Origin of the sequence: Microbacterium aurugineum (genome assembly GCF_023101205.1) — a bacterium.
GTDB classification, from domain to species: domain Bacteria; phylum Actinomycetota; class Actinomycetes; order Actinomycetales; family Microbacteriaceae; genus Microbacterium; species Microbacterium aurugineum.
Map to the genome: position 1 here is coordinate 900391 of NZ_CP078078.1, position 112920 is coordinate 1013310.

General features: G+C 67.6%; 107 protein-coding genes and 3 tRNA genes (2 of these 110 cut by a window edge). 54 read left to right on the forward strand and 56 right to left on the reverse strand.

Translation table 11 applies throughout. The features are described from left to right. Together KV397_RS04430 and KV397_RS04435 are read right to left on the reverse strand one after the other, a co-directional pair. On the reverse strand, nucleotides 1-611 hold the beginning of the coding sequence (locus KV397_RS04430; RefSeq protein ID WP_047521514.1) for a DUF4032 domain-containing protein. Its footprint begins 694 nt before the window's first position; only the first 611 of its 1305 coding nucleotides appear in the window; it begins with the start codon at nucleotides 609-611; its stop codon lies beyond the left edge, outside the window. 90 nt (nucleotides 612-701) lie between these two features. Beyond that, on the reverse strand, nucleotides 702-1805 hold the full coding sequence (locus KV397_RS04435) for an ABC transporter ATP-binding protein (RefSeq protein WP_047521512.1): 1104 nt from the start codon (nucleotides 1803-1805) through the stop codon (nucleotides 702-704). Nucleotides 1806-2038: 233 nt separating this feature from the next. Between KV397_RS04435 and KV397_RS04440 the strand changes: the two genes are divergently transcribed. The 3 genes from KV397_RS04440 (at nucleotide 2039) to KV397_RS04450 (ending at nucleotide 5589) form a co-directional block, all read left to right on the forward strand. Continuing rightward, a complete protein-coding gene (locus KV397_RS04440; protein ID WP_261812258.1) occupies nucleotides 2039-2977 on the forward strand; it encodes a DsbA family protein in 939 nt (312 codons plus the stop codon). A 40-nt stretch (nucleotides 2978-3017) separates the two neighbouring features. After that, nucleotides 3018-3090 (forward strand) — tRNA-Thr (locus KV397_RS04445). A 261-nt stretch (nucleotides 3091-3351) separates the two neighbouring features. Next, nucleotides 3352-5589: an arylsulfatase gene (locus KV397_RS04450; RefSeq protein ID WP_261812259.1), complete on the forward strand. Its 2238-nt coding sequence runs from the start codon at nucleotides 3352-3354 to the stop codon at nucleotides 5587-5589. Between the two features lie 41 nt (nucleotides 5590-5630). On the opposite strand, the gene KV397_RS04455 is transcribed toward KV397_RS04450, so the two are convergent. The 3 genes from KV397_RS04455 to KV397_RS04465 all read right to left on the reverse strand — a co-directional run bounded on the left by KV397_RS04455 (nucleotide 5631) and on the right by KV397_RS04465 (nucleotide 7289). Beyond that, the gene (locus KV397_RS04455) at nucleotides 5631-6260 is read right to left on the reverse strand and encodes a hypothetical protein (protein ID WP_261812260.1); all 630 of its coding nucleotides are present in this window, start codon (nucleotides 6258-6260) and stop codon (nucleotides 5631-5633) included. A gap of 85 nt (nucleotides 6261-6345) precedes the next feature. Further along, on the reverse strand, nucleotides 6346-6789 hold the full coding sequence (locus KV397_RS04460) for a hypothetical protein (RefSeq protein WP_261812261.1): 444 nt from the start codon (nucleotides 6787-6789) through the stop codon (nucleotides 6346-6348). 185 nt (nucleotides 6790-6974) lie between these two features. Beyond that, entirely contained in the window at nucleotides 6975-7289 is a 315-nt protein-coding gene (locus KV397_RS04465) for a DUF7882 family protein (RefSeq protein WP_047521504.1), read from the reverse strand. A 225-nt stretch (nucleotides 7290-7514) separates the two neighbouring features. Between KV397_RS04465 and ppk2 the strand changes: the two genes are divergently transcribed. Together ppk2 and KV397_RS04475 are read left to right on the forward strand one after the other, a co-directional pair. After that, complete coding sequence (ppk2, locus tag KV397_RS04470; protein WP_261812262.1) at nucleotides 7515-8390, forward strand: polyphosphate kinase 2; 876 nt, start codon at nucleotides 7515-7517, stop codon at nucleotides 8388-8390. Continuing rightward, nucleotides 8371-9324: an aldo/keto reductase gene (locus tag KV397_RS04475; protein ID WP_261812653.1), complete on the forward strand. Its 954-nt coding sequence runs from the start codon at nucleotides 8371-8373 to the stop codon at nucleotides 9322-9324. The genes ppk2 and KV397_RS04475 overlap by 20 nt, the downstream gene beginning before the upstream one ends. 10 nt (nucleotides 9325-9334) lie before the next feature. On the opposite strand, the gene KV397_RS04480 is transcribed toward KV397_RS04475, so the two are convergent. The 9 genes from KV397_RS04480 to KV397_RS04520 all read right to left on the reverse strand — a co-directional run bounded on the left by KV397_RS04480 (nucleotide 9335) and on the right by KV397_RS04520 (nucleotide 17343). After that, entirely contained in the window at nucleotides 9335-10012 is a 678-nt protein-coding gene (locus KV397_RS04480) for a response regulator transcription factor (protein WP_131491484.1), read from the reverse strand. Then, entirely contained in the window at nucleotides 10009-11283 is a 1275-nt protein-coding gene (locus tag KV397_RS04485) for a sensor histidine kinase (protein ID WP_261812263.1), read from the reverse strand. The genes KV397_RS04480 and KV397_RS04485 overlap by 4 nt, the downstream gene beginning before the upstream one ends. 10 nt (nucleotides 11284-11293) lie before the next feature. Further along, the gene (locus tag KV397_RS04490; RefSeq protein WP_261812264.1) at nucleotides 11294-12109 is read right to left on the reverse strand and encodes an ABC transporter permease; all 816 of its coding nucleotides are present in this window, start codon (nucleotides 12107-12109) and stop codon (nucleotides 11294-11296) included. Beyond that, nucleotides 12106-13017 carry an ABC transporter ATP-binding protein gene (locus tag KV397_RS04495; RefSeq protein ID WP_131491487.1) on the reverse strand — a complete coding sequence of 304 codons (912 nt, stop codon included), beginning with the start codon at nucleotides 13015-13017 and terminating at the stop codon, nucleotides 12106-12108. The genes KV397_RS04490 and KV397_RS04495 overlap by 4 nt, the downstream gene beginning before the upstream one ends. Before the next feature lie 105 nt (nucleotides 13018-13122). Next, nucleotides 13123-13533 (reverse strand): arsenate reductase ArsC, encoded by a 411-nt coding sequence (locus tag KV397_RS04500; RefSeq protein WP_131491488.1) that lies wholly within the window; start codon nucleotides 13531-13533, stop codon nucleotides 13123-13125. 25 nt (nucleotides 13534-13558) lie between these two features. Next, the gene (locus KV397_RS04505; RefSeq protein WP_261812265.1) at nucleotides 13559-14551 is read right to left on the reverse strand and encodes a metalloregulator ArsR/SmtB family transcription factor; all 993 of its coding nucleotides are present in this window, start codon (nucleotides 14549-14551) and stop codon (nucleotides 13559-13561) included. Continuing rightward, on the reverse strand, nucleotides 14548-15654 hold the full coding sequence (gene arsB, locus KV397_RS04510) for an ACR3 family arsenite efflux transporter (RefSeq protein WP_315972139.1): 1107 nt from the start codon (nucleotides 15652-15654) through the stop codon (nucleotides 14548-14550). Before arsB ends, KV397_RS04505 begins: the two co-directional genes overlap by 4 nt. Continuing rightward, the gene (gene trxB, locus KV397_RS04515) at nucleotides 15654-16631 is read right to left on the reverse strand and encodes a thioredoxin-disulfide reductase (protein ID WP_232763783.1); all 978 of its coding nucleotides are present in this window, start codon (nucleotides 16629-16631) and stop codon (nucleotides 15654-15656) included. The genes arsB and trxB overlap by 1 nt, the downstream gene beginning before the upstream one ends. Before the next feature lie 79 nt (nucleotides 16632-16710). After that, nucleotides 16711-17343, reverse strand: coding sequence for an SOS response-associated peptidase (locus KV397_RS04520; protein WP_261812266.1), 633 nt, complete (start codon nucleotides 17341-17343; stop codon nucleotides 16711-16713). A 106-nt stretch (nucleotides 17344-17449) separates the two neighbouring features. Between KV397_RS04520 and KV397_RS04525 the strand changes: the two genes are divergently transcribed. Beyond that, nucleotides 17450-18361, forward strand: a complete 912-nt coding sequence (locus KV397_RS04525; protein ID WP_261812655.1) for a DMT family transporter — start codon at nucleotides 17450-17452, stop codon at nucleotides 18359-18361. A gap of 4 nt (nucleotides 18362-18365) precedes the next feature. Here KV397_RS04525 and KV397_RS04530 read toward each other — a convergent pair whose 3' ends face one another. Then, on the reverse strand, nucleotides 18366-18968 hold the full coding sequence (locus KV397_RS04530; protein WP_261812267.1) for a nitroreductase family protein: 603 nt from the start codon (nucleotides 18966-18968) through the stop codon (nucleotides 18366-18368). After that, the gene (gene msrB / locus KV397_RS04535) at nucleotides 18965-19369 is read right to left on the reverse strand and encodes a peptide-methionine (R)-S-oxide reductase MsrB (protein ID WP_248570140.1); all 405 of its coding nucleotides are present in this window, start codon (nucleotides 19367-19369) and stop codon (nucleotides 18965-18967) included. The genes KV397_RS04530 and msrB overlap by 4 nt, the downstream gene beginning before the upstream one ends. A 71-nt stretch (nucleotides 19370-19440) precedes the next feature. Here msrB and KV397_RS04540 point away from each other — a divergent pair, with 71 nt between their 5' ends. From KV397_RS04540 to groL, 4 genes are all read left to right on the forward strand, one after another. Continuing rightward, nucleotides 19441-20433: a DUF2332 domain-containing protein gene (locus KV397_RS04540; protein ID WP_261812268.1), complete on the forward strand. Its 993-nt coding sequence runs from the start codon at nucleotides 19441-19443 to the stop codon at nucleotides 20431-20433. Between the two features lie 9 nt (nucleotides 20434-20442). Further along, on the forward strand, nucleotides 20443-20700 hold the full coding sequence (locus tag KV397_RS04545) for a DUF3263 domain-containing protein (protein WP_047521479.1): 258 nt from the start codon (nucleotides 20443-20445) through the stop codon (nucleotides 20698-20700). 79 nt (nucleotides 20701-20779) lie between these two features. Continuing rightward, nucleotides 20780-21358: a LytR C-terminal domain-containing protein gene (locus KV397_RS04550; protein WP_227991732.1), complete on the forward strand. Its 579-nt coding sequence runs from the start codon at nucleotides 20780-20782 to the stop codon at nucleotides 21356-21358. Nucleotides 21359-21482: 124 nt separating this feature from the next. Further along, entirely contained in the window at nucleotides 21483-23102 is a 1620-nt protein-coding gene (groL, locus tag KV397_RS04555) for a chaperonin GroEL (RefSeq protein ID WP_047521477.1), read from the forward strand. A 66-nt stretch (nucleotides 23103-23168) separates the two neighbouring features. Here the strand turns inward: groL and KV397_RS04560 are convergent, their stop codons facing one another. From KV397_RS04560 to KV397_RS04570, 3 genes are all read right to left on the reverse strand, one after another. Beyond that, the gene (locus KV397_RS04560) at nucleotides 23169-23456 is read right to left on the reverse strand and encodes a WXG100 family type VII secretion target (RefSeq protein ID WP_131491493.1); all 288 of its coding nucleotides are present in this window, start codon (nucleotides 23454-23456) and stop codon (nucleotides 23169-23171) included. A gap of 162 nt (nucleotides 23457-23618) precedes the next feature. Further along, nucleotides 23619-25325, reverse strand: coding sequence for a sensor histidine kinase (locus KV397_RS04565; protein ID WP_131491494.1), 1707 nt, complete (start codon nucleotides 25323-25325; stop codon nucleotides 23619-23621). Between the two features lie 62 nt (nucleotides 25326-25387). After that, on the reverse strand, nucleotides 25388-26080 hold the full coding sequence (locus tag KV397_RS04570; RefSeq protein WP_047522533.1) for a response regulator transcription factor: 693 nt from the start codon (nucleotides 26078-26080) through the stop codon (nucleotides 25388-25390). Nucleotides 26081-26243: 163 nt separating this feature from the next. Here KV397_RS04570 and KV397_RS04575 point away from each other — a divergent pair, with 163 nt between their 5' ends. Continuing rightward, nucleotides 26244-27251 (forward strand): CPBP family intramembrane glutamic endopeptidase, encoded by a 1008-nt coding sequence (locus tag KV397_RS04575; RefSeq protein WP_261812269.1) that lies wholly within the window; start codon nucleotides 26244-26246, stop codon nucleotides 27249-27251. Nucleotides 27252-27286: 35 nt separating this feature from the next. Here KV397_RS04575 and KV397_RS04580 read toward each other — a convergent pair whose 3' ends face one another. The 3 genes from KV397_RS04580 to KV397_RS04590 are packed head-to-tail and all read right to left on the reverse strand — an operon-like array spanning nucleotide 27287 to nucleotide 30962. Then, on the reverse strand, nucleotides 27287-28927 hold the full coding sequence (locus KV397_RS04580; protein WP_047522531.1) for a DNA repair helicase XPB: 1641 nt from the start codon (nucleotides 28925-28927) through the stop codon (nucleotides 27287-27289). 36 nt (nucleotides 28928-28963) lie between these two features. Continuing rightward, nucleotides 28964-30676: a helicase-associated domain-containing protein gene (locus KV397_RS04585; protein ID WP_261812270.1), complete on the reverse strand. Its 1713-nt coding sequence runs from the start codon at nucleotides 30674-30676 to the stop codon at nucleotides 28964-28966. 10 nt (nucleotides 30677-30686) lie between these two features. Next, complete coding sequence (locus KV397_RS04590; RefSeq protein WP_047522527.1) at nucleotides 30687-30962, reverse strand: hypothetical protein; 276 nt, start codon at nucleotides 30960-30962, stop codon at nucleotides 30687-30689. Between the two features lie 118 nt (nucleotides 30963-31080). On the opposite strand from KV397_RS04590, the gene KV397_RS04595 reads away from it, so the two are divergent. Continuing rightward, on the forward strand, nucleotides 31081-31461 hold the full coding sequence (locus tag KV397_RS04595; protein ID WP_047522525.1) for a cold-shock protein: 381 nt from the start codon (nucleotides 31081-31083) through the stop codon (nucleotides 31459-31461). Beyond that, complete coding sequence (locus KV397_RS04600; protein ID WP_261812271.1) at nucleotides 31445-32104, forward strand: DUF3027 domain-containing protein; 660 nt, start codon at nucleotides 31445-31447, stop codon at nucleotides 32102-32104. Before KV397_RS04595 ends, KV397_RS04600 begins: the two co-directional genes overlap by 17 nt. A 10-nt stretch (nucleotides 32105-32114) precedes the next feature. Here KV397_RS04600 and serC read toward each other — a convergent pair whose 3' ends face one another. Next, on the reverse strand, nucleotides 32115-33227 hold the full coding sequence (serC, locus tag KV397_RS04605; RefSeq protein ID WP_131491499.1) for a phosphoserine transaminase: 1113 nt from the start codon (nucleotides 33225-33227) through the stop codon (nucleotides 32115-32117). 101 nt (nucleotides 33228-33328) lie between these two features. Between serC and KV397_RS04610 the strand changes: the two genes are divergently transcribed. The 4 genes from KV397_RS04610 (at nucleotide 33329) to KV397_RS04625 (ending at nucleotide 36045) form a co-directional block, all read left to right on the forward strand. Continuing rightward, complete coding sequence (locus KV397_RS04610; protein WP_261812272.1) at nucleotides 33329-34030, forward strand: metal-dependent transcriptional regulator; 702 nt, start codon at nucleotides 33329-33331, stop codon at nucleotides 34028-34030. Between the two features lie 350 nt (nucleotides 34031-34380). Further along, entirely contained in the window at nucleotides 34381-35118 is a 738-nt protein-coding gene (locus KV397_RS04615) for a M23 family metallopeptidase (protein ID WP_052193458.1), read from the forward strand. Nucleotides 35119-35427: 309 nt separating this feature from the next. Further along, a complete protein-coding gene (locus KV397_RS04620; RefSeq protein ID WP_134351903.1) occupies nucleotides 35428-35925 on the forward strand; it encodes an HNH endonuclease in 498 nt (165 codons plus the stop codon). A gap of 47 nt (nucleotides 35926-35972) precedes the next feature. Further along, a tRNA-Arg gene (locus KV397_RS04625) sits at nucleotides 35973-36045 on the forward strand. A gap of 40 nt (nucleotides 36046-36085) precedes the next feature. Here the strand turns inward: KV397_RS04625 and KV397_RS04630 are convergent. The 8 genes from KV397_RS04630 to idi are packed head-to-tail and all read right to left on the reverse strand — an operon-like array spanning nucleotide 36086 to nucleotide 43984. Beyond that, on the reverse strand, nucleotides 36086-38272 hold the full coding sequence (locus KV397_RS04630) for an MMPL family transporter (protein WP_261812273.1): 2187 nt from the start codon (nucleotides 38270-38272) through the stop codon (nucleotides 36086-36088). 38 nt (nucleotides 38273-38310) lie between these two features. Beyond that, nucleotides 38311-39204: a prenyltransferase gene (locus KV397_RS04635; protein WP_261812274.1), complete on the reverse strand. Its 894-nt coding sequence runs from the start codon at nucleotides 39202-39204 to the stop codon at nucleotides 38311-38313. Then, nucleotides 39201-39542, reverse strand: a complete 342-nt coding sequence (locus KV397_RS04640) for a lycopene cyclase domain-containing protein (RefSeq protein WP_261812275.1) — start codon at nucleotides 39540-39542, stop codon at nucleotides 39201-39203. The genes KV397_RS04635 and KV397_RS04640 overlap by 4 nt, the downstream gene beginning before the upstream one ends. Continuing rightward, nucleotides 39539-39886, reverse strand: a complete 348-nt coding sequence (locus KV397_RS04645; RefSeq protein ID WP_047522494.1) for a lycopene cyclase domain-containing protein — start codon at nucleotides 39884-39886, stop codon at nucleotides 39539-39541. Before KV397_RS04645 ends, KV397_RS04640 begins: the two co-directional genes overlap by 4 nt. After that, a complete protein-coding gene (gene crtI / locus KV397_RS04650; RefSeq protein WP_261812276.1) occupies nucleotides 39886-41475 on the reverse strand; it encodes a phytoene desaturase family protein in 1590 nt (529 codons plus the stop codon). The genes KV397_RS04645 and crtI overlap by 1 nt, the downstream gene beginning before the upstream one ends. Beyond that, nucleotides 41472-42380 carry a phytoene/squalene synthase family protein gene (locus KV397_RS04655; protein WP_261812277.1) on the reverse strand — a complete coding sequence of 303 codons (909 nt, stop codon included), beginning with the start codon at nucleotides 42378-42380 and terminating at the stop codon, nucleotides 41472-41474. The genes crtI and KV397_RS04655 overlap by 4 nt, the downstream gene beginning before the upstream one ends. Continuing rightward, nucleotides 42377-43459 (reverse strand): polyprenyl synthetase family protein, encoded by a 1083-nt coding sequence (locus KV397_RS04660; RefSeq protein ID WP_131491507.1) that lies wholly within the window; start codon nucleotides 43457-43459, stop codon nucleotides 42377-42379. The genes KV397_RS04655 and KV397_RS04660 overlap by 4 nt, the downstream gene beginning before the upstream one ends. A 3-nt stretch (nucleotides 43460-43462) precedes the next feature. Continuing rightward, entirely contained in the window at nucleotides 43463-43984 is a 522-nt protein-coding gene (gene idi, locus KV397_RS04665; RefSeq protein ID WP_261812278.1) for an isopentenyl-diphosphate Delta-isomerase, read from the reverse strand. Nucleotides 43985-44074: 90 nt separating this feature from the next. Here idi and KV397_RS04670 point away from each other — a divergent pair, with 90 nt between their 5' ends. Then, entirely contained in the window at nucleotides 44075-44725 is a 651-nt protein-coding gene (locus KV397_RS04670; protein WP_131491509.1) for a MarR family winged helix-turn-helix transcriptional regulator, read from the forward strand. 30 nt (nucleotides 44726-44755) lie between these two features. Here KV397_RS04670 and KV397_RS04675 read toward each other — a convergent pair whose 3' ends face one another. From KV397_RS04675 to KV397_RS04685, 3 genes are all read right to left on the reverse strand, one after another. Continuing rightward, a complete protein-coding gene (locus tag KV397_RS04675; RefSeq protein ID WP_261812279.1) occupies nucleotides 44756-45100 on the reverse strand; it encodes a histone-like nucleoid-structuring protein Lsr2 in 345 nt (114 codons plus the stop codon). Between the two features lie 75 nt (nucleotides 45101-45175). Next, the gene (locus KV397_RS04680; RefSeq protein ID WP_131491511.1) at nucleotides 45176-46033 is read right to left on the reverse strand and encodes a LuxR C-terminal-related transcriptional regulator; all 858 of its coding nucleotides are present in this window, start codon (nucleotides 46031-46033) and stop codon (nucleotides 45176-45178) included. 135 nt (nucleotides 46034-46168) lie between these two features. Beyond that, nucleotides 46169-46681: a methylated-DNA--[protein]-cysteine S-methyltransferase gene (locus KV397_RS04685; RefSeq protein WP_261812280.1), complete on the reverse strand. Its 513-nt coding sequence runs from the start codon at nucleotides 46679-46681 to the stop codon at nucleotides 46169-46171. Between the two features lie 178 nt (nucleotides 46682-46859). Between KV397_RS04685 and KV397_RS04690 the strand changes: the two genes are divergently transcribed. After that, a complete protein-coding gene (locus KV397_RS04690) occupies nucleotides 46860-50579 on the forward strand; it encodes an AAA family ATPase (protein ID WP_372492655.1) in 3720 nt (1239 codons plus the stop codon). Beyond that, nucleotides 50572-50778, forward strand: a complete 207-nt coding sequence (locus KV397_RS04695) for a superantigen-like protein SSL4 (RefSeq protein ID WP_047524264.1) — start codon at nucleotides 50572-50574, stop codon at nucleotides 50776-50778. The genes KV397_RS04690 and KV397_RS04695 overlap by 8 nt, the downstream gene beginning before the upstream one ends. Nucleotides 50779-50868: 90 nt before the next feature. On the opposite strand, the gene mscL is transcribed toward KV397_RS04695, so the two are convergent. The 3 genes from mscL to KV397_RS04710 are packed head-to-tail and all read right to left on the reverse strand — an operon-like array spanning nucleotide 50869 to nucleotide 52200. Continuing rightward, on the reverse strand, nucleotides 50869-51291 hold the full coding sequence (mscL, locus tag KV397_RS04700) for a large conductance mechanosensitive channel protein MscL (protein WP_131491513.1): 423 nt from the start codon (nucleotides 51289-51291) through the stop codon (nucleotides 50869-50871). 24 nt (nucleotides 51292-51315) lie between these two features. Further along, the gene (locus tag KV397_RS04705; protein WP_047524266.1) at nucleotides 51316-51588 is read right to left on the reverse strand and encodes an FmdB family zinc ribbon protein; all 273 of its coding nucleotides are present in this window, start codon (nucleotides 51586-51588) and stop codon (nucleotides 51316-51318) included. Nucleotides 51589-51603: 15 nt separating this feature from the next. Next, nucleotides 51604-52200, reverse strand: a complete 597-nt coding sequence (locus KV397_RS04710) for a 5-formyltetrahydrofolate cyclo-ligase (protein WP_047524267.1) — start codon at nucleotides 52198-52200, stop codon at nucleotides 51604-51606. A gap of 41 nt (nucleotides 52201-52241) precedes the next feature. On the opposite strand from KV397_RS04710, the gene galU reads away from it, so the two are divergent. From galU to KV397_RS04765, 11 genes are all read left to right on the forward strand, one after another. Next, nucleotides 52242-53129 carry a UTP--glucose-1-phosphate uridylyltransferase GalU gene (galU, locus tag KV397_RS04715; protein WP_261812281.1) on the forward strand — a complete coding sequence of 296 codons (888 nt, stop codon included), beginning with the start codon at nucleotides 52242-52244 and terminating at the stop codon, nucleotides 53127-53129. A 42-nt stretch (nucleotides 53130-53171) separates the two neighbouring features. Continuing rightward, on the forward strand, nucleotides 53172-53783 hold the full coding sequence (locus tag KV397_RS04720; protein WP_081997095.1) for a GNAT family N-acetyltransferase: 612 nt from the start codon (nucleotides 53172-53174) through the stop codon (nucleotides 53781-53783). Nucleotides 53784-53876: 93 nt separating this feature from the next. Continuing rightward, nucleotides 53877-54725 carry an AAA family ATPase gene (locus tag KV397_RS04725; RefSeq protein ID WP_261812282.1) on the forward strand — a complete coding sequence of 283 codons (849 nt, stop codon included), beginning with the start codon at nucleotides 53877-53879 and terminating at the stop codon, nucleotides 54723-54725. A gap of 51 nt (nucleotides 54726-54776) precedes the next feature. Continuing rightward, a tRNA-Ala gene (locus tag KV397_RS04730) sits at nucleotides 54777-54849 on the forward strand. Nucleotides 54850-55052: 203 nt separating this feature from the next. Next, complete coding sequence (locus tag KV397_RS04735; RefSeq protein WP_261812283.1) at nucleotides 55053-55298, forward strand: restriction endonuclease; 246 nt, start codon at nucleotides 55053-55055, stop codon at nucleotides 55296-55298. Next, nucleotides 55295-55417 (forward strand): hypothetical protein, encoded by a 123-nt coding sequence (locus tag KV397_RS04740; protein ID WP_261812284.1) that lies wholly within the window; start codon nucleotides 55295-55297, stop codon nucleotides 55415-55417. Before KV397_RS04735 ends, KV397_RS04740 begins: the two co-directional genes overlap by 4 nt. After that, nucleotides 55417-56190 (forward strand): DUF6414 family protein, encoded by a 774-nt coding sequence (locus KV397_RS04745; protein ID WP_261812285.1) that lies wholly within the window; start codon nucleotides 55417-55419, stop codon nucleotides 56188-56190. Before KV397_RS04740 ends, KV397_RS04745 begins: the two co-directional genes overlap by 1 nt. After that, nucleotides 56180-57340 carry an AAA family ATPase gene (locus KV397_RS04750; protein ID WP_261812286.1) on the forward strand — a complete coding sequence of 387 codons (1161 nt, stop codon included), beginning with the start codon at nucleotides 56180-56182 and terminating at the stop codon, nucleotides 57338-57340. The genes KV397_RS04745 and KV397_RS04750 overlap by 11 nt, the downstream gene beginning before the upstream one ends. Before the next feature lie 346 nt (nucleotides 57341-57686). Then, complete coding sequence (locus KV397_RS04755; protein ID WP_261812287.1) at nucleotides 57687-60962, forward strand: SIR2 family protein; 3276 nt, start codon at nucleotides 57687-57689, stop codon at nucleotides 60960-60962. Between the two features lie 110 nt (nucleotides 60963-61072). Beyond that, nucleotides 61073-64576 carry a hypothetical protein gene (locus tag KV397_RS04760; RefSeq protein WP_261812288.1) on the forward strand — a complete coding sequence of 1168 codons (3504 nt, stop codon included), beginning with the start codon at nucleotides 61073-61075 and terminating at the stop codon, nucleotides 64574-64576. A gap of 521 nt (nucleotides 64577-65097) precedes the next feature. Further along, entirely contained in the window at nucleotides 65098-66351 is a 1254-nt protein-coding gene (locus KV397_RS04765; protein ID WP_205802301.1) for an MFS transporter, read from the forward strand. Nucleotides 66352-66390: 39 nt separating this feature from the next. Here KV397_RS04765 and KV397_RS04770 read toward each other — a convergent pair whose 3' ends face one another. Further along, on the reverse strand, nucleotides 66391-67779 hold the full coding sequence (locus KV397_RS04770) for an aspartate aminotransferase family protein (protein ID WP_261812289.1): 1389 nt from the start codon (nucleotides 67777-67779) through the stop codon (nucleotides 66391-66393). A gap of 14 nt (nucleotides 67780-67793) precedes the next feature. Then, nucleotides 67794-69278, reverse strand: a complete 1485-nt coding sequence (locus KV397_RS04775; RefSeq protein WP_261812290.1) for a CoA-acylating methylmalonate-semialdehyde dehydrogenase — start codon at nucleotides 69276-69278, stop codon at nucleotides 67794-67796. Nucleotides 69279-69378: 100 nt separating this feature from the next. Here KV397_RS04775 and KV397_RS04780 point away from each other — a divergent pair, with 100 nt between their 5' ends. Further along, nucleotides 69379-70920: a PucR family transcriptional regulator gene (locus tag KV397_RS04780; RefSeq protein WP_261812291.1), complete on the forward strand. Its 1542-nt coding sequence runs from the start codon at nucleotides 69379-69381 to the stop codon at nucleotides 70918-70920. Nucleotides 70921-71058: 138 nt separating this feature from the next. On the opposite strand, the gene KV397_RS04785 is transcribed toward KV397_RS04780, so the two are convergent. The 6 genes from KV397_RS04785 to KV397_RS04810 form a co-directional block, all read right to left on the reverse strand. Further along, on the reverse strand, nucleotides 71059-72453 hold the full coding sequence (locus tag KV397_RS04785; RefSeq protein ID WP_047519063.1) for an aspartate aminotransferase family protein: 1395 nt from the start codon (nucleotides 72451-72453) through the stop codon (nucleotides 71059-71061). Beyond that, nucleotides 72450-72917 carry an Lrp/AsnC family transcriptional regulator gene (locus KV397_RS04790; RefSeq protein ID WP_047519065.1) on the reverse strand — a complete coding sequence of 156 codons (468 nt, stop codon included), beginning with the start codon at nucleotides 72915-72917 and terminating at the stop codon, nucleotides 72450-72452. Before KV397_RS04790 ends, KV397_RS04785 begins: the two co-directional genes overlap by 4 nt. Nucleotides 72918-73002: 85 nt before the next feature. Further along, entirely contained in the window at nucleotides 73003-74163 is a 1161-nt protein-coding gene (locus tag KV397_RS04795; RefSeq protein ID WP_261812292.1) for an acyl-CoA dehydrogenase family protein, read from the reverse strand. Beyond that, the gene (locus tag KV397_RS04800; protein ID WP_261812293.1) at nucleotides 74160-74918 is read right to left on the reverse strand and encodes an alpha/beta fold hydrolase; all 759 of its coding nucleotides are present in this window, start codon (nucleotides 74916-74918) and stop codon (nucleotides 74160-74162) included. Before KV397_RS04800 ends, KV397_RS04795 begins: the two co-directional genes overlap by 4 nt. A gap of 30 nt (nucleotides 74919-74948) precedes the next feature. Continuing rightward, entirely contained in the window at nucleotides 74949-75869 is a 921-nt protein-coding gene (locus tag KV397_RS04805; protein ID WP_153244547.1) for a sugar kinase, read from the reverse strand. Beyond that, a complete protein-coding gene (locus tag KV397_RS04810) occupies nucleotides 75866-77029 on the reverse strand; it encodes an MFS transporter (protein WP_052193221.1) in 1164 nt (387 codons plus the stop codon). The genes KV397_RS04805 and KV397_RS04810 overlap by 4 nt, the downstream gene beginning before the upstream one ends. 434 nt (nucleotides 77030-77463) lie before the next feature. On the opposite strand from KV397_RS04810, the gene nrdH reads away from it, so the two are divergent. The 6 genes from nrdH to KV397_RS04840 all read left to right on the forward strand — a co-directional run bounded on the left by nrdH (nucleotide 77464) and on the right by KV397_RS04840 (nucleotide 83047). Next, the gene (nrdH, locus tag KV397_RS04815; RefSeq protein ID WP_047519073.1) at nucleotides 77464-77697 is read left to right on the forward strand and encodes a glutaredoxin-like protein NrdH; all 234 of its coding nucleotides are present in this window, start codon (nucleotides 77464-77466) and stop codon (nucleotides 77695-77697) included. 6 nt (nucleotides 77698-77703) lie between these two features. Beyond that, a complete protein-coding gene (gene nrdI / locus KV397_RS04820; protein WP_131491526.1) occupies nucleotides 77704-78138 on the forward strand; it encodes a class Ib ribonucleoside-diphosphate reductase assembly flavoprotein NrdI in 435 nt (144 codons plus the stop codon). Further along, entirely contained in the window at nucleotides 78135-80279 is a 2145-nt protein-coding gene (nrdE, locus tag KV397_RS04825) for a class 1b ribonucleoside-diphosphate reductase subunit alpha (protein ID WP_047519077.1), read from the forward strand. The genes nrdI and nrdE overlap by 4 nt, the downstream gene beginning before the upstream one ends. A gap of 55 nt (nucleotides 80280-80334) precedes the next feature. Further along, nucleotides 80335-81312, forward strand: a complete 978-nt coding sequence (gene nrdF, locus KV397_RS04830; protein WP_017828866.1) for a class 1b ribonucleoside-diphosphate reductase subunit beta — start codon at nucleotides 80335-80337, stop codon at nucleotides 81310-81312. Between the two features lie 124 nt (nucleotides 81313-81436). Next, nucleotides 81437-82477, forward strand: coding sequence for a hypothetical protein (locus KV397_RS04835; RefSeq protein ID WP_261812294.1), 1041 nt, complete (start codon nucleotides 81437-81439; stop codon nucleotides 82475-82477). 33 nt (nucleotides 82478-82510) lie between these two features. Next, nucleotides 82511-83047 (forward strand): GNAT family N-acetyltransferase, encoded by a 537-nt coding sequence (locus tag KV397_RS04840; RefSeq protein WP_261812295.1) that lies wholly within the window; start codon nucleotides 82511-82513, stop codon nucleotides 83045-83047. Here KV397_RS04840 and KV397_RS04845 read toward each other — a convergent pair. Beyond that, nucleotides 83019-83630: a flavodoxin family protein gene (locus tag KV397_RS04845; RefSeq protein ID WP_232763743.1), complete on the reverse strand. Its 612-nt coding sequence runs from the start codon at nucleotides 83628-83630 to the stop codon at nucleotides 83019-83021. The genes KV397_RS04840 and KV397_RS04845 overlap by 29 nt on opposite strands. Nucleotides 83631-83720: 90 nt before the next feature. Here KV397_RS04845 and KV397_RS04850 point away from each other — a divergent pair, with 90 nt between their 5' ends. Further along, entirely contained in the window at nucleotides 83721-83924 is a 204-nt protein-coding gene (locus KV397_RS04850) for a hypothetical protein (protein WP_131491533.1), read from the forward strand. A gap of 3 nt (nucleotides 83925-83927) precedes the next feature. Here the strand turns inward: KV397_RS04850 and KV397_RS04855 are convergent, their stop codons facing one another. The 3 genes from KV397_RS04855 to KV397_RS04865 are packed head-to-tail and all read right to left on the reverse strand — an operon-like array spanning nucleotide 83928 to nucleotide 85366. Further along, nucleotides 83928-84530 (reverse strand): GNAT family N-acetyltransferase, encoded by a 603-nt coding sequence (locus KV397_RS04855; RefSeq protein ID WP_261812296.1) that lies wholly within the window; start codon nucleotides 84528-84530, stop codon nucleotides 83928-83930. Between the two features lie 20 nt (nucleotides 84531-84550). Next, nucleotides 84551-84946, reverse strand: coding sequence for an ImmA/IrrE family metallo-endopeptidase (locus KV397_RS04860; RefSeq protein ID WP_047519094.1), 396 nt, complete (start codon nucleotides 84944-84946; stop codon nucleotides 84551-84553). A 45-nt stretch (nucleotides 84947-84991) separates the two neighbouring features. After that, the gene (locus KV397_RS04865; protein WP_231554939.1) at nucleotides 84992-85366 is read right to left on the reverse strand and encodes a helix-turn-helix domain-containing protein; all 375 of its coding nucleotides are present in this window, start codon (nucleotides 85364-85366) and stop codon (nucleotides 84992-84994) included. Nucleotides 85367-85523: 157 nt separating this feature from the next. Here KV397_RS04865 and KV397_RS04870 point away from each other — a divergent pair, with 157 nt between their 5' ends. From KV397_RS04870 to KV397_RS04880, 3 genes are all read left to right on the forward strand, one after another. Further along, complete coding sequence (locus KV397_RS04870) at nucleotides 85524-85691, forward strand: helix-turn-helix domain-containing protein (protein ID WP_261812297.1); 168 nt, start codon at nucleotides 85524-85526, stop codon at nucleotides 85689-85691. 29 nt (nucleotides 85692-85720) lie between these two features. Next, nucleotides 85721-86650: an aldo/keto reductase gene (locus KV397_RS04875; protein WP_261812298.1), complete on the forward strand. Its 930-nt coding sequence runs from the start codon at nucleotides 85721-85723 to the stop codon at nucleotides 86648-86650. Nucleotides 86651-86720: 70 nt separating this feature from the next. Next, nucleotides 86721-87110, forward strand: coding sequence for a PLDc N-terminal domain-containing protein (locus KV397_RS04880; protein WP_134351840.1), 390 nt, complete (start codon nucleotides 86721-86723; stop codon nucleotides 87108-87110). On the opposite strand, the gene KV397_RS04885 is transcribed toward KV397_RS04880, so the two are convergent. The 3 genes from KV397_RS04885 to KV397_RS04895 are packed head-to-tail and all read right to left on the reverse strand — an operon-like array spanning nucleotide 87107 to nucleotide 89392. After that, complete coding sequence (locus KV397_RS04885) at nucleotides 87107-88090, reverse strand: epimerase (protein ID WP_134351838.1); 984 nt, start codon at nucleotides 88088-88090, stop codon at nucleotides 87107-87109. The genes KV397_RS04880 and KV397_RS04885 overlap by 4 nt on opposite strands. Further along, nucleotides 88087-88722 carry a DUF4166 domain-containing protein gene (locus KV397_RS04890; protein ID WP_153244536.1) on the reverse strand — a complete coding sequence of 212 codons (636 nt, stop codon included), beginning with the start codon at nucleotides 88720-88722 and terminating at the stop codon, nucleotides 88087-88089. Before KV397_RS04890 ends, KV397_RS04885 begins: the two co-directional genes overlap by 4 nt. A 52-nt stretch (nucleotides 88723-88774) precedes the next feature. Beyond that, nucleotides 88775-89392 carry a TetR/AcrR family transcriptional regulator gene (locus tag KV397_RS04895; protein WP_131491540.1) on the reverse strand — a complete coding sequence of 206 codons (618 nt, stop codon included), beginning with the start codon at nucleotides 89390-89392 and terminating at the stop codon, nucleotides 88775-88777. 105 nt (nucleotides 89393-89497) lie between these two features. On the opposite strand from KV397_RS04895, the gene KV397_RS04900 reads away from it, so the two are divergent. Both KV397_RS04900 and KV397_RS04905 read left to right on the forward strand, forming a co-directional pair. Then, nucleotides 89498-90304: a sugar phosphate isomerase/epimerase family protein gene (locus tag KV397_RS04900; RefSeq protein WP_261812299.1), complete on the forward strand. Its 807-nt coding sequence runs from the start codon at nucleotides 89498-89500 to the stop codon at nucleotides 90302-90304. Further along, on the forward strand, nucleotides 90304-91434 hold the full coding sequence (locus KV397_RS04905) for a Gfo/Idh/MocA family protein (RefSeq protein ID WP_153244534.1): 1131 nt from the start codon (nucleotides 90304-90306) through the stop codon (nucleotides 91432-91434). Before KV397_RS04900 ends, KV397_RS04905 begins: the two co-directional genes overlap by 1 nt. A 31-nt stretch (nucleotides 91435-91465) precedes the next feature. On the opposite strand, the gene KV397_RS04910 is transcribed toward KV397_RS04905, so the two are convergent. After that, nucleotides 91466-92662: an ROK family transcriptional regulator gene (locus KV397_RS04910; protein ID WP_261812300.1), complete on the reverse strand. Its 1197-nt coding sequence runs from the start codon at nucleotides 92660-92662 to the stop codon at nucleotides 91466-91468. A 114-nt stretch (nucleotides 92663-92776) separates the two neighbouring features. Here KV397_RS04910 and KV397_RS04915 point away from each other — a divergent pair, with 114 nt between their 5' ends. The 7 genes from KV397_RS04915 (at nucleotide 92777) to KV397_RS04945 (ending at nucleotide 100726) form a co-directional block, all read left to right on the forward strand. Continuing rightward, nucleotides 92777-93886, forward strand: coding sequence for a Gfo/Idh/MocA family protein (locus KV397_RS04915; protein WP_153244532.1), 1110 nt, complete (start codon nucleotides 92777-92779; stop codon nucleotides 93884-93886). Beyond that, nucleotides 93883-95406: a sugar ABC transporter ATP-binding protein gene (locus tag KV397_RS04920; RefSeq protein ID WP_153244531.1), complete on the forward strand. Its 1524-nt coding sequence runs from the start codon at nucleotides 93883-93885 to the stop codon at nucleotides 95404-95406. Before KV397_RS04915 ends, KV397_RS04920 begins: the two co-directional genes overlap by 4 nt. Next, nucleotides 95403-96497, forward strand: a complete 1095-nt coding sequence (locus KV397_RS04925; RefSeq protein ID WP_261812301.1) for an ABC transporter permease — start codon at nucleotides 95403-95405, stop codon at nucleotides 96495-96497. The genes KV397_RS04920 and KV397_RS04925 overlap by 4 nt, the downstream gene beginning before the upstream one ends. Beyond that, a complete protein-coding gene (locus KV397_RS04930) occupies nucleotides 96494-97531 on the forward strand; it encodes an ABC transporter permease (protein ID WP_131491547.1) in 1038 nt (345 codons plus the stop codon). Before KV397_RS04925 ends, KV397_RS04930 begins: the two co-directional genes overlap by 4 nt. A gap of 14 nt (nucleotides 97532-97545) precedes the next feature. Beyond that, entirely contained in the window at nucleotides 97546-98742 is a 1197-nt protein-coding gene (locus KV397_RS04935) for a substrate-binding domain-containing protein (protein ID WP_407665275.1), read from the forward strand. A gap of 81 nt (nucleotides 98743-98823) precedes the next feature. Then, a complete protein-coding gene (locus KV397_RS04940; RefSeq protein WP_261812656.1) occupies nucleotides 98824-99675 on the forward strand; it encodes a sugar phosphate isomerase/epimerase family protein in 852 nt (283 codons plus the stop codon). A 43-nt stretch (nucleotides 99676-99718) separates the two neighbouring features. Next, entirely contained in the window at nucleotides 99719-100726 is a 1008-nt protein-coding gene (locus tag KV397_RS04945) for a sugar phosphate isomerase/epimerase family protein (protein ID WP_256534780.1), read from the forward strand. A 25-nt stretch (nucleotides 100727-100751) separates the two neighbouring features. On the opposite strand, the gene KV397_RS04950 is transcribed toward KV397_RS04945, so the two are convergent. The 3 genes from KV397_RS04950 to KV397_RS04960 all read right to left on the reverse strand — a co-directional run bounded on the left by KV397_RS04950 (nucleotide 100752) and on the right by KV397_RS04960 (nucleotide 103739). Next, nucleotides 100752-101729, reverse strand: a complete 978-nt coding sequence (locus tag KV397_RS04950) for an NYN domain-containing protein (RefSeq protein ID WP_131491551.1) — start codon at nucleotides 101727-101729, stop codon at nucleotides 100752-100754. A 2-nt stretch (nucleotides 101730-101731) separates the two neighbouring features. Next, nucleotides 101732-102718, reverse strand: a complete 987-nt coding sequence (locus KV397_RS04955; RefSeq protein ID WP_261812303.1) for a Gfo/Idh/MocA family protein — start codon at nucleotides 102716-102718, stop codon at nucleotides 101732-101734. Nucleotides 102719-102794: 76 nt separating this feature from the next. Continuing rightward, entirely contained in the window at nucleotides 102795-103739 is a 945-nt protein-coding gene (locus KV397_RS04960; RefSeq protein WP_261812304.1) for a quinone oxidoreductase family protein, read from the reverse strand. Between the two features lie 175 nt (nucleotides 103740-103914). On the opposite strand from KV397_RS04960, the gene KV397_RS04965 reads away from it, so the two are divergent. The 3 genes from KV397_RS04965 to KV397_RS04975 form a co-directional block, all read left to right on the forward strand. Beyond that, complete coding sequence (locus KV397_RS04965; RefSeq protein ID WP_261812305.1) at nucleotides 103915-104337, forward strand: hypothetical protein; 423 nt, start codon at nucleotides 103915-103917, stop codon at nucleotides 104335-104337. Continuing rightward, a complete protein-coding gene (locus KV397_RS04970; protein WP_261812306.1) occupies nucleotides 104243-111814 on the forward strand; it encodes an invasin domain 3-containing protein in 7572 nt (2523 codons plus the stop codon). Before KV397_RS04965 ends, KV397_RS04970 begins: the two co-directional genes overlap by 95 nt. A 186-nt stretch (nucleotides 111815-112000) precedes the next feature. Continuing rightward, on the forward strand, nucleotides 112001-112920 hold the 5' portion of the coding sequence (locus KV397_RS04975) for a hypothetical protein (RefSeq protein WP_261812307.1). 49 nt of this gene lie beyond the right edge of the window; 920 of the gene's 969 nt are visible here — the first part of the coding sequence; its start codon is at nucleotides 112001-112003; its stop codon lies off the right edge, out of view.

The following is a 112920-nucleotide window of genomic DNA, read 5'->3' on the forward strand; positions in this document are numbered from 1 at the left end:
ATGATCTCCCCGGCGATGTTCGTGCGGGCGAGGTCGAGGTCGTAGGCGCGTTGGCCGTCGGTCAGCCCCTCCTCGTGCAGTTCCCCGGTCTCGGCGTCGACCAGATACGCCGCGAAGGCTCCGGCGTCGCGACGGAACAGCGTGTTCGACAGGGAGACATCACCCCAGTAGAAGCCGACGTTGTGCAGGCGCACCAGGAGGAGTGCCAAGGCGTCCACGAGCCGGGTGGCCGTATCCGGACGGAGGACGCGGGTGAACAGCGCGCGATAGGGCATGGAGAAGCGCAGATGCGCTGTCACGAGGGCTGCCGGCAGCGGCTCCCCGTCGGCGTCCGTACGTCCGGCGATCACGGCGACGCGGTCGACGCAGGGGACATCGAGCCGAGCGAGGTTGCCCAGCATGTCGTATTCGCGTTGGGCCATCTCGGCCGTGGTCTCCTTCACCGCGATCACGCGGCCGGAGAGGTCGGCGAAGCGCACGAGATGGCGGGAAAGACCCTTCGGGAGCGACACGATGTACTCCGAGGGCCACTTCGCGAGCGTGGTGGACCAGGGGAGGGCCAGGAGACCCGGATCGATCTTGCTCGCGGTGATCCGCAGTGAATCGTGCATGGTGCTCCCTGAACGCGGGGTGACGACGGAGACAGAAAGAGACGCGGCGCAGGCGACCGAAGTCAGCCTGCGCCGCGTCTGTGGATCCGATCAGACGGAGACGACCGGCTTGTCGTTCAGGCGGTCGCCGGACTCGATGTCGAACGCGTGCACGTGGCCCGGGTTCGCCGCGAGCGTGACCGTCTCGCCGGCGTTCGGGTGGTTGCGGCCGTCGACACGGGCGACGATGTCGCTGCGCTTGCCGTTGATCTCGGTGTGGCCGTAGAGGTAGCCGTCGGCGCCGAGCTCTTCGACCAGGTCGACGACGACGGGAAGACCCTTGCCGTCGGCCGGTCCGACCGTGATGTCCTCGGGACGCACACCGACCGTGACCTGGCTGCCGTTGGCTCGGCCGACCGTGTCGCGGTCGAGCGGGACGATCTCCGACCCGAAGCGGATGCCGCCGTCGGCGAGGTCGGCAGCGAACAGGTTCATCGCGGGCGAACCGATGAAGCCGGCCACGAAGACGTTGTTCGGCTTCTCGTACAGGTCGCGCGGGGAGCCCACCTGCTGCAGGAGGCCGTCCTTGAGGACCGCGATGCGGTCGCCCATGGTCAGAGCCTCGGTCTGGTCGTGGGTGACGTAGACCGTGGTGACACCGAGACGGCGCTGCAGCGAGGCGATCTGCGTACGCGTCTGCACGCGGAGCTTGGCGTCGAGGTTCGACAGCGGCTCGTCCATGAGGAACACCTGGGGCTGACGCACGATGGCGCGTCCCATGGCGACACGCTGACGCTGACCACCCGAGAGGGCCTTCGGCTTGCGGGTCAGGTAGGGCTCGAGGTCGAGCAGCTTGGCGGCTTCGAGCACGCGGGCCGCACGCTCTTCCTTGCCGACGCCCGCGATCTTCAGGGCGAAGCCCATGTTCTCGGCGACCGTCATGTGCGGGTACAGCGCGTAGTTCTGGAAGACCATCGCGATGTCGCGGTCCTTCGGCGGGACGTCGGTCACGTCGCGGTCGCCGATGAGGATGCGGCCGGCGTTGACCTCTTCGAGGCCGGCCAGCATGCGGAGGGAGGTCGACTTACCGCACCCGGAAGGACCGACGAGGACGAGGAATTCGCCGTCACCGACCTCGAGGTTCAGCTTGTCGACAGCGGGACGGGTTCCGCCGGGGTACAGGCGGGTGGCCTCGTCGAAAGTCACAGATGCCATCGTTGTTTCTCCTTCACCGGCAGGTACGTGCCGGACGATCCGTAGTGATGAAGCGGCGGAGTGAACCCGCCGTGACCCGACTCTGGGTCGGAATCAGTATGGCACGAACCGGGGTACCTGGGTATTTCTCAGCCTGAATCGCTAGCATCGAACTCGGCCGCGCGCTGCGGCGATCGTCGCCGAGCGGCGGTCGGGGCCAACCCGGACCCCCCTGGAGACTTACAAGAGGAACGATGTCGAGCGACGAAACGCCGAACGTCCCCACGCCACGCAATTCCCGCGAGGTCGTGCGGGAGAAGGCTCAGAGAGTGCACGCCCAGCAGTCGCGGGCGCGCCTCATGCGACGGATCATCATCGGCGCCGTGGCGCTGGTCGCGGTGGGCGCGATCGGCACGGCGGTGACACTGGCGGTGTCATCGCAGGTGTCCAAGCCGCGGCTCACGCCGACCGGCATGGAATCGGACGGCGTCGTCGTCACCGACGTCGAAGCCTTCGCCGGATCCGCTGCAGTACCCACGACCCCCACGCCCGAGCCGAGCGACGCGGGCGCTTCCGAATCTCCGACGCCGGAGCCGACGGCGTCCGAGAAGGTCGACATCCACGTCTACGTCGACTACCTGTCGCCCGACGCCGGAATGTTCGAGCGTGCCAACGCCCGCCAGCTCGCCGGATGGATCAAGGAAGGCGCGGTCACGGTCAGCTACCACCCGGTGGCCCTGCTCACCGCGAGCTCGAACGGCACCAAGTTCTCGCTGCGTTCGGCTGCGGCTGCGGCGTGCGTCGCCACGCATTCGCCCGAGCAGTTCTACGCGTTCAACCACGAGCTGCTCGACGATCAGCCCGAGGTCGGCAGCGATGGTCTCTCCGACGAAGACCTCGCGAATCTCGCTCTCGCGGTCGGCGTCGGCAACGGCAAGGCCGTCCGCTCGTGCATCGAGGACGGCGACTTCGTCAGCTGGGCCAAGGAAGCCACGACCCGGGCGCTGGACGGCCCGCTCGCCGGTTCCGATGACCTGGTGCTGACCGCGACCCCGATGATCGTGGCGAACGGCGAGGCCTACGTCGGCGCCATGGACGATCCCGCCGAGTTCTCGCAGTTCGTCCTCAGCGTCGCCAGCGACGCGTCGCGCGAAACGCCGACCCCGACACCGACCTCCACACCCGCCCCCTGATTCGGAGGGGGTCGATGCCATCGCTAAGCTGATGGCATCCGCCGACTTGGCGCAATTGGTAGCGCACCGTACTTGTAATACGGGGGTTACGGGTTCGAGTCCCGTAGTCGGCTCACGACACGCAGTGAAAAGCCCTGATGGGATGCCTCTCGTCGGCACGACGAGGTCTTGTCGCCGAGGGGGCGATGCGCTACTTTGAGCGCCATCCAGTGCGCGGTGCTCGGATCGATCCGACCTTCGTCTCTGGCGGGAGTTCGGAGAAGTCGATGGTTGCTGGATCCGAAGGAGTTCGGCCGATTCGTTCGGCACCGTTGCCGCCTGCGAGGGTGCTGCCCTTTCCGCCGCCGCCATCGGGAAGCGTCGCGGGGCGCATCATGCAGGAATCGACGTATTCCCCGAAGCCTGTCGAGTCGCATCTTCCCTCGGATGCGCCGAACATCCTGATCGTTCTGATCGATGATGCAGGCCCCGCATTGCCGACCTCGCTCGGCGGCGAGGTGAGCACGCCGACATTCGACCGGCTGCGTGACGAGGGAGTCGGCTACAACAGGTTCCACACGACGGCGATGTGCTCGCCCACGAGAGCGGCGTTGTTGACAGGGCGAAACCACCATCGGGTGGGGAACGGCCAGATCGCCGAGCTGGCGAACGACTGGGACGGCTACTCCGGCCACATTCCGAAGAGCACGGCGACCGTCGCGGAGGTGCTTCGCAACTACGGCTACTCCACCGCGGCGTGGGGGAAATGGCACAACACTCCCGCGGAGGAGACCACCGCTGCCGGTCCTTTCGACAGGTGGCCCACCGGATACGGGTTCGAGTACTTCTACGGCTTCCTCGCGGGGGAGGCGTCGCAGTATGAACCGAACTTGGTGCGCAACACGACGGTCGTGCTGCCGCCGAAGACGCCGGAGGAGGGCTATCACCTGAGCGAGGACATCGCCGATGATGCCATCGGCTGGCTCCGCGCGCACAAGGCGCTCGCGCCCGAGAAGCCGTTCCTGATGTATTGGGCGAGCGGAGCGATCCACGGTCCCCATCACGTCACCAAGGACTGGGCCGACAAGTACAAGGGCAAGTTCGACGACGGGTGGGATGCGTACCGTGAGCGCGTCCATGAACGGGCCAAGAGCGCAGGGTGGATCCCCGCCGATGCCGAGCTCACTCCCCGCCATCCCGAAATGGCCGCATGGGATGACATTCCCGATGACGAGAAGCCATTCCAACGTCGTCTGATGGAGGTCGCGGCCGGTTTCGCCGAGCACGTCGACGTGCAGGCGGGCAGGGTCATCGACGAGGTGGAACGACTCGGCTACGGAGAGAACACCATCGTCCTCTACCTGTGGGGCGACAACGGCTCGTCCGGCGAGGGGCAGAACGGCACCATCAGTGAGCTGCTCGCGCAGAACGGCATCCCGAGCAACGTCTCCGATCACATCGCCGCACTCGAAGAGCTCGGAGGACTGGACGCGATCGGCACGCCCGCGACCGACAACCAGTATCACGCAGGCTGGGCCTGGGCGGGTTCCACTCCCTACCAAGGGATGAAGCTTCTGGCATCGCACCTCGGGGGCACTCGGAACCCGCTCATCGTGAAGTGGCCCGCGCGGCTCCAGCCCGATGCGACTCCGCGTACTCAGTTCCACCACGTCATCGACGTCGTGCCGACGATCTACGACATCCTGGGAATCAGCGAACCCGACGTGGTGAACGGGATCCCCCAGGAGCCCCTCGACGGCGTCAGCTTCGCGTACTCGCTCGCCGATGCGGAGGCGGAAGGACGCCGGCACACGCAGTACTTCGAGATCATGGGGAGCAGATCCATCTACTCGGATGGGTGGATGGCCTCCGCGATCGGGCCGCGTCTGCCCTGGGTGCAAGGCCTGCCTGCGGGTATCCGGACCTGGACCCCGGATGAGGACCTGTGGGAGCTCTACGATCTCGAGAACGACTGGAGCCAGGCCCACGACGTGGCGTCGGAGCACCCGGAGAAGCTCGCACAGCTCAAAGAACTCTTCGCCATGGAAGCGGCCAAGAACAAGGTGCTGCCCGTCGGGGGCGGGCTGTGGGTCGTCGCCCTCCATCCGGAACAGCGCATCGCGCCGCCGTACACGGAGTGGAGTTTCACGGGCGACACGTTCCGCATTCCGGAGTTCTGCGCTCCCGCTCTCGGTAACAAGCCGAACGTGGTCCGGTTGGGCGTCACCCTTCCGGAGCGGGCGAACGGGGTTCTGTACAAGCTCGGGGGCTCGGGAGGCGGGCTGACGTGCTTCCTCGATGACGGTGTCCTCACCTATGAGTACAACCTCTTCCTCATCCAACGAACCACCATCGCGACAGAGTCGCCTCTCGCCCCAGGGGAGTCGGTGATCGAAGTGGTGACGGACTATGTGGAACGTCGACCAGGCGGTCCGCTGAAGGTCGTGCTCCGGGCCGACGGCGTCGAGGTGGCGTCCGGGGTGGTGCCGGTCAGCGCGCCCTTGCTGTTCAGTGCGAACGACTGCCTCGACATCGGGCGCGCATACGGCGGCCCCGTCTCACGTCGGTATGCGGATCGGATGCCGTTTCCTTTCGACGGCCTCATCGACGACGTGCACATCGCCTATCTCTGATGGCGGCGGCGGGGTTCTGGTCGGGGTGGCGTCCACCCGGGTCAGATCTTGATCGGGAACGTGATCAACAGGGCGAGTCCGCACAGCACGATGACGCCGCTCAGGCCGAGGAACACCCGGCGTCGCCAGGGGACCGCCTGGTGCTGAGAGATCGCGGCGAAGAACAGGACGAGCGCGAACAGCACGGTGAGCAGGGAGTAGTTGTCGCCGCGCTGATTGTTGGTGAGCGCTTCGTCGAACTTCGCATCCGCTCGCGCGCTCAACTGCTCGGCTTCCCGTGTGCCGGGCGGCACGTATTCCTCCATCACGAACGGCCCGCGCGCGGCGCGCCCCTCTGCGGTCCATGCGTCGAAAGCCACCGCGAACTCCTCGGTGAAGCGTTCCTCGACGAAGCTCACCAGATCGTCCCGCCCGTCGGCTTCCGCGAGAACCCATTCCGTGTACAGCGTGAGGTCGTACTGTCGCGCAGCTTGGGCGGTGGACTGGGCGGAAGCCGCTTGAACGCGAGCGCTGGAGGCCTGGCTGAACGCGATGGACATCTCGCCGCCCCACTTCGAGGCCTCGAAGCCGCACCACGCCGTCACGACCGCGGTCACCGAGAGCAGGACGACCGTGACGATGTCCAGAACACGTGTCGTGGGGGTGGGCTCATCCGAGGCGCCTCTGTGCATGAGCCGATTCTGCGGCCCTCGACGCGGGCGCTGCCGTTCTTCTCACCCGGACGGGGTGACCGGCGGCACACTCACCCGATGGCACTCAGAACAGGGTCACCGTGCGAGAGCTCGTCGTCCCGTCCGTCGGGTCGCCTGTGGCTCGGACCTCCACGGTGATGCCTGAATGCAGCGGGCTCGAGCCGAGGATGCCGAAGGTGACGTGGGTCACGCCCTGACCGGCCACCGACCCTGCGAAGACGAGTGTGTAGGACACTGTGCCGTCGCCGTTGTCGACCGCGCCTCCGGCCGTCCACGTCGGGTCGGTCGCCGGCAGCGCACCCACGACGGGGCTGCCGCCGCCGGCGTTCGCGATGATGGCGGGTGCCACGGCGCCGACATCGATCGAGGCGAACGTCACCACGACGACGCCGCTGGTGATCGGCTCGACAGGCAGCGAGACGGCCTGTGTGTCGTCGTTGCGCAGCTGGATCGATGCCCCGTAGTACTCGGGATCGATCCAGGTGCCGCCCAACATCGACTCGATCACGAACCGCCCACGCGCACCCCCCCGATGCGGCGGCGAGCGGTGTCGCGACAGCCGCAGCGATCACGGGAACCGACCATGCCGCACCAGCCAGGAGCGAGCGCCGTCTCACCTCGCCGTGTCGCTCCCTGGTCGCAGGATCCCCCGTGGGGAGGCCGTCGACGTGCTCTTCGCGCGGTGCCACGGTGTCACGCCTCTTGCGGCACGTCGAGCACCTCGTCGACGAGGCTGATTCCGCCCGTCGAGCTCGCGGAGTGCATCAGGTTCTGGATCCAGGTCGGATTCAGCTGCGGTGCCTCGGGTGCCTCGAAGGTGAAACGCAGCGGAATGGACGGGTGCAGCCAGATCGTCGAGCGTCCGGCGGGTTCGCCATCGGGATGACGCCAGGACAGGGTGAAGCTCTCGTTGCGGCGGAGCTTGGTCGCGATGACCACCTTCAGATGGGCGAGCGCGCGGTCCTCGATGTGGATCTCTTCGCCGTTGCCGTACTGGATCGTTCCCATCCCCGCACGATAGTCGCGATTCGCGCCTTTCGCCGATTTCGCGGCGTGATCTCGTATCCTGACATATCACCTTAGTGGGTGATATGTTACCCACGCCGATCCTCCGGTGCCCGATGGAGTCGTACCGGGGGAGACGGCGCAGGTGGCCGCCTCCCCGGTCCGGCCACCTGCGCCGCGGTGAGGCGCGGTGCGCTCGGATCGGCCGGTCGGGAAGGGACGTACCTCATGGGCGCATCGGACGTGGCCGCGGTCGCGACGGAGGGGCAGCACGGCCATCCGCCCACCGAGAAGCTCTCCGCGGCGGCATACGAACGCGAGAAGCGACTGCTCCAGATCGAACTCCTCAAACTCCAATCCCATGTCAAGAGCGCTTCCGAACGTGTGCTCGTCCTGTTCGAAGGGAGGGATGCGGCAGGCAAGGGAGGGGCGATCACGCGCTTCATGGAACACCTCAATCCGCGCGGGGCGCGGGTCGTCGCTCTCGACAAGCCCACGGATGCCGAGCGCACCCAGTGGTACTTCCAGCGCTATGTCGCACACCTGCCGTCCGGCGGCGAGATCGTGCTGATGGACCGCTCCTGGTACAACCGTGCCGGTGTCGAGCGGGTGATGGGCTACTGCTCGTCCGCCGACTACGAGGAGTTCCTGCAGACGGCTCCCTCGTTCGAGCGGATGCTCGTGGGATCGGGCATCCGTCTCGTCAAGCTCTGGTTCTCCGTCGGCGAGGCGGAGCAGAGGCGCCGGTTCCGGCGACGCAGCGCGGATCCGCTCACGCAATGGAAGCTGAGTCCGACGGATCTCGCCGGCGTCGATCGGTGGGCGGACTACACGGCGGCAGAGGAGGCGATGTTCATCCACACCGACACATCGGCCGCCCCGTGGATCGTCATCGCCTCGGACGACAAGAAGCGAGCGCGGCTCGAGGCCATGAGATGCGTTCTCGCCCGATTCGACTACCCCGGCAAGGACCCCCTGATCGCTCATGCTCCCGATCCGCGTCTCGTCGGGCGCCCGTCGCAGGTCCGGCTCGAGGAGGAGGCGAGCGGGAATGCGCAAGGCACCGCGGGCGGTTATGACCGACATGACTCGTATCGGCAGTAGTGATCTTGACGTGCTCCCGCTCTCGCTCGGCGGCAATGTGTTCGGCTGGACGGCCGACCGCGACACCTCCTTCGCGGTGCTCGACGCCTTCGTGGACGGGGGCGGCGACTTCATCGACACCGCCGACTCCTACAGCTCCTGGGTGGCGGGCAACGAGGGCGGGGAGAGCGAGACCATCGTCGGCGAATGGTTGGCCTCCCGCAAGCCCGCCGGTATCGTCGTCGCGACCAAGGTCAGCCAGCACCCGCAGTTCCGAGGGCTGTCCGCGGGCAACATCCGCAAGGCGGCCGAGGCATCGCTGATGCGCCTGGGCGTCGACGAGCTCGATCTGTATTACGCGCACTTCGATGACGAGACCGTCCCGCTGGAGGAGACCGTCGCCGCGTTCGGCCAGCTCGTCGCGGATGGCCAGGTGCGGCACGTCGCCGTCTCGAACTACTCAGCCGATCGGATCCGGGAATGGATCGAGATCGCCCGACGCACCGGAGCGGCCGTGCCGGTCGCCGTGCAGCCGCACTACAACCTCGTGCACCGCAACGAGGTCGAGGAGGCGATCATCCCGGTCGCCGAGGAGTTCGGGCTCGGGCTCGTCCCCTACTACTCTCTCGCGAGCGGATTCCTCACCGGCAAATACCGTTCGACGGATGCCGCGGGCCAGGCCTCTCCGCGCGCACAGGGCGCCGCGAAGTACGCCACCGAGGCCGGCCTGCGGATCATCGACGCGCTGGAGGAGATCGGCGATGCCCACGGCGAGTCGATCGCGGCGACCTCGCTCGCCTGGTTGCGTGCGCAGCCCACCGTCGTCGCACCGATCGCCAGCGCCCGCTCGGTCGAGCAGGTGCCGGACCTGCTCGCGGGAGCACGCCTCGAACTCTCCCCGGAAGAGGTGGCCGTGCTCGATCAGGTCTCGGAGTGGAGTCCCGCCCAGGCGTGATGCGAGGCGGCTAGTCGCCGACGAGGCCGAGTCGGTGGGCCAGGATCACCGCGTGGATGCGGTCGCGGGCGGCGAGCTTGGTCAGTACCCGGCCCACATGCGTCTTCACGGTGGACTCGCCCACGTAGAGCGTCTGGGCGATCTCGGCATTGGTGAGGCCGCGTCCGATCGCCAGGAACACATCGCGCTCTCGTTCGGTCAAGGAGGCGAGCGCGGCGCTCTCCGCCGCGTCGGGCGCCGGGGTCGCGGAGGGGCCCAGGTGCGGCGTCACGTGCTCGAGCAGCATCCGTGTGACGCGCGGTGAGAGGGCGGCATCTCCGCGGTGCACGGCGCGCACGGCAGAGATCATCTCCTGTCGCTGCGCATCCTTCAGCAGGAAGCCGCTCGCGCCCGCGCGGATGGCGCCGAAGGCGTATTCGTCGAGGTCGAAGGTGGTCAGCACGAGCACTTTCGTCTGCGGATGTTCGCGCACGATCGTCTCGGTGGCCGCGATGCCATCCAGTTCCGGCATGCGGATGTCCATCAGCACGAGGTCGGGGGCGAGGCTCCTGCTCTGCATGATCGCGGCTCTCCCGTCGGCGGCCTCACCGACCACGACGATGTCGCCCTCGGCTTCGAGAACCATGCGGAACCCGACTCGGATGAGCTCCTGATCGTCCACCAGGAGCACTCTGATCGCGTCTGTCATCTGTCGCCCCCCATCGACTCGCTCCCGGCGCCGGGAGCGCTTCCCCCTGTCGGTAGCACGGCCTGCAGCACCCACCGTCCTTCACCGGCCGGCCCCGATTGCAGCGTGCCGTGCACATGGGCCGCACGTTCGGACAGTCCGCGGACACCGAAACCGGCGGATCCGACCTCGCCCGTGACGCCGTCGTTCACGATCTCGATCGTCGCCGTCTCCGGTGCGTAGTCCAGGCGTACGGTGATCGCCGACGCGGTCGGTGCATGGCGCATCGCGTTGGTCACGCCCTCCTGGACGATGCGACCGATCGCGTGTGCGACTGCGGGGGAGACATCGGGCTGCCCCACCACGGTGAGCGTGGCCGGAAAGCCGGCGCGTTGCGCGGCTTCGACGGTGTCCCGGGGCGGTACCGGCTGCAGCGGCGCGAGAGGCAGCGGTGAATCGTCGCCACGCAGGACGCCCAACATCGACCGCATCTCGGTGAGCGCGGCACGAGCGGTCTCCGCCGTCGAGAGCGCGGCCTTGCGCGCCTGCTCGCGGTCCGACGTCGCCGCGCCGCCCTCGGAGAGCGCCACGATCACGGTCAGCGAATGCGACACGATGTCATGCATCTCGCGGGCGATGCGTGCGCGCTCGGAGGCGGCCGCCAACTTGGCCTGCTGGTCGCGTTCGACGAGGAGCTGTCGGGAGCGATCGATGACGGCGGAGAGGTAGCGCTTGCGTCCTCCGACGTTGACGCCGATGAGCGTGCCGATCAAGCCGAGCACGATGTAACTGAGGGCGGTGTCGAGCCCGCTCTGGAGCACGACCCCGCCCGAGAGCATGAGCAGAGTGGTGAGGCCGACGAACCACGCGGCGCCGATTCCGTACCAGGTCCAGGCGGCGCGGGAGGAGCGATAGACCGCCAGGCCGTAGCAGGCGACGAGCAGAAGGATCAGCCCGCCGGACAACCCCGTGAACAGGCCCACGGTGCCCAGGACCACCGACGCGACGAAGGGGGCCAGCGGCGCCCGGCGCCGCCAGAGCAGGGTGCTGCAGGCGAGGACCACCATCGACAGCGTGGCGATGTTGATCGCGATGGCGGTCGCCTCGGGGATCGAATCGTCCAGGAGTCGCCCGGCGGGGACGAGCGAGAGGAGGAGACAGAGAAGCGCGAGCAGCACATCGGCGAGCACCGGGTGCCGCGCCCAGAAGCGCCGGAAGAGCCCGGGCGCACGCGGAAGCCGCAGCTCCTCGTCCTCACGGACCGAGTCGCTGCGGCTTCGCGTTCTCCTCACGGACCCGACTCTACGCGTCGCGGGTGCGCAGAACCGCCCAGGCCACGAGGGCGCCGCCGGCGACCCAGCAGGCCAGCGTCAGGAAGACCACAGGAGTATCGAGCGGGGCGCCATCACTGGGCAGGATGGCGCTCTGCGCGGCTGCCACCGGGAGGTAGTTCGCGGCATCGACGAGCCATGCCCAGGTCTCGCCGGCGAAGGTGAAGAAGCTCGCCACGATCGGCAGTACGAACAGCACACCGACGGTCGCGGCGATCGCACCCGCGCCGGAGCGCAGGATGAATCCGAACGACACACCGATCAGGGCGAAGACCGCCATCGAGAGCGAGGCCACGACGATCGGGAGCAGCGACATCGATGGGTCTGACCAATCGATGCTCTGGTCGCGCGGTGCCACGACGAGAGAGACCGCGGCTGCCGCGAGGGCGAAGATGATCAGCGACGACAGGAACAGGAACACGGCGAGCACGATCGACTTCGCCGCCAGCACGGATCCGCGGATCGGGTTGGCCGTCAGGGTCGAGCGGATCATGCCGGTGGAGTACTCCCCGGTGACCGAGATCGCGCCGATGATGCCGGCGAGCAGCATGGTGAACTGGATCGGCATGATGACGGCCTGGATCGGCTCGAAGCCCGGCATGTCGACCGCCTGTGCGATGAGCACGGCGATCCCGATGGTGAGAGCCGCGGCGATCCCGATGGACCACCAGGTGGAGCGCAGGGTGGCGAGCTTGATCCACTCGCCGCGCAGTGCGCGCACGAACGTCAGGCGTCGACCGGTGTCGACGCGCGGCCGCGTGGGAGCGGGTGCCTGTGTCGTGGTCATGAGATCTCCTTGGTGCGGTACTCGACGGAGTCGCCGGTGAGGGCGAGGTACGCGTCTTCGAGCGAACCGGTGGTGGGGGTGAGTTCGTGTAGCGGGATGCCACGATCGGCGGCCAGGTCGCCGATGCGTGCGGCGGGCAGTCCCACGATGTCGAGCAGATCAGGAGCGGAGCTCACGATCTCCACATCCGGGCCGCCCACGGCCGCGGCCAGGTCAGCCGGTCGGGGCGTGCGAACCCGCACGGTGTTCCTGGTCCAGGAACGCACGAGGTCGGCCAGGGCCGCATCCGCGAGCACCCGACCGCGACCCATGACGATGACGTGATCCGCCGTCTGCGCCATCTCGCTCATCAAGTGACTCGAGAGCAGCACGGTGCGCCCTTCGGAAGCCGCATGCCGGACGAACTGGCGCACCCAGCGGACACCCTCCGGGTCGAGGCCGTTGACGGGCTCGTCGAGGATCAGCGTGTGCGGGTCGCCGAGCAGTGCCGAGGCGATGCCGAGGCGCTGTCCCATCCCGAGGGAGAACTTGCCCGCCCGCTTGCGGGCGACGGAGCCGATACCCGCGAGGTCGATCACCTCGTCCACCCGCGAGGAGGAGATGCCGTGGGTAGCCGCCATCGCGCGAAGGTGATTGCGCGCGGTGCGGCCGGTGTGCACGGCCTTCGCGTCGAGCAGCACGCCGACCTCGGTGAGGGGCGCGCGCAACTTGCGGTACTCACGACCGGCGACGGCGGCGCGGCCGGAGGTCGGGCGATCCAGCCCGACGATCATCCGCATGGTGGTGGACTTGCCCGCGCCGTTCGGTCCGAGGAACCCGGTGACGCTGCCCGGCTTGACGGTGAACGACACGTCGTCGACGGCGGTCTTGTCTCCGAACCTCTTCGTGAGGCCTTCTGCTGTGATCATGACATCCACGCTACGGAGCATCCTCCGGACTCCGCATCCGCCCCAGGTACCGTCTTCTGCTCCGGACGTCCTCCCCGCGGAGGACATCCCGGGCTCGGGCCTCGCCTAGACCAGCTCGTTCACCAACTGCTCGATGCGTGCGCGGATGTCGTCGCGGATCGGACGGACAGCATCGATGCCCTGGCCCGCCGGGTCGTCGAGCTTCCAGTCCTCGTAGCGCTTGCCGGGGAAGAACGGGCAGGCGTCGCCGCACCCCATCGTGATCACGACGTCGGACGCCTGTACGGCCTCGGTCGTCAGTACCTTGGGCTGCTCGGCGGTGATGTCGATGCCGAGTTCCTGCATCGCCTCGACCGCGGTCGGGTTGATCTGGTCGGCGGGCATGGAGCCGGCGGAGCGGACCTCGATGCGGTCGCCGGCGATGTCGCGGAGGAACCCGGCGGCCATCTGCGAGCGTCCGGCGTTGTGCACGCAGACGAAGAGGACGGAGGGCTTGGCGGTGGTCGTGTCAGTCATGGTTGCTCCTGGTGAGAGGGGGTGGTCAAGAGAGAAGGTCGTCGACGAGGGCGCGCACGCGGGCGGCGATGTCGTCGCGGATGGCTTCGACGCCTTCCCGCGACGCGAGGGCGGGATCACCGACGGCCCAGTCGTCGTAGCGCACGCCGGGGATGATCGGGCAGACGTCGCCACAGCCCATCGTGATGACGACGTCGGCCGCGCGGACGGCGTCGTCGGTGAGCGGCTTCGGGAAGCGCTCGGCAGCCCGGTCGCCTTCGATCTCGGCGAGGATCGAGCGGACGTGCGGGTGGATGATGTCCGCGGGAGCGGATCCTGCCGAGCGTGCGACGACCTTGCCGGCGGCGAGCGTGTTGACGAGCGCGGCGGCGAGCTGCGAGCGTCCGGCGTTGGCGACGCAGACGAAGAGCACCTGGGGGACGGACGCATCGCGGTCACGAGTGAGGTCCGCGAGTCGCTGACGCGCGAAGCGCTCGGTCAGAGGAACGAGGGCGGAAGTGACCCTGGCGGTGCGCGCGAGCGCGGTGTACGACTCACGGACGATGGTGAGCACCACGTCGGGGTCGAGGTCGGGGATTTCCGCCGCGAGCTCGTCCGCGAGACGGGTCACGCGGGCGTCGAAGTCCGGTCGCGGGTGATCGTGGTCGCCGGTGACACCCCCGGGTGCGAGCGTCGCGGGCGCGAACGACTCCAGCAGAGCTGTGACCGCGCTGCGGCGGTTCGGGGTGATCCGATACCAGACCCAGGTTCCTCGCCGCTCGGAGGTGAGGACATCCACGTCCTTGAGCACTTTGAGGTGGTGAGAAATCGTCGGTTGCGAGACCTCTGCGAGCTCGGCGAGATCGCAGACACACGACTCCCCGCGCGGGTCGGAGGCGATGGCGGACAGCATCCGCAGCCGCAGCGGATCCGACAGAGCCTTCAACGTCGCTGCGACCGAGGACGCCGCGTCGAGTCCGATGGCGTGGGTGGCGACGGGACTGCAAGTGTCGTCCGCGGTGGTCAGGGTGACGTTCATGACGGAATCCTTCCAGCGGTGAATGGATCGGTATGGAACCAGCGCCGGGCGGCCCAGAGCGAGACATAGACGAGCCCGACGAGAACCGGGACTTCGATCAGCGGGCCGACGACGCCGGCGAGCGCCTGGCCGGATGTCGCGCCGAAGGTGCCGATGGCGACCGCGATCGCGAGTTCGAAGTTGTTGCCGGCGGCGGTGAAAGCCAGGGTCGACGATCGTGCGTATCCGAGGCCGAGAGTCTTCCCCGTGAGGAGGCCGAGGAACCACATGACGCCGAAGTACACCAGGAGTGGGAGCGCGATCCTGGCGACGTCCCAGGGACGACTCGTGACCTGTTCCCCCTGGAGAGCGAACAGCAGAACGATCGTGAACAGGAGGCCGTAGAGCGCCCAGGGGCCGATCTTCGGGAGGAAGCTGTCTCCGTACCAGTCGCGTCCCTTCGTGCGCTCTCCGAAGAAGCGGGAGGCGAATCCCGCGACGAGGGGGATGCCGAGGAAGATCAGGACATTGAGCGCGATCTGTCCGAGCGAGATGTCCAAGCCCTGCGAGTCGAGTCCGAGCCAGCCGGGGAGGACAGTGAGGTAGAACCAGCCGAGGAGTGAGAAGGCGATGACCTGGAAGACCGAGTTGATGGCGACGAGCACGGCTGCGGCTTCGCGGTCGCCGCAGGCGAGGTCGTTCCAGATGACGACCATCGCGATGCAGCGCGCGAGCCCCACGATGATGAGGCCGGTGCGGTACTCGGGCAGATCGGGCAGGAAAGCCCACGCGAGGACGAACATCAGCGCCGGGCCCACGAGCCAGTTGAGCGCCAGCGACGAGATGAGGAGTTTCTTGTCGCCGGTGACGGCGGCGACCTTGTCGTAGCGGACCTTCGCGAGCACCGGGTACATCATCACCAGCAGGCCGAGGGCGATCGGGATCGAGATCCCACCGACCTCGAGGCGGGCCAGGAGGTCGGAGACCCCGGGGATGAAGCGGCCGATGACGATGCCGCCGATCATGGCCAGTCCGATCCAGAGTGGCAGCCACCGATCGAGGGTCGACAGTCGGCGGGCGGTTGGCGTGGAGGCCGGCAGGGTGGCCTCGGCGATCGGCGCGATCACGCGAAGACCTCCTCGGTCCGGCGCGAAAGGGGGGCGACTTCGTCAAGCGCGGCGAGGTAGTGCTGAGCATCCTGCGCTGCCGCGCAGCCGGTACCTGCGGCGGTGATCGCCTGACGGTAGGTGTGGTCGACGAGATCGCCGGCGGCGAAGACTCCAGCGAGGTTTGTGCGGGTCGAGGGGTGCTCGACGAGCACGTAGCCGTCAGCATCGGTGCCGACGAGGCCGGTGACGATCTCGGAGCGCGGGTCATGACCGATCGCGACGAAGACTCCCGTTGCCGCCAGCTCCCGCTCGACGCCCGAGACGGTATCGCGCAGTGCGACTGCTTCGACCTTCTCGGCGCCGATGAGGCTCGCGACTTCGCTGTTCCATGCCACTTCGATCTTCGGGTGGTCGAGTACGCGCTGTGCCATGATCTTCGAGGCCCGGAACTCGGCGCGACGGTGGACGACGGTGACCTTCGACGCGAAGCGAGTGAGGAACAGCGCCTCCTCCATGGCGGAGTCCCCGCCGCCGACCACGACGACCTCTTGCTCACGGAAGAAGAAACCGTCGCAAGTGGCGCACCAAGAGACCCCGCGTCCGGTGAGTCGCTCCTCGTCGGGGATGCCGAGCTTGCGGTACGCGGAGCCCATGGACAGGATGACTGCGCGAGCGAGGAATGTCTCCCCAGCCCCCGTCTCGACCGTCTTGATGGGGCCGTCGAGGTCGACCAGAACGGCGTCGTCGAGAAGGATGCGGGCACCGAAGCGCTCGGCCTGCGCGCGCATCGATTCCATCAGCTCGGGTCCTTGGATGCCGTCGACGAACCCGGGGAAGTTCTCGACCTCCGTCGTGGTCATCAGCGCGCCGCCGGCCGTCACGGAACCGGCAAGCACCACGGGGGTGAGTCCCGCGCGCGCCGCGTACACGGCGGCGGTGTATCCGGCAGGGCCGGACCCGATGATGACCAGTTCAACCTCTTGAATCGACATGTGTCTATATTGATGCTTGTCGATATCAAGCGCAACCGGCGCCGGAAGAGTTCACCTGTTCGTCACCGTGGCGGTCAGATCACGAGGATCGCCCGTCGGCCGGTTCCACACGGATCCGCTCATTGATCGGAGCGGCAGCCGCGACGGCCGCGTTGATCAACTCCCCGGGTGCGTTCGGCGTCGTGAGCCATTCTTCGGCGAAACCCGGATTGATGAGCAAGGGCATCCGGTCGTGGATGTGCGCCAGATGCCCCGCAGCGGGTTGCATCACGATGCTGTAGCAGGTGTAGTCGACACCGTCGGCGGTGCGTCCGGGCCGAGTGACCGCTGCCAGCCCGAGGAGACCGTCATCGGGCGCGGTGAAGTGGTGCCAGATGCGGGACGGCTTGGCCATCTCTCGCCAGAACGAGACCGGCACGATCGCGCGATCGGGGAGTGCTCCCTTGGCAGTGGCGAGTCGTTCCGATCGGGTGTTGATCGACGCGAAGCTCGCGGGCGCACCGTTGACCAGATACCCCCACCAAGCGAGCTGCACAGTGGAGGGGTCGGTGATGATCGGGTTCAGGTTGCGCAGGTTCTTTCCCGTGGGGCGCAGAATCTCGCCGTCATTGCCCGCTGCCCACGAGCGGAGCCCCTCGAGGACGTCGGCATCGAGCGCATCCCGATAGGCGTCGTCGGTGAACCGGGGATCGAGGCCATAGCTCGCGCACATGCCGTCAGCGTAGACCCGGGCTCCGACATCGCGCTGGCGACCGGGCGAGGCGGGCGTGCTCGGGTAGGGTCGATGGGTGCCAGAACCCCGCCGCCTCCCCGCTCCGCTGGCACTCGGCGGAGCTGTCGCGATCGGGGTCATGACAGCCGTCCAGGCGCGGATCAACGGTGTGCTCGGGGTGCGCGTCGACGACGGCATCGTCGCGGGACTGCTCTCGTTCTCGGTGGGCCTGCTGGCCCTCGTCGCGGTGATCTCCTGCATCCCGTCGGCCCGTCGTGGTGTCGGGCGTCTGTGGCGCGGGATCCGTGAGAACACCATCCCGTTCTGGATGCTGCTGGGCGGCGCGTGCGGAGCGCTCACGGTTTCGACGCAGGGGCTGACGGCCGGCGTGCTGGGGGTCTCCCTGTTCAGCGTCGGCGTCGTCGCGGGCCAGACACTGCACGGACTCGTGCTCGATCGGATCGGCTTCGGGCCGGCCGGTGTCGTGGCGGTCACGCCGGGGCGCGTCGCCGGTGGGGTGCTCGCGCTCGCCGCCGTCGGAATCTCCCTGTCCGGGGACGTGCTCGCCGCCGCTCCGCTGTGGATGCTGCTGCTGCCGTTCGCCGCGGGCGTGGGCATCGCATGGCAGGCGGCCACCAACGGACGCCTCGCCCAGCGCGTGCGCTCGCCGCTCGCGGCGACCCTGATGAGTTTCATCACGGGAACGGTCGTGCTGATGCTCGCGGCCGGAGCCAGCATCGCGTTCCGGGGGATGCCCGATGCCCTCCCCACGGAGCCGTGGCTGTATCTGGGCGGGTTCCTCGGCGCCGGCTACATCCTCCTCGGGGCGTTCATCGTCGGGCACACCGGAGTGCTCCTGATGGGGCTGGGGTCCGTGCTCGGGCAGCTTCTGACCTCGGTCGTCATCGACCTGATCTGGCCGGCTGCGGCAGGGCCCGCCCTCTGGCAGGTCATCGCGATGGTCACCGTCGCGGTCGCATCGGTGCTCATCGCGGTCCCGCGGCTGTGGCGCCGCTGACGCGCTACTTCTTCTTCTCGGCCTTCTTCTTCTTCTTCTTCTTGCTCGACTTCTTCGGGGAAGCCGACCCGGGCGCGGGCATGCGCGTGAGCAGCTTCCGCGCATCGACCATCTTGCGGCGTCCCGCCTTCTTGCCCTCCGGCTTGCCACCGACGTAGAGCCAGCCCAGAAGTTCTTCGTCCTTGCCGAGGCCGTGAGCCTTCGCCACGGCTTTGGCGCGGGTGTAGTGACCCGTGCGCCAGATCACGCCCCACCCGGCCTCATCGAGCAGCAGACTCAGCATGTGCGCGACGCCGGAGGCGACGGCCTCCTGCTCCCAGCGCGGCACCTTCTCGCTCTTGCGGTAGCTCGCGACGACGGCGATCAGCAGCGGAGCTCTCAGCGGCTTGGTGGAGGGGGAGGAGTCGCCCTGGGCTTTCGCGATGGCGGCGCCGAGGACTTCGCGGTCCGCGCCCCGGAGCTCGATGAGCCGCCACGGGCGCAACGAGGAATGATCGGCCACGCGACCGGCGGCGGCCACGAAGGTCAGCAACTCCTCGCGGCCTGGGGCCGCGTCTTCCACCTTCGACCAAGATTGACGCGCGCGAACGGCGTCCAGGGCGCTCACGAGGCGTCGGGGGTGAAGTTCATCGCGATCGAGTTCATGCAGTAGCGGTCGCCGGTCGGCGTGCCGAACCCGTCCGGGAACACGTGGCCGAGGTGCGAGCCGCAGTTGGCGCAGCGGACTTCGGTGCGCACCATGCCCAGGCTGTCGTCCTCGAGGAGCTCCACCGCATCAGGGCGGATCGACTCGTAGAAGCTCGGCCAGCCGCAGCCGGAGTCGAACTTGGTCCCGCTCTTGAACAGCTCGGCGTTGCAGGCTCCGCAGGTGTAGAGACCCGCGCGTTCCTCGTCGAGAAGCTCTCCCGTCCACGCGCGCTCGGTGGCGGCCTTCCTCAGCACGGCGTATCGCTCCTCGCCGAGCTCCTCGCGCCATTCGTCTTCGGTCTTGTCCACGCTGTACGACATGTGTCCTCCTGAGTCGCCTCCATTCTCCCTCCTGCAACGGCCTCTCGGGTGCTTCGCGTCAGAATGGACGGATGACGGATGCTGTCCAGGAGCGGTATGCGCGCTTCGCTCGTGACGAGGCGCCGGGTCGCAGCGCCCTCTACGTCGAATGGGCGGGCGGCATCGCGTCGGACGATGCGGTGCGGGCGGTCCTCCGCCGGATCCCGGAGACGAGGAGGCAGCCGCCGCTGGTGTTCGCCGTCACCCGGATGCTCGGCGCACCGCTGGCCGCATACCCGCAGTGGCGGCGCTTCGTGCTGCAGCATGCGGACGACATCGTCGTCGAGTGCGCCCGCCGGTCGCTGCAGACCAACGAGCCGCTTCGACTCGCCGCCCTCCTTCCCGTGCTCTCCGAGATACCCGGCCCGGTGGCATTGCTCGAGGTCGGCGCGGCAGCCGGGCTCTGTCTCTATCCGGATCGGTATTCGTACCGCGTCGCCGATGAGCACGGGGAGGTGCGTGTCGCACTGGATCCGGTGGACGGACCGTCCTCGGTCGTGCTGGAGACCCGGGTGTCCGGACCCCTGCCGCCCCTGCGGATACCGGAGGTGGTCTGGCGTGCCGGAATCGACCTGGCTCCGCTCGACGCGGGGGACGAGCGTGACCGTCGCTGGCTGCGGGGGCTCGTGTGGCCGGGCGAGACGGGACGCGATGAGCGCATCGCCGCTGCCCTCGACATCGTCGCGGCCGATCCTCCGAGGCTCGTCGCCGGAGATGCGCTGGCGTCCATCGAGGCGCTCGCCGCGTCCGCCCCGAACGACGCCACCCTCGTCATCACGACGCCGGGGGTGCTCGTGCACATCCCGTGGGCGTCCCGGAACGCGCTCGTCGCGACCATCGACGGCCTGGACGCGCGCTGGATCACGATCGATCCGCCGGGTGTGCTCGACGTCTGGGAGCCGCCGGTCGATGCAGACGACTGGCCGGGTTTCGTGGTCGCGCTGGACGGTCGAGTGCGCGCTGCTGCGGATCCGCTCGGGCGCTGGTGGGAGTGGCGAGCGGCTCTGCCTGCGAACGCGTCCTAACCTGTACCCATGATCGGAGACCTCACGGAGCGCGATCGCGCGATCCTCGCCCTGGAAGGGACCTGGCCCCGGCATGACGGGGCGAAGGAAGAGGTCATCCGCACGCAGCTGGGGATGAGCGCCGCGCGCTACTACCAGCTCCTCGGACGTCTGATCGATTCGGAGGTCGCGCTGGAATACGACCCGATGCTGGTGCGCAGGCTCCGTCGACTCCGCGATTCGCGAGCGGCACGGCGTCGCGCACGCACCCCCGGTTTCGTCGGCTGAGCGGTCCTGCCCGAATCGCGAGGGCGTCGTCGCCTCGCCGCAGAACCGATTGACAGGAACCTGCCGCTAGCATCGAGGGGTGTCAAAGCCCTCCCGCGATCGTTTCGATGACGTTCCCCGTTCCTCCGGACGTGTGGGAGCGCACCGCGCCGAAGCTCCCGGCATGAACGGCTGGGTCGTGCTGCTGTGGTCTTTCGTCGCCGCGCTCATCCTCATCATCGCCGGCATCTTCGGCTCGCTCGTCGTGATGGGGCGGGTCTCGCTGTTCCCCGAGGCCGCGCCGTCCGTGGTCCCGTCGCCGGTCGACACGGGGATCGTCGACCCGACCATCTCCGTGATGGTCCTGAACGGGACGCCGGATGAGGGTCTCGACACGCAGATGCGCGACACTCTGATCAACAACGGCTGGGCGGCCGACGACGTCTTCGCCGGCGACAGCTCCAGCCAGGATTTCGCCGAGACGACCGTCTTCTACGTCAACGAAGAGGATGAGGAGGCCGCGATCGGATTGGCCAACCTCCTCGGTGGTGCACAGGTCCAGCAGAGCGACTACTACTCCGGTCAGACCGAAGACGGGGAGAAGCAGTTCACCGTGGTGATCGGTCTCGATCGGTCGCCCTCCGCGCCGGAGACACCCGCCGACGAGCCCGCCTCCTGACCTCCGGAGGCGACCCGCGCCCGGCGGCTTGCACTCGAAGGTGTCGAGTGCCAGAATGGCGTTAGCACTCTCTCACTCTGAGTGCTAAACCCAACGTCTACGTCCAGGAGGGACGAAAAAACTCATGGCAAAGATCATTGCTTTCGATGAGGAGGCCCGCCGCGGCCTCGAGCGCGGCCTGAACATCCTCGCCGACGCGGTCAAGGTGACCCTCGGCCCGCGCGGTCGCAACGTCGTCCTCGAGAAGAAGTGGGGCGCCCCCACGATCACGAACGACGGTGTCTCCATCGCCAAGGAGATCGAGCTGGACGACCCGTACGAGAAGATCGGCGCGGAGCTCGTCAAGGAGGTCGCCAAGAAGACCGACGACGTCGCGGGTGACGGCACCACCACCGCCACGGTCCTCGCTCAGGCTCTGGTCCGTGAAGGTCTGCGCAACGTCGCGGCCGGCGCCGACCCCATCTCACTCAAGCGCGGCATCGAGAAGGCCGTGGCAGCGATCACCGAGGAGCTGCTCTCGACCGCCAAGGAGATCGACTCGAAGGAGCAGATCGCGGCCACAGCTTCCATCTCCGCCGCGGACCCCGCGATCGGCGAGCTCATCGCCGAGGCGATCGACAAGGTCGGCAAGGAAGGCGTCGTCACCGTCGAGGAGTCGCAGACGTTCGGCACCGAGCTCGAGCTCACCGAGGGCATGCGCTTCGACAAGGGATACCTGAACCCGTACTTCGTCACGGACCCGGAGCGCCAGGAGGCTGTCTTCGAGGACCCGTACATCCTCATCGCGAACCAGAAGGTCTCCAACATCAAGGACCTCCTGCCCATCGTCGACAAGGTGATCCAGGACGGCAAGGAGCTCGTCATCATCGCCGAGGACGTCGAGGGCGAGGCTCTCGCGACGCTCGTGCTGAACAAGCTCAAGGGCATCTTCAAGTCGGTCGCCGTCAAGGCTCCCGGCTTCGGCGACCGTCGCAAGGCGCAGCTGCAGGACATCGCGATCCTCACCGGTGGTCAGGTCATCACCGAAGAGGTCGGCCTCAAGCTGGAGAACGCCACGCTCGACCTGCTGGGCCGTGCGCGCAAGGTCATCGTCACCAAGGACGAGACCACGATCGTCGAGGGTGCCGGCGAGGCCGACCAGATCGAGGGTCGCGTCACGCAGATCCGTCGCGAGATCGAGAACACCGACAGCGACTACGACCGCGAGAAGCTCCAGGAGCGCCTGGCCAAGCTCGCCGGTGGCGTCGCCGTCATCAAGGCGGGTGCAGCGACCGAGGTCGAGCTCAAGGAGCGCAAGCACCGCATCGAAGACGCCGTCCGCAACGCGAAGGCGGCCGTCGAGGAGGGCATCGTCCCCGGTGGTGGCGTCGCGCTGATCCAGTCCGGCACGAAGGCGCTCGACGCCCTCTCGCTCACGGGCGACGAGTCGACCGGCGCGAACATCGTCCGCGTCGCCATCCAGGCTCCGCTGAAGCAGATCGCGCTGAACGCCGGTCTCGAGGCCGGTGTCGTCGCCAACAAGGTCGCCGAGCTCCCCGCGGGCCAGGGCCTGAACGCGGCGACGGGCGAGTATGTCGACATGTTCGGCGCCGGCATCATCGACCCGGCCAAGGTCACCCGCTCGGCGCTGCAGAACGCGGCATCGATCGCGGCTCTGTTCCTCACGACCGAGGTCGTCGTGGCCGACAAGCCCGAGAAGGCAGCTGCTCCGATGGCTGACCCGTCGGGTGGCATGGACTTCTGATCCATCCTTCCTGACAGAACGCCCCCGGCTTCGGCCGGGGGCGTTCTGCATTCTCGGGAACCAGTCTCAGCGGAACAGGCTCGCCGAATACTGGTCGGCATCGGCGTACTGGGAGGCGGCCGATCCGAGCGAGGTGCCGATCGAGTCGAGGACCTGCTCCACATGCAGCTGGGCTCCCTGCCACTGCTCTGCACAGCCCTGGAATGCGTTGGAGGCGCTTCCGACCCAGGATGTCTGCAGCTGACGGAGCTGGGCCATGAGCGTCGCCGATTCACTCTGCAGGCGCTCGATGGTGGCTCTGACGGCGCCGTGGGCAGCGTGGACGGCTTCGGTGTCGACGGTGAAGACAGACATGGGAACTCCTTCTCGTTGGAGCTCCGACGCTAGGTGCGAGGCGGCACCGAGAATCATGTCCGTCACGGGAGGACTCGGCACCTGGGGGAAGCCGATCGATCCCGTGAGCCGTGCAGAACTCTCGGCGTCACGGATCGTCCCCTCGTCCGTGGCGGCTACGGGTCAGGGGAGGTCGAGCCGTTCCAACGGCTGCGTGTCCTCGAGCAGGTGTGCGGGGGTCGCGCGGGCCGGTGCGAGGGGGAGGGTGACCGTGAAGGTCGCTCCGCCGCCCGGGGTCTCCGACACCTCGACGCCCCCGTGCAGCGCCTTCATGATCGACGCGACGATCGCGAGGCCGAGGCCCGATCCCCCTGTTTCCCTCGCCCGTGAGGTGTCGGCGCGCCAGAATCGCTCGAAGATCTGCTCACGGATCTGCGGCGGGATGCCTTCGCCATGATCCACGACCGCGATGCTCCCGGTGCCGCGGACGCGGTCGGAGTCGACGATGAGTTCGATCGGCCCGTCCTCGGGGGAGAAGCGGCGGGCATTTCCCAGCAGGTTGGTGACGACCTGGCGCACCTTGTTCTCCTCCCCGAGCACGATCGGAGGCGTCCGCACGGGGATGTCCGGGATCTCGGTGAAGTCGATGGCCGGAGCCGGCTCGGGAGCACGGGGACGGCGACGCAGACGGGAGAGTGCTGTCCGGGAGAGTCCGCGGGGAGCCGGGGACGCGGCATCCTGCGGTTGCGGGGAAGGAGTGATGCGCAAAGGGGTCGTGGCCGGGGCGCCGACGGTCCGGTCGATCACGGTGACCGTCCGGCCCGGAGCGGCGGCGCGCAGGTCGAGTGCAGCGTCGCGTGCGATCGGACGCAGATCGAGCGGGACGATCTCCGGTTCCCGCTCCTCGTCCAGGCGTGCCAGCGCGAGGAGGTCCTCCACGAGGACGCCCATCCGGATCGCTTCCTTCTCGATGCGCTCCATGGCTCTGGCGGTGTCCTCCTCGCCCTTGATCGCGCCCATCCGATAGAGCTCCGCATACCCGCGAACGCTCACGAGGGGTGTGCGCAACTCATGGCTGGCGTCGCCGATGAAACGTCGCATGTGCTGCACGGTCCGGTCGCGCTGCGCGAGCGAGCGGTCGACACGATCGAGCATCGTGTTGATCGCCGCGTTCAGACGGCCGACCTCCGTCGTCGGCTCGAGATCGGTGAGGCGCTGCCGGAAGTCGCCGGCGGCGATCGACATGGCGGTCGCCTCGACCTGGCCGAGTCTGCGGAAGGTCAGGGTGACGAGGCCGCGAGTGAGCAGCGCGGCGACGAGGATCGTGATCAGGGCGATTGTGATGTAGATACCGAAGTACTGGCTGACGATACGATCCGCCGGTGCGAGCGGCAGGGCGACCAGCTGGATGCGGAGCGCGCCCCCGCTTCCCTCCGAGCCCACCACGGCGACCGCGGCGTGGAAGACCTCGCCATCGGGTCCTGCGAGCTCGATCGGGGTGCGTTCGGAATCGGCGGTCGCCTTGGCGAGCGAATACTCGGAGGGGAAGAGGGGCGACGGGCCGGAGGTGCCGCGCGCGGTGGCCCGCAGCACCCCGGTCGCATCGTAGATGGCGAAGGAGAAGTCCCGCGGCTGCTCTTCGCGCGGTGTGTAGGTGGTGGTTCCGTCCACCGTCGCGGTCTCGAAGTACCGTTCCACGAGATCACCGGAGACCAGCGCGGGAAGCTGCGCATCGATGTTCGCGACGAGGGCGTTGCGCAGGATCGGCACCGTTCCGATGCCTGCCACCAGTAGCCCGAGCGCCAGGACGGCCACCGTGACTCCGGTCACCTTCGCCCGGAGGCTGATGCGGCGCCACCAGCTGGTGACCGCATCGGGCTTGTGCGCCATGCGGTCCTCCTCGGTGCGGCGAACACGCCGCTGTGCGGCGTCGAGTGGTGGTGGCCCGGGGGTCAGGCCGACTTGCCGACCTTCAACATGTATCCGAAGCCGCGCTTCGTCTGGATCAGCGACTCCTCGGTGTGGGGATCGATCTTGCGGCGAAGGTACGAGATGTAGCTCTCGACGATGCCCGCGTCACCGTTGAAGTCGTACTCCCACACGTGGTCGAGGATCTGCGCCTTCGACAGCACACGGTTCGGGTTGAGCATCAGGTAGCGCAGCAGCTTGAACTCGGTCGGGCTGAGCTCGATCGGCTCCTTGCCCACGTGGACGTCATGGGTGTCCTGGTCCATCGACAACTCGCCGGCACGGATGATCGACTCCTCGTCGGCCTGCATGGTGCGGCGGAGGATCGCCTGCGCTCTGGCCACGATCTCGTCGAGGCTGAACGGCTTGGTGACGTAGTCATCACCGCCGGCGTTGAGCCCCTCGATCTTGTCGTCGGTGCCGTCCTTCGCCGTCAGGAAGAGGATCGGGGCGGTGAAACCGGCGCCGCGGAGGCGCTTGGTCACGCTGAACCCGTTCATGTCCGGGAGCATGACGTCCAGGATGATCAGGTCCGGTTCCTCTTCGAGGACGGCCGAGATCGTGGCGGCGCCGTTGGCGACCGTCTTCACCTGGAATCCGGCGAAGCTGAGACCCGTGGAGAGCAGGTCGCGGATGTTGGGTTCGTCATCGACGACCAGGATGCGCGGAGCAGTCATGTCCCCATTATGGTGACTCCGGCCATGCGGATGCTGACTATTGTGCGGAACGGCGTGGAGTCGCGCTCTCCCGGGAGGCCGCCGACGCGCTCGTCACCCCGCGGGAAACGACATCATTCCGGGGTGGGAGGAGAGGCACAGGTGAACAGGCCAGGATTGAGACATGAGCTCGAACGAGGACGCGTCCGCCGCCCCCGCCCCGCCCACACTCTCGCCTGCCACGCAGATCCCGTACCACCGCCTGGCGCACCTGCGACCGCGATATCGCTGGTGGCGGCCGCTCCTCACCGGGCTCCTCGCCCTCGCGTTCTACATCGTCCTCCTCCTCGTCCTGACGGTGCCCCTGGTCGTCGCAGCGGTGGTCATCCCGGGGTGGGGCGACGAGATGATGGTGCTCCTCACCTCCGTGCGGTACTTCGATCTCGACCGTCCCTGGCTGCTGATCGCGCTGGTGCTCCCCTTGATCCTGATGATCCCGGCCCTGCTGCTGGCATCCCGGGTCGTGGAAGGCCGTGGCGTCGGGCTGCTGTCCTCGGTCACGGCACGACTGCGGATGGGGTGGCTCGGGAAGAGCCTCCTGCTGGCGCTCGCGGTGTTCGCCGTGTACTTCGCCGTCGTGCTGGGGTGGTCGGCGCTCGCCGGAGAGGCGGTGGTCGCTGACTTCTCGCACCCCGGACTGTGGATCATGGTCCTCCTCGTGCTGCTGCTGATCCCCTTCCAGGCAGCCGCAGAGGAGTACGTCTTCCGCGGCTACCTCATGCAGCTGGTCGGCAGCTGGCTCCGGCATCCGGCCTTCGCCATCCTGCTGCCCGTCCCCTTGTTCGTCCTCGGCCACGGCTACGACGTCTGGGGCGCTGCGAGCGTGGGGGCCTTCGCGATCGTCGCCGCCTGGCTGACCTGGCGGACCGGCGGCCTCGAGGCGGCGATCTCCCTGCACATCGTCAACAACGTGCTCATCTTCCTGCTCGGATCCGTCGCCCTCGTCGATGCGAACGCCACGTCGGGAACGGCGGCGGACCTCGTCGGCTCGATGATCGCGATGGTCGTGTACGCGGTGCTCGCCGACCGGTGGGCGCGACGCCTCGGTGTCACGCGCACGGCGACGGCGCCCGTGCCCGCACCGGCCCGGCGCGAGGGGACCCATCATCTGCCGCGCGCCCTGCACGGCTGAGCGGCTCGACCTCCGGGGAGGTCGAACGGACGAGATCAGGCGGCGAGGGCGTCGGAGTCCATGATCGTGTAGCTGTAACCCTGCTCGGCGAGGAAGCGCTGCCGGTTCTGGGCGTAGTCCTGATCGATGGTGTCGCGGGCGACGAGGGTGTAGAAGCTCGCGGTGTGTCCGGACTGCTTCGGGCGCAGCAGGCGTCCGAGTCGCTGGGCCTCTTCCTGGCGCGATCCGAACGAGCCGGACACCTGGATGGCGACGGATGCCTCCGGCAGGTCGATCGAGAAGTTCGCGACCTTCGACACCACCAGGAGCGAGATCTCGCCCTCGCGGAAGGCCCGGTACAGCTCCTCGCGCTCGTCGACCGGCGTCGCCCCGGTGATCTGCGGAGCATCCAAGGCCGCCGACAGCGACTCGAGCTGATCGAGGTACTGGCCGATCACGAGGATGCGCTCGCCCTCATGCTTGGCGATGAGCTCGCGCACCGCCGTCACCTTAGCCGGCGCGGAAGCAGCGAGCCGATAGCGTTCGTCGTCGGTCGCCGCGGCGTACTCGAGACGGTCGCTCGGCGGGAGGTCGACGCGCACTTCGTAGCAGGCGGCGGGGGAGATGAACCCCTGCGCCTCGATCTGCTTCCACGGCGCGTCGAAGCGCTTGGGCCCGATCAGGCTGAACACGTCTCCCTCGCGCCCGTCCTCGCGGACCAGGGTCGCGGTCAGGCCGATACGGCGGCGGGCCTGCAGGTCGGCGGTGAGCTTGAACACGGGGGCCGGGAGCAAGTGGACCTCGTCATACACGATGAGGCCCCAGTCGAGGGCATCCAGCAATGCCAGGTGCGCGTACTGGCCCTTCCGCTTCGCGGTGAGGATCTGATACGTCGCAATGGTGACGGGCTTGACCTCTTTGGCCTGGCCGGAGTACTCGCCGATCTCCTCGGGGGTCAGACTCGTGCGCTTGAGCAGCTCGTCGCGCCACTGCCGGGCCGACACCGTGTTGGTGACGAGGATCAGCGTGGTGGTCTTCGTCGCGGCCATCGCCCCGGCGCCGACGATCGTCTTCCCCGCACCGCAGGGGAGCACCACGACGCCCGAACCGTCCTTCGAGAAAGCATCGACGGCATCCTGCTGGTACGGACGGATCTCCCAGCCGTCTTCGGCGAGGTCGATCTCGTGCGGAGTGCCGGGGGTGTAGCCGGCGAGGTCCTCGGCGGGCCAGCCGATCTTCAGCAGCTCCTGCTTGATCTGTCCGCGTGCCCAGGCGTCGACGACGTACGTCTCAGGGCTTGGGTGACCGATCAGCAGAGGCTGGATGCGCTTGTTGTTCGCGACCTGCGCGAGGACGGCAGGATCCGACGAACGCAGGATCAGGGTGCCTTCGTCGTCACGCTCGATGACCAGCCGGCCGTAGCGATTCACGGTCTCGCGCAGATCGACGGAGACGGAGGGCGGCACCGGGAATCGCGACCAGCGGTCCAGCGTCTCGAGCATGTCGTCCGCGGTGTGCCCGGCGGCACGGGCGTTCCACAGACCGAGCCGGGTGATGCGATAGGTGTGGATGTGTTCGGGAGCGCGTTCCAGCTCGGCGAAGATCGCGAGTTCGTGGCGGGCGCTCTCGGCGTCGGCATGGGCCACTTCGAGCAGCACGGTGCGATCGCTCTGGACGATCAGGGGGCCATCAGACATAGCTGACCAGTTTACCGGTCGCGCGAGGCACGGGGCCTACGGCGCGACGATCGTCGCAGCGCGGATGCTCGATACGGGAAGGGTGCGCTCCACGTCGGCGGCGCGATCGCGCCCGCGCAGCCGCCCACCGCCCATCCCCGTCGCCTCCAGGAGAAGCTCTCGCGTCGAGCCGTCCGGCATGCCGACGGTCACCTGCAGCACGGACTTCGTCCGTACCGCGGCCTCGAGCTCGCGATCGAGCCAGGCGGCGTCGGCATCCGGTCCCTGGTGCGACCGCAATCGGTCGATGAGGGGGCTCAGGTCCGACGCGTCGGCGTGTGCGGCCTCGGACGCGGGGGCCGGGTGGCGCTCGCGGACGAGGAGGGCACCGTCAGACCCGACCAGGGTCGCCGGGTATCGCGCATCCGTGAGCGCCCAGTACACGGTGTCTCGGCCGACCCGGGTGGTGAGCGATCCGACGTGTGCGGTGAGAGCGAGCGGCCGCAGCGACTGGTCGACGGCCATCGTGTCGATGAGGTGTCCGTCTGTGCTCTCGATCCGGGTGCGGCCGGTCTCCTCGTCCGTGGAGACGCGGACCAGACCGTGCCGTTGCGCCGTCTGCGCGATCAGGTAGCTGAGCGGCTGCGGGATTCCCGTGAGCGAGAGGGTGCCGAGGAAGTCGAGGATCGACTGCTCCGTCTCTCCGGTCGCGAATGCGTGTGCGACGGACTCCGCAGTGAAACGGTAGGACGAAGCCTGCGCCGCGGACTCCCGGGCGGCGATCGTGCGCAGCCGCACGTCGAGAGCGGGTTCCAGCGGGCCGGGGGCGATGGCCGTGAGGTCGTTCTGCAGGAAGATCCGGTCGACCTCGGCGGGAAGGAGTCTCGCGAGCGCGTCCGTCTCCGCAGCGTCGCCGCTGCGCAGTGCCGCGGCCCACTCGGGTTCGGTGCCGTCTTCGGCGATCAGGCCGAGCAGGCGGGCCGCGTCGTGCAGCGTCTCAGAGCGCTCCGGCCAGCCCTGGTCCCAGGGGTGAGCGTCGAGCCACGACTCCGGCGGGATCCATCCGCCGTCCGCGGACCGGATTCCGCGCGGAAGGGCATCGCGAAAAGAGCGTGCCAGCACGCTCCAGCGGTCGACGGCCGAGGAACGCAGCCATTCCTCTGCGGACCGGCTCGATCGAAGACGACGGTCGGCGGAGACCGCGAGACCTGCCTGGAGGGCGATGGAGGCCAGCGTGTCGACCAGCTCCCCCGGTACACCTGCTTCGGTGAGCTGACGCTTCTCGCCCGCGTTCACACCGCCGCCGGTGAGCAGCGCGAAGGGACGCTCCCGCGCGATGAGGAGGAGGTCTGCGAGCACGGCCACCGTCGTGAAGGCGCGTTCGGCCGCGTGCGCCGAGGCGGCGTCGGAGGAGCGGGGCGGAACCGGTCGATCCGTCACGGGCTCAGGAGTAGGTCGTCCCGCGATCGCGGCGGTCACGGGTGGATACGGTGTGCCGTCGGGGCGCAGCAGAGCGAGCGCTGTCAGTCGTTCCTGCAGGGCACCGGCAGAAGCGCCCGATGTCGTGTCGGTGAGGGCCCTCGCCTCGGCCGCGGTCAGCGCGGGGAGGACTTTCGCCAGCGACGCCGGGTCGAGCAGCGCCTCAGCCGCGTCGAAGAAGTCCTGCCAGGCCGCGTCCGGCCGCACCCGACGCGCGGTGAAGAGTCGTCGGAGGTCGTCATCGCTCGCCGCTGCCAGCCAGTCCGCCAGCGGTCGTGCGTGAGTGCTCATGGCCGATTCCTCACGAACGCGTGGAAGCGCGTCCCTTTCGGACGAAGCTCATGATGAGGAGCGTGAGGATCATCAGGAAGGCGACGGGGAGGCCCCAGTAGGGGATCGCCGCGATGAACGGCCACGCTCCCTCGCCGAAGGCGCTCTGGTCCATGCCGACAGCGGTCCCGATGATGATGGCGAAGAAGCACACCACGGAGGCCGCGGCGATACCGAGCGCGGTGAACGCCAGGAAACGATCCAGCCGGCGGACGGGAACCTCCGGTTCGGAATTCTGCGTGCTCATCCGCCTCAGCCTACTCTCACCGACACCATCGGATCGGCGAAGCCCGCGACCGGTAGGCTGGGAGTACGCGCACGAGCGCGTCAATGGTTCTGCATATCGATCTCAGCGAGGTTCTCCCATGCCCACCGGCAAGGTCAGGTTCTACGACGAAGACAAGGGTTTCGGCTTCATCGCCAGCGATGACGGCCAGGACGTCTTCCTGCACGCCTCTGCGATGCCTGCGGGTGCCGCGGTGAAGGCGGGTGCGCGCGTGGAGTTCGGCGTGGCAGACGGCAAGCGCGGCCTCCAGGCGCTCTCGGTGCGGGTGCTCGAGGCGCCGCCCAGCCTGTCGAAGGCCAAGCGCAAGCCCGCCGACGACATGGCGATCATCGTCGAAGACCTCGTGAAGCTCCTCGACGGCATCGGCGGAGACCTGCGCCGCGGGCGCTACCCCTCATCCGGACACGGCCGCAAGATCGCGGCCGTCCTGCGCAAGGTCGCCGATGACCTCGAAGCCTGACGCCGACGCCCGTCTCATCGGCGCCCACGATCTCGCGCTGGCGGCTCTGCGCGAGATCACCCCTGCGTCCTCCATCGGACCGGCTGCCGGCTACCTCCCCGAGGATGACGGCTCGGTCTCGTTGCGATTCGAGAACCGTCTCGCCGGCTACCCCGGGTGGTACTGGACGGTGACGATCGCCCGAGTGGACGACGAGGACCCGACGGTCCTCGAGGTCGAACTGCTCCCCGGTGAAGGTGCTCTCCTCGCGCCGGAGTGGGTGCCCTGGGCCGAGCGGCTGGCGGAGTATCGCGCACACCAGGCCGAGCTCGCCGAAGCGGCCGCGGCGGACGGCGACGGAGAATCGTCCGACGACGAGCTGGACGACGACGCGGACGACGATCTCGACGAAGACCTCGACGAAGACGAGGATGACCTCGATGAGGGCGACCACGTCTCGGACATCCTGCATGCGGGTGACGTCGACGGCGTCGACATCGATGAGCTCGACGATTCCGCCGCCGAAGCCGACGCAGACGCGACCGAGGACGACGAAACCGAGGATGACGAAGCCGAGGATGACGAAGCCGAGGACGACGAAGCCGAGGACGACGAAGCCGGCGCCCTCGATGAGGACGCCGGCGAGGTCGACGAAGAGGAGTGAGCCCGGGCGCTCAGGCGCCCAGGTTCTCCAGCACGTACTCGATGGAACGGGTGAGCTGGCGCACGTCGTCCGGCTCGATGGAGACGAACGTCGCCACGCGCAACTGGTTGCGACCGAGCTTGCGGTAGGGCTCCGTGTCGACGATCCCGTTGGCGCGGAGCGTCTTCGCGATGGCGGCGGCGTCGATGCTGTCGTCGAAGTCGATCGTCGCGACCACGGGTGACCGGTGCGCGACATCGGCGACGAACGGAGTGGCGACCGACGACGCTTCCGCCCAGTCATAGAGCACCGAAGAGGACTCCGCCGTGCGTGCCGCGGCCCAGGCGAGTCCTCCGTTGTCGAGGATCCACCGCAACTGGCTGTCGAGCAGGTGCAGCGTCGTGAGGGCCGGGGTGTTGAGCGTCTGGTTGAGGCGCGAGTTGTCGACCGCGTTCTTCAGGCTGAGGAACTCGGGGATGTACCGGTCGGTCGCGGCGATGCGTTCGATGCGTTCGATCGCGGCGGGGGAGACGGCGGCGAACCAGAGGCCGCCGTCCGAACCGAGGTTCTTCTGCGGTGCGAAGTAGTACACATCGGCCTGGGCGGCATCGAAGTCGATTCCGCCGGCAGCGCTCGTCGCGTCGATGACGGTGAGCGCCCCCTCGGCGTCGACGCGGGCGATGGGCGCCGCGACTCCGGTCGAGGTCTCGTTGTGGGGCCAGGCGTAGACGTCGACACCCGGCACGGCCTCGGCGACGGTCAGCGATCCCGGCTCGGCCTTGCGGACATCGGGAGCCTCGAGCCACGGAGCCCCCGCGGCGGCGGCGAACTTGCCGCCGAACTCACCGAACACGAGGTTCTGGCTGCGGCGCTCGATGAGCCCGAACGCGGCGGCATCCCAGAACGCGGTGGATCCGCCGTTGCCGACGATGATCTCGTATCCCTCGGGAACGCGCAGCAGCGCAGCGAGCTGTTCGCGCACGCTTCCGACGAGGTTCTTCACCGGGGCCTGGCGGTGCGATGTCCCCAGGATCGAGGCTCCCGAGGCGGCCAGGGCCTCGAGTTGCGCGGGGCGCACCTTCGAGGGGCCGCAGCCGAAGCGGCCGTCAGTGGGCAGGAGGTCACGGGGAATCTCGATCGCCATGGCTTGATTCTAGGGGGCGAGCGGTGGGCTCCCGCACCGTGCACGGGTCTGATGTCCGTCCGGGAATGTAGGCTTGCCTAAGAACCCCGGAGGGCCTGCACATGACCGATCTGATCGACACCACGGAGATGTATCTCCGCACCATCCTCGAACTCGAGGAGGAGAACATCGTGCCGCTGCGCGCGCGTATCTCCGAGCGCCTGGGCCACTCGGGTCCCACGGTTTCGCAGACGGTGGGGCGCATGGAGCGCGACGGTCTCGTCATCGTCTCCGAAGATCGCACGCTCGAGCTCACCGACGCGGGGCGTCGCAAGGCCGTCGACGTGATGCGCAAGCACCGTCTCGCCGAGCGCCTGCTCTCGGATGTCATCGGGCTCGACTGGGCGTTCGTCCACGAAGAGGCCTGCCGGTGGGAGCACGTCATGAGCGAGCAGGTGGAGCGCCGCTTGGTCGAGCTCCTCGGCCACCCGACCGAGTCGCCCTACGGCAACCCGATCCCGGGCCTCGACCAGCTCGGCGACATCCCCGCTCGTACCTTCGACGAAGGCGTCATCGGTCTCGTGCAGCGTCTGAACACGGCGGGGGAGCCCGTCGAAGGCACGGTCCGCCGTCTCGCCGAACCCGCGCAGGTCGACCCCGAACTGCTGGAGCAGCTCCGCGACGCCGGCGTGGTGCCCGGCGCGCACGGTGACTTCCGTTTCAGCGAGGGATACGTCCTCATCCAGATGGACGGCCAGACCGACGGACTCGAGCTTCCCGTCGAGCTGGCTTCGCACATCTTCCTGGTGGGCGAACCGGCCTGATCCTCCGCGGGATCCCGGCGTGGAGACGGCCACCGACCGGGCCTCTGCGATGATTGTCAGGTTCCTGGGGTGACACGATCGTTATCTTCCGGTAACCTCGGTCGAGTCGCCAGCGAAGAAGCCCGCTGGAGACGCACCGCGAAGATTCGCCTTCCAGGCTCGTCGTCTTCACGGCAGGAACGCACGAAGTACCCCGAGCTACATTCATGCCACGAGAGCAGAGTGCCGACGAGCCAGCGCTACCCGAAAGCGCGAGGGCCCAGGAGGACCACGTTTTGGCCGCAGACATCGAACCGACCGCGAAGAAGACATCTGAAGACCGAGTACCAGCCCGCCGGACCGGCGCGCGTGTGGGTGCTCGCAAGGCTCTGAAGCCACTTCGTTCCATCGCCATCTTCGGGGCCGTCGGTGCACTGGTCGCCGGCATCGCGCTTCCGGCCTTCGCCTCGCCGAAGCCGACCGAAGCCGCCGCGACCACGACCCTGCAGCAGCTCGCCGCGGTCGACGCGCAGTCCCTCGTCGTCGCCTCGCAGGCCACCGCCGCGCCGCTGAGCCGCGGAACCTTCAGCGCCACGACTCCGGAGGAGATCGCGAAGAAGAAGGCGGAGGAGGCCGCAGCCGCTCGTGCCGCCGCCGCGACCACTGCGTCCGCTCAGTTCAACTCCGCGGGTTACGCCCTCACTTCGCCCGGGTCCGGCGAGGTCCGGTACCCGCTCCCGATGGGCTCCTGGAACGTCAGTCGCACGATCGGCGGCGGCCACAACGGTGCCGACATGCTCGCTCCCGCTGGAACACCGATCTATGCGGCCGCGGCGGGTGTGGTCCGCGCCTCGGCGGAGAGCATCGGCGGCTACGGCGTGTGCATCATGCTCGACAGTGTCGTCGGTGGTCAGCGCGTGCAGACCACCTACGGGCACATGATCTACGGCTCGCGTCAGGTGCAGGTCGGCCAGACGGTCGCCGCGGGCCAGCTGATCGGCTACGTCGGCAGCACCGGACGATCGACCGCGAACCACCTCCACTTCGAGGTCTGGATCAACGGCGGACTCGTCGAGCCCATGTCGTGGCTGTCGGTCAACGCCGGCTGATTCTCCGACACGTTCTCCCTCATTCACCCGCTGTTTCGCCCTGCACCCAGGGAGATGGGTTAGCCTGATCCCGTTGTCGAACAGCGGGGAGAGGCAGATGGAGCGAATACCGACCATCCGAACCATGGATGCCCTCGGTCGTCACGTCCTTCTGCATAGCCCGCAGGGATGCCACGGCGTTGCCGTGCGCGAAAGGCGCTGTCTTTAGACGGCGCCTTTTTTCGTCCCTGCGATCGCTCTGCCACCTGCGCGACCTCGTGTGAGTCGAGAGTGCCGGGAAGCCGTCCCGGCGGATCGAGAGGATGACGAATGCGCACACTGGTCCTGAATGCCGGATACGAGCCGCTCGCGATCGTGTCGTTCAAACGAGCCCTCGTGCTCGTCATGAACGACAAGGCGACCGTTGTCGAACGCGTGGAAGACGACCCCGTCTGGGGCACCCACGGTGTCTACGATCGTCCCGCGGTCATCATCCTCGCCCGGTACGTCCGGGTGCCGACGAGCAGACGAGTGCCGGTCACGCGGCGTGGCGTGCTCCGTCGCGACAATCACCGGTGCGGCTACTGCGGGAAAGCCGCATCCACGATCGACCACGTGCTGCCGCGTTCGCGTGGAGGCGCGGACTCCTGGGAGAACCTCGTCGCCTGCTGCCTGCGCTGCAACAACGTCAAGAGCGACCGCACCCCGCAGGAGATGCGCTGGCAGCTGCGATTCACGCCGCGGCCCCCGCACGGCACGGCCTGGACGGTGCGGGGAACCGAACGCAGCGACCCGCGATGGGAGCCGTACCTGGCTCTCGCCGCCTAGCCAGGGGCGCCGAGGGCGCGCTCTCGAGTCACGTAGACTTGACGCGCGCCCTCGTAGCTCAGGGGATAGAGCAGCCCTCTCCTAAAGGGCAGGTCGCAGGTTCGAATCCTGTCGAGGGCACCCAACGAGGTCGTCGCTTCCCGCTGTGGGACGGGGCGTCTCAGTCCTCTCCGCGCTGCCAGAGCTTCGAAGGCCACCAGATCGCTTTGCCGATGTCGTAGGTCAGGGCCGGCACGAGCAGAGAGCGGACGACGAACGTGTCGAGCAGCACTCCGAAGGCGACGATGAACGACAGCTGGACGAGGAACAGGATCGGGATCACGGAGAGCGCGGCGAACGTCGCGGCCAGGACCAGACCGGCCGACGTGATCACGCCCCCCGTGATCGAGAGCCCGCGCAGGATCCCTTCGCGCGTGCCGTGCGCCTTCGACTCCTCGCGCACACGGGTCATCAGGAAGATGTTGTAGTCGATCCCCAGCGCGACCAGGAACACGAAGCCGAAGAGCGGGACGGCGGGGTCCGCACCGGAGAAGTCGAAGACCCCGTTGAACACGAGCGCCGAGACTCCCATCGCCGTGCCGAACGACAGCACCGTGGTGAGGATCAGCAGGACAGGGGCGAGGATCGAGCGCAGCAACAGCATCAGGATCACCATGATCACGACGAGGATCACCGGGATGATCAGGTTGCGGTCGTGGATCGACGCGTCGTTCGTGTCGATGGACGTGGCGGTGACTCCGCCGACGAGGGCGTTCGTGCCGTCGAGCTCGGTCCGCAGCTGACGCACCGTGGCCGCGGCGGCTTCGGAGTCCGCCGCGTCCGTGAGCGTTCCCTGGAGGAGCACCTCGCCGTCGACGGTCGTCGGCTCGGGGACCGGCGTCCCGGGAGGACCGACGGCCGTGATGCCGTCGGCCGTCACGGGTGCGCTGCCGCTGGGGGAATCCGCGGCGGTGACCGAGACCGCATCGACGCCGTCGTTGGCGAGGAGCACGTCGGCGACGTCCTGCAGGCGGTCCTCGTCGACGACCACGTACACGGGGCTGCCGGATCCGCCGGGGAAGTGTTCACCGAGCGCGACCTGCCCGTCTCGGGCCTCCGAGGCGCCGAGTACCAGCTCGGACTGCGGAACACCGTTGGCATCGAGCTGGGTCACCCCGGCGGCTCCTGCCAGGAGGACGAGTGTGGTCACGATCCAGATCACCCGCGGGCGGCGCTTGATCACGCCGGCCAACCGAGCCCACAGGCCCGTCGTCCGCATGCCGTGCTCGGCGGCGACGACCTCGGGCTCGAAGTGCGGACGTCGCGGCCAGAACACCGCACGGCCGAAGAGCAGCAGGAGCGAGGGCAGCAGCGTCAGCGCGGAGAGCATCGCGAACACGATGCCGATCGCGGCCACGGGGCCGAGGGTGCTGTTCGATTTCAGGTCGCTGAGCAGCAGGCAGAGGAGCCCGGCGATCACGGTCCCGCCCGAGGCGGCGATCGGCTCGACCGACCCCTTCCAGGCGGCGAGCAGCGCCACGCCCTTGTCCTGGGAGACCCGCAGCTCCTCCCGGAAGCGTGCCACGAGGAGCAGGGCGTAGTCGGTGGCGGCGCCGATCACGAGGATGAAGAGGATGCCCTGGGTCTGGCCACTGAGCAGCAGCACCTCGAACTTCGCGAGCCACCACACGACAAGGAGTGCCACGCAGAGCGCGAACAGGCTCGTGGACAGCACGACGAGGGGCAACAGGAACGATCGGTAGACGAGCACCAGGATGATCAGGACGGCCAGGAGCGCGACACCGAGCAGCAGGCCGTCGATGCCGGCGAAGCCCGCGACCAGATCGGCGCTGAAGCCGGCCGGACCGGTGATGTACACCGTGATGCCGTCGGGGACGGCGCCGCGCAGCTCGTCGCCGAGAGCCGCCGTCGCGTCGGCGAGTTCCGCGTCGCTCTCGATCGGGATGAAGGCCTGGACGGCTTTCCCGTCCTCGGAGGGGAGCGCCGGAGAGACGTCGTCGCCGACGCCCTCCACGTTCGGTGCGTCCGCGACGGCGTCGGAGATGGCGTCCAGCTCGGAAGAGGTGAGCGCGTCTTCCGAGGTGAACACTGCGATGGCCGGGATCGAATCGCTGTCGTTGAACTCGCCGAGCAGTTGCTGGACCTCGGTGGCCTGCGCCGACTCCGGCAGGTAGGTCGTCTGGTCGTTGGACGACACCTCGTCGACCTTGCCGAACAGGGGACCGCCGAGCGAGGCACCCACCAGCCAGACGAGGATCAGTGCCACCGGAAGGAACACGCGTACCCAGGAGTGGCGTCGTGAGCGCTCCCTGATCGGTGGAGTCGGCGCGGAGTCGGGGCGGGACATCGTGTTCCTCTCGGAAGGGTTTCTGTTGTCGGGGAGGGTCAGGACACCCACGCGAGGATGAGGATCATCGTCGCGAGGAAACCGGCGAAATAGTTCAGCGCGATGAAGCGCCGCCAGGCCCGGTTCGTGGCTGCCGAGCCGGCGTCGTCGACGTTCCACCACGGTGCCGCGTTCACCACATAGGGCAGTGCGAGCACCGCGGCGAGCGGTCCCGGCCAGGGAGTCAGGAGCATCGCGGCTCCGGCGAGCACCCACAGCGACAGGGACAGTCGGACGGTCGCCCTCGCCCCGATCACGGTCGCGATCGAGGAGATCCCGGCTTCGCGGTCCGGTCCGACGTCCTGGACGGCACCGAAGGCATGCGCTGCCATGCCCCACAGGAAGAACGCGACGAGAGTGAGCGTGGTGGCGGACGTGACGGATGCGCCGGCCAGCGCGAGCCCGACGATCGCCGGGCTGACGAAGTGCGTGCTCGACGTCATCGAATCGAGGAACGGCCGCTCCTTGAAGCGCAGCACCGGTGCGGAGTAGGCGATCACCGCGAACACGCTCACGGCCAGCCAGAACCAGGACGCCGGGTTGCCGACGATCACGAGGTAGGCGAGGAACGGAATGTTCGTCCCTGCCGCTGCCCAGAGGGTGGCGCGATGGATGCGCGGTGCCAGGAGAGCGCCCTCGATCCCGCCCTTGCGCGGGTTCGCGAGGTCGGACGCGTAGTCGAAGACGTCGTTGATCCCGTACATCGCCAGGTTGTACGGGATGAGGAAGTACAGCGTGCCGACCAGCAGGGTCGCATCGAGCTCACGGGTGGTGAGCAGGTACGCGGCTGCGAAAGGGAACGCGGTGTTGATCCAGCTGATGGGTCGCGACGACAGCAGGATCTGCGCGAGATCCCGTCCGAGCGTGCGGGATGGTGTGGCGCCGGCGCTCATCCGTGCTCCTCGTCGGTGTTGCGGTCCTCGCGTGCCCGCCGTCGCGCGCGCAGTTCGGCCCACACGGCGGGAAGGAGCAGGGCACCGGCCAGCGGGTAGGCGAAGTCCTCGACGGGGGCCAGCCCGATGTGGACGCCGAGCAGCGGACCTTGCGCGTAGTGGAACAATCCGCTCGCGATCATCACGGTGTCGAACACGGCGGTGAGGACGAAGAGCACCAGCACGGTGAGCAGCACAGCGGCAGGGAGCGGTCCGCGGCGTCGGCGGAGAAGCGGCAGGATGACACCGACCACGACGGCGACGAGCAGGAAGCAGGCGGCGAGTTGGATGTAGCTCATGACGCACCCGCCCCTGCACGACGGTTTTCACGCCAGCGCGTGATCAGGCGTTCGGCCCCGGTGTAGATCACCATCGTGCACACCACGAGGAACAGCAGGAACACGGGTTCTTCGATCGGCAGTTCCGGTGCGAGCACGATCCCGGTCGCGATCGCGCCGTCACCGCGGAAGAAGATCCCGTTGGCGATGCCCGCCACATCCCACAGGAGGAAGAAGACGAGCCCGACGACCGTCACGACCGTCGCCGACACGGCATCGCGCCAGAAGAAGAGGCGGAACCGCCAATCCAGCAGCAGCATGCAGCCCAGCGACAGGAGAAGGGCCGCCAGGTACACCATGCCCATCAGGACGCCTCCGTCCCGACAGTGGTGGGCACGGGAACGGGGAGCGGGCCGGGGGAGTGATCACCGCGGATGCGCTTGAGGACGATCTCCGCACTGATGAGGCACATCGGGACGCCGACACCCGGCGCGGTGGTGGCCCCGGCGTAGAACAGGCCCTGCACACGCCGGGAGGCGTTCTGCGCGCGGAACATCGCACTCTGGGACAGGATGTGCGCCGGTCCCAGCATTCCTCCGCGCCAGGAGTGGTAGTCGTCCTGGAAGTCCGCGGGGCCGATCGTCTCGCGCACCACGATGCGTTCGCGCAGGTCCGGGATCCCGGCCCAGGTGGCGATCTGATCGATCGCGGCATCCGCCGCGCTCTCGACCGCGGTTGATCCCGTCCCGTCGGGTCCGCCGTGTCCGAGTTCGACGTCTGCCGGGACCGGGATCAGGACGAACAGGTTCTCATGGCCCTCCGGAGCGACATCGGGATCCGACGCGCTCGGTCGGCACACGTAGGTCGACGCCGGATCGGGAACGGTCGGGGTCGCTCCGAAGATCGCGTCGAAGTTGGCGTCCCAGTCATCGGTGAAGAACAGGGAATGATGCGGAAGCTCAGGCAACGAGCCCCGCACTCCCAGCATCACGAGCACTCCGCCGGGCCCGCTGGTACGCCGCGACCACCAGGACTCGGGGTAGGTCTGCAGGGAAGGCGGCAGCAGCACGGTCTCGGTGTGGTGCAGGTCCGCGGCCGAGACCACGATGTCGGCGTGCTCCACGTGTGCGACGCCCGCGTCGTCCGTCCAGCCGACCCCGGTCGTGTGCACGCCGTCGGGGCCGTCCTGCGTGTGGATGCCGGTGACATCGGCACCGGTCACGATCCGCGCGCCCGCCGCGCGAGCCAGCGCGTCGATCCGTTCGACGACGCGCCAGAAGCCGCCTTGGGGGTAGCGCACGCCCTGATCGAGGTCGAGTGCGCTCATGAGGTGGTACATCGCAGGAGCGGTGCGCGGGTCGGTGCCGAGGAAGACGGCGGGGTAGCCGAGGATCTGGCGCACGACCGGATGAAGGAATCGCTGCTCCGCGAACGACTGCAGTCGGGTGCCGAGGAGCGTGAACAGCCGGGGGAGCGCCCGCAGGACCTCCGGGGCGGCGAGAGTGCGCATGCGGGTGAACGGGTTGTACAGGAAGTACTTCTCCGCCATCGCCGCTGCGTCGCGTGCGGAGTCCAGATACGCGTCGAGGGCGGGACCGGAGCCCGGCTCCAGCTCGTCGAAGAGCTCGGTGACCGCGTCACGTCCCGCGGGGACGCTCACCGACCCCGAGGACCGAGGCGAACGGAACACCCGATATCCCGGGTCGAGCGCGGTGAGGTCGAGCTGCTCCGACGTCGAGGTCCCCATCATCGCGAAGAAGTGATCGAACACCTCCGGCATCAGGTACCACGAGGGCCCTGAGTCGAAGCGGAACCCGTCCCGCTCGATGGATCCTGCGCGCCCGCCGACACGGTCGTTCTTCTCGAGGACGACGACCTCGTGCCCGTCCTTCGCCAGGAGGCCGGCCGTCGCGAGGCCGGCGACGCCCGCACCGATCACCACCACGCGGCTCATCGGTCCCGCTCCCACGTCGTCACCATCACGGCGCGACCCGCGAGCACGGCCTTGATCGGATCCGGCACACGAACGCGTCGGCGGTACAGCACCTCCACGGGCGTCTTCGCCACGCGTCGGGTGAGCGCGGCGAACAGGGAGAGGGCACTCCGCACCGCGGCGCGGGAATCCTTCGGGAGGAGGGGGATGGCGGCTTCGGCATCCGCCAGCTGCCGGAACACCGTCGCCACCCAGGCATCGCGGTCCGCATCCGTCAGCCGTGCGGACCCCCCGAGATACCCGCGGTGGAGCCGGTCCGTGTCGTCGGCGAGATCGCGGAGGAAGTTGACGTTCTGGAACGCGGCGCCCAGCTGGCGCGCACCGCGGCGGAGCGTGCGGAGCTCTTCGTCCGTCCGGTCCGCCCCCCGAAGGAAGACCTGGAGGCACATGAGTCCGACCACCTCGGCGGAACCGTAGACGTAGTCGGCGTGGGCGTCGGCATCGTAGGCCGTGAAGTCGGCGTCGTCGGCGAGGTCGGCGCTCATCGAGGCGAAGAACGGCCCGGTCAGGTCCTCGCCGATACCGCACTCCCGTGCCGTCCGCGCGAAGGCGTGCAGGATGAGGTCGCTGCTGTAGCCCGTCCGCATCGAGCGGTGCGTCTCTTCGATGTAGGAGGCGAGCGCCGCCGTCTGCGCAGTGCTGTCGAGTCCGGCCTCGGCGGCCACCCCGTCGACGATCTCATCGGCGATGCGCACCATGGCGTAGATGTTGCGGACGTGCTGACGATGACGTCGGCCGAGAAGCCGGGTGGCGAGGCCGAACGAGGTCGAGTACGTGCGGATCACATCGGTCGTGGCGATCTCCGCCGTGCGGTTGAAGCGCCGCAGCGCGGTGTCGTCCGTACGATCAGCCGGTTCCGCGGTCATCGGCGGCGCCCTTCGACGCGGGACGCGTGAGCGCGGATCGTCTGGGCAGCCGCGGCGGGGAGCGTGCCGTCGGACTCCGCGGCGGCAAGCGCGGTGGACACCGCATCCAGATGCTCGTGGATGAGTCCGAGGACGAAGCTCTCGGCACCGCACGCGCGCAATCGATCGCGGGCTTCGGACCCCTCCGAGACGGTGAGTTCGGATCTGCCGAAGTGCACCTCGATGCTCTCCCAGTGCGCCGTCATGCGGGCGTAGGCGATGATCGCCGTCTCCTTACCCTCGCGCAGGTCGGAGTAGGCGTCCTTGCCGTGTTGTCCGGGGTCGCCGAACACGGAGAGCAGATCATCCTGCAACTGGTAGGCGAGGCCGAGATGCCGACCGATCTCGCTGAGCTGTTCCTCGGCGGCGGGGGATGAGCCCGCGAGCACGGCGGCGGCGCGCAGGGGGAGCACGAAGGAGTAAGTCGCCGTCTTGTAAGTGCTCGTCGCGAGGATGGTCCGCAGATCGGGCGCGATCACGCCGTCGCTCAGTGCGACGTCGGCATGTTCTCCGGCCACGGTCTCGAAGATCGTCTGCTCGAGCAGTGAGAGCAGGCGCTCACGGGCGTCGGCGGAGACATCGGCTCGCGCGAATCCCAGCACGGCCGAGGAGAGAAGCATGTCCCCGAGGAGGATCGCACTCGAGCGCGCCCAGTGCAGTGCGGGCTCGACGTGAGTATCGGCGTGGGCCGCGACCAGAGCGCCGATCAGGTTCGGACCGCGCCGCCGGGTCAGGTCGCCGTCGATGACGTCGTCGTGCAGGAGGAAGGCGAAGTGGAGGAGCTCGACGTGTGCGGCCACATCGATCGCGCACGCGGTCTCCCGCTCCGACAAGGGGGAGGGGGAGAGTGATTGCAGAAGGTCGATGAGGAGGCGAGGGCGGACGAGCTTTCCGCCGAGAGCGTGCTGCGCGGCGGCGCGCCAGAGTCCGACGAACTCCGCTCCGTATTTCTCGGCAGCCGCGCTGCGCTCCGAGAAGCGGTGGCGCAGAGCTTCTTCGATGCGCGTCCCGAGGTCCTCTTCCGTCACCGTGCCGCTCATCGGTCAGACCTCGCCGAGTCGTCGAAGAATCGGAAGCTGCTCGACGAGCCAGGGGCTGAAGGCGAACGGGGTGTGCGTGATGCCCTCGACGAGAGCGGCCACGTCGACCCAGATCCACTCGGACACCTCGTCGGGGTTCGCCGAGGGCCGGCCGTCGATGAAGGCGACGTGCACGGGACAGATCTCGTTCTCGACGATCCCGCTCGCGTCCACGGCTCGGTAGCGGTAGTCGGGGAGGACGAGGCGCAGGTCGGTGAGATCGATCCCGAGCTCGTGGACACCGTGCCGCCGGACGGCATCGAGCATGTCCTCCTCGGGGCGGGGGTGACCGCAGAAGCTGTTCGTCCACACACCCGGCCAGGTCTTCTTCGCCAGTGCGCGACGAGTGAGCAAGAGGCGACCGTGCGTGTCGAGGACGTAGCAGGAGAACGCCAGATGCAGCGGGGTGTCGCGGGTGTGGACGTCCTGCTTCGGCAGCGTCCCCACGGCGGTCCCGTCTTCGGCAAGGAGGGTCACGTCATCCATGGCATCTCCTTGATTCCGAGGCGTCCGGCGTTTCGCTAACTTGGTAAGTAGTCAACTTAGCATGAAACTGTTGGTGTGTAACATGATCGCATGGACACGGAGCCCGGCACCACCCCGCAGGAGAGTGCGGAGGAAGTGTTGTCGAACGGTGACCCCAGTGAGAGTGGGCACGAGAAGACTCCCGACGGACTGACGCATTCGGCGATCTACGACGTCGACGCCAGTGATCCGCGCAGCACGCTCGTGGACCGGCAGGGTGTGCCACCCGAGGAGCTGCGACAGATCGCCCGGCTCATGGAGTCGCTCGCGAATCTGCGAGAGGCGGAGCAGAAGCTCTCACAGGCGTCCCGGCGCTACATGCGGCTCAACGAGACCGACATGCGTGCGCTGCACTACTTGATCGTGTGCGCGAACCGGCAGCTGGTCGCGACCCCCGGGGGCATCGCGCACCACCTCGGCGTCTCCACGGCGGCGACGACGAAGCTCCTCGACCGGTTGGAGAAGGGCGGGCACATCACGCGGGCGCCGCACCCCACCGACCGACGGGCGCTTCATATCGCCATCACGCCGGAGACGCGATTGGCTGCGATGGAGACGGTCGGCCGTCAGCAGGCCAAGCGCTTCTATTCCGCGGCGCGCCTCAGCCCTGCGGAACGGGAAGTCGTCATCCGATTCCTCGCGGACATGACTGAGGAGATCACTTTGCGGGATGAGCCGTGGTTGAAGGAGACGGCCGAATAGTCTTCCCCGAAGGGATGACTCGGTGCGAGATCAGTGTGCGGCGTTGTACGCGTCGACGATAGGCGCGGGAATTCGTCCGCGCTCGGAGAGGGTGTGGCCGTTCTCCTTGGCCCAGGCGCGGATCGCCGCGACCTCCGGATTACGGGCAGGGCGCTTGCGCGAAGGCGACGTGCGGGTCGCGGCGGAAGAACCGGCGCGGCGTCCGGCGGAGATGTACGGCTCGAGAGCCGCGCGCAACTCCTCGGCGTGGGACGAATTCAGATCGATCTCGTAGGAGGTGCCATTCAACGAGAAGTGGACGGTCTCGCCTTCACCTACTTCGAGGACACTGCCGTCGATGTCGTCTACCAGCTGATGCACAATTCTTCTCGCCATGAATGCGAATATATGTCATCCGGCGAAACCGAGCAACCGGACAATAGCGAATTGACATTCATGCGGTGAATATGTTCACGGGAGGAGACCTGCACGCCGTGCGCGCGTGACGGCGGCATGTCGCGTGGAGGCGTCGAGTTTGGACATCGCCGTGCCGAGATACGCCTTGATGGTGCCCTCGCGCAGACCCAGTTGCGTCGCGATCTCCGCGTTGGTCGCACCCATCGCGGCGCAGGCGAGCACGTCGGTCTCCCGTGGAGAGAGGCGAACGGTGGGGATCGGACTGGTCGAGACGGTCGGATCGTCGCCTGCGAGGGTGACGAGGCGCTGCTCGACCCGCGCGATGCGCGCACGGAGTTCGGCGTCATCGAGGGAAGCCGCGATGCTGCGCAATTCGGCGAAGCTCTCCCGGAGTTCCTCACGCTGTGGCGGGGCTACGGCATCGCCCCCGCCGGTGTTCGCCTGGATCCGCCGCTGGACCTCGTCACGGATGCGCAGCTCGTCGGCCACCGACTGCGCCACTTGCATGGCAGGTGCGGTGGTCACGCCGCCGACCTGTTCCTCATCCCACCCGCCGGCATAGAGGACGCCGCGGGGGCGTCCCTGCACGATGATCGGCAGGGCGAGGAGCGTGCGCAGGCCCTCACCGAGGACGAACACGTCGTAGTCATGCGTGATCTGCTGGGACGAGCCGTAGTCGCTCGTCATCCGCGGGCGCAACTCCATCATCGCTCGTCCGCCCAGTCCGCGCTCCGGGCGGACGCGCAGTCCGTCCAGCGAGCGGGTGCGTGCGCCGACGATGCTGGTGACGCTCACGACGCCCTCTTCGATGAGACCGCCGAAAGCGACGGGGAAACGAGTTCGTCTGGCGAGTTCGCGCACGGCATTGGCGACGAGTTCGGTCTCGGATTCGAGGGTGGCGGGAGCGCTCACGATTACCTGCTTCCGGGTGACGACTGCGTGCCCCGTTTCGTAGCGTCGACTTTATCACCCGGCCTTCTTCTCTCTTGGCGTCAGACGTGGACCCGGCGGCCTACTCGCCGGGTCCACGTCTCGCGCCACGCCGGGTCAGCCGGCTTCGAGGTCGAGCAGGAACCGCTTGCGTTCGGGGTGTGCGCCGTAATGCCCAGGGCTTCCATCCGAGCGCACCACCCGGTGCACGGGAACGATGATCGAGAACGGTGTGAGCCGACACGCGGTGCCGACGGCGCGAGCGGCGCCGGGGTGTTCTGCCATCACGGCGACGTCGCCGTAGCTCATCGTCTCTCCCCAGGCGATGCCGCTGATGGTCTGCAGCGCGGTGCGCGCGAAACCGTCGGTCAGGCGCCAATCGAGCCGGAGGTGCTCCTGGAAGGCGACCGGTGTGCCGTCGAAGTACTCGGCGAGCAGGTGCGCGAGCTCGTCGGCGGCGCCGGGGTCGGGTTCCGGGACGGCGTGCAGTTGGCGGGCGACCCCTTCGAGGAGCCAGGGGACGTGCGGGTCTTCGGACTCGGAGAGGTCGAATCGTACGATGCCCTCGTCGGAGAACACCGCGAGGGCGTCGCCGAACGGAGTCGGAGCGAAGTCGTAGCGGAAGGTCATGGCACCATCCTGACCGGCGACAGTGGTCGCGGACCATCCTCCGCCCGGCTCAGGTGGATAAGACGAAACCGTGGAGCGCGGGGCAGGAGGAGTGCGGGTCGCCCGTCTCCGGCGGAAATTCGGCGGAAACCCGCCTGGGATACTCTCGCTCTCCGCGTGTCGCGCCTAGGGTGTCAATGTGTGGCGACGTGAAGACAGGTCTGCGGAGGACGCAGCGGCGGAAGCCGCTGTGTCGATCGGTGACCTGCGTGAGACCGCGACCGGTGTCGACATCGCGCATGCCGCCGAGGCCGAACGGACCCGGTTGAGGGCCGAGGCCGCTGATCTGGGAGGCCCGTCGCCGCTGGTCAGCTTCCGCGACACCGTCGAGTCCGGTATCGACATCTCCAAAGCGCATCCGGGCAGCCTGCCGCAGTTCATCACCGGCAAGTCGACCCTCCTGTCGAATCTGTTCCGCGATGAGGTGGGCCTGCGCACCGCGCGGCTCGCGGCGGAGCGCATCACCGCGAAGAACACCGAACTCCGCACGGTCCGAGGGATCGAGGCCGTGCACCTCGCCGTCGGCGTCGCGGGGTGGCGCATCGGAGGGGCAGGCTTCGCCGCACCCGTGCTGCTTCGCCCGCTGGCGATCCGTCGCCATCACTCGGACTTCGAGCTGAAGCTGCAGGGCGCCTTCGAGGTGAATCCCGCGCTCGTCCGGATCGCACGCGAACACTTCGGCCTCTCGATCGACGCCGCGGCGCTCGCCGCCCTCGCTTATGACGGCGGCATCTTCAAGCCGCAGCCCGTGATCGACAGCCTGCGAGCGATGACGCGCTCCATCGACACGTTCTCGGTCGAGCCGCGGCTCGTCGTCTCGACGTTCGCGGACGTGTCCGGTGCGATGTCGCGTGATGGGGGAAGCCTCGACCACGTCGTCCTCAACGCGCTGGGCGGCCACGTCGGCGACCGCGAGCGTGTCACGGCACCGCGGGCCACGCCGCACCACACCGGCCCCGACGATCGTGCTCCCGCGTCCGACAACCTGCTCCTCGATGCCGACGCCGAACAGGAAGCCGTGCTCGCACGCATCGCCGCGGGGCACTCCCTGACCGTCGCGACACTTCCCGGCACGGGCGGAACGCAGACCGTGATCAACGCGCTCGGCGAACTGGTGCGGGGCGGTAAGCGGGTGCTCGTGGTCTCCGCCCGTCGATCGACGCTGGACGGCGTGCGGCATCGGCTCGCGGGCATCGGCCTGGACAGTCTTGCGATCTCGCCCGCCAGCGTGCGCCGCGACCTCGTGAGGGCCATCGGTCGCAACGAGAAGGCCACGGCTCCGAAGGTCAGCGAGGTCGACGATGCGCTGGTGCGCCTGCGCACGGTGCTTCGCGACTATCGACAGGCGCTCACGGCGCCGATCGCCGGCATGGACGCATCGGTGCTCGACGCGACCCGCCAACTCACCCGGCTCGCCTCCCTCCCGGTTCCTCCCTCCACGACCGCGCGGCTCGGATCGGACGCACTGCGTCGTCTGGCGTCCGACCGCAGCGAAGCCGCCGAAGCGCTCGCCCAGGCGGCACGTCTCGGCGAGTTCCGCTTCGGTCCGAACGACTCTCCCTGGTACGGCGTCACCTTCGCCAGCACCGAGGCCGCACGCGCCGCCCACGAACTGGCCGGGAGGCTGCACTCCAGCAGCGTGCCCGCGCTCCTGGAACGCGGCTACGAACTCATCGCGCAGACGCACATGCGTCCGTTCTCGACCATCGACGAACTCGGCGAGTACCTGCGGCTGCTGCAGGGCATCCGCGACTCCCTGGACCGCTTCAGTCCCACCGTGTTCGAGCGCCCGCTCGGCGAGCTCATCCAGGCGCACGGCTCGCGTCGCGATGCGCCCGGGCTCTCCGGGGCGAACAGGCGGCGGCTGCGTCGCCTCGCCAAGGAATATGTGCGTCCGGGCGTCCACGTCACCGAGATGCACGAGGCCCTGCTGCGGATCCAGGCCCAGCGCACGCAGTGGCAGCGCTATGTCGAAGCCGGTGCCGCTCCGGAGATCCCGCTCGGTCTCGCCGACGTCTACGCCGCCTGGCAGCGGGCGGAGGCCGAACTCGCGGAGCTCGATGCCGCGCTCGGGCGCCGCGAGCCTCTGGCCTCGCTGCCCGTGGCGCGACTCGTGCGGACCCTGGCCGGGCTCGCCGCCAAGTCCGACGTCTTCGAGAACCTCGTGGAGCGCGCACAGCTGCGTGATCGTCTGGCGCTCCTCGGGCTCGAGCCGCTGCTCACGGAACTCTCGGTGCGACACGTCTCCGAGTCGCAGGTGGGGGAGGAGCTCGAGTTCGCCTGGTGGCAGTCACTCCTCGAGCGAGCACTGCAGGACAACCGTGCCCTCCTCGGCGCGAACACCGCCGTGGTCGACCGTCTCGAGCGGGACTTCCGGTTGGTGGATGAAGCGCATGCCGCGATGGCGGGTCCTCTTCTCGCCTGGCAGCTCGCGAACCAGTGGCGGATCGCGATCGTCGACGAGCCTCAGCAATCGCAGCACCTCCGCCGCGCGCTGACGCAGCAGTCGGCGACCACCGCGCAGATCGTCAGTGCCGCGCCGACGCTCGTCGACGTGCTCGCTCCCGTCTGGATCTCCTCGCCGTATCAGGTGCCGGAGATCCCGGAGTCCGTGGAGTTCGACACCGTCCTCCTCGTCGACGCGGCGGCGATCAACCTCGCCGAGGCAGCGCCGACGATCCGTCGCGCTCGTCAGATCGTGGCGTTCGGGGACCCGGTCACACAGCGCCCGACGCCCTTCCACATCGCGGTCGATCCGGAGGATTCGTGGGAGCCCGAGGTCCCGTTCGACGACGTCTCGGCGTTCGAGCGGCTGTCCGAGCTGCTGCCCGTGATGACGCTGACCCGCAGCTACCGAGCCGGTGGCGAAGACCTCGCGGAACTCATCAACGACGCGTTCTACGGCGGCGAGATCGTGTCGCTGCCCTGGGCCGGCTCGTACCTCGGTCGCGGCAGTCTCACGGTCGACTACGTCGAGGGCGGCACCGGCACTCCCGATCCGATCTCGGGCGCGGTCGAGAGCCCGGATGCCGAGGTCGCCCGAGTGGTCACACTCGTCGTCGAGCATGCCGTGCACCGCCCGTCGGAGTCGCTCATGGTCGTCACGGCCAGCGCTCGCCACGCGGAGCGGGTGCGCGCGGCTGTCACCTCTGCCTTCGCCGGCCGATCGGATGTGGCCGATTTCGTCGGACGGGACACGGTCGAGCCCTTCGCGGTGCTGACCCTCGAGGAATCGGTCGCCGAGAGCCGGGACCGCGTCATCTTCTCGCTCGGCTTCGGACTCACCAAGCACGGTCGTGTCCTGAGCGACTTCGGCGACCTCTCCACCCCTGACGGCGAGCGGCTCCTGACCGTCGGGATGACCCGTGCCCGCCGTTCGATGGTCCTGGTCTCCTCGATCCGGCCCTCGTCGTTCGACGATGGGCGTCTCGAGCACGGCGCGGCCACATTGATGTCGATCCTCGGGGGACTCGCCACGCGCAGTCGGGATGCGCGGCTCGAGGACCTCGCAGACCCCCTCACCCTCGCTCTCGCCCGGGAGCTCCGGCGGCTCGGTGCCTCTGTCGACGTCGACTACCGCGGGCTGCTGCCGCTCGTCGCGCAGCACGCGGGCAAGGCCGTCGTCATCGAGTCCGATCCGGAATCCCGGGGTGAATCGTTGCGGGAGACCCTGCGTCTGCGGCCGCACGTGCTGCGTCGTCTCGGCTGGCACTACGTGCGCGTGCACGCCTTCGATCTGTACAGCGATCCGGTGACGGTGGCGACGCGCATCGCCGCCGTGCTCGGCATCTCCGACTCCGCCCCGCGTGCGGAGAACGACACGCAGCCGATCGATATCATCGACACCCAGAATGACTGACGAGAATGACGACCGGACTCCGCGCCAGAGCGTGGTGCGGGTCCCCGGCTCCCGTCGTGCTCGCCTGACGCCGGTTCCCGGCAGTGATCCGGCACCGGAGTCCGCGCCCGGTGAGTCGACGCCGCCACCGGCGCGGTCGAAGGGGCCGAAAGGTCCGAACGACGACCAGCTCATCCAGGACGTGCCCCCGCACTACTGAGGGACCGGGCCGCCGATCGTGCGGTCGGCGGACGAGGAACGCACGGTCCTCCGAGGAGGAGCCGTGCGTCTCTGGTGACGGGGGGAGCGGTCAGGCCCCGCGCTGTGCCTTGAGCAGGTCGCGGATCTCGACGAGCAGCTCGGCCTCGCTCGCTGCGGCGGGCTCTTCCTCAGGCTCTTCCGCCGGCGTGCCCTTTCGTGCTTCGACCCGGGCCTTGAAGGTGTTCATCGGCAGGACGAAGACGAAGTAGACCACCGCGGCGACGGCCAGGAAGCTGATGATCGCCGAGATCAGGTCGCCGATCGGGAACAGGACCTCTTCGCCGTAGATGTTCGTCACGGGGATCCCGAAATCTCCCGCAGCGTCGGCCTTGAGGAAGAGGGAGATCAGTGGGTTGATGATGCTGTTGACGACCGCGGTGACGATCGCGGTGAACGCCGTGCCGATGACGACGGCGACGGCGAGGTCGATGACGTTGCCGCGGAGCAGGAAGTCCTTGAAGCCTTTGAACATGGGATCTCCGAACAGGTCAGGGCCTCAGGAAGAGGCCGGTGTCGACGCAGCGGCCGGCTTGGCGCTCGTCGTCGATTCCGACTTCGATGATGCCGAAGTGTCTTTCGAACCACCGGATTTGGCGCGCGAGTCCGTGCGATAGAAGCCGGAGCCGTTGAACGTCACCCCGATCGAGCCGTACTGCTTGCGCAGGGCGCCGCCGCACTCCGGGCACACCGAGAGCGCATCGTCGGCGAAGCTCTGCACGGCATCGAACTGGTGTCCGCACGAGGTGCAGGCATAGGCGTAGGTGGGCATGGGCGTCCTTGCGGGTCAGCGTCGCGGAGGCGACAGGGTGAGCGTCTGCGAGGGGGTGACGACGCCGTTCACCGGCTGGTCGTGCACCTCGCTCGGAAGTTCGTCGAGTACCTCGGAATCATAGACGACCGCATAGACCGGAGGGCATCTCTCCATCGAGCCGATCGTCTTGTCGAAGTATCCGCGACCCCAGCCCATCCGCATCCCGCTGCGGTCGACGGCGGAGGCGGGGACGATCATCAGCTCCACGTCGTTGACGGCGATCGGGCCGAGGACCTCTCCGGTCGGCTCCGGAAGTCCGTAGAGCCCCTCGGCGATCTCATCGTCCTCCGTGGCGACGGCCCAGTCGAGAAGCCCGTCGGCGCGGGTGACGGGAAGGAGGACGCGGATGCCGCGGCGCACCGCCCGTGTCACGAATTCGCGAGTGCCCGGTTCTGTGGTGGTGGAGAGAAAGCACGAGATCGAGCGGGCGCCGAGATCGTCGATGAGCGCGTCGAGTCGTTCACCGATGGCGGTGGCGGCGGCTTCGCGCTGCGCGTCCGAGAGGAGCTGACGCCGCTCGCGCAGATCGGCGCGGAGCGCGCGTTTGGCGTGTTCGACGTCGTTCGACATGGCTTCGAGTCTACGGCGATGCTCACCGCTAGGCTGTGGGGATGGGTGCACAGAAGATCAAGGCCGTCATTCCCGCAGCAGGACTGGGGACACGATTCCTGCCTGCGACGAAGGCGATGCCGAAGGAGATGCTTCCGGTCGTCGACAAGCCGGCCATCCAGTACGTGGTCGAAGAGGCGGCGGACGCAGGGATCGATGACATCCTCGTCATCATCGGCCGCAACAAGAACGCCATCTCCAACCACTTCGACTCGGTTCCCGAGCTCGAGGTGAAGCTCATGGAGAAGGGCGACACGGGGCGGCTGGAGCGGGTGATGAAGTCGAGCGACCTCGCCGACATCCACTTCGTGCGTCAGGGAGAGCCGAAGGGCCTCGGGCACGCCGTCCTGCGGGCACGGACCCACGTGGGGGACAGCTCCTTCGCGGTGCTCCTCGGAGACGATCTCATCGACGAGCGCGACCCCCTGCTGCCGGACATGATCGCCGAGCACGAGCGCACCGGTGCCGCGGTGATCGCGCTCATGGAGGTCGACCCCGCGAACATCCACATGTACGGCGCGGCCGCGGTCGAGGACATCGAGGGGTCGGACGCCGTTCGCGTCACCGGGCTCGTCGAGAAGCCCGCGCAGGAGGATGCTCCCTCGAACCTCGCCATCATCGGCCGCTACGTCCTGCCGGCATCGGTCTTCGAGATCCTCGAGCGCACCGAGCCGGGTAAGGGCGGCGAGATCCAGCTCACGGATGCGCTGCAGGAGCTCGCGACCGATCCGCAGGGTCCCGGCGTCGTCGGCGTCATCTTCGGCGGACGCCGCTACGACACGGGCGACCGCGTCGACTACATCAAGGCGATCGTCCAGCTCGCAGCGGACCGGGATGACCTCGGCCCCGAACTGCGCCCGTGGCTCAAGGAGTTCGCGGAACGCCTCTAGGCGACTCTGCGGGGTCGGTGCGGCATGGAACTGGCGGCGGGGATGCGACACGGACCCATCGAACTGCGGCTCATCCGCGCGAAGGATGCCCGCCCGCTGCAGCACGAACTGCTCGCGAACCGTTCCTGGTTGCAGCCGTGGGAGGCGACGGTCCCCTACGGCTCGGTATCCTTCGACATGCGACTCAGCATCAGGAGGCTGCTGCAGCAGTACCGTGACGGTTCGGGCTACCCCTTCGTCATGGAGTACGACGGTGAGGTGGCGGGACAGCTCAACGTGTGGGGCGTCGCCCGCGGCTCCCTGTGCTCGGCGACGATCGGTTACTGGGTGAGCGAGCGGTTCGCCGGGCGGGGCATCACCCCGACCGCCGTCGCGCTCGCCACGGACGCATGCTTCACGGAGTACGGGCTGCATCGGATGGAGATCTGCATCCGTCCCGAGAACGCCGCGAGCATCCGCGTCGTGCAGAAGCTCGGGTTCCGCTACGAAGGTCTGCGCCGCCGGTACATCCACATCGATGGCGACTGGCGTGATCACTACGCGTTCGCGCTGACGCAGGAGGATGTGCCGCAGGGAGTGCTGGCGCGGTGGCTGAGCGGTCAGGTGCCGCCGGATGCCTCGACCGTGCCGCCCTCCGACCGCATCTCGTTCTGACGAGACCCCGAACCGGCCGGATCCGGAAGGACTCGCCGCGACACGCGCCCTTCTGTACGGCCACGCCGCCCCTGTGCCCGTAGCGTTATCACCATGGACGGGCCGGTGCTGAGTGGAGGGGTGATCGTACTCGTCGCCGTGCTCCTCTGGATGCTCTATCTGCTCCCGTCGTGGCGTGGTCGTTTTCAGTACAACGCCGCGGAGCGCAACGCCGTCCGCCTGAATCAGGCCCTGAGGGTTCTCGCCGAGACGAGCGAGACGCCGCAAGAGGTGCGTTTCGAACTGAATGCACGCACCGCACTGGCGCAGCAGAAGCTCGCCAAGCGCGTGCAGTCGGAACGTGAGGCCGCAGAGCTCGAGTCGCTGCGGGAGCAGCTCGCCGCGACCAGGGCCGACCCGGTGATCCGTCGTGCCCGCGCCCGTCGTCGCGTGCGCATGGTGTCGACCGTCTCGCTCCTGCTCGGTCTCGCCGCCGTCGGCTTCGGGATCTGGCAGCTCGTCGTCGCCGGCTCCTCGCTGCTGCTGTGGCTCGGTGGCGCTCTGATCGTTCCCGCCGGAATCGCGCTTCAGCGGATGGCAGCTGTCGCCGCTCGGGCCGCACGCGCCACGCACGTCGTGTCCGCTCCTGTGGTCGAACGCGTCGCTGCTCCCGAACTGCATGACCAGGGCCGGGCGACCTGGACGCCGCGGCCGTTGCCGGAGCCCTTGGTCTCCGTCGCCGGGTCGCGTGCACAGGCCGCGCAGGATCAGATCGAGGCGCAGGAAGAACGTCGGAAGGCGGCGCGGGTGGCGGCGCTCCGCGAGCGTGCCGAGCAGATGGCGCCCGCCGCTCCCACACCGCTTCCCGCCGCATCCTCGCCCTACGCGAAGATGGGCTTCGTCGACGACGCCGAGATCGAGGCGCACGTGCGTGAACTCCTCTCCCGCCGTGCCGCCGGATGATCCGACGGAAGCGAGCAGCCCTCTCGCCGTGATAGCGTAGATGTTGGACACGGGCCTATGGCGCAGTTGGTAGCGCGCCTCGTTCGCATCGAGGAGGTCAGGGGTTCGAATCCCCTTAGGTCCACCGAGAAGACGGCCGATCAGGCATGAGAGATCATGGCTGATCGGCCGTTCGTCTCTTGTCGTAAATGCATGTTCGGCTGCGTCGATCACTCTCGCCCTGCACGAGTCCGGCGCCATCGCCCGGGGTCGCGGTACGCGGCGCCCGCGGCGTCGCTGTCCCTGAGCCCTGCTACCTTTAGCCGCACTGGGTAATGGGGAGACATCATGTACGATCACTTCGACTACGACAGCCATGTGGAACGTAACTTCGCCGAGCAACTTGAGAACGCCAGCGACCAGGTCAAGCTCTTCGCGAAGCTCCCGCGCCGGTTCAAGGTGCGCACGCCCGTCGGGGCGTACTCGCCGGACTGGGCCATCGTCTGCGACATGGACGGGGCTGACCGGCTCTACCTCGTGCGGGAGACGAAGGACAAGCTCAGCCTCATCAGCTCGATTGGGACGAGGCCATGAAGATCCGATTCGCGCTGCGTCACTTCAACGCCGCACCTGATGGTTCGGTCGACCACACGAATACCGCCGATCACGACGGCCTCCGGATCGGACTCGAGCTCGGCGGGGAGGCCCGCTGATGGCCAGGACGAACGACACCGACACGCAGGCGACGATGATTAAGGTCGTCTACTTCGACGAGGAGTCCGCGTCGGACTATCTGGACATCTCCGCAGGCGGGAAGTCTGCCGCGACGAGCGAGAACGTCAAGGATCGGACGACCAACCTGCACGGTGAGGTCGAGACTCGCCTGGCCGCGAAGTTTAGCTGGTTGCCGTTCCTGGGCGGCTCCGCAGAGGTGGGCGGCGGCGTCGACATGTCGAGCGCTGGACAAAGCATCCTGCGAAAGACGCTGTCCAACACCATCCTGACCGACTACCTGGCCGAGGCCGGCGGGGACGCTCGGGTGACCCAACTGCGGGACCTTCGGGTGGCCGCGGCGAAGGACTCGATGGCGTTCACGAAGATGTTCACGCCGTACATGGTCATGCTCAAGATGGACGACCTGCCGCTCGATCTCGCGCGGATGGACGACGCTCTCACCGGCGCAAAGGGATACTACGAGCTTCTCGCGACGGGACCAGACGGCTCCAAGCGGGTGCTGCGGTTCAACATCAACGCCTTCCGCAACAACTACGGCCTCACCGACCTGGGCCGGATGCGCCTCGTGTTCCATGGCATCCTCGTCGGCCAGACCACCGAGGCAGCGTTGAGTATGCAGGCCGAGATCACCGGCGGCACGGACGCACCCACTGTGACCGCCGTGGAACTCGTGGACGGTGTCAACGCGCACAACGACGACATGCTGGACGTGTACGACGTGATGCTCGCCGGAGTCGAACATGCCGGGTGACACCACCATCACCATCTACTACGGGCCGCTGTCCTGGTTCAAGGAGCAAACAGGGAAGAAGAGGCACGTTGGGCTCCTGGACATCGTGTATGAGCGCGACGAGGCCAACCGACGTCACACCCACGTCGTCGAAGGCCAGGAGACAGCGCCTCCCGACAGGCCGCCGCGACGGCCGAAGCGAGTCGCCGCAGAGTCCAACGACTTCGCCAGCCTCAACGAGCACGTCATCACCAACTTCGCCGGCCTCGTGCGATCCATCAATCCCAAAAGGCTCGCCCTCCACAACCCGCCCGTCAACGTGCAGGCCCAGCTCGCACGAGCCTTCACGACCACCGTCAAGCGGTACGACTACCCAGCGGTCACCCGCGACACGCTCGTGCAGTTCAGGGACGGCTTCGCCGGTCACCTGGTCGGCCAGTCTCCGGTCAAGGAGTCGCTCCTCGCGGCGCTGTACCCGTTGACGACCCCGCAGCGCACCAAACCTATCGTTCTGATGTTCTATGGCCCCTCGGGTGTCGGCAAGACGGAGACGGCACAGTTCGTCAACGGACTGCTCGGCGGCACGCTTCTGCGGAAACAGTTCTCCATGTTCCACAACGAGAAGTTCGCCTCCTACCTGTTCGGCGGGACACACTCGGAAGCCTCCTTCGCGCGAGACCTCCTCGACCGCGAGTCCGGCGTCATCCTCATCGATGAGTTCGACAAGGCAAACTCAGTGTTCCACAGCGCCTTCTACCAACTCTTCGACGGCGGCGTCTTCGAGGACAAAAACTACAGCGTCGAGCTTGGCCCCTCCCTGATCATCTGCACCTCGAATTACAGGACGGAGGACGAGATTCGCAAAGCGCTCGGCGACGCCCTCTACTCCCGGTTCGACTCACTCGTCCATTTCAAGCCGCTCTCCAAACCGGAGATCCACGAGGTCATCGACCGGCTTGTCGACAACCGGTACGCGAACCTCACGCCCGATGAACAGGCCCGGCTCACGCCCGACGACCTCAAAGGCTTCCTGTACCCACTGGCCGATGCGTCCGGCAACGTACGCAAGCTCGGCAAACTGACCGATGAGGTGATCTCGCTCGTCCTCGTACGGGCGCTGCTCGACAACGAGCCGCCTGCCGGACAGTCAGACGCGAAGGACGTAGCATGACGAGCCACATGACCGCGCTCCAGTACCTCATCCGAGTCCACGGCGGCTCAGCTGACATCGTCGCGTAGCGGCGCTCACGCGATCTCATGACCGGATCCAGAAGGATGTAGAAAGGACTGACGTGACAGGGCCAGAATGGACGTCCGACGGTGTCACGCTGCCGCGCATTGTCGAGGAAGCATTCGCCGCAGACGAGCTCGTGTTCTTCTGCGGGGCCGGGGTCTCCTCTGCGCCTCCGTCCGAGCTTCCCGGCTTCCGAGGGCTCGCCCGGGACGTCGCAACCGCGCTAGGTCATCCCAAGCTTGTCCCGGAAGACAGGAGCATCCCTGTCCAGTTCGACGTCGTCATGGGCAGACTCAACGAGATCAGTGGCGACATCCACAGCCGGGTGAGCGCCCGCCTCAAGGTGGCCGTGACGCCGAACGACTACCACCGAGACATCTGGCAGATCGCGACCGCCCCGGGCAAGACACCCAGACTCGTCACCACCAACTTCGACCTCCTCTTCGAGACCGCCGCCGCCGAGCTGGCCATCCCCACGGCCCCCTACGTCGCGCCCACACTGCCGCTGGGCGACGACTTCTCAGACCTCGTGCACCTGCACGGCATCGTCGATCCGCCGCCCGCGACACGCATGGTGCTGACCGACCAGGACTTCGGACGCGCCTATATCACCGAGGGCTGGGCAACCCAGTTCCTCACCCGAATGTTCGCGCAGTACACCGTCGTCCTCATCGGCTACAGCGCGGAAGACTCCATCATCCAGTACCTCAACCGGGCGCTCCCGGCCGGCACCAGACGGTTCGCCTTCGACAAGAACACATCCGACCACGAGCTCTGGGACCGCCTCGACATCACCCCGATCCCGTTCCCGTCCACGCCGGGGGATCCCTACGGCGCACTCGGAGCGTTCCTGCAGAGCTGGCGGCACCGGGTCACCGCCACCGCCGCCGAACGCTTTGACGCGGTGAAACAGTTCGTGGAGGCCGGCGTCGAGGCCGCGGAAGCCGACGGCGACGCGGTCAAATGGATGCTGTCGGACCCTGAGCTCGCCCGCCACTTCCGAACGCACGCCATCGCCACCGAATGGCTCCGGACCCTCGACGCAACCGGAGTGCTCGACGATGTCTTCACCAGCACGGCCGATGCAACGCTGGAGACGGACGAGTGGGCCCGGTGGGTGCGTTCCTCCATCGATCACGACGATGGCGTGACGCTCCTCGCCGTGCTCGCCGCCCACGAGGGCCGGATGCACAACGACCTCTGGTTCCAGATCTGGAACAAGCTCTACGGCGACTTCAACGGAACCCGGGCCCATCGAAAGCTCGTGTTCGTGCTGGCTGCCGCGGACGCGGAACGCGACGACGGACGATTGTCGGCACTGGTGCCGCGCATCGCGGACAAAGACCCGGAGACGGCCGAACATCTCCTCGTCCACCTGCTCGAACCCACCCTCCGTATGAAGGTCGCCAGCGGCTGGGGCATCTGGGCTGACTCGCTGGGGACGCGGCTGCGGCTCCGCTGGAAAACCTCGCTCCTCAAGGACGCCTGGCCGCGACTGTTTCCCGCGCTCAGGGATCGCGGACACCTCCTCACCACGATCCTCAATCTCATCCGCACGGTCGAGACGACCGACGCGTTCTTCACAGGTCATGATCGACCAGAGGCCATCTCTGTCCGCCGACAGCAGGTCGAAGACGCCGGCCGCTCCCTCCGCGATGACGCCTACATTCTCGTGGTCGACATGGGGCGCGATCTGCTCCGCGAGGCGGTACAGGACCACGGCGTCACCGAGGCCATGCGGCTCCTCGGCGATCAATCAGAGATGATTCGCCGGCTCGCCATCGACGCACTCGCCGAGGCGCGCAGCTCAGAGGCCGAGGGCCTGCTCAACATGCTGATCCAACGGGGTCTGCCGTTCGACTTCCGCGGCCGCTCAGAGGTCTTTCGTCTCATCGCGTTCGCCTACCCCAACTCGGGCGACGAGGCCAGGGCAGCCTTCATCGATTACATCCAGACCGCGAGCGGGGCACCCGAAGAGTCCGAGATCACCGACTACTCGCGTTACAACATCCTCGTGTGGCTCAGCACCGTCGCCCCCGACGATGCCCTGGTGCGCGACCTACGTAGTGAGTACGAGCGAGAGCGGGGGTTCGAGCCTGATCCGGCTCCGAACCTCACCGCCGGATTCAGACTGACCGATCCCGACCCGTCGAGGGAGGCGGAGGGAATCTTCGTCGACCTTGGCCCGGATGCCCTTGTCGCCGCGCTCGCACATTCCGATGAGCTTCGTGACGAGTATTCGAATGGCCGGGTGCTCCGCGAGCTCGGGGCGTATCTCGACAGGTGGCCGAGCCGTCACCTTGACGTCCTTGACGCCATGATCAGCGCGGCGTTCGAGAACGAGGCGGTCTGGCAGATCGTCATCCAGGATCTGGTCCGCCACGACGTGTGGATCGCTGACGAGATCCTCGATCGTCTGCGGGCGAGGGGGGAGAACCCCCAGCAGGTCGCCGCCCGGGTCGTGTTCGCGATCGCGTTTCCCAACAATCAGCTCGGTGGCCCGCTCACCAACACGGTCGAGAGGGCGCGCCTTCTCCTCGGTCTGTGGACCCTGTGCACGCACGAGCGCTCCGACGCACCGGCGACGAACCCTGCCGAGGCCCGCAGCTCGGATCGCGGTTCGCTGGCTCACCATTACACCGAGACCCTGCTCCGCGCGGCGGAACAAGACGGCGACGAGGCGAGGCTCACGGACGAGGGCACCGCCGGCCTTCTTCTGCTCCTCAATGGACCGGATGATAACCCGGCTGATCCAAGCCCGATGATGGTGGCCGAGTACGCGCCGCACATCGCATACCGTGCGCCGGAGTGGTTCGAGGAGCACCTGGCACCCCGGCTCGCGGTTCTTGATCACACGCCGCGGGCGCTGACGCTCTGGGCCGGTCTGCTGTCGCGAGGGCTCGAGGCACGGTCGATGCGCCTGCGATTCCGGGAGCAGATCCGGGTGGGGTGGGGGAGGGTGGAAGGCTCTTTGCCCTCCCTGGTCGAGGACTACCTGCAGACCCACGCCGTGTGTTTCGCGTTCGATTCGAGTCAGGAAGACACAGAATGGCCGGACGCCTTCCTGGCGCACGCGAGACCCGACGTCAGAGCCCGGTGGGCTCGCGCCGTCGCGCACTACTTCGATCGAAGCGAGCCGACATTTCAGGGGCTTCTGTTAGGCCATTGGCAGCACCGCATCGATGGACTACCCGCCATTGCCCAAGACGAGCAACGGGCGTTCCTGCGCTGGGTGACGCTCCCTGGCATTGACGTCGAGCGGGCGGCTCAGCTTTTCACCGGGGGCCCCACAGTCACCGTGCAGGAGAACGTGTTCTACGACTACTACGACCTCGAGGACTTCCCGGACGAGGACCATCCGGAGGCGTACCTCCGCGTCGCGAACCACCTGATGAGCGGCACACGCTTCCCGCCGCCCTTCGCCGATCAGCTCGTCGATGTCGCACGCACCGTTGCGCCCACCGATCCATTACTTGCGAGGACCTCGCTCGATGCGATCCTGAGTCTGGGATACTCGCCGGCCCGAGCAGTACTTCAAGAGCTCGACGAGACGCGCTGAATCGTTGCCGAAGGGCGCATGTCGGCGCTGAGCGCGAGCATCATGAGCTTAAACTCGCTCCATGGAGCGCAGGTCCAGCTGGACCAAAGCTCGGTGCGGAGGTTGCTGAGGTGAACCTGCTCGACCGGATCGACCAGCGGCTTTCCGATACGCGTGCACGGATCAACCCGCTCGATTTCGAAAACTGCGCGACGTCCTTGCTTACGTCCGTGTACCCCGGGCTCGTACCCATCACCGGAGGTTCCGACTTCGGTCTTGACGCCGAGATCACTGAAGACTCGCTGACTACCGGTCTCATTATCACCTCCGCGAGGAGCTGGGACGGCGCGAAGCGGAGCCTGCGAGACAGTCTGCGCTCGATGCGGAAGAACGAAGTGCCTGTTCGCCGAATCGTCGCGGTCAGCCTCGCGGAAGCGAACAGGTCGAAGCGCGAAAAGCTCAGGGACATCGCGACGGGGTTCGATTGTGAACTCGTGCAGGTCTACGACCGAGCATGGTTCGCGAACCAGTTCCGAGAGAGTCCGGACTGGCGACGCAGGATCCTCGATATCGAAGGGGGGCCGTTCAGCTTCTCGCGTCAGCCCCGGGGGGCACGCCCAGACGAAGAGCAATTGTCGACCGTGGGACGGGACTCGCTAATCGCTGAGGCGAACAAGTCAGAGTCGGACACGATCCTCTTCGGAGTTCCTGGCGTTGGAAAGAGCCACGTTGCCGGCAGACTCCGTGGCGCCCTGTTCCTCGAACGGCAGCCCACGCCTGAACGACTTCTCGATGACCTCATCGAAACTAGGCCCGCCCGGGTCGTGGTGGACGATGCTGGGGCGCGACTGCAAGACGTCGATCTACTCCTGCGCCTCCGTGACGCGGAGAAGCTTGACTATCGGATCGTCGCAACGTGTTGGCCGCACGAGACGAACCTCGTCGAGGACCATCTCCCTGATTCGATAGGGCTCGAAGTTGACTTGCTCACCCGCGAAGAACTGGGAGCGATCCTTCGCGAGCGCGGCATAACCCGACTTGCGGTGATCGTCCATCTCCTCACACAAGCCGACGGTCGCCCAGCCTGGGCGCTGAACCTCGCCGACCTCCTCATTCGCAGCGGCGATTGGAAGTCCGTATGGACCGGTAACGCGCTGCGAAAGCAAATCTTCGCTTTCTTACGCATGTCCAACGCCTCGGAAGATGCCGTCGACGTACTTGGCACCCTTGCGCTTCTCGGCGAGATCGACGAGGACCAGCTACGTCGCCTGGCCGACCTCCTCCAAATCCGACAACCTGAACTAATTCGTCTCATCCGATCCGTTGCGATCGCGGGGCTTGTCGATGTTCAGGACCACAAGCTCTACAACCGAGAGACCCGGAAGGTCGAACACACCAAGACCTACCGTGTCCAACCAGAAATCATCGCCGCCAGCGTTGCCTCTGAGGTCTACTTCTCTGGCGCTCCGTCACCCGTTCGGCTGCGCGACGTTCAGGACACCTTTCCTGAGCTGGCTGCTCAGATTATGCAGATCCAGATCCACACCGGCCTCCTCGGCGCGACGCACCCGACAATCCCAACCACGGCGGAGATCATCGCGGTTCTGCCCACCGCCACGCAACACACCGAACTGCTACGGACCTTCGGCCAACTGGGCCAGGAACAAGCGCAAGTCGTCGCCGACATCCACCTAGCGCGCATCGCCGCCGCCCTCAATGACGGACGTTCAGCTGTTGCGGAGACCGAAGCGAAACTCCTGGCCGCATGTGTCGCCAATGCGCTCGAACGCAACATCCCGGGTGTCGTTGAAGCCTTTGTTACAGCGCTCTCCGCGCTCGAGAGCGCGGACGGCGATATTCAACCTGCAGTCAAAGAGCTCGTCGAACAAGTCCGTGACGCGCGCAGCGGCGACCAACCGCAGCTCGGGGGCCTCTTGAAACTCGCCGGAGCACTAAAGACGGTGCCAGATGCCGACCTCACGGACACCATCTGGTCGGCAATCACCTGCGAGATACTCGCCCCGACGTTCGACGGCAACTACATCAACCCGGAGGTTCACAACCAGTTCGTTCTGCAGTCGTTTACATGGGCCGCGACTCACATGGAGACTCTGTATGACGCCATCCAGCCCGCCCTCGAGATCCGCACTCCAGGAGCGACGCCCACCGTCCAACTCGCACTGATCGACCTCCTAGACAAGTGGGTGCGGATCGCGAATGGATGGAACCTCCCATTCGGCGGCAAGACGAACGACGCCCAAGTCCGCGCCGGCACACACATCGCGAGACGCATCGCAAACACGCTCGCCCCCGTCATCACAACCCCTGGACTCCGCGGCCGATTCAACAAGGCGACGCGAACTCTCGCGATCCAGCTCGACGAACCAGACATGCTGTTCGCAGCGATCACGCAAGAACGCGATCGACTCACTCCCTACGACGAAATGCGACGCCGAAAGGAGGCCGCAGTCGACAAAGCTCTCGCGCCATTCCAGCGACAGGAACCCGCAGCCCTGATGGCGTGGTTGAAGGCCCACGAGTCCGAGTTCGCGATCATCGGCCAAAACACTGGGATCTGGGAAGTCTTCGCACGTCTCACCCAAGCGTCCGACCGGGAACCAGCCCGCTGGCTCACCGCGGCAATCGATCACGGTCTAGCCGGGTCGGCTTCAGCGCTCATCGACGCGTGCGCCCGCGCCGATCAGCTCACCCCCGAAATCGCCGACACGTTGCTCGCGGACTCGAACGGCCGGCATGGCGTCATCGCTGCCGTTATCGGTCAATCGCAGAATTCAACACTCATTCAACGGGTCCTCGATCGACTGACCGGCAGTGACGTTCAGCAACTCGAATCGGCTTTTGTACTGAGACACGCCCCCGACGCAACGAGGCATGCTCTATTCACGCACCCAAGCGGCGAAGTCCGAGGGATCGCTGCAGCACTCTGGGCCGCCGAATGGGCCTACGGTAACGGCCCCATGCCAGATGACCCCGACTGGCTCGAGGCCATGCGCTCCTACGTCATTCCGGAGGACAGCCGGTACGAGGACACCCACACGCAAGCGCTCAATGCGCTCGCGAAGTCAGCGCCGGAGGTGTTCATTGACATGTTCGCCAAGCGCGCCACAACCACAGTGCGCAAACGCGATCGAGATCTCGATGAATGGAAAGAGCCCGTCCGGCTCCTGTCTCCCGCCGAACGAGGGAAGCTATGGCACCGAGTCATGGACACCACACACGCCCCCGAACTCTTCTGGATCATCGCAGGAGAGGACACCGACTGGATCACCGAGACGGTGAGCGAACCCACTTTCAACATCTCCGTCCGTGACCTGCTCGGCGCACTACAGTTCCAGTTCGGACACCGTTATCCACTCGAAACCCTCGCCACAATGCTCCGGCCCCTCGACCCAGAACCCGACGAAATCCTCCGCACGCTCGAAGTCGGATCCTTCTCTGGCGAGGAACACGAACGGTATGCATCAAGACTCGACTCTCTTCGAGAACTGTCCTGCTCCGACAACGAGGACATCGCCCGCATAGGCCGACGCGGGATCGAGATCTACGAGCCGTTGCTCAAGGAAGCGCTCGTCAAAGCTCGACGAGCAGCCGTTCGCGGCACCCGCGAATACTAACCACGCCGAGGTGGAACACTACTGCCCTGGGTTTCGCACGGTTTATCCAACTAGATCAGCAGTTGGCCGGGCGGTTGTGCCGGACTCCCGCGCACGTTTTGCGAGCAGCTGAGCGGTCGAAGACTAGCGCCCGTTTCACGGCCCGATCGTGGTGCCGACAGTTCGGAGTCGATTGAGAACGGTATGGGTATCGAAGCCGAGCTGCTGGCCGATCGTCGCTGCGGAATCTCCGAGACCGTACTTTCGACGGCTGTTGCGACGTCTGCCGCGGTCATGCCTCGAACAGTCTCCCTTCCTCGCGAGGATAGATGCTTGGCAGCGGTCTGCCTCGCGATCCGGGACTGGCGGGCGACCGCGTTGACGTTGCGCGTCTTTTGGCAGCTGGCGACCCGGTCATCGATCTCGGCTTCGCTAATTCGCCGCGCAGGCTTAGCCGTCGAACTTGTGGTCAACGCACACCCGGCAGATGCCGCGTCCGATTTCCGCCGGAGTCCGCCGCGGACGATCAATACCGTGAGGATGTGTCTTCGGTAACGAGCAAGCTTCCCCGATCCTTCGTCCGCGTCGGCTGGTCGGGTGTCCTCGTCCAATTCGCCGAGCAGGTGTCCCTCGCCGCCGCGCCGCTGGTCGCTGTGCTGGTCTTCTCAGCCTCCCCGGCTCAGACAGCAGTTCTGCAGGTGGCTCACACGCTCCCGTTCCTGCTCTTCGCAATCCCCGTCGGCTTGCTGGTGGACAGGCTGAACCGCAGAACCGTGCTGATCGTCTCCGAGTCGCTGCGTGCCGTGACCTTGGCGCTGGCCATCGTCCTCCTGGTCACCGAGGTGCTCACGTTCTCACAGCTCGTGCTCATCGGCTTCCTCGGTGCCGTCGGAACCGTGGCGTTCAGCGTCGCGATGCCCGCTGTCGTACCGCAGCTCGTCGATCGGGATCAACTCATCCAGGCGAACCGCTGGGTGGAGCTCGGCCGGAGCGCGGCGCTCATCGCCGGGCCCGCGTCTGCCGGCATGCTCGCGTCGTGGCTCGGCGCATCGAGTGCCTTCGTCGTGGCGACCACACTGTGCGTGCTGGGCATACTGTTGCTTCTCCGCCTCGACATCCCACCGCAGAGCGGCGCACCTCGCCGACCCATCCTGCGTGACCTGCGCGAGGCCGCCCGATTCGGATGGTCGACCCCGGTGCTGCGCACCATCATCCTGACCTCGTTTGGCTTCAACATCGGCTGGTTCATCATCCAGGCGATCTTCGTCGTCTACGCCGTCGACATCCTTCTCATGACGCCGGTGCACGTGGGGTATGCGCTCGCCGCGAGCGGAGTGGGCATGGCCGTGGGCGCAGCCGTCTCGCCCGCGATCACCAGGCGGCTCAGCCTCGGAGGCGCGGCGCTGCTCGGTCCTCTCGGAGGTTTCGGAGCCGCGCTCGCCCTGGCGGCCACACTTGTCGCACCGACGTCCGTGCTCGCCATGCTGAGCTATTTCCTCTTCGGATTCGGGCCGGTGATCTGGGCGATCACGACGACGTCCATCCGTCAGGCGATCACGCCGGTCGAGATGCTGGGGCGCGTCTCCTCCCTTCTCGTCGTGGCGACCTACGGTGCTCGACCGGTCGGCGCGGCACTGGCCGCGCTGGTGAGCGTGTTCTGGGGCACGACAGGATGCCTGCTTCTCGCCACCGCACTGTTCGCTGCGCAGCTGCTCTACGTCGCCCTCTCGCCGTTGGCGAAGCTGCGCTCGCTGCAGGGTGCCGCGGCCACGAACGCGGACCCGTCGGGCGGTTGAGCTCGAGCCCCGCGGGAGCGCGCGGGGCTCGAGCTCGGATCAGCCGGCGGCGACCTCGTCGGTGACGGTCAGCGCGCTGTCGATCGCGTCCAGACCGCGCACCAGCTCCTCTTCGTCGATCACCAGCGGGGGAGCGACATGCACCCGGTTGAAGTGCGTGAACGGCCAGACGCCGGCCTTCTTGGCGGCCGCGGCGAAAGCACCCATCGGGGCGGCATCCGCTCCGGTCGCGTTGAACGGCACCAGCGGCTCGCGGGTCTCCTGATCGCGCACAAGCTCGATCGCCCAGAACAGCCCGCGCCCGCGGACCTCTCCGACGCTCGGGTGCGTCTGCTCCCATCGACGCAGGGTCGGCTCGACCACACGCGCGCCCAGGTCGCGCACGCGCTCCAGGATGCCGTCGCGGCGGAACACCTCGAACGTCGCGACCCCGGCCGCGCACGCGAGCGGGTGCCCGGAGTAGGTCAGCCCGCCGGCGAACGGCATCGTGTCGAAGGCACTCGCGATCCGGTCCGAGATCACGACCCCGCCCAGCGGCACGTAGCCGGAGTTCACACCCTTCGCGAAGGTGATGAGGTCGGGGCGCCCGTCGAACGCGTCGATGCCGAACCACTCGCCGAGCCGACCGAATCCGACCATGACCTCGTCGGCGATGTACACGATCCCGTAGCGATCGCACAGATCGCGCACGCCCTGCAGGTAGCCGGGCGGTGGCACGAGCACGCCGTTCGTGCCCACGACGGTCTCGATGATGATCGCCGCGATCGTCTGCGGCCCCTCCAGCTGGATCGTCTGTTCGAGGTGCGCGAGCGCGCGCTCGGACTCCTGCTCCGGCGTCTCGGCGTGGAACGGCGAACGGTACAGATAGGGGCCGAAGAAGCGCACCGCGCCGGAGTCGACCGTGTCATTGGCCCAGCGACGCGGGTCGCCCGTGAGCGAGATCGCCGTCGACGTCGAGCCGTGGTAACTGCGATACATCGAGAGCACCTTGCGCCGGCCGGTGAACTGCCGTGCCATGCGCACCGCGTATTCGTTGGCCTCGGCGCCGCCGTTGGTGAAGAAGACCTTCTCCAAGCCGTCGGGTGCGACCTCTGCGATCAGACGCGCCAGCTCACCGCGCACGTCGTTCGCCATCGAGGGCTGGATGGTCGCGAGGTGCCCCGCCTGCTGCTGGATCGCGGCGACCAGGTCGGGGTGCTGGTGCCCGAGGTTCAGGTTCACCAGCTGGCTCGAGAAGTCGAGGTAGGCGTTCCCCTGGTAGTCCCAGAACGTCGAGCCCTGACCCGTGGCGACGGGCAGCGGGTCGATCAGTGCCTGCGCGCTCCAGGAGTGGAACACATGGCCGCGGTCGTCCGCGCGCACCTGCGCCTCGGCCTCGGGAGCGGGGAGCGGGTGGGCGGCCCCGTGGCGGTCGGTGAAGTTCGTCATCGTGGTCGCTCCAGTCAGTGGTTGCTCGGGAAGCCGAGGTCGATCTGCGACGGGGTGTGGTCCGGCCAGCGGGTCGTGACGACCTTGGAGCGGGTGTAGAAGTGCACCGACTCGGGACCGTAGATGTGCGAGTCGCCGAACAGCGAGTCCTTCCATCCGCCGAACGAGTAGGCACCGATCGGCACCGGGATCGGGACGTTCACGCCGACCATGCCGACCTCGATGTCGAACTCGTACTGGCGTGCGGTGCCGCCGTCGCGGGTGAAGATCGCGGTCCCGTTGCCATAGGCGTTCGCGTTCACGAGCTCGACCGCTTCGGCGTAGGTCTCCACGCGCACCACGGACAGCACCGGCCCGAAGATCTCATCGTCGTAGACCTTCATGCCCGGCGCGACCCGGTCGATCAGGCTGACGCCGAGGAAGAACCCCTCGGAATCGAAGGACTTCTGCGTGCCGTCCACGACGACCGTCGCGCCCTCGGCGTCGGCTCCCGTCACGTAGGAGGCGACCTTGTCGCGGTGCTCGCGCGTGATGAGGGGACCCATCTCGCTCGCGGCATCGGTACCGGGGCCGATCTTCAGGCCGTCGATGCGCGAGGCGATCGCAGAGACCAGGTCGTCGGCGATGTCACCCACGGCGACGAGCACGGAGACGGCCATGCAGCGTTCCCCGGCAGAACCGTAGGCGGCGGAGACCGCGGCATCGGCGGCGGCGTCGATATCGGCATCCGGCATCACCACCATGTGGTTCTTCGCGCCGCCGAGCGCCTGCACCCGCTTCCCTGCGGCCGAGGCGCGCTGGTAGATCGAGCGGGCGATCGGGGTCGACCCCACGAAGCTGACGGCGTTCACCCGAGGCGACTCCAGGAGTGCGTCGACCGCCTCCTTGTCGCCGTTGACGACGTTGAGCACGCCGTCAGGAAGCCCGGCCTCGGAGAACAGCTTCGCGATCCACACGGCGGCGGAGGGATCCTTCTCGCTGGGCTTGAGGACGACCGTGTTGCCGCAGGCGATCGCAGAGGCGATCATCCACAGCGGCACCATCACGGGGAAGTTGAAGGGCGTGATCGCCGCCACCACACCGACGGGCTGCTTGACGGAGTGGACATCGACGCCGCGGGCGACCTGCTCACTGCGCTCGCCCTTGAGGAGGTGCACGAGGCCGGCGGCGAACTCGACGTTCTCGATACCGCGCGACACCTCGCCCGCGGCATCCGAGAGCACCTTGCCGTGCTCGGACGTGACGATCGCGGCGAGTTCGGGGGTGCGCTCCTTGAGGAGCTGCCGCAGACGGAAGAAGACGTCGGCGCGCTTGATCAGGCTCGTCTCGCGCCATGCGGGCCGGGCGGCCGCTGCGGCGGAGATGGCGGATTCGACCTCGGCGGACGAGGCGAGGGCGACGTGCTTGGAGACCTCGCCGGTGGCGGGATCGAAGACCTGGCCGGTGCGAGCCGCCTCGGCGGTCTCCACTCCGTTGATGACGTGACGGACGATGTCCACGGTGTTCCTCCGAGTGGTGAAGAAGTGATCTCGAACACTCTGACCGAGGTTCGCTACGCTGGTGTTTCTCAATGTTCACAGAGTCTGGGGGACAATAGCGATGTCAGACCGTCAGGACTTCGCGTCGGATCAGACAGATCGTCCGATCCGTGCCACCGCCCTGCTCACGGTCGCCGAGGTCCTCGCGGAGCCGGTGGTGCAGGCCGGGGCGCCGGAAGTCCTCGTCGGTGGGACCGCACTCGACGCCGAAGTGCGCTGGGCTCACGTCTCCGACAGCGCCGGTGTCGCCCGGCTGCTCGACGGCGGGGAACTGCTGCTGAGCACGGGCGCAGGGTGGCCGGAGGAGGCGGACGAGCAGAGGGCTTTCGTCCGTGGACTGCGTCGCGCGGGCATCGCGGGGATCGTCCTGGAACTCGGCGTCTCGCATGCCCGGGTGCCGGATGCGGTGGCCGATGAGTGCGCCGAGACCGGACTCGCGCTGATCGTGCTGACGAGCGAGGTCAAGTTCGTGGCCGTGACCGAGGCCGTGCATCGAGCGCTGATCTCCGCGCAGACCGACGCCCTCTCCGAGCGTCAGCGCCTGCACGAACTCTTCACGGCGCTCAGCCTCCAGGGCGCTCCGGCGGACGTGGTGGTCGCGGAGACCGCGCGGGCACTGGGGTCTCCGGTGGTGCTGCAGAATCTCGCGCACGAGGTGATCGCCGTCGAACCTCTTCGCGTGCCTGTCGACGAGGTGCTCGCACGGCTCGCCGACGACGGGGAGTCGGTGCCCGTGCAGGCGCGAGGGGTGCGTTGGGGGACCCTGTCAGCGCTGCAGGGCCCCGCGCACCCGGCCGGGCGACTCACGGTGCTCGAACAGGGGGCGACGGCGCTGGCCTTCGGGTGCCTCGCCGACGGGGGCGACGCCGAGTGGTCGATCCTGGCGCAGAGCGGACTCATCGACGACCTGCTCGGAGCGCGGTTCGCGAGCCCCGCCGACATCGCCGCCCGTCTCGCCGCCGGTGGTTTCGTGTTCGACGGGCATCACTGCCACGGCATCGTCGCGCACGGGGCGGTGTCGGCGAGCGAGCTCGCCTATCGGGCGCGTCAGGTGGGGTGCGCGGTGGTCGCGGCCCGCGTGGACTCCCACGATGTCGCGCTGCTCTCGGTGCCGGCATCCGTGCCCTTCACCGATGCCATGATCTCGCGCATCGTGGGCCCCGACCGTACCGTGTTCGTCGGTCCGTCCGCGGAGGACGTCCTCGGACTCCTCGCCTCCCTGCGCATCGCCCGAGACCTCGCGGCGGGGGACCATCCGGGTGCCGGTCCTCGTGTGCGCAGGGTCGAGGACCGTCCCCTCGAACGGCTCGTCGCTTCGTTGCGGGACGATCATCGGCTTCACGAGCACAGCGAACGGATGCTCGCGCCGCTCGTCGAGCATGACCGGGAGCGCCGCGGCGACCTCGTGGATGTGCTGGCGGCGCTCGTCGCACACCCCGGCAACCGGTCAGCAGCGGCGGCAGCGAGCCATCTGTCCCGGTCCGTCTTCTACCAGCGCCTCACCCTGATCGCTGAGCTTCTGGGTGCCGACCTCGACGACGGGGAGACCCTCGCGGCGCTGCACCTCGCCCTCACCGCACGGCGGAGCGCTGCGCACGGTTGAACGCGCCGTCTCTCTCACTCTGATGCCGAGACCCCCTCTCCGCGTCGAGGCCCCCGCCAGGTCGCGTGAACCACCGGGGGTCTCGACGACAGGACGGGGTTTCGACGACAGGACGGGGTCTCGAGGACGGGACGGGGTCTACAGTGCGGACTGCGCGCGGGTCAGCACGTCCCGGAGGATCTGCTCGATCTCACGGAACTCCGAAGGGCCCACCGTGAGCGGAGGGGCGAGCTGGATGACGGGGTCGCCGCGGTCGTCGGCGCGGCAGTACAGACCGGCCTCGAACAGTGCGGGGGAGAGGAAGCCGCGCAGCAGACGCTCGGACTCGGCATCGTCGAAGGTCTCCTTCGTGCCCTTGTCCTTGACGAGTTCGATGCCGAAGAAGTAGCCGTCCCCGCGGACGTCGCCGACCAGCGGCAGGTCGAGCAGCTTCTCGAGCTCGGCGCGGAAGAGCGGCGAGTTCTCACGCACGTGGGCGTTGAGTCCCTCCTCGTCGAAGATCGCGAGGTTCTCCAGCGCGACCGCAGCCGAGACGGGGTGCCCGCCGAACGTGTAGCCGTGCGGGAACGACACATCGCCGTGCGAGAACGGCTCGTAGATGCGGTCGCTGATGATCGTCGCGCCGATCGGGGAGTACCCGCTCGTCATCCCCTTGGCGCAGGTGATCATGTCGGGCACATACCCGAGCCCCGTGCAGGCGAACGTGTGGCCGAGGCGACCGAACGCGCAGATGACCTCGTCCGAGACGAGCAGGACATCGTGGCGGTCGCAGATCTCGCGCACCCGGGCGAAGTAGCCGGGAGGGGGAGGGAAGCACCCACCCGAGTTCTGCACCGGCTCCAGGAAGACCGCGGCGACCGTGTCGGCTCCCTCGAACAGGATCATCTCCTCGATGCGATCGGCCGCCCACCGCCCGAAGGCTTCGAGGTCGTCGGCGGGTCCTCCCATCTCGGCCGCCCGGTAGAAGTTCGTGTTGGGCACGCGGAAGCCTCCGGGCGTGACCGGCTCGAACATCGACTTCATCGCCGGGATGCCGGTGATCGCCAGCGCTCCCTGCGGAGTGCCGTGGTAGGCGACCGCGCGCGAGATGACCTTGTGCTTGGTGGGCTTCCCCTGCAGCTTCCAGTAGTGCTTGGCCAGCTTGAACGCGGTCTCGACGGCCTCGCCGCCACCCGTCGAGAAGAAGACGCGGTTGAGGTCACCGGGCGCCTCGTCGGCGAGACGGTCGGCCAGCTCGATCGCCGCCGGGTGGGCATAGGACCACAGAGGGAAGAACGACAACTCGGATGCCTGTGCGGCAGCGGCCTCGGCCAGCCGACGTCGACCGTGCCCGGCGTTCACGACGAACAGGCCGGCGAGCCCGTCGAAGTACTCCTTGCCCTTCGCATCCCAGATCCGGTGGCCTTCGCCTTTCACGATGATCGGCACACCGGACTCGGCCATCGTCGACTGGCGCGTGAAGTGCATCCACAGATGGTCCTTCGCCATCGTCTGCAGTGCGGACTCCGAGGGAGTGGTGCGGGCGGTGTTCATCTGGTCCCCCAGTTGTAGAGCTGCTTCTGCAGCTTCGCGTAGATGAAGGTCTCGGTGGAGAGGACTCCGTCGATCGGCCGGATGGTGTCGTTGATCAGTGCCAGCAGGTCGTCGTCGTCTTCGCAGACAACCTCGGCGAGCACGTCGAAGGAGCCGACCGTGATGACCACGTAGTCGACCGCATCGATCGCCGCGACGGCCTCGGCGACGTGGCGCGTGTCGCCGGAGACGCGGATGCCGATCAGGGCCTGGCGCGGGAAGCCGAGCTGCATCGGGTCGGTCACGGCGACGATCTGCATCACGCCGGACTCGGTGAGCCGCTGCACCCGCTGACGTACGGCAGCCTCGCTCAACCCGACGACACGTCCGATGTCGGAGTAGGAGCGACGGCCGTCTTCTTGGAGCAACTCGATGATCGTCTTGGAGATCGCATCGAGAGGGGGATGTTTCTTCACCGAACCCATGGTGCGATCTTCGCACTCGACGGCGCCTCTGGCAACCGATTCCGCCGTATTTAGGGCGAATGTCGGCGGAATCGGCTGTCCAGGCTCAGCTTTCGATCGGTCCCAGCAACGCGCTCGCCGCAGTGGAGTGCGCGGATTCCGGGTCTGACGGGTGGAACGCGCCGGCCAGGACGTCCCGGTAGAGCCGCGACAGCTCGTTCGCCGAGAAGTAGGAGCCGCCGCCCGCGACCAGCATCGCCTCGTCCACGACCTGCTTCGCCATCGTGATCGCGCGGTGCTTGACGCCGGACAGCAGGGGGAACCAGCGCGCCCCGTGATCGACGCGGTCGTCGACGTCACGGGCGAGTGCGGCGATCTGGGGAGGGAGCGCGTCGTAGGCGATCGACATGTCGGCGATGCGCCAGCGGATGTCGGGATCCTGGCTGTATGCCGCGCCGGTCTTCTTGGAGTGCCGCTTCTGCGCGGTCGCGACCGCGAGCTCGAGGGCACGGTGCGCGATGCCGGTGTAGACCGAGGCCAGCAGGATCTCGAACACCGAGAAGATGCCGAACACGATGGGGTCGGGGCTGGGCCCGGGCGGAATGCGGCGCACCACGTGATCGGCCTCCGCCACGGCGCCGTCCAGTCGCGTGGTGCGGCTCTGCGTGGCCCGCATGCCCAGCGTGTCCCAGTCGTCGGACGTCGTCACCGCATCCGTCCGGTCGATGAAGGCGAACACGAGCTGCGGAGCATCGGCGCTCGTGGTGTCGAGTCCGTGCAGGCCGAGTCGCGTCCACACCGGAGCGAGGGAGGTGAAGATCTTGGTTCCGGTGAACGCATAGCCCCCGTCGCCGTCCGGCACTGCGTCGGTGTCGCTGCCGAACAGGACCAGGTCGTTGCCTCCTTCGCTGATGCCGAAGGCGAAGACCTCGCCCGCGACCGCGCCGTCCTGCACGAACTCCAGGCCGGGGACCCCGCGATCGGAGAAGACCTTCGCGACGCCGGTCCACACCAGGTGCATGTTGATCGCGAGGGCCGTCGCTGGTGCGGCGCCCGCGAGGCGCTGCTGCAGGATCGCGGCCTCGGCGAGGCCGAGCCCCGCGCCGCCGCGTTCCGTCGGCACCAGGATCGACAGGTAGCCCGCGTCGCGCAGATCCTCGAGGTCCTGTTGGGGGAAGGTGTTCTCGCGGTCGTGGATCGGAGCGCGTTCGCGGATGCGGTCGAGGAGGTCGTCGGGCAGGAAGGTCGTGGGATCGAAGTCGTTCATGCCAGTGCCTCCAGAAGCTGCCGGATGGATTCGTCGGGGCGGTCACGGTGCAGGGAATGTCCGGCACCCTCGACGACGGACAGGGTGATCTGCGGGTTCGCCGCGAGGACCTCCTTCGCGAGGGCACCCGTGAAGATGCTGTAGACGGCGGGGTCGGCGCCGATCACATGGGTCGGCACCGTGAGGCGCGCGGCATCGGCTCGTACGTCCCACGGCTGATTCTGGGCGCTGGTCTGCTCGACCGCCCATGCGCTTGCGCGCCGTACCGCGTCGATCTTGAGCTCGTGATCCTGCGGATGCCAGTGCGGATGCTCCTCCTGCACGACCTCGAGTCGTGTGTCCGCGAACGCGCGCTCCTGGCTCTTCCTGACGATGGCGGCATCGTGCCCGTCGACGTGGATCGCGGGATCGATCAGGACCAGGCGCCGCGTCCACTCCGGAGCGGCTGCCGCGGCGACTGTGCTGGCGGCGCCTCCGAGCGAATGACCGATGACCGCGTCCCAGGGGCCGCCGTCATCGGGCTGTGTCGCCGCGAGATCGGCACCATACGCGGCGACGCTGTAGTCGAGGGACCGCGGGGCGTCGCCGTGTCCGCGGAGGTCGACGGCCGTCGCATGCCAGCCCGCCGTGGCGAGAGCATTGCCGAGGCGCCACATCAGAGCGCCGGAGGAACCGAGACCGTGGACCAGGAGAGCCCGCCGAGAGGCCGTGGGGGAGCCCCAGGCGATACGAGGCAGGGTGAGCGGTGCGGGCATGGCACCAGCCTACGACCGGTGGGGGCGCGGTCAGTCGAGCGGCACCAGAGGCGGCAGGTCGGCCGCGATCGTCAGGACGCGCTCGGCTGCGGCGTGACCCGCGGAGAGGCGCGTGGCGAGGTCGTCGCCGTCGAGGGTCGCACTCAGGAAGCCGGAGGCGAAGGCGTCTCCGGCCCCGACCGGCTCGACGACCTCGACCACCGGGGCGGGGACGAACACCGGCTCGGATTCGCCCTCGAAGGCGGTCGCCCCCACGTCGCCGTCCTTGACGACCAGCAGGCCGCAGTTCGGCAGGAACGCACGGATCTCGGCAGGTGAGACCGTCCCCCAGATGCGCTCCGCCTCGTCGCGCCCGACGAAAGCGATGTCGGCGGCGTCGGCCAGGCGGGCGAGGGTCTCGGCCGCGTCTTCCCTGCTCCACAGCTGACGGCGGTCGTTCACGTCGAAGGACACGAGAGCGCCCGCCGTGCGGGCATCGATGAAGAGCCGATCGGTCATCTCCCGGCAGGACGCGGAGAGGGCGGGGGTGATCCCGGTCGTGTGCACGATGCGCACACCCACGAGCCGTGACGGGGCCAGGAAACCGGGTTCCATGAGGGAGGCGGCCGATCCTCGGCGGTAGTAGTAGACGGTCGACGTCTCGACGCCGGGGTTCTTGAACATGACTCCGGTCGGGGAGTTCTCGTCCCGTTCGACCCACAGCTCCACGCCACGACGTTCGAGCTCCGAGGTGATCCGGTCGCCCATCGGGTCCGCGCCGAGTCGCGAGGCCCAGGCGGCGCGGTGTCCGCTGGCGGCGACGCCGACGGACACATTCGCCTCCGCGCCGGCGAGACCGAGCGTCGCCTGCCCGGCATCGGCGAGACCGGCGTCGGTCGGGGTGATCAACACCATGGACTCGCCGACGCAGACGATCTCGGGGGCGGAGCTCGGAGTGGAAGGGGAGTTCATGAAGGAGTGACCGCCAAGGGTTCGGTGTCGGGATGCGGGCTTGCGTCGCGATGACGCAGATCAGGGAAGGAACGGACGAAGACGACGGAGACGATCAGCCCGACCGCCGCGAAGATCGTGGCGGCGAGGTACGCGCCTCGCCAGTCGCTGACATCGACGAGGAAGCCGGCGACGGCGGAACCGGCGGCCGCGCCGATCAGCTGGCCGGTGCCGGCCCAGCCGAACGCCTCCGCGGTCTCGCTGAACTTCACACTCGCGGTGGTGATGGCGAAGAGGACGGCGAGGGCGGGGGCGATGCCGATGCCCGCGAGGATCAGGGTGCCGCCGAGCCAGAACACGTTGAGCATGACCATCGTCAGGCCGAGTCCGATCGTGACGATCAGCAGACGGCGCGCCATGGCCCAGGGGCCGATGGGGATGTGCCCGAACGCCAGGCCGCCTGCCAGGCTCCCGGCCGAGAACACGGCGAGGATGAGTCCGGCCGCCAGGCTTCCGTGTTCGAAGGTGGCCACCACGCCCACCTCCACGGCGGCACAGGCGCCGATCAGCAGGAAGCCGATCACCGTCGCCAGCAGGACCGGCGGCTTGAGGACGACCTTGCCCAGTGCATGGCGGCTGCGCGGGATCCGCACGCGTCCGACTTCGGGGGAGAGGATGAACCAGGCGCCGCCGGCGACGAGGACGATCGCGACGAGCAGAAGGCCCTCCGTGGTCCCGACCTGGGTGGACACGAGCGTGATGACGACCGGCGCCAGCACCCAGATGATCTCCTGCAGCGACGCGTCGAGGGAGAACAGCGGAGTGAGGTGAGAGGAGTTGACGAGCTTCGGGTAGATCGTGCGGACCGCGGCCTGGACCGGTGGGGTGGACAGCCCGGCGACCATCCCGAGGGCCATGTAGCCGGGCACATCGAGGGGAAGGACCGCGAGGCCGAGCACCGCGACGACGCACACGGCGAGCGTCAGGGTGAGCACCCGCCGCATCCCCCAGGCGCCCATCCACCGACTCGTGACGGGACCTGCGACGGCCTGACCGACGCTCGTCGCCGCGAGGACGAGTCCGGCCGATCCGTACGACCCGGTCTGCTGCTCGACGTGCAGCAGGATCGCCAGCGACATCATGCCGTTGGGGAAGCGCGCGGTCAGCTGAGCCGCGATCATGCGCGCCACACCAGGCGTGCGAAGAAGATCCCGATATCCCGCCACGAGACAACGGTACCGGGCCTCGGAGGCGGTCGTGGAAGCGCTCGTGCGGCGACACGCCGCGACACGCCGAACGACGAATTCCACAGGAATCTGAATGTCCGAGGACCGGCGTACGGTGCCCCCTGTGGATGGATCGTTCACAGGGGCTTCCCAGCCGCGATTTCACGCGGTTCGCGCCTCTCAGGACGGGGCCTTCGCCTGTGGAGGAAACGGTGGAGAACCTGTGTTGAGGCCGTGGAGAACGGTGGATAACTACACGGATGTAACTACTACCCCTTGTGGTCGCCCCCAATGTCGGTCCCCATATGTAGTATTGAAGTCCCGGCAGGGGGTCTACCGGGAAACAGCCTGATGAGAAGCAGGCCAGAGATTTGAGGGGTTACGAAAAGATGTCGATCACGGTCTACACCAAGCCTTCCTGCGTTCAGTGCAACGCGACCTACCGTGCCCTGGATGCCAAGGGCATCGAGTACGAGGTTCTCGACCTCTCCGAGGACCCGACGGCCCTCGAGCAGGTCAAGGCGCTCGGCTACCTGCAGGCGCCTGTCGTCGTCACCGACGAGGGCCACTGGTCGGGCTTCCGTCCCGACAAGATCGACGAGCTCGCCTCTCGTCTGGCGTGACTTCCCATGAGCGCCGTCGCGACCGCAGCGCCGCTCCTGATCTACTTCTCGAGCGTGTCGGGTAACACCGCGCGGTTCGTCGAGAAGCTCGGGCTCCCCGCCCGACGAATCCCCCTCCACCGGAACGAAGAAGACCTCGTCATCGACGAGCCCTTCGTGCTGGTCACCCCCACCTACGGCGGGGGCGCGGGACGAGGCGTCGAGAAGGGCGCCGTTCCCAAGCAGGTGATCCGGTTCCTCAACGACGAGCGCAACCGGCGTCACCTCCGCGGTGTGATCTCCGCGGGCAACACCAACTTCGGCGATGCCTTCTGCCTCGCCGGTGACATCATCAGCCGCAAGTGCCACGTGCCTCACTTGTATCGGCTCGAGATCTTCGGCACACAGGACGATGTGGATCGCGTGAGCGACGGATTGGAACGACGGTGGCAGCTTCAGTGACCGAGACAGTGGCATTCAAGGCGAACCCCTCCTACGAGGGACTCGACTATCACGCCCTCAACGCGATGCTCAACCTGTACGACGCGAACGGGAAGATCCAGTTCGACGCCGATAAGCGGGCCGCGCGGGAGTACTTCCTGCAGCACGTGAACCAGAACACGGTGTTCTTCCACTCGCTCAAGGAGCGCCTGGACTACCTCGTGGAGAAGGAGTACTACGAGGGCGCCGTCATCGAGAAGTACTCGATGGAGTTCATCCAGAAGCTCAACGACCTCGCCTACGGCAAGAAGTTCCGCTTCGAGACGTTCCTGGGTGCGTTCAAGTACTACACGAGCTACACGCTCAAGACCTTCGACGGCAAGCGCTACCTCGAGCGCTTCGAGGACCGCGTCGTGATGACCGCCCTCGGCCTCGCGGACGGCGACGAGAAGCTCGCCGTCGCCCTCGTCGAGGAGATCATCTCCGGTCGCTTCCAGCCGGCCACCCCGACGTTCCTCAACGCGGGCAAGGCACAGCGCGGTGAGCTCGTCAGCTGCTTCCTGCTGCGCATCGAGGACAACATGGAGTCCATCGCCCGCGGCATCAACTCCGCGCTGCAGCTGTCCAAGCGCGGTGGCGGCGTGGCACTGCTGCTGTCGAACATCCGCGAGTCGGGTGCGCCGATCAAGCAGATCGAGAACCAGTCGTCCGGAATCATCCCCGTGATGAAGCTGCTCGAAGACAGCTTCAGCTACGCCAACCAGCTCGGTGCCCGTCAGGGTGCGGGAGCGGTGTACCTCAACGCGCACCACCCCGACATCATGCGATTCCTCGACACGAAGCGTGAGAACGCCGACGAGAAGATCCGCATCAAGACCCTGTCGCTGGGCGTCGTCGTCCCCGACATCACGTTCGAGCTCGCGAAGAACGACGAAGACATGTACCTGTTCTCGCCGTACGACGTCGAGAAGGTCTACGGCGTGCCCTTCGGCGACATCTCGGTCACCGAGAAGTACCGCGAGATGGTCGACGACCCGCGCATCAAGAAGACCAAGATCAACGCGCGCGAGTTCTTCCAGACCGTCGCCGAGATCCAGTTCGAGTCCGGCTACCCGTACGTCATGTTCGAGGACACGGTGAACAAGGCCAACCCGATCAAGGGTCGGATCAACATGTCCAACCTCTGCAGCGAGATCCTGCAGGTGAACACGCCGACTACGTACAACGACGACCTGTCGTACGACAACATCGGCAAGGACATCTCCTGCAACCTCGGCTCGATGAACATCGCGCTGTCGATGGATGCCGACGACCTCGGCCAGACCGTCGAGACGGCGATCCGCGCGCTCACCGCGGTCAGCGACCAGAGCCACATCGGCTCGGTGCGCTCGATCGAGGACGGCAACGACCGTTCGCACGCGATCGGCCTCGGCCAGATGAATCTGCACGGCTACCTCGCTCGCGAGCACGTGCACTACGGGTCGGAAGAGGGCATCGACTTCACGAACATCTACTTCTACACGGTGCTGTTCCATGCGCTGCGTGCCTCGAACAACCTCGCGATCGAGCGCGGTACGACGTTCGACGGGTTCGAGGACTCGAAGTACGCGTCGGGGGAGTTCTTCGACAAGTACATCGATCAGGCGTGGGTCCCCGCGACCGAGAAGGTCAAGGAGCTCTTCGCCGGCAAGCACATCCCGACGCAGGAGGACTGGGTCGAGCTGAAGGCGTCGATCCAGAAGCACGGCATCTACAACCAGAACCTGCAGGCGGTCCCGCCCACGGGCTCCATCTCGTACATCAACAACTCCACGTCGTCGATCCACCCGATCGCGTCGAAGATCGAGATCCGCAAGGAAGGCAAGCTCGGTCGCGTGTACTACCCGGCGGCGTTCATGACGAACGACAACCTGGAGTACTACCAGGACGCATACGAGATCGGCTACGAGAAGGTCATCGACACGTACGCGGCGGCCACCCAGCACGTCGATCAGGGGCTGTCGCTGACGCTGTTCTTCAAGGACACCGCCACCACGCGCGACATCAACAAGGCGCAGATCTACGCGTGGCGCAAGGGCATCAAGACGATCTACTACATCCGTCTGCGTCAGCTGGCGCTCGAGGGCACCGACATGGCCGAGTGCGTCTCGTGCATGCTCTGACCTGAGAACCTGTCGACCCGAGAACGCGGCTGAAACCCGAGAAACGACGAAGAACATGACCCCTGAAAGACTCAAGCTGGTCTCCAGCGTGCAGGCGATCAACTGGAACCGCATCCAGGACGACAAGGACCTCGAGGTCTGGAACCGTCTGGTGAACAACTTCTGGCTGCCGGAGAAGGTGCCGCTGTCGAACGACGTGCAGTCGTGGAACACGCTCACCCCCGACGAGCAGCTGCTCACGATGCGGGTGTTCACCGGTCTGACGCTGCTCGACACGATCCAGGGCACCGTGGGTGCGGTGTCGCTGATCCCCGACGCGATCACGCCTCACGAAGAGGCCGTGTACACGAACATCGCGTTCATGGAGTCGGTGCACGCGAAGAGCTACTCCTCGATCTTCTCGACTCTCGCGTCGACGAAGGAGATCGACGAGGCGTTCCGGTGGTCGACCGAGAATCCGAACCTTCAGAAGAAGGCTCAGATCATCATGGACTACTACCAGGGCGATGACCCGCTCAAGCGCAAGGTGGCCTCCACCCTGTTGGAGTCGTTCCTCTTCTATTCGGGCTTCTACCTGCCGATCTACTGGTCGTCCAAGGCGAAGCTGACGAACACGGCCGACCTGATCCGCCTCATCATCCGTGACGAGGCCGTGCACGGGTATTACATCGGCTACAAGTTCCAGAAGGGCCTCGAGAACGAGACCCAGGAGCGTCGTGACGAGCTCAAGGACTACACGTTCTCGCTGATGTACGAGCTCTACGACAACGAGGTGCAGTACACGCAGGACCTCTACGACGGCGTCGGTCTGACCGAGGACGTGAAGAAGTTCCTGCACTACAACGCCAACAAGGCCCTCATGAACCTGGGCTACGAGGCGATGTTCCCCTCCAGCGTCACGAACGTGAACCCGGCGATCCTGTCCGCGCTCTCGCCGAACGCCGACGAGAACCACGACTTCTTCTCGGGGTCGGGCTCGTCGTACGTCATCGGCAAGGCCGAGGCCACGGAAGACGACGACTGGGACTTCTAGGAATCGGCAGCCTGAGACGCGCACTGCGGGATGAGAGAGGCCCGAACGGCAGAATCCTGCGGTTCGGGCCCTCTTGCGTTTCGCCTCGGCGGAGTTCACGGCCCCGATCCCTAGACTCATCTCGATGACCGAAGACACCGCCGCTGATGCGCGCGTCCGCGCGACAGTGACCCGGAAGCTCGTGCGGAACCCACTCGTCTGGGGTGCCGTTCTTCTGCTCGGCGCCGTCGGGTGCACGCTCGCGGGCGACGACCTCAGCTTCTTCCCGTACCTGCTCATGCTGGTCGGCGGTTGGTGCTTCGGGTTCGCGTTCGTGAACGCGGCGCTGGCCATGGTCCCGGCGCGAAACGGCGCGATGCTGCACGCCGGTGTCGCCCTGGTCCTCGGTGCGCTGGTCGCCGCCGTCGTCGAGTTCGGCGCAGAGCTACGGGAGCCCTTGCCCGAGGCCGTGCGCAGGGTCGCGCTGGTCCTCCAGCTCGCGGTGGTCCCGGCAGTGGGATGGATCTGGTTCGGACTCCTCAGCCGCGTCCTCGCGCTCATCCCGCCCCGCGATGCGAAGAAGCGGCCGAGGCTCGCGACGCCGTACTGGGAGCGCGACGAGTGCGGTGGAGGGACTCTCGTGCGGTTCGTGGCGATCCCGCTCCGCATGCGGAGTCTGGCCCAGGCGATCGTCGCCATCGTCGTGGTCGGCGGACTCCTCGGGGGTGGGCTGCTGATCGCGCTGGATGACATCGTGATGCGGATGGGACCCCGGATCGCAGTCGTCCTCCTGGGGCTCGTGCTCGGTCTGCCGGTGTATCTCCTGTTCATGGCGATGCTGCGCCGCCGGGCCGTTCAGTGCTCGGTCGCCTTCACGGATGACGAGGTGCGTGTGAGCGTCGACGACACGACACACAGGATTCCCTTTCCTGCGATCGAGTTCCTCCGCTGGCGGTGCCGCAGCGACTATGCGCGCATCGAAGTGCGGGGCGGCGGGGCCGACCTGTCTCTGTTCGCCGGGCTCGCCACACAGCCTGGCGGTCTCTCCGCGGAGCTCCCCGCACTCCCGGAGCGCGTGCATCGACGGCTCGAGCGGACCGGACTCATCGTCGAGACCGCGCGCCGGGGCGAGGTCATCACCTTCCGTCGACCTGGGCCGTCTGCCTCGCACGCGCGCGGACAGTGAACGGATGTCGGAGGCGCCTGCGATCATCCAAGGATGGATCATCTGCGACTCCGGCTCTGGTCGGAAGACGACCTCGATCTGCTGCACGCCGCGAACACCCCGGCGATGACCGATCACCTGGGCGGCCCGGAGACCGAAGACCAGATTGCGGAGCGCCACGCCCGCTATCTGCGTCTGGTCGAGTCCGGTGAGGCGCGGATGTTCGTGATCGAGGATGCCCGGGGCTCGGCGCTCGGATCGATCGGACATTGGCACGTGGAGTGGCGGAAGGAGCCGGCACTGGAGAGTGGATGGTTCGTCCTGCCCGAAGCGCAAGGACGAGAGGTGGCGTCGAACGCCTTGGCGCTCGTCGTCGACGACGCTCGTGCGCATCGAGCGGGCCGGCGCTTCCTGACTGCCTTCCCCGAGGTAGGGAATGCTGCGTCGAACGGGGTCTGCCGACGCAACGGCTTCACCTTGGCGGGGACCGTCACAGGGCAGTTCCGCGGCGCGGAGCTGACCATGAACGAGTGGGCCCTGCCACTCACCAGCACGTCAGAGGTCAGCCCGCCGGATACTCCTGGGCCTTGAGCGCCCTCGCGAGGTGGGCGGCGTTGCGCGCGGCCGTGCTGATCGCCGACGCGACCTTTTCCGGAGTCTCCTCCAGGTCTTTGTAGTCGGTCGTGTGCATGGCCTCGCCATTCCAGTAGACCGAGCCCTGGGCGGGAATCGTGTAACCCACGTCGTTCAGGGACTGGAACAGGATCGCCGCGATGTGGTGAGCCCCGTCCTCGTTCCCCACGATGCCGGCCACGGCGACCTTGTCGAACAGGGTCGGCCTGCCGCGGGCATCGGTCTCGCCGAGCTCAGCGTCGAGCCGCTCGAGCACGCGCTGTGCGATGCTCGAGTGCTGTCCCATCCAGGTGGGGGTGACGAAGACGAGGATATCGGCGTCCAGCACACGCCGTCGGATGCTCGGCCACTCGTCGTCGCCGCCCATGTCCTTCTCCACGCCGGGACTCAGGGTGAGGTCGACCGCGCGGACGAGGTCGCCGGTGACGCCATGCGCGGCGAGGGCGTCGAGCACCTGGGTCGCGAGGAGGTCGGAACTGGAGGCAGCGGGCGACGGCTTCAGCGTGCAGGAGACGGCGACCGCGGAGAGTGGTGTCTTCATGCTCCGAGCAGACCAGAATCCACGGCGGGTGCACAGGGGCTTCCCGTGTCCGGGCTATCCTGGTAAACGGCACCGACGACAGGAGATCCCGTGATCCTCAGCTTCCTCTTCTTCATGATCCTCTTCATCGGGGGAATCCTGCTGCTGGGCATCTCGTTCGGGCTACCGGCGTTCCAGGCGCTCGCGTTCTGCGGCGGCCTCCTGCTGGTGACTCTGGCCATGGCGTTCATGCTCCGCGAGGGCGGTTCGGCTACCCGCCGCTCGAAGAACTGGTCGGGCAACCCCACCGAGTGATCCTCACCGCCGCTTGGCGAGTCTCGCTTCGAGGTTCGCCCTGACGGCGGGCCACTCCGGCTCGATGATCGAGTACTCCACGCTGTCCCGCAACGCGCCGTTGCGATAGCGGCTCATCGCGCGCATCACGCCGTCCTGTTTGGCCCCGAGTCGTTCGATGGCCGCGCGGGACTGGAAGTTCACCCACTGCGTGGTGAGCCCGATGCGGAACGCCCCGAGCGACTCGAACGCATGACGGAGCAACAGCAGCTTCGACTCCGCGTTCGTGCCGGTCCCGTGCGCCGATGGCCGATTCCAGGTGTAACCGATGTGCAGCCGTGGGACATCCGCGACGATGTCGTAGTACGAGGTGAGCCCGAGGACGCGGCCGGCGGCGTCGAAGGCGGTGAAGGGCACCATCTCGCCCTTGTCGATGAGCCCCATCCGCCGCTCGACCTCGGCGGCGACCCCATCCGGCGCGGGAACCGAGGTGTACCACGCCGTCTTCCACAGGTCGCCTTCCTGCACCGCGTCGGTGAGTCCGTCGACGTGCGAGCGTGCGAGCGGACGAAGCTCGACGAGTTCTCCGGTGAGGGTGACGGGGGCGGGAGCGACGAGGAAGGCCATGAGGATATTCAATCAGCGCGTCAGGAGACTGCGAGCGGGACGGCGCCCTCGCTCAGCAAACGCTGGAACGCGGCGACCAGCTCGACCGTGACGCCCAGCTCGAACGCGAGGCTGGCGAGGTGCGGGCCGCGGACAGCTTCGGCCTCGGCGTAGGCGCGCGAGGTGATGAGCTGGCGCGCCGCCCACTCATCGGCGCGACGTTCCTGCTGTGCGCGGAGCACGGGAGCCGAAGTGGGACGGTGCCCCAGGTGGGCGTGGCCGAGTTCGTGCGCGAGGACGCTGCGCATCGTTCGGCTGCTCATCCCCGGCGCGAGACGGATCGTGCGTGTCTCGGGGTCGAAGCCTCCCCGGGTACGGCCAGGGCGTTCGACGATGCGCAACCGCCGCTCCTCGGCGAGGCGGACGAGGTGCTGCATGATGCTCCTCCTCGTCCCGGTCCGTGCCGGCCCCTGATGGCCGGATCAGTCGTAGAGGTCGTCCGAGTCGGCGTCGTGGCGGACGCGGGATTCGAAGGCGACTTCGCGGCTATCTTCGCGTGGACCGGTGACATCGGGTGTGCGGCGGAGCGGCGTGATGCGGGCGGTGGGTTCGCCGTCCGCGCGGAGTCGCTCCTCCGCACGGGCGAGCAGCACGTGCGGATCGACACCGAGCGTGGCGCAGACGGAGTAGACCACCGGAACGGGGATCGCGCGCTTGCCGGTGACGTAGTTGTCGAGGGCGCTGCGTGCGATCCCGATCCCGCGAGCCATCGCGGCGATGCTGCTCCGGGAGGCGGCGATCTCCGCGCGCATCTGGCGGCCCACGGCTTCGTTGAACTCCTCAGCAGCTGTCTTCACCCGGCTCACGATAGCAGCGCTCCGAAGCCAGAATGCCGCCATTCTGGTTCACTCGGCGGCGGTGAGTGTCCGTGCGGAGCGGTAGCGTAGGCGTATGGGGACAGATCTGCGTCATTTGTTGGCATACGAAGTGGAAGGAGCGCGTCTGCACGCCGGCGTGACCTTCGCAGACCTGGCGCATCGCTCGGGGATCGGCACGAGCAGGTTGGCGAATCTGCTCCACGCGAAGGCGGACTTCACCGTGGTCGATCTGGCGGCCATCGCCGAGGTGCTGGAGGTGACGGTGACCGCGCTTCTGCCGGCGTCGGCCGCTGACGATGGGTGAAGTCGGTCGTGCGGAGTAGCGTGGTCCGCATGAAGACCGTGCCTTTCGGATCCGCCACCGCTCCCGCCGTCATCGCTGGCATGATGCGCATCCACGACAAAGACGATGCGCACGTCCGGACGCTGTACGCGGCGGCGCGAGACGCGGGCATCGACTTCTTCGATCACGCGGACATCTACGGCGGGAGCATGCACCACTGCGAGGCGCGCTTCGCAGACGCGTTGCAGCTCAGCGCATCCGAGCGCGACGAGATCGTGCTGCAGACCAAGTGCGGCATCGTGCCGGCGCAGGGCATGTTCGACTTCTCCTACGAGCACATCGTGGGTCAGGTCGAGGGGTCGCTGGCGGCGCTGCGCACCGATCGTCTCGACGTGCTGCTGCTCCACCGCCCCGACATCCTGGTCGAACCCGACGAGGTCGCCCGCGCGTTCGACGACCTCGAAGCCGCGGGCAAGGTGAAGGCGTTCGGCGTCTCGAACCACACGCCGCGGCAGATCGACCTTCTCCGCACGGCAGTCCGGCAGCCGCTGGTCGCGAACCAGTTGCAGCTGTCGCTCACCCATGCGCCCCTGCTCGCGCAACCGGTGGCGGCGAACATGGCCGGCCACGAGCAGAGCGTCGTCCGCGACGGCGGAGGTCTCGTGGAGTACTGCCGGATCAACGGCATCACGATCCAGGCGTGGTCGCCGTTCCAGGACGGATTCTCGCACGGTGTCTTCCTCGGCAACCCCGAGTACCCCGAGCTGAATGCCGTGATCGATCGTCTCGCGGCAGCGCACGGCGTGACACCGATCGCGATCGCGACCGCGTGGATCACCCGGCATCCGGCCGGCATGCAGGTCGTGCTCGGGACCACGACGCCGCAGCGGGTGCAGGAGGCGGCGGCGGGTGCCGACCTCGTGCTCACGCGGCCCGAGTGGTACGAACTGTTCCGCGCGGCCGGGCACCTGCTTCCGTAGCCGTACGAGGCAGGGGATCCGGGCGGTAGCCGGCGAGGCGAGACGGCCCGGCGTCGTCTACCCTGAGTTCATGCCGTTCCTGTTCTCGCTCCTCGTCATCGCCCTGATGATCGGTGCGCTGATCGACATCATCACCCGCGACAACTCTCAGGTGAAGCACCTGCCGAAGATGGTGTGGATCATCATCGTCATCCTGCTGCCGCTCATCGGAAGCGCACTGTGGTTCGCGATCGGCCGCGAGTACGGCGATTCGGGCATCCCGATCCCGCGGATGCGGCGAGCGGAAAGGTCCTCGCCGCAGACCGATGTGCGACCGGCCCCGCCGGTGGATCGGCGGACCACGGAGGAGCAGATCGCCGATCTCGACCGTGAGATCGAGGAATGGCGTCTTCGGCAAGAGATCGAGAAGCGCCGACGCGACGGCGAAGCCCCGTCAGGATCCGTCGGCTCGACCTCCTAGGCGGCGTGCGGGCGGTCGAACGATTCGCGGATCGCTTCCTCCAGCTGCGGGTGACGGAACTCGAACCCGGCGGCGGTGAGCTTCTCGGGGAGCACCCATCGGCTCTTCAGGACCAGCTCGGTCTCGGTCCGGATGCCGATGGCGCCGAGCTCCAGCATCCAGCGGGGCATCGGCGGACCGATCCGAGCGCCCAGCACGCGGCGCACGGTCGCCATGAACTCGACGTTGTCGACGGGATGCGGAGCGGCCGCGTTGACCGGTCCCTCCAGTGCCGGCGTCCGCTCGAGGAAGTCGATGATGCGGGCGACGTCTTCGATGTGCACCCAGCTGAAGCGCTGACGACCGCGGCGTGCCCCGGGGAAGTGTCCCGTTCCTGCCGCGCGGCGAGCGGCGCTCACCGGCCAGCGCCCGTCGTACTGCGGACCGCCGAGGCCGAGGCGTGTCAGGGTCTTCAACGGCTCGAGCACGCCGCCGTGACCGAGGACGATCGTGCTGCGCAGAGCGACCCGACGTGTGGCCGGGAGCTCTTCGGCGAACAGCGCCTGTTCCCACGCCTTCGCGACCTCGACGGAGAAGCCGGTGCCGATCTCGCCCGCGGACTCGGTCATCGGGCGGTCCTCGGCGTGACGGTAGATCGTGGCGGTCGAGGAGTTCACCCACAGCGGGGGAGGCGTCGTGGCCCGCGCGATCGCGGTGCGCAAGGAGGCGGTGGTGTCGAGTCGTGAGCGGAAGATCTCCGCGCGGTTCTCGGGGGTGTAGCGGCAGTTGACGCTCTTGCCGGCGAGGCCGATCACCAGGGTCGCGCCGTCGACCGCGCGATCGATCTCGACCTGGTCACCCCACCGGATGTCGGCGCCCGAGCGCGAGATCGTCACCACCTCGCGACCCGCAGCGCGGAGGCGCGGAGCCAGATAGGTCCCCATGAACCCCGTGGACCCGCCGATGACGACCCGTCCCGCGCCGATGTCGTCTGTGCTCATGCGTTCTGCTCCTTCGTGGTGGCCGGCTCGACGCGATAGTGGAAGTGGCCCCGGTACTCGTACACGCGGCCGATCAGGGGAACGTGGACGGTGAGGCTCACACGCTGGCGGTCGAGGGCGTCGTCGAAGCGCTCGGTCAGTCGGACGGTCGGCGAGATCAGGCGCGGGATGCGAAGCCGGAGCCGTCCGAGACGCACCCCGACCGCGGTGCTGGTGAGCCGGAGGGCGCCGTCCTTCGTCTCGACGTCGAAGCATGCGGCGATGAGGCCCGGTTCTCCGAGTTCGTCGACCACGCGTCCGCGCTGCGTGAGGGCCACGGCATCGCGCATCACCCACGTTCCTCGGGCGAAACGGAAGGTGCGTTCCCCGATGGCGCGTGAAGCGACCGTGCGGTTCTCGATGTGGAAAGGCACGTCGTGCTCCCACCCGGAGGCGACCACGCCGCGGTGTTCGAGGGGCCGCAGCAGAGGCCAGAGCCAGCGACGGGGAGTGCCGACCCGCTGGAACACGCCCTCGCCGATGCCGACCGCGCCGTCAGGGATCGCGGCGAAGTAGGAGCGCAGGCGGGGGTGCAGCTCGTCGATCCGTTCACCGAGCGCCCGGGCGTACGGGGACTGCGGCACGAACGTCACCCCTCGAGCCTAACTCGATGGTCGGCGGGTCCCGTCCGACGGCTCCGGGCGTTCAGTCTGTCGGACGCAGCAGGCGGTCGAGGAGCGCGAGCGCTTCGTGCTGTGGGGCGGACTCGTCCAGCAACCACTGCGTCTGCAGGCCGTCGGACGCGGCGACGACGAGTGCGGCGACGGCGTCCGCGTCGACATCCGCGCGAATCCGCCCTTCCGCCTGCTGCTGTCGGACGGTCTCAGCGAGCCGTGTGCGGAGCCGCGCGAAACGCCCCGTGGCGAACGTGCGAGCAGCGGGGTGTCCTTCTTCGAGCGCCGAGGCGACGAGCGTCGAGTACAGCTGCACGAGTCCCGGGATGGCGCGGTTGATGCGCGCCGACTCGATCATCATCTCGACCGGTGTCGCGTCTTCCGGCGGGGAGCCGGCTTGCCGACCCGGCGCGTTGCTCTCTTCGTAGACCGCGACGAGGAGCTCCTCCAGCGACCCGAAATAGTGCGTGAGGGCGGCGTGCGTGACCCCGACTTCACGGGCTATGGCGCGCAGGCTCGTGCGGTCGGCGCCGCGTTCGGCGAAGACCTCGATGGCGCGATCGAGAATCTCCTGTCGTCGAGCGATCCCCTTGGCGTAGGCGCCGCGCGGGCGGGGAGGCGCAGAGCGCTCGGGCGTATCGGCGGCCATGAGAGGAGTCTAGCGAACCAAAACTTCCGAGTGGAGGTATTTGGTGATAGCGTGCCTGCCAGGGGTTGCGACCCCTCCGTCGCCGAAGACCGAAGGAGCACGACGATGACGATCCAGACCTCCCTCCAGCTGTTCACCATCAAGGACGAGCTGGAGGCCGACCTCGACGGTTCGCTCACGGCCGTCGCCGCTCGCGGCTTCGCCGCCGTCGAGCCGTACGACTTCGTCCGGCGTGCCGAGCCCCTCGCCGCGGCGCTCTCGGCCGCGGGCCTGACCGCGCCGTCGGGGCACGCGTTCCTCGCCTCGGAGTCGTTCGTGAATCCGGATGGCAGCGGCACCACGGTGCCGGTCCCGACTCCCGCCGAGGTCTTCGAGGCTGCGAAGGTGCTCGGCATGGGCACGGTCATCGATCCCTACACCGAGCCCGCGCGCTGGGAGTCGGTCGAGCAGATCGAGGAGACCGCACGGCTGCTGAACGTGGCCGCCGAGATCGGTGCAGGTGTCGGCGTCCGCGTCGGATACCACAACCACGCTCACGAGCTGGAGGCGGTCTTCGACGGCGTCACCGGGCTCGAGGTCCTCGCCGGACTCCTCGATGAGCGCGTGGTCCTCGAAGTCGACCTCTACTGGGTTGCGCGCGGTGGCGTCGACCCGGTCGCGCTGCTCGAGCGTCTGGGGGACCGGGTGATCGCGGTGCATGCGAAGGACGGCACCCTCGACCCGGCGCTCGCCAGTGCGTACCCGCCCGCCGACCAGGTGGCCGCGGGGGACGGCGCCGTGCCGCTGGTCGAGGCCATCGCTGCGGCCCCGGCGCTCGAGCTCGCCATCGTCGAGTTCGACCACTACGAGGGGGAGCTCTTCGACGCGATCGAGCGCAGCCGGGTCTACCTCGATGAGAAGGTCGCCGGCTGATGGCGGGCCCCGTGGGTGTCGGCATCATCGGTGCCGGCAACATCAGCGATCAGTACCTGTCGAACCTCACCATGTTCCCGGACGTCCGCGTCCTCGCGGTGGCGGATCTCCTCGAGGAGCGGGCGAAGGCGCAGGCCGAGAAGTACGGGGTCCCGCGCTTCGGTGGGGTCGACGTGGTGCTCGACGACCCCGACATCGACATCGTGGTCAATCTCACGATCCCCGCGTCGCACGTCGAGGTCTCCGAGGCGATCATCGCCGCGGGCAAGCACGTCTGGACCGAGAAGCCGATCGGGGTCAGCCGGGAGGAGTCCCGTCGGCTGCTCGAGAGGGCGCAGGCCGCGGGCCTTCGGGTCGGCGTGGCTCCGGACACCGTGCTCGGCCCGGGAGTGCAGACCGCGAAACGGGCGATCGCGCGCGGTGACATCGGGCGACCGTTGTTCGGCCAGACCACGTTCCAGTGGCAGGGGCCGGAGATCTTCCACCCGAATCCGGCGTTCCTCTATGCCAAGGGCGGCGGGCCCCTGCTCGACATGGGGCCGTACTACGTCTCGACGCTCGTGCATGTCTTCGGCTCGGTGGCCGCGGTCGCGGCTCTCGGGTTGCAGGGATCGCCGACGCGTCGCGTTCAGGTCGGCGAGCTCGCCGGTCAGGAGTTCCCGGTCGAGATCCCCTCGACGCTCAGCGTCCTGATGGACTTCGAGCAGGGCGGTCAGGCGCAGAGCCTGTACAGCACCGATTCGCCGCTGCTGCGACAGGGGATCGTCGAGATCACCGGCACCGAGGGCACGATCGTGATCCCCGATCCCAACACGTTCGGTGGCGCGATCACGATCACCCGACCGCTCACCCGCCTGTTCGTCCCCCCGGAGCCGGTCCAGCAAGAGGTCATCGACGTCGCGCAGGAAGGCGTGCTCTCCGGGCGCGGCCTCGGGCTGCTCGACATGGCGCGTTCGATCGCCGCCGGTCGCCCGCACGTCGCCACGGGGGAGTTCGGCTACCACGTGCTGGACACGCTCCTGTCGATCGAGGAGGCCGCGGCATCGCGCAGCTTCGTTTCCGTGGAGAGCTCCGCCGGTCAGGTCGGTGCGCTCGCCGCGGACTTCGATCCGTTCGAAGCCACGCTCTGACGGGCACCGCCCGTGGCGGCGACGGTGCGAGTCACCGCGCCTTCGCCGCCACGTAGCGGTCGACGCTCGCCGGCGAGAGGACTTCCCGAGCGACCATGATCGCGGCGCCCAACACAGCCGCGCGATCACCCGCCTGCGATTGCACGATGGCCAGATGCTGGGTCGCGAGGGGGATCGACCGACGATAGACGATCTCTCGGACGCCGGCGAGGAGATGCTCTCCAGCGCGTGCGATGCTGCCACCCAGCACGATGATCGACGGGTTCAGGAGGTTGACGACGGTGGCGAGGACTTCGCCCACATGACGGCCGGCCTGACGCGTCGCTTCGATCGCTGAGGTGTTCCCCGATCGCACGAGGGCGACGACATCCGCGGGGCTGTGGGCATCGAGTCCTTCCGCACGGAGGGCGATCGCCAGGGCGGACCCGCTGGCGAGCGCCTCGAGGTCGCGGTCGTCATCCGGCTCGCGGGTCGATCCGGCACCGCTCGGGACCTGGACGTGCCCCATGTCGCCCGCGGAACCCTGCGCGCCGCGCTGCAGCTGACCACCCGCGATGATGCCGGCACCGATACCGGTGGACACCTTCACGAAGATCAGATCGTCGACCTGTGGCCAGCTCGTCGCCTGCTCGCCGAGAGCGAGGATGTTCACATCGTTGTCGACCAGCACCGGCACGTCGAAAGTCCGCTGCACGTAGGCCGGAACGTCGAATCGGTCCCATCCGGGCATGATCGGCGGATTGGTCGGTCGACCGGTGGAGTGCTCCACCGGTCCGGGCACCCCGATGCCGACGCCGACCAGGGGGAGTCCCTCGTTGCTCGTGGCCCTGAGGAGTTCGCCGCCATCGGTGAGAATGGTGTCGAGCAACCTCTCGGGCCCGTCGCCGATGTCGATCGTGCGCGTGCGGGAGTCGAGGATGACCCCGGCCAGATCTGCCACGGCCACCGTGGCGTGCGTCGCGCCGAGGTCCACGGCCAGGACGAGACCGGCACGGGGGTTGAAGGCGACTCGGGCGGGCGGGCGTCCTCCGGTCGATGCCGCCTCGCCGGCGGGACGCAGGAGCCCGGCAGCGAGGAGCGCATCCACGCGCAGGGCGACCGTGGAGCGCGCGAGTCCGGTGAGCGCGGCGAGTTCGGCTTTGGTTCTGGCATGGCCGTCCCGAAGGATCTGGAAGATCTCGCCCGCACCGGAGGAGATCGCCGGAGCCGGCCTCAGAACGTCAACCATGGCGTCAGTAAACCACAGCACTTCGGCCTTTCGGCGATCGGCTTCTGATTTGGGTTCTACGACTTTTGACGATGGGGTAGCAAAAGTTGGAAGCTCTGTGTCAGAATCGGCGACATGACAACGGATGTCACTGACACCGGTCTCGGGACGATCCGAACCGGGATCCTGGGCGGAGGGTTCATGGCCCGCGTGCATCGCACCGCGGCCCGCGACGCCGGAGGAGAACTGCGCGCGGTCGCCACCCGATCCGCGGCCGGAGGGCGCGATGCGGCGAACGCCCTCGGCGCGGAGAGGGCGGAGAGCGATGCGGCCGGCGTGCTCGAGGCCACAGACATCGACGTCGTCCACATCTGCACCCCGAACGCCACACATGCCGACCTCGCGCTCCGGGCACTCCGCGCTGGGAAGCACGTCGTGTGCGAGAAGCCGCTCGCCACGACCGCGCAGGACGCCAGGATTCTCGCCGAGACCGCCCAGGCTCGGGGTCGAGTGGCCGCTGTGCCCTTCATCTACCGCTACCACCCGATGGTGCGCGAGGCGAGAGCGCGGATCGCCCGCGGTGACGCCGGTGACCTGCTCACCCTCGACTGCTCGTATCTTCAAGACTGGATGCTCCTGCCGAGCGACGACGACTGGCGGGTGCGCTCCGAGTCCGGGGGTGCGTCCCGAGCCTTCGCAGACATCGGCTCGCACCTGTGTGATCTCGTCGAGTTCGTGGCCGGCGAGCGGATCCGCACGCTGAGCGCCCGCACCCGACGCGTGTTCTCCGAGCGATCGGGGCAGACGGTCGACACCGAGGACATCGTCGCCCTTCTCGTCGAGACCGAGTCCGGTGCCCTGGGCACGCTCCTCATCTCGCAGATGGCGGCAGGCCGCAAGAACGCCCTCACCCTCGAACTCCACGGCTCGCAGCAGACCCTCCGCTTCGAGCAGGAACGACCCGAGGAGCTCTGGATCGGCATGCGTGAGGAATCCCGGTCGCTGTTGCGCGACCCCGCGTCATCCGTCGCCGACTCGGCGCGACTCCAGCGGGTCCCCGCCGGCCACGCGATGGGCTATCAGGACGCCTTCAACGGTTTCGTCGCCGACGTCTATGCGGCCATCGCCGGTGCACAGCCCGACGGACTCCCCACGTTCGCCGACGGATTCCGGTCGGCGGTGCTGACGGAAGCGGTGCTCGACTCGGCGGCGCAGGGCGGACGATGGGTGGAGGTGACGGCATGATCGCGACCACGACCGACCCCGTGCTGCGGGTGGAGGGTATCCGCAAGTCGTTCTACGGCGTCGAAGTGCTCAGCGGTATCGACTTCGATGTGCGGCCCGGAGAGGTGCACGGCCTCGTCGGGGAGAACGGCGCGGGGAAGTCGACCCTCATGAAGATCATCGCGGGGGTGCAGCCGGCCGACGGGGGGACGATCTCGTATCGCGGAGAAGAGGTGCACCACGCACACCCCCGACAGGCGATGGATGCCGGCATCGTGACGGTCTTCCAGGAGTTCACGCTCCTGCCCGAGCGCACCGTCGCGCAGAACGTCTATCTCGGGCGTGAGCCCCGCCGCGGCGGCTTCGTCGACCAGCGGGAGATGCACACGCGGACCGAGGCCTTGCTGACCGACCTGGGCGTCTCGTTCATCGAGCCGACCGCTCGCGTCGGTTCCCTCACCGTCGCCGAACAGCAGATCGTCGAGATCGTCAAGGCGCTCTCCTTCGACGCCCGGGTCATCTCGATGGATGAACCGACCGCCGCGCTGAGCGACCGCGAAGTCGAGCTGTTGTACGCGATCATCCGCCGGCTCACCTCCCGCGGGGTCGCCGTGATCTACGTGTCGCACCGGCTCAAGGAGATCTTCGATCTCTGCGACCGCATCACGATCCTCAAGGACGGTGCTCTCGTCTCGACCGACGACACCGCGGCACTCACGACCGATGAACTGGTCCGGCGCATGGTCGGGCGGTCGATCCAGTCGTACTTCCCCGATGCGCTCGAGGGAACGGTCGTGGGTCGGCCACGGCTCGAGTTGGACGGCTGCGGCAACGCCTACGTCGACGGGGTGTCGCTCACGCTGCGTGCCGGGGAGATCGTCGGCATCGCCGGTCTCCAGGGGTCCGGTCGCACCGAACTCGTGGAAGGGATCTTCGGCATCCAGGCGTTCACCCGGGGCTCGATGCGGATCGACGGGGAACCTGCACGCATCACCGGTGCGCGGGCTGCGGTCCGCGCCGGACTCGCCCTCGTGTCCGAGGATCGCAAGGCGCAGGGGCTCGCGCTCGGCCAATCGGTCCTCGACAACGCCCTTCTGGTCGTGCGCAGCGTCTTCGCGGGCCGGACGACGGCGTCCCGTCGCGAGGTGCCCGGTGTCCTCACCTCGCTCGAAGTCAGCTCTCGGGGCGTCGATCAGGAAGTGCGCTTCCTGTCGGGCGGCAACCAGCAGAAGGTCGTGCTGGCGAAGTGGCTGCTCACCCAACCGCAGATCGTCCTCTTCGACGAACCGACCCGCGGCATCGATGTGGGGGCGAAATACGCCGTGTACCAGCTCATGCGCGAACTCGCAGCGCAGGGGAAGGCCGTGCTGATGGTGTCGAGCGAACTGCCGGAGGTCATCGGGATGAGCGATCGGATCCTCGTGATGCACGACGGCGAGCTCGTCGCCGAACTCCCTGCGGGCTCTGCGGAGCACGAGATCCTCGGGGCGGCGACGGGTGCGAGTGATTCCGACAGCGCAGGGGACGGGGGTACGCGATGAAGCGTCTCCGGGTCGACTCGACCGTCATCGTCCTCGCCATCCTCCTGCTCGTGCTCATCATCGGTGCGATCCTCGTCGCGACGGTGGGGCGAAACTTCTTCAGTCCCGGCAACATCCGGGACATCCTGACCGGGATGAGCGTCCTCGGGCTCGTGGCCATCGGGCAGACGCTGGTCGTGATCGGTGCATCGCTCGATCTCTCCGTCACCTACGTGATCAGCCTGTCGAGCCTGCTGGCGGCCACGACGATGAACGGCAACCCGGGGAACATCCCTCTCGCTGTGGTCGTCACGCTCCTCGTGTGCGCCGGCATCGGGCTCGCGAACGGTCTCATCGTCACCGTCCTCAAGGTGAACGGCTTCATCGCCACTCTCGGCGTCGGTCTCATCCTGCAGGGCATCCTGAACACGAACTTCGAGGGCTCGGCAGGCGACGTCCCGTGGGCCTTCCAGCTCATCGGCGCCACCGGACTCGGCCCGATCCCGGTTTCGACGCTCATCATGATCGCGTTGGCCGTGGTGGTGTGGATCCTGCTCAATCGCACCCGCACCGGCGCCCACCTCTTCGCCGTCGGCGGCGACCCCGAGATCGCCCGACTTTCGGGAGTCCGCACGCGGATGCCGCTCATCTGGGCCCACGTCCTGTGCTCGGTCTTCGCGGGACTCGCGGGTCTGCTCCTCGCCAGCCGGCTCGGCGTCGGCAGCCCCACGGTGGGCCAGCAGGGTGGCTACGCGCTCCTCTCGATCGCGGCGGTCGTCCTCGGCGGCACGCTCCTGCTCGGCGGGCGCGGCTCGGTCTGGGGCACGATCGGCGGCGTCGCGATCCTGGCCGTCGTCGACAACGTGATGAGCGTGATGCAGGTCAATCCGTTCTTCAAGGATGTCGTCCGCGGCATCGTGATCGTGGCCGCCGTCGCCGTGTACAGCCGTCGTTCGATCATCCGACGGCGCCCGCGATTCGGCGCCGGTGGTACACGGACCGGCGGTGATGACGCCGCGAAGGCTGCGGACGCGGAGATGGCCGCGGCCGCATCGCAGCTCGTCGAGACCACTCCCGATGCCGGCTCCGCGTCGCAAGGAGGGCGCGCATGAACACGCTGCGCACACTCGTCAGCCCCCGTGGGGCGGTGTTCCTGCTGCTGGCGATCCTGCTCGTGGCGGTCACGATCCTCAACCCGAGCTTCGCCGAACCGGGACAGTTCATGCGGTTCCTCCAGCGGGTCGCACCGATCGCCATCGTCGCGATCGGCCAGTACTTCGTGATCATCGCCGGCGAGTTCGATCTGTCGCAGGGATCGCTCATCACGGCACAGGTCATCATCGCCGGGAATCTGGTCGGGCAGGACGACGCCCGCACGATTCCGGTGCTGCTGCTCATGATCGTGTTCGCCGTGGCCGTCGGGATCGTCAACGGGCTGATCACCACCCGGCTCAAGGTGCCTTCGTTCATCGTCACCCTCGGAATGATGCTCGCCCTCCTCGGCGGGGTCATGTGGTGGACGGGAGGCGCGGCCACGGGCAATCCCGCCGACAGCTTCCGGGAGATCGGTCGTGGCGGGATCCGCGACGTGCCGTTCCTCGATTTCATCCCGTGGGCGGTGCTGCTGCTGATCGTCTGGTTGGCGCTGGGCATCTGGATCACGAAGCGTCCGCTGGGAAAGACGCTCATCGCCGTCGGCGACAACGCGGTCGCGGTCGACTACGCCGGTGCGCGTCGGGCCTGGGCGACGACGCGTGCCTTCATCATCTCGTCGCTGTCGGCATCGCTGTCGGCGGTACTCCTCGTCGGCTACGCAGGTGTGCACCCGTCGGTCGGTCGCGGCTACGAATTCACGGCGATCACGGCGGTCGTGCTCGGCGGAGTGGTCCTCGGCGGCGGTCGCGGCTGGATCGTCGGTGCCGTCGCCGGAGCTTTCGCCCTCGAGGCCCTGTTCATGCTGCTCAACATCGCAGGGGTCCCGTCCACGCTCCGAGACGCTGTCCAGGGCGTCATCATCATCGCCGCCGTCGCCTACTCCGCCGTCGCGTTCCGTGCCCGCCGGCGACGAAGTCCGCAGTCTTCCGATGTCCCTCCCGCAGAACCCCTTTCCACCAGCACCATCCACACAGAAACCAGAGGAGATTAGCAATGCGACGATCAATGAAGATCGCCACCGCAGGGGTGGCTCTCTTCGGCCTCATCGCGCTCGCCGGGTGCACGACCGACCCGTCCGTGGCGCCGGCCGACTCGGAGAACCCTGATGCGGCAGCGGAGACGACGGAGTGGTTCGATCAGGAGCTCTTCGACAAGCAGGACGAGGAGCGCGGCGTCGATCCGCAGGGACCCGCCGACGAACCCTATCTGCAGTACATCAACGCCGAGATGGTCGACACATCCGAGTTCGCCGCCGAGGGGGCCAAGAAGGCCTGCTTCGCCAACGCGTCGATCTCGAATCCGTGGCGTCAGACCGGCTGGATCACGATGAACGAACAGCTGAAGGCGCTGCAGGCCGAAGGAGCGATCAGCGAGATGGAGACGCGCGACGCGCAGGACTCCGATGACACGCAGATCGCCGACATCGACTACTTCATCTCCGAGGGCAACTGCGACGTGTTCCTGATCTCGCCCAACAGCACGGCGGCCATGACCCCGGCCGTGGAGCGGGCGTGTGAGACGGGCAAGCCGGTCGTGGTCTTCGACCGCGGCGTCAACACCGACTGCCCTGTCACCTTCATCCACCCGATCGGCGGCTTCGCCTGGGGTATCGACACCGCCGAGTTCCTGATCGACAACCTCGAAGAGGGCGACAAGGTCGTGGCACTGCGCATCCTCCCGGGTGTGGACGTGCTCGAGCACCGCTGGGCTGGTGCGAAGAAGCTGTTCGACGAGGCGGGGATCGAGGCTGTGGACCACTTCACGGGCGCGGACCCGGCCGAGATCAAGAGCATCATCAGTGACGAGCTGGCCAAGGGAGACGTCGACGGCATCTGGATGGACGCCGGTGACGGAGCGGTCGCGGCCATCGAGGCGTTCGAAGATGCCGGTGCGGACTACCCCGTCATGACGGGTGAGGACGAGATGAGCTTCCTGCGCAAGTGGAAGGACACGGGTCTCACGGGCTTGGCCCCGGTGTACTCGAACTTCCAGTGGCGTACCCCGCTCCTCGCCGCGAAGATGATCTTCGCCGGTGAAGAGGTCCCGAAGGAGTGGGTGCTCCCGCAGAAGCCGATCACGGCGCCCGAGCTCGACGACTACCTCGAAGCCAACGAGGGCATGCCCGACGGCCACTACGCCAAGTTCGGCGGGGAGAACCTTCCCGGCTACCCCACCGTCTGGCAGGAACGGCAGATCCCGTAACCGATGTGCTCTCCCGCCCTTCCGCTCCGCACCCGCGGAATGGGAGGGTGGGAGAGCACGGTCATGAGCAAGAGGACAACGATGCCCCGCACGATCGCCGTCAACACCTGGGTGTGGACGTCTCCGCTGACGGATGCGACTCTCGAACCACTCGCCCGCAAAGCCGCGAACCTCGGCTATGACGCTCTGGAGCTGCCGCTCGAGAACGTCGGCGATTGGGACCCTGAGCGGACTCGCGATGTGCTCGACGCGTGGGGACTCGGTGCGATCGTGGTCGGCGCAATGGGGCCCGGTCGCTCGCTGGTCGCCCGCGTCGGCGATGTCGGGGCCACTCAGGACTATCTTCGTGCGTGTATCGCGGCGGCGACGACGGTCGGCGCCGACGTGGTGGCCGGACCGTTCTACGCGCCGACCGGAGTCGCCTGGCGGATGGACGCCGATGAGCGCCGCGCGGTGGTCGCCGAGGTGCGCGAGAACCTCGCGGTGGTCGCTGACGAGGCATCCGACAGGGGAGTGACGCTGGCCGTCGAACCTCTGAACCGCTACGAGACGAGTGTGCTCAACACGGTCGAGCAGAGCCTCGACGCGCTCAGCCCGCTCCTCGGCGCCGGTGTCGGTCTCGCGCTCGACACCTACCATCTCCACATCGAGGAGAAGCAGCCGGCCGATGCGATCCGCGCTGCGGGGTCGGCGATCGCGCACGTGCAGGTCTGCGGCACCGACCGCGGCGCCGTCGGTGACGACCACGCCGACTGGCCGGGCATTCTTCAGGCGCTCGACGACGCCGACTATCGCGGTCCGCTCGGACTGGAGAGCTTCACCGGCGAGAACGTCACGATCGCGGTCGCCGCCTCCGTCTGGCGGCCACTCGCCCCGAGCCAGGACGAACTCGCGTCCCGCAGTATCGCCGCGCTCCGAGCCTTCGGAGCCTGACCACCGAAACGCGACACGCCCGCAACGATACGAAGGAGTATCCATGACGAGCCACCCGGTCACCCTGTTCACCGGCCAATGGGCTGATCTGCCCTTCGAGGAGGTCGCGCGTCTCGCGGCGGGGTGGGGCTACGACGGTCTCGAAGTCGCTGCTTCCGGGGACCACCTCGATCTGCGCCGAGCCGACGAGGACGACGCCTACCTGGCCTCGCGCAAGGAGATCCTCGACCGCCACGGACTCGAGGTCTTCGCGATCTCGAATCATCTCGCCGGACAGGCGGTGTGCGATGCGCCGATCGACTTTCGTCACCAGGCGATCCTGCGCGATCACGTGTGGGGCGACGGTGATGCAGAGGGGGTGCGGCAACGCGCGGCCGAGGACATGAAGCGCGCGGCCCGCGTCGCACGCAAGCTCGGCGTCGATACGGTGGTCGGGTTCACCGGCTCATCGATCTGGCCCTACGTGGCGATGTTCCCGCCGGTGCCGGCCTCCGTGATCGAGAGCGGGTTCGAGGATTTCGCGCAACGGTGGAATCCGATCCTCGACGTCTTCGACGGTGAGGGCGTGCGGTTCGCGCACGAGGTGCACCCCGGGGAGATCGCCTACGACTACTGGTCGAGTGTGCGTGCTCTCGAGGCGATCGATCACCGTGAGGCGTTCGGATTCAACTGGGATCCGTCGCACATGATGTGGCAGAACGTCGATCCGGTCGGGTTCATCGTCGACTTCGCGGACCGCATCTACCACGTGGACTGCAAGGACACCCGGATGAGACCGCACAACGGTCGGGCCGGGGTGCTCGGCTCGCATCTCCCGTGGGGCGACCCGCGACGGGGATGGGACTTCGTCTCCACCGGGCACGGGGATGTGCCCTGGGAGGACGCCTTCCGTGCCCTCGACGCCATCGGTTACGGCGGTCCGATCTCGATCGAGTGGGAGGACGCCGGGATGGATCGTCTGCACGGAGCGGCCGAAGCACTCGGCTTCGTGCGCTCCCTGCTGTGGCCGCCTCCTGCGGCGTCTTTCGACGCGGCGTTTCGCAACCAGTGACGAACCCGGCGGAGCCCGTGCGCTGTCAGACGGCGGGCTCGCGGAGGCGGACCAGACGCTCGTGTCCGGTCTCCTCCAGCTCGGCGATGTCGTCGCGCGACTTCAGGAAGTCGGAGAAGGACCGGTAGCCGAGCGCCTTCTCGCTGAACGACGGGTCCATGCGGCGCATATGCGTCTTCACTGCGGAGCTGTGCAGCCATTCGTCGGCGTCCGCCTTGTCGTGACCGAGGCGGAGGGCGCGCTCGAGCAGTTGCGTCGCCTCGCCCTGCTCATCGATCTTCGTCGGAGCAGGGGCCGCCGCCTTGGACTTGGCCCGGCGCGGGGTCTTGGCCTTGGCCGTATCGGTGCTCGCCTCGGCGGTGTCGGCGGCATCGGCGGTGGCCTCGACCACGGCTTCTGCCTTCGCCGCGACAGGCGGGGGAGTGGTCTTGACGGGGCGCACGACTCCGGGCAGCGAGTCGTAGGACTCGAACTCGTCGCAGGCCGCCGCGAGCGACTTCGCGGTCGAGCCAGACACGCCGACCCCGATCACGTAGCGACCGAGCCGCTTGCAGCGCTGCGCGAGCGGCACGTAGTCGCTGTCACCCGCCACGATCACGACGTGCGTGAGGTCGGGCAGCCGGAACATGTCTTCGACCGCATCGACGGCGAGCCGGATGTCGGCGCCGTTCTTGGCGTAGGCGGCGGCAGGGAAGAGCTGTACGAGGTCGACCGCGCGGGCCACGAGCTGAGAGCGGTATTCGGCGTTCACCGGCGACGACCAGTCGGCGTATGCGCGCGTCAACACCAGGGTGCCGAAAGACGCGGCGTAGTCGATGATCGCCCCGACCTCGATCATCGCGCGGCCGAGACGGTCGACGACCTCCGGATCGTTCGGGTTCTCGGTGATGCGCTGCCGGTCCTTGCCGTAGGCGTTGCGCCCGTGCACGCGGTCGTACCAGGAGATGACGATGTTGTCGAAGTCGAGATAGACGGCGACGCGGGCATCGGTGGTCTCGGCCATGATCAGGCCTCCTCACGGGGGTAGCGGACGCCGATCTGCGCACGGATCTCGTCGAGCGCGCCCATGATCGCGACGCTCTCGGCGATCGGCAGGATGTCGCCTTCGAGGATCCCGTCGCGCACCAGGCGCTCGGCGGCATGAGCCTGATACTGCATGCCGCGGCCCGTGACCGAGGAGACGTACTCTTCCTGCACGGTGCCGTCCGGGAGGATCACGCGGAACGTGGTCGGGCTGTACCAGACCGTGTCGATGTCGATGCGGGCCGCGGTGCCGAGGATGCTCGCGACGTTGGGGCCTGCCGCCCGGGACGACGAGAGGCTGGTGGAGACCGCGCCGCCCTCATGTGTCATCACGGTCGCGACCTCGGAATCGGCGCCGGTGTCGATGAGCCTGCCCACGGCGCGGATGCTGGTCGGAGCGCCGAGGATGTCCCAGATGAAGGAGATCGGATAGATGCCGAGATCGAGCAGGGCACCGCCGCCGAGCTCGAGGGCGTTGAGCCGGTGCGCCGGGTCGGTGGGCAGCAGCTGGGTGTGATCCGCGCTGACCGCGCGGACGTCGCCCAGGGCGCCCTCGGCGATGAGCTCGCGGATGCGCACCATGTGCGGCAGATAGCGCGTCCACATGGCCTCCATGACGAGCAGTCCCCGCTCGGCCGCGAGCGCCTGCAGATCCTCGGCCTCGGCGCGGTTCAGGGTGAACGCCTTCTCGACCAGCACGTGCTTGCCGGCCTCGAGTGCGAGCCGGGCGTTCTCGTGGTGCATCGGGTGCGGCGTCGAGACGTAGACGATGTCGACGTCGGGGTCGGCGACGAGAGCGTCGTACGAGGGGTGGGCGTGGGGGATGTCGAAGCGCGAGGCGAAGGCGTCAGCCGACTCCTGCGAGCGGGATCCGACGGCCACGAGGTCGAGCCCCGCGGTTCGCAGATCGGACGCGAATGCGCCGGCGATACCGCCGGTCGCGAGGATTCCCCACCGAAGACCTGTCATGGTCTCAGCGTACGGGGTGCCGCGGACGCGATGCCGCATTCTTCGCCGGCATGCGCTCCGATCGACAGAGGCCCGCCTACGGCACCAGGATGATCTTTCCGGAGGCGGCGCCGGACTCCAGGAGCTCATGGGCCCGCACCGCCTCGGCGAGCGGCAACTGCGGTCCGAGCTCGACCGTGAAGTCCCCGGTCTCCAGGAGCGCGATCGTCTGAGGCAGCGCTTCGGCGCGCCACGCGAGCTCCTGGTCGGTGAGTGGCACCGGTGAGCCCCCGGAGAAGGCGCGGATGCCGAACGACGCGGCATCCGGTCCTCGAACGATCGTCGCGATACGGTCGCGGTCGGACACCAGCGCGAGGGACGTCTCGATCGCCTCGTCGGTGCCGGCACAGTCGAGCACCACCGTGACGGCGGAGGGGGCGGTGTCGCGGATCCGGTCGATCAGCCCGTCGCCGTAGGCCACGGGGAGGGCGCCGAGTTCGCGCAGCTGGTCGTGGCGGGCAGGGCTTCCGGTCGCGATCACGGTCGCGCCCCAGGCGACGGCGAACTGCACGGCGGCCTGCCCGACCGCCCCTGAGCCTCCGTGCACGAGAAGCACGTCGCCGGCGACGACATCGAGAGAGCGAAGGGCCTGGTAGGCGGTTCCTGCCGGGATGCCGATCGCGGCGCCCTCGGCCATCGTGACCGCGTCCGGAAGAGGGGCGAGGTGCTCCGCGGGGACGGCGAGCGCGGAGGCGTACGTGCCGTGCCCGTCTCGGATCGCCACCCGGTCGCCGACCCGGAGATCGTCGACGCCCTCGCCGAGCACCTCGATCACCCCGGCGCCGTCGAAGCCGACCGGACGCGGCTCGGTGATCGGCGGAGAGGGCCGCTTGCCGCCGCGGAGCTTCGCGTCGATCGGATTCACACCCGCCGCCTCGATCCGCACGACGACCTCACCGCGGGCCGCGACCGGGTCGGGGATCTCGATCAGGTGCAGGACGTCCGGGGAGCCGATTTCGGTGTACACGATCGCGCGAGCCATGTCCCCAGGCTATGCCCGTTTCCAGGTTCCCGGCGTGCGCCGAAGATGGGCTTGTGCCCGGTCGATGCCCTGGGCATCCTGACATTACGGGGGTTGGGCCGGGAGGCTCACGATGGCTCACAGACACAGCGCAGGTAGGCCAGAATCTCAACGACGGAGATTCCGCCTGCGAGCGATGGTGGTCGTCGGTGCGCTTCTGACGGTGATCGTCGCCGCAGTCGTGGGCCCCACGCAACCCGCCGTCGCCGCTGACAGAGTCTTCCTCATCGACTCGCTCAGCCATCAGGGCGACGACCTGAGCCCGGGCGACGGGGTGTGTCTGACCTCCACCGGAGTGTGCACGCTCCGCGCGGCGCTGCAGGAGTCCAACGCCAGCGCCGTCGACGACACCATCGTGATCGCACCGGCAGAAGACGTCGATGCCTCCACACCCGGTGTGCAGCCCAGCGGCACGATCGTGGTCTCGGGATCCGGCGCGGCAAAACTGGATGCACGTCGGAGCATTGTCGCCCTTCGGAGACGGCGGAGCGGCGTTCCTGGCGACCCGAAGCGTGGTCATCGACTTCCAGAGCCGGTTGGGAGTGGCGTCGCTCAATGACGGCAACGGCGTGGCCGCGTTCTACCTCAACGGTCCCGGTGTGACCGTGCGCAACTTCGAGAACGTCCGCTCCAATGAGACCGCCTTCGTGTTCGGCCCCAGCGGTGACGATGTCACCGTGGAGAACGGCAGCTGCGTCGATTCCGGCAGCATCGCCCTCGAACGGTGCTTCTGGTTCGCCGGCGGCTCGGATCGAGTGACCCTGCGCAACGTGGAGGTCGGCTCCCCGTGGGGTGGCGGTGGAGGAGCGATCGGCATCGCGAACGGTGCGACCCTCAACGATCTGACCCTCGACGCGATGCGGTTCATCAACCCCGACACGGATGCCTATGACGCTGTGGTCGTCCAAGGCGCGGCTGCGCTCACCCGTCTGACGATCACGGGGTCGATCTTCGACGGATTCCAACCCGGTCGTTTCCCGCTCGATCTGCGGGGGGCGACCCTCACCGAGGCTCGGATCGTCGGCAATCGGTTCATCAACATCAACAACACCTCCGGATACACGTCGGTCTGGATCAACCGGGCAGGCAGCGACAACCTGATCTCCCGCAACTCCTTCGAGCACACGCCCGGAAGGACGACCGGATTCGGCGTCTTCTTCAGCGATATGGGGCGCACCGCGTTGCAACCGAGCGGGTGGACGGTCGACTCGAACTCCTTCGACGGTCGGGTGCAGAACTCCGTGTACGTGGGCCCGGGGTCGGGGATCCTCACCGTGCAGCGCAACACCTTCGGTCCGGCATCGTTCGGAGGGGGGACGGCGACGAACGAGACGAATTCGGTCGCGCTCGTCCACAACGCGTCGCTGACGGCCAATCAAGGGATCACGACCTGGTTCCCCACCTCCGTGAGTTATGACACGCTGCAGTGCACTCTCGATGTCGTCGTCGCGCCGCCGACCGTGGGCTCGATCCCGCTCGTTCCGGTCGACCTCGACCTCTACTACACGGCCGCCACGCAGGCGGAGGTCTACCTCGGTCGAGCAGAAGCCGTGTCGACGCCGACGACCGTGACCGTTCCCTACACACTCGGCCCCGGCAACATCCGGATCCAGACGATAGCGGCCACCGGGGCGAGCTCGCAGTACTCGCGCATCGTGGCTCAGACCGAGCCGGATGGCTGCGGGCCGCGCGTCACCGTCGACCAGGCGGCCAGTCAAGCCGACCCCACCTCCGAACGTGACATCCGCTTCTCGGTCCAGTTCTCGGAGCCGATCGCCGGTGCGCTCGAAGCCGGCGCGATCGACGTGTCGAACTCGACGGCGCCGGGTGCCCGCGTGGTCGATGTCGTCGCGATCACATCGACGACGTTCGAAGTCGTCGTGCGCGCCGATGCCTCCGGGTCGGTGGAAGCAGGCTTGGCGGCGGGCGCCGTGGTCGATCTCGACGGCAACCCGTCCGTCGCTTCCACGTCCACCGACAACGTCGTCACGTATGTGTCTCCCCTCTCGCTCGCACCGACCTCGCTCACGGTGACCGAGGGGGAGGCGGGCGAAGACTATGTCGTCACCACGAGCCTCGCCGCCACCGCCCCGATCACCATCGACCAGGTGATCGCCGATCCGTCGTGGGTGTCCGTCACACCGACGCCGCTGGTCATCGGCACCACCGCGGTTTCGGGGTCGGTGACGATCGAGGCCGTCGATGACTTGCTGGTCAACGGCGATCGACCGACCTCGATCGAACATGCCGTCAGTTCCCCCGACCCCAACTTCGACGGCCTGCTCCTCGACCCGGTCGCGGTGACAGTGCTCGATGATGACGAACCGAGCGCGACCGAGTCGCTGTTGGAGACGACCGCAGGATCACGCATCGCCGATGGAACCGACGAGCACTCGGCCATCGTCACCGTCCGCAACGCCGCGGGTGAAGACCTCGCCGGCATCCTCGTCACCTTCCAGGTCTCCGACGACGCCGACCTCGGCGCGACCTCGTGTGTGACCGATGGAGCGGGCATGTGCTCGGTTCCTGTGACCTCGGTGGTCTCCGGCTTCTTCTCGGTTCAAGCATTCATCGGTGGCGCGATCGAGATCGTCGGGCCTCCGGCGACAGTCGAATTCGTCGCCGGACCGGTCTCCCTGACCACCTCGACGATCGTGTCCTCTGTTCTCTCCTTGCCGGCCGACGGCGAATCCGGCGCGGTCGTCACCGTGACGTTGCGCGATGCGCTCGGCAACCTCGTATCGACGGGCGGGGCGGTCGATATCCTCACCGACGCAGGCCAGATCGTCGGGGTGACCGACAACGGTGACGGAACCTGGACCGGGACGCTCGTGGCGCCCACGACGACGGGCATCGCGACGATCGGCTTCACCTACGAGGGCCAGCCAGGAGAGCAGACGGTGGCGGTCAACTTCACCGCCGGTGAACCGTCCGCATCGACGACGACGATAGCCGTGGACCCGGACTCTCTGGTGGCAGATGGTGTCTCGTCGTCCACCGTCACCGTCACGGTGGTCGATGGCTACGGCAATCTTGTCGGCGTCGGCGGAGCGGACATCAGCATCGCGATCGACACCGGCTCAGTCTCGACCGCGACCGACAACGGTGACGGCACGTACACGGCGACCTTCGTCGCTCCGACCACGGCAGGCGCGGCCACGCTGCGACCTGTCATCGACAGCACGATCGGCACGAATTCCGCACAGATCCAGCTCGTGCCTGGCGCGGCATCGGTGTCGGAATCCACCATCAGCGCCTCGCCGTCGGCAGTCACGGCCGACGGCGTGAGCCAATCGGCGATCACCGTGACGCTGATCGACGCCAACGGCAACCCCCTCGGCGTCGGGGGCGCTGACGTCGAGATCACCAGTGACCTCGGTAGCCTTTCCACGCCCGTGGACTACGGCGACGGCACGTACACCGCGATACTCACCGCGCCTCCCTCACCGGGCATCGCGACACTGGGCTTCGTCGTCGACGGTGCGACGGGCGACAACACCACGCAGGTGCAGTTCCTCGCGGGCGCACCCGATGCGGTGACCTCCGGCATCGTCGCCGATCCGACGGTGATCGTCGCCGACGGTGTCTCGACGGCGACGGTCACCGTCTCTGTGCGCGACGCGCAGGGCACGCTTCTGGTCGAAGGCGGTGCGGACGTCGACATCTTCACGGACGCCGGTGCAGTCACCACCACGACCGACAACGGCGACGGGACCTACGCGGCCATACTCACCGCGTCGACCACCGCCTCGGTGGCAACACTGGGCTTCCGCGTGGGCGGAGTGCTGAGTCCGAACACGACGACAGTAGAGTTCGTCGCAGGCGAGGCGGACCCGGGCAACGCTGTCATCGTGGCAGCCCCCACGACGGTGACGGCTGACGGCGTTTCGGCATCGACCGTGGAAGTGACCCTCTTCGACTCGTTCGGCAACGCGGTCGTCCCGTCCCCAGGGCAGGCGGAGTTCTCGATCACGGTGGGGACGATCACTGCCCCGACCATCTCTGCCGGCGCGGTCGTCGCCTACGCCACGTCGACGGTCAGCGGTACCGCCGAGGTGTCCTTCACGGTCGACGGGGTTCCCGCATCGGCGACGGCGGAGATCGAGTTCGTCGCCGGCAGCGCCAGTCCAGACGACTCGACGATCACGGCTGTCCCGGACACGGTTGTCGCCGACGGTGTCGCCGCCGCGGAGGTGACCGTGTCGGTCCGCGATGAGTTCGACAATCCAGTGACCACGGGCGTCGTCGTCACCCTCGAGACCACGTCGGGCTCGCTCTCGGTGCCGGTCGATCAGGGCGACGGCACCTGGACGGCGCAGGTGACCTCCGCCGTCGCCGGTGAGGCGGGCGTGTCCTTCCGGGTGGATGGGGTGCTCTCCACGCAGACGGCGTCGGTGGAGTTCGTGGCGGGTGCCCCGGATCTGGATTCGTCGACGATCGAGGCTGACCCGGTGTCGATCGAGGCGGATGGTGTGTCGAGTTCGGCTGTGACGGTGCGGCTGGTCGATGGGCAGGGGAATCCGTTGGCGGTCGGCGGTGCTGTCGTCGAGATTCTGAGTGATGTCGGTTCGGTGTCGGCGACGGTGGACAACGGTGAGGGGACGTATGGGGCGACTTTGACGTCGGACACGACGGCGGGGACGGCGACGGTGTCGTTCACGATCGATGGTGCGGCTGCTGCTGCGACGGTTGAGGTGGACTTCACGCCGGGTGCTGCTGATCTGACGCAGTCGTTGATCGACGCTGCTCCTACCGAGCTTGTTGCGGATGGTGTGTCGTCGTCGCAGGTCACGGTGACGTTGGTCGATGCCAACGGCAATCCGCTGGGCGTCGGCGGGGACGATGTGGAGATCGTGACCGACGCGGGGATGGTTTCCGGGACGGTCGACAACGGGGACGGCACGTATACGGCGACGTTGCAGGCACCGACGGCGGTGGGGGCGGCCACGGTGGGCTTCACTATCGGCGGGGTGGCTGCGGTGGCGACGGTCGAGGTCGCGTTCGTCGCCGGTGATGCGTCGGCGGACACGTCCACGATCGAGGCGGATCCGACGTCGATCACTGCGGATGGTGTGTCGACGTCGACGGTCACGGTGACGCTGAGGGATGCCGAGGGCAACCCGCTGACGTCGGGTGGTGTCGCGGTGACGATGGATACGACTGCCGGTTCGCTCAGTGCTCCCGTGGACAACGCGGATGGCACGTATACGTCGACGTTGACGTCGTCGACGGCGGCGGGGCAGGCGACTGTGACGTTCGCGATCGGCGGCGCGGTGGGCACTGATGATGCGGTGGTGACGTTCGTGGCCGGGGTGGCGGATCCGGCGACCTCGTCGATCGCGGCAGTTCCGGGTGTCATCGTCGCCGACGGCGTCTCGACGGCGCAGATCACGGTGACGCTTCGTGATGCGCAGTCGAACCCGGTCACCGATGCCGGCGACATCGTGGAGATCCTCTCCGACATCGGCACCGTCGGGGCGGTGACGGACAATGCCGACGGCACCTATACGGCGGCGTTGACGTCGACCACGCAGGCGGCGACCGCGGTGGTGAGCTTCACGGTCGATGGCGTCGATGGTGTCGCGACGACGGTGGTGCAGTTCGTGGCGGGGCAGGCGGATGCCTCCACTTCGCAGATCGACGCGCAACCGGCGGTCCTCACCGCGGATGGTGGGTCGGAGTCGATCGTCACGGTCACGCTGTATGACGCGTTCGACAACGTCCTGAACGTCTCGGGAGGGGCGGTGGTGATCGAGACGACCGCGGGAACGGTGAGTGTGACCTCCGACAACGGCGACGGGACCTATGACGCCGTGCTGACCTCGGACACGATGACCGGCACGGCCATCCTGACCTTCACCCTCGAAGGAGTCGCCGGGACGCAGACGGCGTCGGTGGAGTTCGTGGCGGGTGCTCCTGATCCCGGCACGTCCACGATCGAGGCCGACCCCGGATTCCTCGAAGCCGACGGCGTCAGCACGTCGACAATCACCGTGCGTCTGCTCGATGCTTCGGGCAACCCCGTAGGGGGAGGCGGGGACGACGTGGAGATGGCGACGACCGCGGGCAGCATCACGACCGCGGTGGACAACGGCGACGGTACCTACACCTCGATCCTCACCGCGCCCACGAGTACGGAGCCCCCGTCGGCGTCGGTGACCTTCACCGTGGATGGAGCGCCCGCGACGCGCTCGGTGGTCGTGGCGTTCGTGGCGGGGGTGCCGGATGCGGGATCGTCGACGATCTCCGTGTCCGAGGACTCGATCGTCGCGGATGGGGTGTCGACGTCGACGGTGACCGTGGTGGTGCGGGATGCACTCGGCAACCCCGTTCCGGGACTCGGGGATGTCGTGGGGGTCAGCTCGTCTGCGGGAGTGGTCGGGTCCGTCGCTGATGAGGGCGACGGGACGTATCGTGCGGTGTTGACGTCGTCGACCACGGCGGGCACCGCGACCGTGTCGTTCACCGTCGAGGATGTGCCGGGCACGGACACCGCCACAGTGGCGTTCGTGGCAGGTTCACCGGATGCGAACTCCTCGACGATTTCCGTGTCCGAGGACTCGATCGTCGCGGATGGGGTGTCGACGTCGACGGTGACCGTGGTGGTGCGGGACGCATTCGGCAACCCCGTTCCAGGGCTCGGGGATGTCGTGGGTATCAGCTCGTCCGCGGGAACGATCGGGTCGGTGTCGGATGAGGGCGATGGCACGTATCGTGCGGTGTTGACGTCGTCGACATCGGCGGGCAGCGCGACGATCACATTCACCGTCGACGGTGTGGCCGGTACGGACACGGCGACCGTGGCATTCGTGGCGGGTCCGCCGGATGCGGGGTCATCGACGATCTCCGCATCGCCTCCGCAGTTCGAAGCGGGAGCAGGCAGCTCGACGATCACCGTTCATCTCGCGGATCGCTACGGCAATCCCACGGTTGAGTCTGTCGGAGTGTCGATGATGACGACTCTCGGAAGCCTCTCCACGCCCGTCGACAACGGCGACGGTACTCACACAGCCACTCTCACGTCGGATGAGCCGGGAACGGCGATCGTCTCCTTTGCGATCAGCGGCGTGTCCGGGACCGATGTCGCGGAGGTGGAAGTGCTCGACACCACGCCTCCCGATCCGGTGGTCATCGACACCCCCGTCGACGGTTCGACGGTGGGAGCGCGTCCGGCGATAGAGGGTGACGGAGAGCCGGGTGCGACCGTGACGGTGGCTGCCAACGGTACCGACACCTGCACGACCATCGTCGGTACGGACGGACGGTGGCAGTGCTTCCCCGCGACGCCATTCGAGTCCGGCTCCGTGACACTGGTCGCCGTGCAGACGGACGCGGGAGGGAACACCTCTCCGGACTCCGACCCCGTCACCGTGACGGTCGTGGCTTCGCCGCCGCCCGCGCCGGTGCTCGACCCCACGAACGGAAGCCGTGTTTCCGGCACCTCTCTCCCCGGTCTCACCGTGACGGTGCGGGACAGTGGCGGGACCGTGATCTGTGTCAGCACCGTGGGCGCGGACTCCCGATTCGAGTGCGTACCGGACGAACCGCTCGCGCTGGGCGCGCTCGTGTCGGCGACCGCCGCCGATGAGTTCGGGAACGTCTCCGACGCGACGCTCGTTCGCGTGGGCGGCGCTCGCGTCTCTCTCGCCTTCGACTCGCGCATCGCCGGCGAAATACAAGGAGTCGTGGGGCTGGGGTTCCTCCCCGGGGAGAGCATCATCGCGACTCTGGAATCGACGCCGATCGAGCTCGGTCGTTTCACCGCTTCGGTCGGCGGGGACATCGCGTTCGAGTTCACGGTGCCGCTGGACCTCGAACCGGGAACTCACAGCGTCATCCTCGAGGGCGAGGACAGCGGTGCCGTGCGTGCGACGTTCGAGGTACGGCCACCGGCAGCGGGTGGTGGCGGCACACTTCCCACGACGGGCGGCACCGCAGTCCAGCCGTTGCTTCCACTGGGAGTCGTCTTGTTGCTCGTCGGCCTGCTGCTGGTGGCGGGAAGAGGACCTACAGGCTCGCGTCAGATCTTCGGGTGAACGCGCCTCCTGCGCCACTGACCGCGTGGTCGGACGAAGAGCGATACCGAGCGCATCCTGATCCGCTACTGGATTCGCGCAGTGCCGTACAGATCTGACGTCGTGGAGCACCGACCGGCCGCCACGGCGTTGGTATCTTGCCTGGGCGTGCCGATTCGGCGCGCTCCCTTCGATCAGGACGAACCAATGACCTCTAAGAAAACCGTTGCTGCCCCGCGTGTCGTGGCCACGATCATCGCGAGCATGCTGCTCATCTTCGGCATCGGCGCGCCCGCGATGGCCGACGCCATCGATGACGTGTCGGCTGTCGATCAGCAGTTCCAAGCGGACGCTATGGCCTTCACTGTCGTCTACTCCGATCAGTCCGCGTCAGCGGAGGACGCGGCCACCGCTGCCAGCGATTTCCAGCAGGCGGCGGCGTCGGCACAGCACGGCTTCGAGCAGGTCGCCGGTGGCACGGACGAGGAGGAGATCGTCGCCTATGCGGAAGAGTTCGCTCGTGACGCGGGCGACATGTCCGATGCCTCGGGTGAAATCGCCGATGCGTTCGCGGCGCAGGATGCGGAGGCACTGGCGGGGGCGGAAGAGAGCCTGTGGGCGGCGATGGATGCCTACAACGCGACGGTGGACGACTACAACGAGTACCTGACCGCGCTGCCGGTATCGGCACTGGACGATCCGGCGTTCACCGCCTGGCTGAACGTGCTGATCATCGCTGTCGCGTTCTTCCTCCTGTCGCTGGTGTTCGCGATCGTCACTCGGAAGCAGACGGGATTCCTGCCGCCCAAGACCGATAAGCGCGGCAAAGTGCAGCAGGTCTCCTTGCGCGCGCTCCGTCTCATGGTCGTGGGGTCGGCGGCTCTATTCGTCGTCGGTGCAGCGATTCCGTTCTTCCAGATCATCTTCGCGCAGCCGAACGCCAACGGCGAGTACACCTATCGCATCTTCTGGTACCCCTTGGCAGTCGGTGCTGTTCTCACCGTCGTCGGAGTCGTCCGATACTTCCTCGTCGCGGCGAAGGTGCGCCGCGAGGGATCTGCGCCTCAGCACGATCCGTCGGGAGCCCAGGCCATGCCGGTCGTCGCCACAACATCGACCTCTCCGGC

Excerpts from the sequence above, each read along its gene's own strand:
- KV397_RS04435 (WP_047521512.1), bottom strand. The coding sequence starts at position 1,805 with ATGGCATCTGTGACTTTCGACGAGGCCACCCGCCTGTACCCCGGCGGA.
- KV397_RS04440 (WP_261812258.1), top strand. The coding sequence starts at position 2,039 with ATGTCGAGCGACGAAACGCCGAACGTCCCCACGCCACGCAATTCCCGC.
- KV397_RS04450 (WP_261812259.1), top strand. The coding sequence starts at position 3,352 with ATGCAGGAATCGACGTATTCCCCGAAGCCTGTCGAGTCGCATCTTCCC.
- KV397_RS04455 (WP_261812260.1), bottom strand. The coding sequence starts at position 6,260 with ATGCACAGAGGCGCCTCGGATGAGCCCACCCCCACGACACGTGTTCTG.
- KV397_RS04465 (WP_047521504.1), bottom strand. The coding sequence starts at position 7,289 with ATGGGAACGATCCAGTACGGCAACGGCGAAGAGATCCACATCGAGGAC.
- ppk2 (WP_261812262.1), top strand. The coding sequence starts at position 7,515 with ATGGGCGCATCGGACGTGGCCGCGGTCGCGACGGAGGGGCAGCACGGC.
- KV397_RS04475 (WP_261812653.1), top strand. The coding sequence starts at position 8,371 with ATGACTCGTATCGGCAGTAGTGATCTTGACGTGCTCCCGCTCTCGCTC.
- KV397_RS04480 (WP_131491484.1), bottom strand. The coding sequence starts at position 10,012 with ATGACAGACGCGATCAGAGTGCTCCTGGTGGACGATCAGGAGCTCATC.
- KV397_RS04490 (WP_261812264.1), bottom strand. The coding sequence starts at position 12,109 with ATGACCACGACACAGGCACCCGCTCCCACGCGGCCGCGCGTCGACACC.
- KV397_RS04495 (WP_131491487.1), bottom strand. The coding sequence starts at position 13,017 with ATGATCACAGCAGAAGGCCTCACGAAGAGGTTCGGAGACAAGACCGCC.
- KV397_RS04500 (WP_131491488.1), bottom strand. The coding sequence starts at position 13,533 with ATGACTGACACGACCACCGCCAAGCCCTCCGTCCTCTTCGTCTGCGTG.
- KV397_RS04505 (WP_261812265.1), bottom strand. The coding sequence starts at position 14,551 with ATGAACGTCACCCTGACCACCGCGGACGACACTTGCAGTCCCGTCGCC.
- trxB (WP_232763783.1), bottom strand. The coding sequence starts at position 16,631 with ATGTCGATTCAAGAGGTTGAACTGGTCATCATCGGGTCCGGCCCTGCC.
- KV397_RS04520 (WP_261812266.1), bottom strand. The coding sequence starts at position 17,343 with ATGTGCGCGAGCTATGGCCTCGATCCCCGGTTCACCGACGACGCCTAT.
- msrB (WP_248570140.1), bottom strand. The coding sequence starts at position 19,369 with ATGTCGTACAGCGTGGACAAGACCGAAGACGAATGGCGCGAGGAGCTC.
- KV397_RS04540 (WP_261812268.1), top strand. The coding sequence starts at position 19,441 with ATGACGGATGCTGTCCAGGAGCGGTATGCGCGCTTCGCTCGTGACGAG.
- KV397_RS04545 (WP_047521479.1), top strand. The coding sequence starts at position 20,443 with ATGATCGGAGACCTCACGGAGCGCGATCGCGCGATCCTCGCCCTGGAA.
- groL (WP_047521477.1), top strand. The coding sequence starts at position 21,483 with ATGGCAAAGATCATTGCTTTCGATGAGGAGGCCCGCCGCGGCCTCGAG.
- KV397_RS04560 (WP_131491493.1), bottom strand. The coding sequence starts at position 23,456 with ATGTCTGTCTTCACCGTCGACACCGAAGCCGTCCACGCTGCCCACGGC.
- KV397_RS04565 (WP_131491494.1), bottom strand. The coding sequence starts at position 25,325 with ATGGCGCACAAGCCCGATGCGGTCACCAGCTGGTGGCGCCGCATCAGC.
- KV397_RS04570 (WP_047522533.1), bottom strand. The coding sequence starts at position 26,080 with ATGACTGCTCCGCGCATCCTGGTCGTCGATGACGAACCCAACATCCGC.
- KV397_RS04575 (WP_261812269.1), top strand. The coding sequence starts at position 26,244 with ATGAGCTCGAACGAGGACGCGTCCGCCGCCCCCGCCCCGCCCACACTC.
- KV397_RS04580 (WP_047522531.1), bottom strand. The coding sequence starts at position 28,927 with ATGTCTGATGGCCCCCTGATCGTCCAGAGCGATCGCACCGTGCTGCTC.
- KV397_RS04585 (WP_261812270.1), bottom strand. The coding sequence starts at position 30,676 with ATGAGCACTCACGCACGACCGCTGGCGGACTGGCTGGCAGCGGCGAGC.
- KV397_RS04590 (WP_047522527.1), bottom strand. The coding sequence starts at position 30,962 with ATGAGCACGCAGAATTCCGAACCGGAGGTTCCCGTCCGCCGGCTGGAT.
- KV397_RS04595 (WP_047522525.1), top strand. The coding sequence starts at position 31,081 with ATGCCCACCGGCAAGGTCAGGTTCTACGACGAAGACAAGGGTTTCGGC.
- KV397_RS04600 (WP_261812271.1), top strand. The coding sequence starts at position 31,445 with ATGACCTCGAAGCCTGACGCCGACGCCCGTCTCATCGGCGCCCACGAT.
- serC (WP_131491499.1), bottom strand. The coding sequence starts at position 33,227 with ATGGCGATCGAGATTCCCCGTGACCTCCTGCCCACTGACGGCCGCTTC.
- KV397_RS04610 (WP_261812272.1), top strand. The coding sequence starts at position 33,329 with ATGACCGATCTGATCGACACCACGGAGATGTATCTCCGCACCATCCTC.
- KV397_RS04620 (WP_134351903.1), top strand. The coding sequence starts at position 35,428 with ATGCGCACACTGGTCCTGAATGCCGGATACGAGCCGCTCGCGATCGTG.
- KV397_RS04630 (WP_261812273.1), bottom strand. The coding sequence starts at position 38,272 with ATGTCCCGCCCCGACTCCGCGCCGACTCCACCGATCAGGGAGCGCTCA.
- KV397_RS04635 (WP_261812274.1), bottom strand. The coding sequence starts at position 39,204 with ATGAGCGCCGGCGCCACACCATCCCGCACGCTCGGACGGGATCTCGCG.
- KV397_RS04640 (WP_261812275.1), bottom strand. The coding sequence starts at position 39,542 with ATGAGCTACATCCAACTCGCCGCCTGCTTCCTGCTCGTCGCCGTCGTG.
- KV397_RS04645 (WP_047522494.1), bottom strand. The coding sequence starts at position 39,886 with ATGGGCATGGTGTACCTGGCGGCCCTTCTCCTGTCGCTGGGCTGCATG.
- crtI (WP_261812276.1), bottom strand. The coding sequence starts at position 41,475 with ATGAGCCGCGTGGTGGTGATCGGTGCGGGCGTCGCCGGCCTCGCGACG.
- KV397_RS04655 (WP_261812277.1), bottom strand. The coding sequence starts at position 42,380 with ATGACCGCGGAACCGGCTGATCGTACGGACGACACCGCGCTGCGGCGC.
- KV397_RS04660 (WP_131491507.1), bottom strand. The coding sequence starts at position 43,459 with ATGAGCGGCACGGTGACGGAAGAGGACCTCGGGACGCGCATCGAAGAA.
- idi (WP_261812278.1), bottom strand. The coding sequence starts at position 43,984 with ATGGATGACGTGACCCTCCTTGCCGAAGACGGGACCGCCGTGGGGACG.
- KV397_RS04670 (WP_131491509.1), top strand. The coding sequence starts at position 44,075 with ATGGACACGGAGCCCGGCACCACCCCGCAGGAGAGTGCGGAGGAAGTG.
- KV397_RS04675 (WP_261812279.1), bottom strand. The coding sequence starts at position 45,100 with ATGGCGAGAAGAATTGTGCATCAGCTGGTAGACGACATCGACGGCAGT.
- KV397_RS04685 (WP_261812280.1), bottom strand. The coding sequence starts at position 46,681 with ATGACCTTCCGCTACGACTTCGCTCCGACTCCGTTCGGCGACGCCCTC.
- KV397_RS04695 (WP_047524264.1), top strand. The coding sequence starts at position 50,572 with ATGACTGACGAGAATGACGACCGGACTCCGCGCCAGAGCGTGGTGCGG.
- mscL (WP_131491513.1), bottom strand. The coding sequence starts at position 51,291 with ATGTTCAAAGGCTTCAAGGACTTCCTGCTCCGCGGCAACGTCATCGAC.
- KV397_RS04705 (WP_047524266.1), bottom strand. The coding sequence starts at position 51,588 with ATGCCCACCTACGCCTATGCCTGCACCTCGTGCGGACACCAGTTCGAT.
- KV397_RS04710 (WP_047524267.1), bottom strand. The coding sequence starts at position 52,200 with ATGTCGAACGACGTCGAACACGCCAAACGCGCGCTCCGCGCCGATCTG.
- galU (WP_261812281.1), top strand. The coding sequence starts at position 52,242 with ATGGGTGCACAGAAGATCAAGGCCGTCATTCCCGCAGCAGGACTGGGG.
- KV397_RS04720 (WP_081997095.1), top strand. The coding sequence starts at position 53,172 with ATGCGACACGGACCCATCGAACTGCGGCTCATCCGCGCGAAGGATGCC.
- KV397_RS04725 (WP_261812282.1), top strand. The coding sequence starts at position 53,877 with ATGGACGGGCCGGTGCTGAGTGGAGGGGTGATCGTACTCGTCGCCGTG.
- KV397_RS04735 (WP_261812283.1), top strand. The coding sequence starts at position 55,053 with ATGTACGATCACTTCGACTACGACAGCCATGTGGAACGTAACTTCGCC.
- KV397_RS04740 (WP_261812284.1), top strand. The coding sequence starts at position 55,295 with ATGAAGATCCGATTCGCGCTGCGTCACTTCAACGCCGCACCTGATGGT.
- KV397_RS04745 (WP_261812285.1), top strand. The coding sequence starts at position 55,417 with ATGGCCAGGACGAACGACACCGACACGCAGGCGACGATGATTAAGGTC.
- KV397_RS04750 (WP_261812286.1), top strand. The coding sequence starts at position 56,180 with ATGCCGGGTGACACCACCATCACCATCTACTACGGGCCGCTGTCCTGG.
- KV397_RS04755 (WP_261812287.1), top strand. The coding sequence starts at position 57,687 with ATGGGCAGACTCAACGAGATCAGTGGCGACATCCACAGCCGGGTGAGC.
- KV397_RS04770 (WP_261812289.1), bottom strand. The coding sequence starts at position 67,779 with ATGACGAACTTCACCGACCGCCACGGGGCCGCCCACCCGCTCCCCGCT.
- KV397_RS04780 (WP_261812291.1), top strand. The coding sequence starts at position 69,379 with ATGTCAGACCGTCAGGACTTCGCGTCGGATCAGACAGATCGTCCGATC.
- KV397_RS04785 (WP_047519063.1), bottom strand. The coding sequence starts at position 72,453 with ATGAACACCGCCCGCACCACTCCCTCGGAGTCCGCACTGCAGACGATG.
- KV397_RS04790 (WP_047519065.1), bottom strand. The coding sequence starts at position 72,917 with ATGGGTTCGGTGAAGAAACATCCCCCTCTCGATGCGATCTCCAAGACG.
- KV397_RS04795 (WP_261812292.1), bottom strand. The coding sequence starts at position 74,163 with ATGAACGACTTCGATCCCACGACCTTCCTGCCCGACGACCTCCTCGAC.
- KV397_RS04800 (WP_261812293.1), bottom strand. The coding sequence starts at position 74,918 with ATGCCCGCACCGCTCACCCTGCCTCGTATCGCCTGGGGCTCCCCCACG.
- KV397_RS04805 (WP_153244547.1), bottom strand. The coding sequence starts at position 75,869 with ATGAACTCCCCTTCCACTCCGAGCTCCGCCCCCGAGATCGTCTGCGTC.
- KV397_RS04810 (WP_052193221.1), bottom strand. The coding sequence starts at position 77,029 with ATGATCGCGGCTCAGCTGACCGCGCGCTTCCCCAACGGCATGATGTCG.
- nrdH (WP_047519073.1), top strand. The coding sequence starts at position 77,464 with ATGTCGATCACGGTCTACACCAAGCCTTCCTGCGTTCAGTGCAACGCG.
- nrdI (WP_131491526.1), top strand. The coding sequence starts at position 77,704 with ATGAGCGCCGTCGCGACCGCAGCGCCGCTCCTGATCTACTTCTCGAGC.
- nrdF (WP_017828866.1), top strand. The coding sequence starts at position 80,335 with ATGACCCCTGAAAGACTCAAGCTGGTCTCCAGCGTGCAGGCGATCAAC.
- KV397_RS04835 (WP_261812294.1), top strand. The coding sequence starts at position 81,437 with ATGACCGAAGACACCGCCGCTGATGCGCGCGTCCGCGCGACAGTGACC.
- KV397_RS04840 (WP_261812295.1), top strand. The coding sequence starts at position 82,511 with ATGGATCATCTGCGACTCCGGCTCTGGTCGGAAGACGACCTCGATCTG.
- KV397_RS04845 (WP_232763743.1), bottom strand. The coding sequence starts at position 83,630 with ATGAAGACACCACTCTCCGCGGTCGCCGTCTCCTGCACGCTGAAGCCG.
- KV397_RS04855 (WP_261812296.1), bottom strand. The coding sequence starts at position 84,530 with ATGGCCTTCCTCGTCGCTCCCGCCCCCGTCACCCTCACCGGAGAACTC.
- KV397_RS04860 (WP_047519094.1), bottom strand. The coding sequence starts at position 84,946 with ATGCAGCACCTCGTCCGCCTCGCCGAGGAGCGGCGGTTGCGCATCGTC.
- KV397_RS04875 (WP_261812298.1), top strand. The coding sequence starts at position 85,721 with ATGAAGACCGTGCCTTTCGGATCCGCCACCGCTCCCGCCGTCATCGCT.
- KV397_RS04880 (WP_134351840.1), top strand. The coding sequence starts at position 86,721 with ATGCCGTTCCTGTTCTCGCTCCTCGTCATCGCCCTGATGATCGGTGCG.
- KV397_RS04885 (WP_134351838.1), bottom strand. The coding sequence starts at position 88,090 with ATGAGCACAGACGACATCGGCGCGGGACGGGTCGTCATCGGCGGGTCC.
- KV397_RS04895 (WP_131491540.1), bottom strand. The coding sequence starts at position 89,392 with ATGGCCGCCGATACGCCCGAGCGCTCTGCGCCTCCCCGCCCGCGCGGC.
- KV397_RS04900 (WP_261812299.1), top strand. The coding sequence starts at position 89,498 with ATGACGATCCAGACCTCCCTCCAGCTGTTCACCATCAAGGACGAGCTG.
- KV397_RS04905 (WP_153244534.1), top strand. The coding sequence starts at position 90,304 with ATGGCGGGCCCCGTGGGTGTCGGCATCATCGGTGCCGGCAACATCAGC.
- KV397_RS04910 (WP_261812300.1), bottom strand. The coding sequence starts at position 92,662 with ATGGTTGACGTTCTGAGGCCGGCTCCGGCGATCTCCTCCGGTGCGGGC.
- KV397_RS04915 (WP_153244532.1), top strand. The coding sequence starts at position 92,777 with ATGACAACGGATGTCACTGACACCGGTCTCGGGACGATCCGAACCGGG.
- KV397_RS04920 (WP_153244531.1), top strand. The coding sequence starts at position 93,883 with ATGATCGCGACCACGACCGACCCCGTGCTGCGGGTGGAGGGTATCCGC.
- KV397_RS04925 (WP_261812301.1), top strand. The coding sequence starts at position 95,403 with ATGAAGCGTCTCCGGGTCGACTCGACCGTCATCGTCCTCGCCATCCTC.
- KV397_RS04930 (WP_131491547.1), top strand. The coding sequence starts at position 96,494 with ATGAACACGCTGCGCACACTCGTCAGCCCCCGTGGGGCGGTGTTCCTG.
- KV397_RS04935 (WP_407665275.1), top strand. The coding sequence starts at position 97,546 with ATGAAGATCGCCACCGCAGGGGTGGCTCTCTTCGGCCTCATCGCGCTC.
- KV397_RS04940 (WP_261812656.1), top strand. The coding sequence starts at position 98,824 with ATGCCCCGCACGATCGCCGTCAACACCTGGGTGTGGACGTCTCCGCTG.
- KV397_RS04945 (WP_256534780.1), top strand. The coding sequence starts at position 99,719 with ATGACGAGCCACCCGGTCACCCTGTTCACCGGCCAATGGGCTGATCTG.
- KV397_RS04950 (WP_131491551.1), bottom strand. The coding sequence starts at position 101,729 with ATGGCCGAGACCACCGATGCCCGCGTCGCCGTCTATCTCGACTTCGAC.
- KV397_RS04955 (WP_261812303.1), bottom strand. The coding sequence starts at position 102,718 with ATGACAGGTCTTCGGTGGGGAATCCTCGCGACCGGCGGTATCGCCGGC.
- KV397_RS04960 (WP_261812304.1), bottom strand. The coding sequence starts at position 103,739 with ATGGCTCGCGCGATCGTGTACACCGAAATCGGCTCCCCGGACGTCCTG.
- KV397_RS04965 (WP_261812305.1), top strand. The coding sequence starts at position 103,915 with ATGGTGGTCGTCGGTGCGCTTCTGACGGTGATCGTCGCCGCAGTCGTG.